The 115,343-nt window shown below is 39.4% G+C and carries 101 protein-coding genes, 1 other RNA gene and 2 pseudogenes (2 of these 104 only partly in view); 53 read left to right on the top strand and 51 right to left on the bottom strand.

Annotated elements, in window-relative coordinates:
- A protein-coding gene (locus BMZ55_RS07565) for a threonine aldolase family protein (protein ID WP_089819814.1) crosses the window boundary here: on the top strand, positions 1–454 show its 3' end. 578 nt of this gene lie to the left of the window's left edge; 454 of the gene's 1,032 nt are visible here — the last part of the coding sequence; its start codon lies beyond the left edge, outside the window; its stop codon occupies positions 452–454.
- On the top strand, positions 451–1,794 hold the full coding sequence (locus tag BMZ55_RS07570; protein WP_089819815.1) for a M28 family peptidase: 1,344 nt from the start codon (positions 451–453) through the stop codon (positions 1,792–1,794). The genes BMZ55_RS07565 and BMZ55_RS07570 overlap by 4 nt, the downstream gene beginning before the upstream one ends.
- 62 nt (positions 1,795–1,856) lie before the next feature.
- On the opposite strand, the gene BMZ55_RS07575 is transcribed toward BMZ55_RS07570, so the two are convergent.
- Positions 1,857–2,669: an enoyl-ACP reductase FabI gene (locus tag BMZ55_RS07575; protein ID WP_089819816.1), complete on the bottom strand. Its 813-nt coding sequence runs from the start codon at positions 2,667–2,669 to the stop codon at positions 1,857–1,859.
- A 105-nt stretch (positions 2,670–2,774) separates the two neighbouring features.
- The gene (locus BMZ55_RS07580; protein ID WP_089819817.1) at positions 2,775–3,041 is read right to left on the bottom strand and encodes a hypothetical protein; all 267 of its coding nucleotides are present in this window, start codon (positions 3,039–3,041) and stop codon (positions 2,775–2,777) included.
- Positions 3,042–3,231: 190 nt separating this feature from the next.
- Between BMZ55_RS07580 and BMZ55_RS07585 the strand changes: the two genes are divergently transcribed.
- Positions 3,232–3,801, top strand: coding sequence for a DNA-3-methyladenine glycosylase I (locus BMZ55_RS07585; protein ID WP_089819818.1), 570 nt, complete (start codon positions 3,232–3,234; stop codon positions 3,799–3,801).
- 18 nt (positions 3,802–3,819) lie between these two features.
- Here the strand turns inward: BMZ55_RS07585 and BMZ55_RS07590 are convergent, their stop codons facing one another.
- Together BMZ55_RS07590 and BMZ55_RS07595 are read right to left on the bottom strand one after the other, a co-directional pair.
- The gene (locus BMZ55_RS07590; protein ID WP_089819927.1) at positions 3,820–4,674 is read right to left on the bottom strand and encodes a nucleoside phosphorylase; all 855 of its coding nucleotides are present in this window, start codon (positions 4,672–4,674) and stop codon (positions 3,820–3,822) included.
- Between the two features lie 215 nt (positions 4,675–4,889).
- Positions 4,890–5,213: a translation initiation factor gene (locus tag BMZ55_RS07595; RefSeq protein ID WP_089819819.1), complete on the bottom strand. Its 324-nt coding sequence runs from the start codon at positions 5,211–5,213 to the stop codon at positions 4,890–4,892.
- A 149-nt stretch (positions 5,214–5,362) separates the two neighbouring features.
- On the opposite strand from BMZ55_RS07595, the gene BMZ55_RS07600 reads away from it, so the two are divergent.
- From BMZ55_RS07600 to BMZ55_RS07615, 4 genes are read left to right on the top strand one after another with little or no spacing between them, the layout of a single operon-like run.
- Complete coding sequence (locus BMZ55_RS07600) at positions 5,363–5,806, top strand: transcriptional regulator (RefSeq protein WP_089819820.1); 444 nt, start codon at positions 5,363–5,365, stop codon at positions 5,804–5,806.
- Between the two features lie 58 nt (positions 5,807–5,864).
- Positions 5,865–7,094 (top strand): efflux RND transporter periplasmic adaptor subunit, encoded by a 1,230-nt coding sequence (locus BMZ55_RS07605; RefSeq protein ID WP_089819821.1) that lies wholly within the window; start codon positions 5,865–5,867, stop codon positions 7,092–7,094.
- A 6-nt stretch (positions 7,095–7,100) separates the two neighbouring features.
- Positions 7,101–10,250: an efflux RND transporter permease subunit gene (locus BMZ55_RS07610; protein WP_089819822.1), complete on the top strand. Its 3,150-nt coding sequence runs from the start codon at positions 7,101–7,103 to the stop codon at positions 10,248–10,250.
- Positions 10,251–10,276: 26 nt separating this feature from the next.
- Positions 10,277–11,686: an efflux transporter outer membrane subunit gene (locus tag BMZ55_RS07615; RefSeq protein WP_089819823.1), complete on the top strand. Its 1,410-nt coding sequence runs from the start codon at positions 10,277–10,279 to the stop codon at positions 11,684–11,686.
- A 103-nt stretch (positions 11,687–11,789) separates the two neighbouring features.
- On the opposite strand, the gene BMZ55_RS07620 is transcribed toward BMZ55_RS07615, so the two are convergent.
- On the bottom strand, positions 11,790–12,329 hold the full coding sequence (locus BMZ55_RS07620) for an RNA methyltransferase (protein WP_089819824.1): 540 nt from the start codon (positions 12,327–12,329) through the stop codon (positions 11,790–11,792).
- Positions 12,330–12,402: 73 nt separating this feature from the next.
- Between BMZ55_RS07620 and mutS the strand changes: the two genes are divergently transcribed.
- Positions 12,403–14,988 carry a DNA mismatch repair protein MutS gene (gene mutS / locus BMZ55_RS07625; protein WP_089819928.1) on the top strand — a complete coding sequence of 862 codons (2,586 nt, stop codon included), beginning with the start codon at positions 12,403–12,405 and terminating at the stop codon, positions 14,986–14,988.
- A 15-nt stretch (positions 14,989–15,003) separates the two neighbouring features.
- On the opposite strand, the gene BMZ55_RS07630 is transcribed toward mutS, so the two are convergent.
- Both BMZ55_RS07630 and BMZ55_RS07635 read right to left on the bottom strand, forming a co-directional pair.
- The gene (locus tag BMZ55_RS07630) at positions 15,004–16,842 is read right to left on the bottom strand and encodes an ABC transporter ATP-binding protein (RefSeq protein ID WP_089819825.1); all 1,839 of its coding nucleotides are present in this window, start codon (positions 16,840–16,842) and stop codon (positions 15,004–15,006) included.
- Positions 16,843–16,966: 124 nt separating this feature from the next.
- Entirely contained in the window at positions 16,967–17,356 is a 390-nt protein-coding gene (locus BMZ55_RS07635) for a DUF4293 family protein (protein WP_089819826.1), read from the bottom strand.
- 196 nt (positions 17,357–17,552) lie between these two features.
- Here BMZ55_RS07635 and BMZ55_RS11465 point away from each other — a divergent pair, with 196 nt between their 5' ends.
- The 3 genes from BMZ55_RS11465 to BMZ55_RS07645 all read left to right on the top strand — a co-directional run bounded on the left by BMZ55_RS11465 (position 17,553) and on the right by BMZ55_RS07645 (position 20,079).
- Positions 17,553–17,816 (top strand): hypothetical protein, encoded by a 264-nt coding sequence (locus tag BMZ55_RS11465; protein ID WP_143068760.1) that lies wholly within the window; start codon positions 17,553–17,555, stop codon positions 17,814–17,816.
- Positions 17,801–19,324 carry a transcription termination factor Rho gene (gene rho / locus BMZ55_RS07640; protein WP_143068761.1) on the top strand — a complete coding sequence of 508 codons (1,524 nt, stop codon included), beginning with the start codon at positions 17,801–17,803 and terminating at the stop codon, positions 19,322–19,324. Before BMZ55_RS11465 ends, rho begins: the two co-directional genes overlap by 16 nt.
- Positions 19,325–19,482: 158 nt before the next feature.
- Positions 19,483–20,079 (top strand): superoxide dismutase, encoded by a 597-nt coding sequence (locus BMZ55_RS07645; protein WP_089819827.1) that lies wholly within the window; start codon positions 19,483–19,485, stop codon positions 20,077–20,079.
- Between the two features lie 62 nt (positions 20,080–20,141).
- On the opposite strand, the gene BMZ55_RS07650 is transcribed toward BMZ55_RS07645, so the two are convergent.
- Positions 20,142–20,558 (bottom strand): DUF6146 family protein, encoded by a 417-nt coding sequence (locus tag BMZ55_RS07650; RefSeq protein ID WP_089819828.1) that lies wholly within the window; start codon positions 20,556–20,558, stop codon positions 20,142–20,144.
- A gap of 67 nt (positions 20,559–20,625) precedes the next feature.
- On the bottom strand, positions 20,626–21,822 hold the full coding sequence (locus BMZ55_RS07655) for an endonuclease/exonuclease/phosphatase family protein (RefSeq protein ID WP_089819829.1): 1,197 nt from the start codon (positions 21,820–21,822) through the stop codon (positions 20,626–20,628).
- A gap of 195 nt (positions 21,823–22,017) precedes the next feature.
- On the opposite strand from BMZ55_RS07655, the gene BMZ55_RS07660 reads away from it, so the two are divergent.
- From BMZ55_RS07660 to BMZ55_RS07695, 7 genes are all read left to right on the top strand, one after another.
- Positions 22,018–24,882: a carboxypeptidase-like regulatory domain-containing protein gene (locus tag BMZ55_RS07660; protein WP_089819830.1), complete on the top strand. Its 2,865-nt coding sequence runs from the start codon at positions 22,018–22,020 to the stop codon at positions 24,880–24,882.
- A gap of 30 nt (positions 24,883–24,912) precedes the next feature.
- Positions 24,913–26,301 (top strand): M949_1556 family lipoprotein, encoded by a 1,389-nt coding sequence (locus BMZ55_RS07665; RefSeq protein WP_089819831.1) that lies wholly within the window; start codon positions 24,913–24,915, stop codon positions 26,299–26,301.
- A gap of 410 nt (positions 26,302–26,711) precedes the next feature.
- Positions 26,712–27,146, top strand: coding sequence for an RrF2 family transcriptional regulator (locus BMZ55_RS07670; protein ID WP_089819832.1), 435 nt, complete (start codon positions 26,712–26,714; stop codon positions 27,144–27,146).
- Between the two features lie 53 nt (positions 27,147–27,199).
- Complete coding sequence (ric, locus tag BMZ55_RS07680; protein ID WP_221404025.1) at positions 27,200–28,402, top strand: iron-sulfur cluster repair di-iron protein; 1,203 nt, start codon at positions 27,200–27,202, stop codon at positions 28,400–28,402.
- Between the two features lie 108 nt (positions 28,403–28,510).
- A complete protein-coding gene (locus BMZ55_RS07685) occupies positions 28,511–29,344 on the top strand; it encodes a DUF2249 domain-containing protein (protein ID WP_089819833.1) in 834 nt (277 codons plus the stop codon).
- The gene (locus tag BMZ55_RS07690; protein WP_089819834.1) at positions 29,345–30,610 is read left to right on the top strand and encodes a hypothetical protein; all 1,266 of its coding nucleotides are present in this window, start codon (positions 29,345–29,347) and stop codon (positions 30,608–30,610) included.
- Entirely contained in the window at positions 30,607–30,936 is a 330-nt protein-coding gene (locus BMZ55_RS07695) for a metal-sulfur cluster assembly factor (protein WP_089819835.1), read from the top strand. The genes BMZ55_RS07690 and BMZ55_RS07695 overlap by 4 nt, the downstream gene beginning before the upstream one ends.
- A gap of 75 nt (positions 30,937–31,011) precedes the next feature.
- Here BMZ55_RS07695 and BMZ55_RS07700 read toward each other — a convergent pair whose 3' ends face one another.
- The 5 genes from BMZ55_RS07700 to BMZ55_RS07720 form a co-directional block, all read right to left on the bottom strand.
- Entirely contained in the window at positions 31,012–31,482 is a 471-nt protein-coding gene (locus tag BMZ55_RS07700; RefSeq protein WP_089819836.1) for a DUF6702 family protein, read from the bottom strand.
- Between the two features lie 40 nt (positions 31,483–31,522).
- Positions 31,523–32,173, bottom strand: coding sequence for an LOG family protein (locus tag BMZ55_RS07705; RefSeq protein WP_394332635.1), 651 nt, complete (start codon positions 32,171–32,173; stop codon positions 31,523–31,525).
- Between the two features lie 108 nt (positions 32,174–32,281).
- Entirely contained in the window at positions 32,282–32,995 is a 714-nt protein-coding gene (locus tag BMZ55_RS07710; RefSeq protein WP_089819838.1) for a nucleotidyltransferase family protein, read from the bottom strand.
- Entirely contained in the window at positions 32,992–33,405 is a 414-nt protein-coding gene (locus BMZ55_RS07715) for a RapZ C-terminal domain-containing protein (protein ID WP_089819839.1), read from the bottom strand. Before BMZ55_RS07715 ends, BMZ55_RS07710 begins: the two co-directional genes overlap by 4 nt.
- 40 nt (positions 33,406–33,445) lie before the next feature.
- Positions 33,446–34,468, bottom strand: a complete 1,023-nt coding sequence (locus BMZ55_RS07720) for an aminoglycoside phosphotransferase family protein (RefSeq protein WP_089819840.1) — start codon at positions 34,466–34,468, stop codon at positions 33,446–33,448.
- Between the two features lie 52 nt (positions 34,469–34,520).
- On the opposite strand from BMZ55_RS07720, the gene xrtF reads away from it, so the two are divergent.
- Both xrtF and BMZ55_RS07730 read left to right on the top strand, forming a co-directional pair.
- Entirely contained in the window at positions 34,521–35,063 is a 543-nt protein-coding gene (xrtF, locus tag BMZ55_RS07725; RefSeq protein ID WP_089819841.1) for an exosortase family protein XrtF, read from the top strand.
- Entirely contained in the window at positions 35,050–35,487 is a 438-nt protein-coding gene (locus BMZ55_RS07730; RefSeq protein ID WP_233701920.1) for an exosortase F system-associated membrane protein, read from the top strand. Before xrtF ends, BMZ55_RS07730 begins: the two co-directional genes overlap by 14 nt.
- On the opposite strand, the gene BMZ55_RS07735 is transcribed toward BMZ55_RS07730, so the two are convergent.
- The 10 genes from BMZ55_RS07735 to BMZ55_RS07780 form a co-directional block, all read right to left on the bottom strand.
- Positions 35,438–36,478 carry a cation diffusion facilitator family transporter gene (locus tag BMZ55_RS07735; protein WP_089819843.1) on the bottom strand — a complete coding sequence of 347 codons (1,041 nt, stop codon included), beginning with the start codon at positions 36,476–36,478 and terminating at the stop codon, positions 35,438–35,440. The genes BMZ55_RS07730 and BMZ55_RS07735 overlap by 50 nt on opposite strands.
- 76 nt (positions 36,479–36,554) lie before the next feature.
- Positions 36,555–37,547, bottom strand: a complete 993-nt coding sequence (locus tag BMZ55_RS07740) for an aspartate-semialdehyde dehydrogenase (RefSeq protein WP_089819844.1) — start codon at positions 37,545–37,547, stop codon at positions 36,555–36,557.
- 24 nt (positions 37,548–37,571) lie between these two features.
- Positions 37,572–38,018 carry a hypothetical protein gene (locus tag BMZ55_RS07745; RefSeq protein WP_089819845.1) on the bottom strand — a complete coding sequence of 149 codons (447 nt, stop codon included), beginning with the start codon at positions 38,016–38,018 and terminating at the stop codon, positions 37,572–37,574.
- Between the two features lie 78 nt (positions 38,019–38,096).
- Positions 38,097–40,601, bottom strand: coding sequence for a TonB-dependent receptor (locus BMZ55_RS07750; protein WP_089819846.1), 2,505 nt, complete (start codon positions 40,599–40,601; stop codon positions 38,097–38,099).
- Between the two features lie 215 nt (positions 40,602–40,816).
- Positions 40,817–41,677, bottom strand: a complete 861-nt coding sequence (gene nadC, locus BMZ55_RS07755; RefSeq protein WP_089819847.1) for a carboxylating nicotinate-nucleotide diphosphorylase — start codon at positions 41,675–41,677, stop codon at positions 40,817–40,819.
- 355 nt (positions 41,678–42,032) lie between these two features.
- The gene (gene nadB / locus BMZ55_RS07760; protein WP_089819848.1) at positions 42,033–43,604 is read right to left on the bottom strand and encodes an L-aspartate oxidase; all 1,572 of its coding nucleotides are present in this window, start codon (positions 43,602–43,604) and stop codon (positions 42,033–42,035) included.
- Between the two features lie 36 nt (positions 43,605–43,640).
- The gene (locus BMZ55_RS07765) at positions 43,641–44,270 is read right to left on the bottom strand and encodes an NAD(P)H-dependent oxidoreductase (protein WP_039340678.1); all 630 of its coding nucleotides are present in this window, start codon (positions 44,268–44,270) and stop codon (positions 43,641–43,643) included.
- Positions 44,271–44,617: 347 nt separating this feature from the next.
- Positions 44,618–45,100 carry a ribonuclease HI gene (gene rnhA / locus BMZ55_RS07770; RefSeq protein WP_089819849.1) on the bottom strand — a complete coding sequence of 161 codons (483 nt, stop codon included), beginning with the start codon at positions 45,098–45,100 and terminating at the stop codon, positions 44,618–44,620.
- A 2-nt stretch (positions 45,101–45,102) separates the two neighbouring features.
- On the bottom strand, positions 45,103–46,692 hold the full coding sequence (dnaB, locus tag BMZ55_RS07775; protein ID WP_039340672.1) for a replicative DNA helicase: 1,590 nt from the start codon (positions 46,690–46,692) through the stop codon (positions 45,103–45,105).
- Between the two features lie 224 nt (positions 46,693–46,916).
- On the bottom strand, positions 46,917–48,155 hold the full coding sequence (locus tag BMZ55_RS07780; RefSeq protein ID WP_089819850.1) for an MFS transporter: 1,239 nt from the start codon (positions 48,153–48,155) through the stop codon (positions 46,917–46,919).
- An 86-nt stretch (positions 48,156–48,241) separates the two neighbouring features.
- Here BMZ55_RS07780 and BMZ55_RS07785 point away from each other — a divergent pair, with 86 nt between their 5' ends.
- Positions 48,242–48,580: a DMT family transporter gene (locus BMZ55_RS07785; RefSeq protein ID WP_089819851.1), complete on the top strand. Its 339-nt coding sequence runs from the start codon at positions 48,242–48,244 to the stop codon at positions 48,578–48,580.
- 4 nt (positions 48,581–48,584) lie between these two features.
- Here BMZ55_RS07785 and BMZ55_RS07790 read toward each other — a convergent pair whose 3' ends face one another.
- Entirely contained in the window at positions 48,585–50,084 is a 1,500-nt protein-coding gene (locus BMZ55_RS07790) for a GH3 auxin-responsive promoter family protein (protein WP_089819852.1), read from the bottom strand.
- 299 nt (positions 50,085–50,383) lie between these two features.
- Here BMZ55_RS07790 and mfd point away from each other — a divergent pair, with 299 nt between their 5' ends.
- Together mfd and pth (BMZ55_RS07800) are read left to right on the top strand one after the other, a co-directional pair.
- Positions 50,384–53,746: a transcription-repair coupling factor gene (gene mfd / locus BMZ55_RS07795; RefSeq protein WP_089819853.1), complete on the top strand. Its 3,363-nt coding sequence runs from the start codon at positions 50,384–50,386 to the stop codon at positions 53,744–53,746.
- Positions 53,747–53,860: 114 nt separating this feature from the next.
- Positions 53,861–54,424 (top strand): aminoacyl-tRNA hydrolase, encoded by a 564-nt coding sequence (gene pth / locus BMZ55_RS07800; protein WP_039340656.1) that lies wholly within the window; start codon positions 53,861–53,863, stop codon positions 54,422–54,424.
- On the opposite strand, the gene BMZ55_RS07805 is transcribed toward pth (BMZ55_RS07800), so the two are convergent.
- From BMZ55_RS07805 to BMZ55_RS11470, 5 genes and pseudogenes are all read right to left on the bottom strand, one after another.
- Positions 54,411–55,103 carry a carbonic anhydrase gene (locus tag BMZ55_RS07805; protein ID WP_089819854.1) on the bottom strand — a complete coding sequence of 231 codons (693 nt, stop codon included), beginning with the start codon at positions 55,101–55,103 and terminating at the stop codon, positions 54,411–54,413. The two genes, pth (BMZ55_RS07800) and BMZ55_RS07805, sit on opposite strands and share 14 nt — an antisense overlap.
- Positions 55,104–55,138: 35 nt before the next feature.
- Positions 55,139–56,734, bottom strand: a complete 1,596-nt coding sequence (locus tag BMZ55_RS07810; protein WP_039340654.1) for a SulP family inorganic anion transporter — start codon at positions 56,732–56,734, stop codon at positions 55,139–55,141.
- A gap of 168 nt (positions 56,735–56,902) precedes the next feature.
- Complete coding sequence (locus BMZ55_RS07815; protein ID WP_228411179.1) at positions 56,903–57,151, bottom strand: hypothetical protein; 249 nt, start codon at positions 57,149–57,151, stop codon at positions 56,903–56,905.
- 50 nt (positions 57,152–57,201) lie between these two features.
- A complete protein-coding gene (locus tag BMZ55_RS07820; RefSeq protein WP_089819855.1) occupies positions 57,202–57,882 on the bottom strand; it encodes a carbonic anhydrase in 681 nt (226 codons plus the stop codon).
- 125 nt (positions 57,883–58,007) lie between these two features.
- Positions 58,008–58,136: pseudogene (locus BMZ55_RS11470) on the bottom strand (serine acetyltransferase); the annotation flags it as partial.
- On the opposite strand from BMZ55_RS11470, the pseudogene pth (BMZ55_RS07830) reads away from it, so the two are divergent.
- Together pth (BMZ55_RS07830) and BMZ55_RS07835 are read left to right on the top strand one after the other, a co-directional pair.
- Positions 58,137–58,586: pseudogene (gene pth / locus BMZ55_RS07830) on the top strand (aminoacyl-tRNA hydrolase); the annotation flags it as partial.
- A 280-nt stretch (positions 58,587–58,866) separates the two neighbouring features.
- On the top strand, positions 58,867–60,261 hold the full coding sequence (locus tag BMZ55_RS07835) for a S8 family peptidase (RefSeq protein ID WP_089819930.1): 1,395 nt from the start codon (positions 58,867–58,869) through the stop codon (positions 60,259–60,261).
- 79 nt (positions 60,262–60,340) lie between these two features.
- On the opposite strand, the gene BMZ55_RS07840 is transcribed toward BMZ55_RS07835, so the two are convergent.
- From BMZ55_RS07840 to BMZ55_RS07875, 8 genes are all read right to left on the bottom strand, one after another.
- Positions 60,341–61,021 carry a carbonic anhydrase gene (locus BMZ55_RS07840; RefSeq protein ID WP_089819857.1) on the bottom strand — a complete coding sequence of 227 codons (681 nt, stop codon included), beginning with the start codon at positions 61,019–61,021 and terminating at the stop codon, positions 60,341–60,343.
- A 71-nt stretch (positions 61,022–61,092) separates the two neighbouring features.
- Positions 61,093–61,650 carry a serine acetyltransferase gene (locus BMZ55_RS07845; protein ID WP_089819858.1) on the bottom strand — a complete coding sequence of 186 codons (558 nt, stop codon included), beginning with the start codon at positions 61,648–61,650 and terminating at the stop codon, positions 61,093–61,095.
- Between the two features lie 21 nt (positions 61,651–61,671).
- Positions 61,672–62,832, bottom strand: a complete 1,161-nt coding sequence (locus tag BMZ55_RS07850) for a glycosyltransferase (RefSeq protein WP_089819859.1) — start codon at positions 62,830–62,832, stop codon at positions 61,672–61,674.
- 1 nt (position 62,833) lies between these two features.
- Positions 62,834–63,394, bottom strand: a complete 561-nt coding sequence (locus BMZ55_RS07855; protein WP_089819860.1) for an acyltransferase — start codon at positions 63,392–63,394, stop codon at positions 62,834–62,836.
- On the bottom strand, positions 63,394–64,554 hold the full coding sequence (locus BMZ55_RS07860) for a glycosyltransferase (protein WP_089819861.1): 1,161 nt from the start codon (positions 64,552–64,554) through the stop codon (positions 63,394–63,396). The genes BMZ55_RS07855 and BMZ55_RS07860 overlap by 1 nt, the downstream gene beginning before the upstream one ends.
- Complete coding sequence (locus BMZ55_RS07865) at positions 64,544–65,560, bottom strand: glycosyltransferase family 2 protein (protein WP_177179795.1); 1,017 nt, start codon at positions 65,558–65,560, stop codon at positions 64,544–64,546. The genes BMZ55_RS07860 and BMZ55_RS07865 overlap by 11 nt, the downstream gene beginning before the upstream one ends.
- Positions 65,560–66,501: a glycosyltransferase family 2 protein gene (locus tag BMZ55_RS07870; RefSeq protein WP_233701921.1), complete on the bottom strand. Its 942-nt coding sequence runs from the start codon at positions 66,499–66,501 to the stop codon at positions 65,560–65,562. Before BMZ55_RS07870 ends, BMZ55_RS07865 begins: the two co-directional genes overlap by 1 nt.
- Positions 66,502–66,527: 26 nt before the next feature.
- Positions 66,528–67,091, bottom strand: coding sequence for an acyltransferase (locus tag BMZ55_RS07875; RefSeq protein ID WP_089819864.1), 564 nt, complete (start codon positions 67,089–67,091; stop codon positions 66,528–66,530).
- A 77-nt stretch (positions 67,092–67,168) separates the two neighbouring features.
- Here BMZ55_RS07875 and BMZ55_RS07880 point away from each other — a divergent pair, with 77 nt between their 5' ends.
- Complete coding sequence (locus tag BMZ55_RS07880) at positions 67,169–68,164, top strand: glycosyltransferase (protein WP_089819865.1); 996 nt, start codon at positions 67,169–67,171, stop codon at positions 68,162–68,164.
- 36 nt (positions 68,165–68,200) lie between these two features.
- Here the strand turns inward: BMZ55_RS07880 and BMZ55_RS07885 are convergent, their stop codons facing one another.
- A complete protein-coding gene (locus BMZ55_RS07885; RefSeq protein ID WP_089819866.1) occupies positions 68,201–69,325 on the bottom strand; it encodes a glycosyltransferase in 1,125 nt (374 codons plus the stop codon).
- Between the two features lie 114 nt (positions 69,326–69,439).
- Between BMZ55_RS07885 and BMZ55_RS07890 the strand changes: the two genes are divergently transcribed.
- A complete protein-coding gene (locus BMZ55_RS07890; RefSeq protein WP_089819867.1) occupies positions 69,440–70,294 on the top strand; it encodes a glycosyltransferase family A protein in 855 nt (284 codons plus the stop codon).
- Here the strand turns inward: BMZ55_RS07890 and BMZ55_RS07895 are convergent.
- Genes BMZ55_RS07895 through BMZ55_RS07915 form a run of 5 tightly spaced genes read right to left on the bottom strand, consistent with a single transcriptional unit; the run spans position 70,284 to position 75,722 of the window.
- The gene (locus tag BMZ55_RS07895; protein WP_089819868.1) at positions 70,284–71,189 is read right to left on the bottom strand and encodes a glycosyltransferase family 2 protein; all 906 of its coding nucleotides are present in this window, start codon (positions 71,187–71,189) and stop codon (positions 70,284–70,286) included. The genes BMZ55_RS07890 and BMZ55_RS07895 overlap by 11 nt on opposite strands.
- 48 nt (positions 71,190–71,237) lie before the next feature.
- A complete protein-coding gene (locus tag BMZ55_RS07900; RefSeq protein ID WP_089819869.1) occupies positions 71,238–72,500 on the bottom strand; it encodes an ABC transporter ATP-binding protein in 1,263 nt (420 codons plus the stop codon).
- Positions 72,501–72,542: 42 nt separating this feature from the next.
- Positions 72,543–73,391: an ABC transporter permease gene (locus tag BMZ55_RS07905; protein WP_089819870.1), complete on the bottom strand. Its 849-nt coding sequence runs from the start codon at positions 73,389–73,391 to the stop codon at positions 72,543–72,545.
- 31 nt (positions 73,392–73,422) lie between these two features.
- Positions 73,423–74,400, bottom strand: a complete 978-nt coding sequence (locus BMZ55_RS07910) for a hypothetical protein (RefSeq protein WP_143068762.1) — start codon at positions 74,398–74,400, stop codon at positions 73,423–73,425.
- A gap of 14 nt (positions 74,401–74,414) precedes the next feature.
- Positions 74,415–75,722, bottom strand: a complete 1,308-nt coding sequence (locus BMZ55_RS07915; RefSeq protein ID WP_089819872.1) for a UDP-glucose dehydrogenase family protein — start codon at positions 75,720–75,722, stop codon at positions 74,415–74,417.
- Positions 75,723–75,913: 191 nt separating this feature from the next.
- Between BMZ55_RS07915 and rimP the strand changes: the two genes are divergently transcribed.
- The 12 genes from rimP (at position 75,914) to BMZ55_RS07975 (ending at position 95,266) form a co-directional block, all read left to right on the top strand.
- The gene (rimP, locus tag BMZ55_RS07920) at positions 75,914–76,381 is read left to right on the top strand and encodes a ribosome assembly cofactor RimP (protein WP_089819873.1); all 468 of its coding nucleotides are present in this window, start codon (positions 75,914–75,916) and stop codon (positions 76,379–76,381) included.
- Positions 76,382–76,479: 98 nt separating this feature from the next.
- Positions 76,480–77,727, top strand: a complete 1,248-nt coding sequence (nusA, locus tag BMZ55_RS07925; protein ID WP_089819874.1) for a transcription termination factor NusA — start codon at positions 76,480–76,482, stop codon at positions 77,725–77,727.
- Positions 77,728–77,800: 73 nt separating this feature from the next.
- Positions 77,801–80,647, top strand: coding sequence for a translation initiation factor IF-2 (gene infB, locus BMZ55_RS07930; RefSeq protein WP_089819875.1), 2,847 nt, complete (start codon positions 77,801–77,803; stop codon positions 80,645–80,647).
- 396 nt (positions 80,648–81,043) lie between these two features.
- A complete protein-coding gene (locus tag BMZ55_RS07935) occupies positions 81,044–83,890 on the top strand; it encodes a SusC/RagA family TonB-linked outer membrane protein (protein WP_089819876.1) in 2,847 nt (948 codons plus the stop codon).
- Positions 83,891–83,903: 13 nt separating this feature from the next.
- Complete coding sequence (locus BMZ55_RS07940; protein ID WP_089819877.1) at positions 83,904–85,298, top strand: RagB/SusD family nutrient uptake outer membrane protein; 1,395 nt, start codon at positions 83,904–83,906, stop codon at positions 85,296–85,298.
- 131 nt (positions 85,299–85,429) lie between these two features.
- Entirely contained in the window at positions 85,430–87,358 is a 1,929-nt protein-coding gene (locus BMZ55_RS07945; protein WP_089819878.1) for a putative porin, read from the top strand.
- Between the two features lie 11 nt (positions 87,359–87,369).
- A complete protein-coding gene (gene bshC / locus BMZ55_RS07950; RefSeq protein WP_089819931.1) occupies positions 87,370–88,956 on the top strand; it encodes a bacillithiol biosynthesis cysteine-adding enzyme BshC in 1,587 nt (528 codons plus the stop codon).
- A 37-nt stretch (positions 88,957–88,993) separates the two neighbouring features.
- Positions 88,994–90,919, top strand: coding sequence for an amino acid ABC transporter substrate-binding protein (locus BMZ55_RS07955; protein ID WP_089819879.1), 1,926 nt, complete (start codon positions 88,994–88,996; stop codon positions 90,917–90,919).
- Between the two features lie 54 nt (positions 90,920–90,973).
- Positions 90,974–91,849: an ACP S-malonyltransferase gene (fabD, locus tag BMZ55_RS07960; protein WP_089819880.1), complete on the top strand. Its 876-nt coding sequence runs from the start codon at positions 90,974–90,976 to the stop codon at positions 91,847–91,849.
- Between the two features lie 6 nt (positions 91,850–91,855).
- A complete protein-coding gene (locus BMZ55_RS07965; RefSeq protein WP_089819881.1) occupies positions 91,856–92,773 on the top strand; it encodes a GYDIA family GHMP kinase in 918 nt (305 codons plus the stop codon).
- A 110-nt stretch (positions 92,774–92,883) separates the two neighbouring features.
- A complete protein-coding gene (gene pckA / locus BMZ55_RS07970; RefSeq protein WP_089819882.1) occupies positions 92,884–94,488 on the top strand; it encodes a phosphoenolpyruvate carboxykinase (ATP) in 1,605 nt (534 codons plus the stop codon).
- 184 nt (positions 94,489–94,672) lie between these two features.
- Complete coding sequence (locus BMZ55_RS07975; protein ID WP_089819883.1) at positions 94,673–95,266, top strand: hypothetical protein; 594 nt, start codon at positions 94,673–94,675, stop codon at positions 95,264–95,266.
- Positions 95,267–95,323: 57 nt separating this feature from the next.
- On the opposite strand, the gene ssrA is transcribed toward BMZ55_RS07975, so the two are convergent.
- Positions 95,324–95,722, bottom strand: a transfer-messenger RNA (tmRNA) gene (gene ssrA / locus BMZ55_RS07980).
- A gap of 493 nt (positions 95,723–96,215) precedes the next feature.
- On the opposite strand from ssrA, the gene BMZ55_RS07985 reads away from it, so the two are divergent.
- The 3 genes from BMZ55_RS07985 (at position 96,216) to BMZ55_RS07995 (ending at position 98,601) form a co-directional block, all read left to right on the top strand.
- On the top strand, positions 96,216–97,034 hold the full coding sequence (locus BMZ55_RS07985) for a hypothetical protein (protein ID WP_089819884.1): 819 nt from the start codon (positions 96,216–96,218) through the stop codon (positions 97,032–97,034).
- The gene (locus BMZ55_RS07990) at positions 97,034–97,789 is read left to right on the top strand and encodes a carboxypeptidase-like regulatory domain-containing protein (RefSeq protein ID WP_089819885.1); all 756 of its coding nucleotides are present in this window, start codon (positions 97,034–97,036) and stop codon (positions 97,787–97,789) included. The genes BMZ55_RS07985 and BMZ55_RS07990 overlap by 1 nt, the downstream gene beginning before the upstream one ends.
- 80 nt (positions 97,790–97,869) lie before the next feature.
- Positions 97,870–98,601, top strand: a complete 732-nt coding sequence (locus BMZ55_RS07995; RefSeq protein WP_089819886.1) for an SIMPL domain-containing protein — start codon at positions 97,870–97,872, stop codon at positions 98,599–98,601.
- Between the two features lie 92 nt (positions 98,602–98,693).
- On the opposite strand, the gene BMZ55_RS08000 is transcribed toward BMZ55_RS07995, so the two are convergent.
- A complete protein-coding gene (locus BMZ55_RS08000; protein WP_089819887.1) occupies positions 98,694–99,206 on the bottom strand; it encodes a GNAT family N-acetyltransferase in 513 nt (170 codons plus the stop codon).
- A 13-nt stretch (positions 99,207–99,219) separates the two neighbouring features.
- Positions 99,220–99,441, bottom strand: a complete 222-nt coding sequence (locus BMZ55_RS08005; RefSeq protein WP_039340995.1) for a PspC family transcriptional regulator — start codon at positions 99,439–99,441, stop codon at positions 99,220–99,222.
- Positions 99,442–99,653: 212 nt separating this feature from the next.
- On the opposite strand from BMZ55_RS08005, the gene BMZ55_RS08010 reads away from it, so the two are divergent.
- The 5 genes from BMZ55_RS08010 to BMZ55_RS08030 all read left to right on the top strand — a co-directional run bounded on the left by BMZ55_RS08010 (position 99,654) and on the right by BMZ55_RS08030 (position 103,243).
- Positions 99,654–100,271 (top strand): hypothetical protein, encoded by a 618-nt coding sequence (locus BMZ55_RS08010; RefSeq protein WP_089819888.1) that lies wholly within the window; start codon positions 99,654–99,656, stop codon positions 100,269–100,271.
- 103 nt (positions 100,272–100,374) lie between these two features.
- Positions 100,375–100,665, top strand: a complete 291-nt coding sequence (locus BMZ55_RS08015; RefSeq protein ID WP_089819889.1) for a winged helix-turn-helix domain-containing protein — start codon at positions 100,375–100,377, stop codon at positions 100,663–100,665.
- 106 nt (positions 100,666–100,771) lie between these two features.
- The gene (locus BMZ55_RS08020; RefSeq protein WP_089819890.1) at positions 100,772–102,142 is read left to right on the top strand and encodes a DUF4153 domain-containing protein; all 1,371 of its coding nucleotides are present in this window, start codon (positions 100,772–100,774) and stop codon (positions 102,140–102,142) included.
- A gap of 1 nt (position 102,143) precedes the next feature.
- Positions 102,144–102,662: a hypothetical protein gene (locus tag BMZ55_RS08025; RefSeq protein WP_089819891.1), complete on the top strand. Its 519-nt coding sequence runs from the start codon at positions 102,144–102,146 to the stop codon at positions 102,660–102,662.
- A gap of 71 nt (positions 102,663–102,733) precedes the next feature.
- On the top strand, positions 102,734–103,243 hold the full coding sequence (locus BMZ55_RS08030) for a hypothetical protein (protein WP_089819892.1): 510 nt from the start codon (positions 102,734–102,736) through the stop codon (positions 103,241–103,243).
- Positions 103,244–103,448: 205 nt separating this feature from the next.
- On the opposite strand, the gene BMZ55_RS08035 is transcribed toward BMZ55_RS08030, so the two are convergent.
- Both BMZ55_RS08035 and tilS read right to left on the bottom strand, forming a co-directional pair.
- A complete protein-coding gene (locus BMZ55_RS08035; protein ID WP_089819893.1) occupies positions 103,449–105,521 on the bottom strand; it encodes a protein-disulfide reductase DsbD family protein in 2,073 nt (690 codons plus the stop codon).
- Between the two features lie 36 nt (positions 105,522–105,557).
- Positions 105,558–106,850, bottom strand: a complete 1,293-nt coding sequence (tilS, locus tag BMZ55_RS08040; protein WP_089819894.1) for a tRNA lysidine(34) synthetase TilS — start codon at positions 106,848–106,850, stop codon at positions 105,558–105,560.
- 89 nt (positions 106,851–106,939) lie between these two features.
- On the opposite strand from tilS, the gene BMZ55_RS08045 reads away from it, so the two are divergent.
- From BMZ55_RS08045 to BMZ55_RS08060, 4 genes are all read left to right on the top strand, one after another.
- The gene (locus BMZ55_RS08045) at positions 106,940–107,776 is read left to right on the top strand and encodes an OmpA/MotB family protein (protein ID WP_089819895.1); all 837 of its coding nucleotides are present in this window, start codon (positions 106,940–106,942) and stop codon (positions 107,774–107,776) included.
- A gap of 103 nt (positions 107,777–107,879) precedes the next feature.
- The gene (locus BMZ55_RS08050; protein WP_089819896.1) at positions 107,880–108,527 is read left to right on the top strand and encodes an O-methyltransferase; all 648 of its coding nucleotides are present in this window, start codon (positions 107,880–107,882) and stop codon (positions 108,525–108,527) included.
- An 11-nt stretch (positions 108,528–108,538) separates the two neighbouring features.
- On the top strand, positions 108,539–109,240 hold the full coding sequence (locus tag BMZ55_RS08055) for a C40 family peptidase (RefSeq protein WP_089819897.1): 702 nt from the start codon (positions 108,539–108,541) through the stop codon (positions 109,238–109,240).
- Positions 109,241–109,286: 46 nt separating this feature from the next.
- A complete protein-coding gene (locus tag BMZ55_RS08060; RefSeq protein WP_089819898.1) occupies positions 109,287–110,534 on the top strand; it encodes a 3-deoxy-D-manno-octulosonic acid transferase in 1,248 nt (415 codons plus the stop codon).
- A 13-nt stretch (positions 110,535–110,547) separates the two neighbouring features.
- On the opposite strand, the gene BMZ55_RS08065 is transcribed toward BMZ55_RS08060, so the two are convergent.
- A complete protein-coding gene (locus BMZ55_RS08065; protein WP_089819899.1) occupies positions 110,548–111,159 on the bottom strand; it encodes a deoxyuridine 5'-triphosphate nucleotidohydrolase in 612 nt (203 codons plus the stop codon).
- The gene (locus BMZ55_RS08070) at positions 111,159–111,911 is read right to left on the bottom strand and encodes a glycosyltransferase family 2 protein (RefSeq protein WP_089819900.1); all 753 of its coding nucleotides are present in this window, start codon (positions 111,909–111,911) and stop codon (positions 111,159–111,161) included. Before BMZ55_RS08070 ends, BMZ55_RS08065 begins: the two co-directional genes overlap by 1 nt.
- A 277-nt stretch (positions 111,912–112,188) precedes the next feature.
- Between BMZ55_RS08070 and leuS the strand changes: the two genes are divergently transcribed.
- Both leuS and BMZ55_RS08080 read left to right on the top strand, forming a co-directional pair.
- A complete protein-coding gene (gene leuS / locus BMZ55_RS08075) occupies positions 112,189–115,002 on the top strand; it encodes a leucine--tRNA ligase (RefSeq protein ID WP_089819901.1) in 2,814 nt (937 codons plus the stop codon).
- 255 nt (positions 115,003–115,257) lie between these two features.
- On the top strand, positions 115,258–115,343 hold the 5' end (the start) of the coding sequence (locus tag BMZ55_RS08080; RefSeq protein WP_039346547.1) for a MotA/TolQ/ExbB proton channel family protein. Its footprint extends 778 nt past the window's final position; only the first 86 of its 864 coding nucleotides appear in the window; the start codon lies at positions 115,258–115,260; the stop codon falls past the right edge of the window.

A 115,343-nucleotide genomic window follows, 5' to 3' on the forward strand; every position in this document is an offset into this window, starting at 1 on the left:
ATATACCGACGCTTTTTATTTAGGTGGAACTAAAAACGGCGCTTTGATCGGTGAAGCAATTATCATTAATAATGAAAATCTGCAGGAAGAATTCGGTTTTCATTTAAAGCAAAAAGGCGCTTTGCTTGCTAAAGGAAGGTTGTTAGGCATACAATTTCAGGAGCTCCTCCGCGAGGATTTGTATTTCGATCTGGCAAAACACGCAAATCAGCAGGCAATGAAAATTAAGGAAGCTTTTAAAGATTTCGGATATAATTTCTTTTCGGAAACTTTTACCAATCAGATTTTCCCGATTTTACCAAATACACAAATCGAAAAGTTATCCCAAAATTTCGACTTTTACGTCTGGAAAAAAATCGATGATGAAAATTCCGCAGTTCGCATCATCACTTCGTGGTCCACGCCGGATGAAATCGTGGAAAAATTTATTAATGAAATAAAAAAATTGCAATGAAAAAGACCCTATTTTTTATAAGCCTTTTGGCAATCACCGTGCTAAATGCGCAAAAAATGCCAAAAGACCCGGAAATTTCTGCGTACGTCGATGCGGTAAGTAAAGACTCGTTACGCGCTAATATTGAAAAACTCGTGAGTTTCGGTACACGACACACACTGAGTTCTACCACCGATAAAAACCAGGGAATTGGTGCGGCGAGAAACTGGGTTTTATCCAAGTTTAAAAACTACGCGAAAAATTCTGGCGGCAGAATGGAGGTTTTTTTGCAAAATCAAGATTTGCAGCCAGATGGAAAGCGCGTTAACAAAGCTATTAATTTAGGAAATGCAGTAGTATTTTTAAAAGGAACCGATCCTTCGGATAACAGAATTATCATTATTTCCGGGCATTTGGATTCCCGCGTTTCCGATGTACTGAATTCTACGAGCCCCGCGCCCGGCGCCAATGACGACGGAAGTGGCGTGGCTGCGGTAATTGAAAGTGCACGTGTTTTAAGCAAATCAAAATTCCCGAGTTCCATACTTTTTGTCGCGGTGAGTGGGGAAGAACAGGGACTGCTAGGCGCGCAAATGTTAGCCGACAAAGCAAAAGCTGAAAACTGGAATATTCAGGCGGTTTTAAATAACGACATGATTGGCAACAACAGTTTCGATGCGAAAAAAAATGAAGGTACACCAAAACTTCGCGTTTTCAGCGAAGGTTTATCGGCTTTTGAAACTGAAAAAAATGCCGCCAGAACCCGGAATTTAGGTTTGGAAAATGATGGAAATGCGAGACAGCTCGCCAGATATGTAAAGGAAATTGGTGAAAAATACGTGAAAAATATCGACATTAAACTGATTTACCGAAACGACCGATTTCTTCGCGGCGGTGACCACACGCCATTTGTAAACCACGGTTTCACCGGAGTTCGTTTGACAGATTATTACGAGAATTACGATCATCAGCACCAGGATCTACGGACAGAAGACGGAATTAAATACGGAGATTTAATCGAGTTTATGGACTTTGATTATTTGAAAACAAACACCGCCGTAAATGTCGCGGTGATGGCGAATTTAGCAAAATCTACTCCGCCGCCGGTAAATGTTTTGATGGATGTAAAAGAGCTTTCCAACTCTACCAAACTCATGTGGGAAAAGCCGGCAGCTGGCACGGCGAAAGGTTATAATATTTTATACCGCGAAACTTCCAGCCCGGTTTGGACTGATAAAATTTTCACCACCGAAACCACTTTTACGGTTCCGCTTTCGAAAGATAATTTCATTTTTGCGGTTCAAAGTGTATCCAGTTCAGGAAATGAAAGTTTACCGGTCATTCCAAAAATATCCCGCTAAAAGCACAAAAAAATCCGTTTTGCAGAACTGCGAAACGGATTTTTATTTTTATAGAAGTTTTCTTATTCTAAATCTTCAAACTTATCTACGATTTTTTGCGAAACTCCGGTTTTGCTAAAACCTCCGTCGTGGAAAAGATTCTGCATGGTTACCTTTCTGGTTAAATCTGAGAAAAGACTTACGCAGTAATTTGCACAGTCAAGTGCGCCGGCATTTCCAAGTGGCGACATATCATTAGCGAAATTAAAAAATCCGCTGATCCCTTTTACGCCGGCGCCAGCTTTAGTCATAACGGGAGATTGGGAAATGGTATTCACACGAACTTTCCGATCGCCCCAATAGTAGCCGAAACTTCTGGCAATACTTTCAAGGTAAGATTTATTGTCGGCCATATCGCCATAATTTGGGAAAACACGTTGTGCTGCGATGTAAGTTAAAGCTACAATTGAGCCCCATTCGTTCATAATATTTCGGTCCCACGCCGCTTTCATCACTTTGTGGAAGGAAACTGAAGAAACGTCCCAACCTTTTTCCAGGAAATCGTAGTTAAGATCGGTATAAGATTTTCCTTTTCTGATATTTACAGACATCCCGATGGAATGTAAAATAAAATCGATTTTGCCGTATTTTTCTTCTGCGTGCGCAAAGAGTTTGTCTAAATCTTCCACAGAAGTTGCGTCAGCAGCAATAACATCAGAACCGGTTTTTTTTGCCAATTCATCAATTTCGCCCATTCGCATCGCGATTGGCGCGTTAGATAAAATGAACTCTGCACCTTCTTCATGACATCTTTCTGCAACTTTCCAGGCTATGGATTGGTCGTTTAAGGCTCCGAAAATAATTCCTTTCTTTCCTTTTAATAATCCGTATGACATACTCTTAATTTTATTTAGCACAAATTTAAAAATTTTTTATTGTTTAACGCATAAAAAAAGAGAACCGCCGTGTAGCGGTTCCCTTCCTTTAATATGATCCGAAAATTAGTTAGTTGATTTTCTTACTTCAGATTTAGCATCTTCAGTCCAGTCTTTGGTTTGTTCCCAAGCGTCAGAAACTGCATCTTTTGTATCTTCCCAAGCATCAGAAATATTTTCTTGTGCTCTTTCCATCCAGCCATCGCGGGTGGGTTCTGCGTTTCTGTTTCTTTCTTCGCGAATGTAGTCTTTAGCTCTGTCCGCATAACTGTTTGCAGTCCATTGTGCATTATCTACTGCATTTTCTGCTTTGTTATAATCTTGTCTGTCCATAATGATAATTTTTTATGTTAATAATTAATGATGAAAATTTAATTTGATATGCATGTAATTGCAATTACTATTCCTAATTATCCTAATGTTTTGTTAAAAATTTACTAATTTAATATTAAAGCTTTTGAAGATTTGATATTTAATTTTACAATAACCATTTTTAAATTATTTTCGTAGGTAAATAAATTCAATGGAAATTATAAGATGCGGGTGGAGAGAAAAAGATGATTTGTACCAGAAATACCACGACGAAGAATGGGGAAAACCGGTTTTCGATGATGATACCATTTTCGAATTTCTGGTGCTGGAAAGTTTCCAGGCAGGTTTGTCGTGGTATACCATTTTGAAAAAGCGTCCAAACTTCCGCGAAGCTTTCGATAATTATAATTACAAAAAAATTGCCGTTTACCCGGTAGAAAAAGTAGAAGAGTTGATGCAGAACGCCGGCATTATCCGCAACCGGCTGAAGATTTTAGCAACCATTAACAACGCGCAGCATTTCCAGGAAATTCAGGCCGAATTCGGCACTTTTTCTCAATATATCTGGAGCTTTGTCGGTGGAAAACCCATTATTAATTCTCCGAAAACCTTAAAAGAAGTTCCCGCTACCACCCAAATTTCTGATGCTTTAGCGAAAGATTTAAAGAAAAGAGGTTTTAAATTTCTCGGTTCCACCGTGGTTTACGCGCATATGCAGGCAACCGGAATGGTAAACGATCATTTGGTGGATTGCCACTGCAAAAAAAATGCGGCTATTTAGCCGCTTTTTTGTAAATTTTTATTTGATGATGCGGTCCAAAACCCATTCAATCATATTTCTTTCCGAAGCCGCGTGATCCGCAGAAAACTCACCGCGGCGGCGGTTTGCAATTACAGAGTTTACGGTAATCGCTTTATGACCCAGCAATTTCGAAAGTCCGTAAATCGCAGAAGTTTCCATCTCAAAATTCGTTACACCTAAATCATTCAGCGTTTCCAGAAACTGGTCATCAATAGCTTTTAGGCGCAGTTGTCGACCTTGCGGCGCATAAAAACCCGGAAAAGTTGCCGTATTTCCGTGGTATTTTGCGTCTTTATAATAACCGCTGATTTCTTCCGACCAATCCGAAAAATACAGCATCGGTTTTATTTTTTCGTACGGAAATTTTTCCATGAAATTGCGCGAAAATTCGTTTTCGAATTCGTAATCCTGGTAAAAATGAAGCAGTCCGTCCAGACCCACAACATTTTCTGTCACCAGCATATTATCAACTTCCACGTCGGGATTAACACTGCCGCAGGTTCCCATCCGGAAAAGTTCCAGCGCGGTGTGTTCGCTTTTAAATTCCTTGTTTTTAAGGTCAATATTTACCAGCGCATCCAGCTCGTTCATTACGATATCGATGTTTTCGGTACCAATTCCGCTGGACATCACCGTGATTCTTTCACCGCGCAAAGTTCCGGTATGCGTATAAAATTCTCTTTTATTTTTCTTGATTTCGATTTTATCAAAATATTTCGAAACTTTCGGCACCCGATCCGGATCGCCCACCAACAGTATTTTTCCCGCAATATCCTCCGACAAAAGATTCAGGTGATACACACTTCCGTCGTCATTCAGCACCAGTTCCGATGCGGCTAATTTATTCAGCATAATTTTCTTTTTTTTTTTGGCAGACATTTGGCGACGCCGAAAGTCTATTTATAATTGTTTTTGGGCAGACAATTCCGCCTTCCGTTCCCGCTATTTTTTTGCCTTTGCTTTCCCTTCGAAAAAAAATGAGCTCCACTCAAGTCGGGCTGCAGATTCCAGGTTATTTCAATTTATTTGCTGCTATTTGAGCATTTTTTTTGAAAATACAAATTTCTTTAACCGCCAACGCGTTTTGTTTTATAACCCATTTCCTTTAAAATTATCATGATTTTATCGCGGTTATCACCCTGTATAATTATAGTTCCATCTTTTTCCGAACCGCCGATACCCAAAGTGGTTTTTATTTTCTTCGAAATTTTTTTCAGCTCTTCGTCGCTACCTTCAAAACCTTCCACCAAAGTCACCGGTTTTCCATGCCGTCCTTTTTTCTCGAATTTACAAACCAATGGTTCTTTCTGCACGAATTTTTCCAGCGGCATCTCGAAATCCTGCTCTTCGTGATCTGGAAAAATATTTTTCAGTTGATCTCTTAAATCCATTAAACAAAATTAAGGAAATTTAGTTTTCACAGCCTGTTTTACGATAATGAAATTTTTGGCTCTTTTTCATAAAGAAATCTTAAAACTTCTTTTTGGTTCGTTTAGTTCTGAACTAAATTGTATTTTTGCCCCAATCTCTAAATTTAATAATGAAAATCGATAAAGAACTATTTCGCGAAATGGTAAAATTTTATGGTGATGCCTACCATTTACCGCCTCTTGCTGCGAAAATTTATGCTTATCTGGTTTTTGATTTCGAGCGTAAAGGCGTTTCCTTTGATGAATTTGTAGAGGTTTTAGCCGCGAGTAAAAGTTCGGTTTCGTCAAATCTTAATTTGCTCCTTAATTTAAAAATCATCAAAGATTTTAATAAAATAGATGAACGGAAGCGCTTTTTTGTGATGAACGAAGATTTTATGAAAATCCGTTTTGAAGAACTCATCGAAATGATGCAACGCGAATTGTTAATTATTGATAACATAAAGCAAATCCGCGATACTAAATGCGAGGTAGCACTTGCTAAATTCGACATTTATAGGAATCTTTTTGAAAAGAATATTTCTAACATTAAAGAAACATTGAAACAACTTTAAAATAAAGTAGACGCACTTACTTAAGACTTCTTAAGCAAAAAAATATAAAAATAAGTTCATGAAAAATAAAATTATACTTCTGTCATTTTCAGTTTTGTCGGTTTTGTCCTGCAAAAAGCAAGATGAAAAGCCGCCGCAAGGTCCAAAAGTAGTTTCCACCGTTCAAGTTGAGAATCGAAATGTTGTCGGTTATTCCACATTTCCGGCAAAAATTGAAGGCCGTGTGAATAATGATGTTCGTGCAAAAATGCAGGGTTACATCACGCAGGTTTTGGTTGATGAAGGACAATTTGTGCGTAAAGGTCAACCTCTTTTCCGTCTTGAAACCAATTCGCTTAACCAATCTGCAAACGCTGCGAGAGCCGGAGTTGGCGCCGCGCGTTCCAGTGTTGCCGCTTCCGACGCTAATGTGAAAGCTGCGCAATCTGCTGTAAACGCCGCGCAGGTGGAAGTAAATAAACTGAAGCCATTGGTGGAAAAAAATATCATCAGCAGTGTTCAGCTGCAAACCGCGCAAGCGAATTTAGCGAAAGCACAGGCGCAGGTTTCTCAGGCAATTGCTTCAAGACAGCAGGCGAGCGCAGGTGTGGCACAAGCGCAGGCGAATTTTCAGGGTGTTCAGGCGAATATAGATTATTCCGTCATTCGGGCGCCTATTTCAGGAACCGTGGGTAAAATTAATTTCCGAACCGGAAGTTTGGTGGGTCCCGGCGATCCAATGCCTATTTCTACAGTTTCTGATACCAGCGAGTTATACGCTTATTTTTCAATGAACGAAAAAGAATATCTGGATTTCCTGAAAAATGCTGAAGGTGCAACCGTTCCGGAAAAAATAAAAAATATGCCGCCAGTTGAGCTAATTTTAGCGAATGGCGATGTGTACGCTGAAAAAGGTTATATCAAAGCAATCACCGGACAAATCGATCCGTCCACGGGAAGTATTCAGTTCCGGGTGTCTTTCCCGAATCCGAATAAATTGCTGAGCAACGGAAACAGCGGAACCATAAAAATTCCGGTTGCGTATGATAATGCGTTGGTATTACCGGAAAGCGCTACGTATGAGCAGCAAGGTTTGGTTTACATTTATAAAGTAAATCAGGATACGGCGAAAAGCAACGTGATTTCCATCATCGACCGTGTGAACAATATGGTGATTATTAAGGAAGGTGCGAAAAAAGGTGAAGTGGTAGTTGCCGAAGGGGTAGGAACGATAAAATCCGGTTCTCCGGTAAAACCTCAACCAAAGAAATTTGATGACATTATCAATGCTATAAAACCGCAATTCTAAAATAAGATGATAAAAAAGTTTATAAACAGACCGGTTCTTTCAACGGTAATTTCCATTATCATTGTCATTTTAGGTATTCTGGGCTTGGTTTCCTTGCCAGTAACCCAATATCCGGATATTGCGCCGCCAACCGTAAGAATCTCTGCAAATTATACCGGAGCCAATGCGCAAACGGTGATGAACAGTGTTGTTATCCCGATCGAAGAACAGGTAAACGGTGTGGAAGGAATGGATTATATTTCTTCTTCAGCCGGAAATAACGGTTCGGCTTCCATTCAGATTTTCTTTAAACAGGGGATTGATCCCGATATCGCAGCGGTGAATGTTCAAAACCAGGTGCAGCGCGCAATGCCGCTTTTACCTTCGGAAGTTACACGCTCCGGAGTGCAGGTGAACAAGCAGCAAACCAGTGCGTTGATGTATCTGACATTTTTCACCTCAAATCCTGATTTAGATGAGGTTTGGTTGCAGAATTACATGAACATCAATATTATTCCGGCTTTAAAACGGGTAAATGGTGTAGGTGATGCAATGGCTTTTGGCGGAAAAAATTACGCGATGCGAATTTGGCTGGATCCTGCGAAAATGGCAGCTTACGGTCTCGAACCTTCTGAAGTTTCTGCGGCGATCAATGAGCAGTCCCGCGAGGCTGCAGCCGGTGCATTAGGTGAAAACAGCGGAAGTTCTTTTCAGTATATCATTACCTACAAAGGAAAATATAATGAAGTTGACCAGTTCGAAAATATAATTCTCCGTGCGATGGGCAATGGTGAATATCTGCGTTTAAAAGATGTCGCCGAAATAAAACTCGATGCGCAAAGCTACGGTGGAATCGGGGAAAACAACGGACGTCGCTCCATCAGTATGGGAATCTTCCAAACACCGGGATCAAACGCGCAGGAAATTATTACCGAAATTAAAAAACTGCTCGCAGAGACCGAAAAAACTTTGCCTAAAGGCATCGGTTACAGTATAAATTTCGATACCAATGAATTCCTCGAAGCTTCAATTGCAAAAGTAATTACCACTTTGCTGGAAGCTTTTGTTTTGGTATTCCTGGTGGTTTTCCTTTTTTTACAGGATTTCCGTTCCACTTTAATTCCCGCGATTGCGGTGCCGGTTTCGATTATCGGAACATTTTTCTTCCTGAATTTACTCGGTTATTCCATCAATTTATTGACGCTTTTCGCGTTGGTTCTTGCCATCGGTATTGTGGTCGATGATGCGATTGTCGTCGTGGAAGCCGTGCACGCCAAAATGGAACACGGTATTACCGATGCGAAAAAAGCTACAGTGGAAGCGATGGACGAAATCACCGGCGCAATTATTTCCATTACGTTGGTAATGGCAGCGGTATTTATTCCGGTAACATTTTTAACGGGTCCAACGGGTGTTTTTTACCAACAATTTGGAATCACGCTTATTATTGCGATTTTAATTTCCGCCGTAAATGCTTTGACTTTAAGTCCGGTTTTATGTTCGTTATTTTTGAAACCGCCAAAGCACCATAGTAAAGCATATTCTGAAATGAATTTCATGCAGAAATTCTTCAGCAAGTTTAATGCAGGATTCAGTGCGACTACGAGAAAATACGGCAATTCTTTCGCGTATTTATTACGACACAAATGGGTTACTTTACTCATTTTTGCCGCTGGAGCACTTACTTTTTGGTGGGCAAGTTCTACCATGCCGACAGGTTTTATTCCAAAAGAAGACCGCGGAATTTTATTTACCGATGTTCAGCTTCCTCCTGGCGCGTCTATGGAGAGAACTTATAATATTCTAAAAGATTTGCAGGCTGAAGCCCGAAAAATTCCCGGTGTACAAAACGTAAGTTTTACCGCGAGCCGTGGTTTCATGTCGGGTCAAGGTTCAAACGTCGGTCAGGCTTTCATCAAATTAAAACCTTTTAATGAACGCGGCCACGAAAAAGGACAAAGCGTTGACGAAATCACCAAGAAATTATTTGGTTTGGCAGGTAAATATCCCGATGCTAAAATTATCTTCTTCTCGCCACCAAGTGTTCCCGGGTTTGGTTCCAGCGATGGTTTTTCGGCCGTTTTGCTCGATAGATCCGGCGGTGACATCAATGAATTAAATAGTGTAACTCAAAATTTCATCGGTGCTTTAATGCAAAGACCGGAAATACAGTTCGCTTCCACTTCGTTTAATACCAATTATCCGCAGTTTCAGATGGTGATTGATGTGCCGCGCGCGAAAGAAAGTGGTGTTACATTGAACAGTATTTTGAGCACAATGCAGGGTTATATCGGCGGAATTTATTCCTCAGATTTTACCAAATACGGAAAGCAGTTCCGCGTTATGATTCAGGCTTTGCCTAATGACCGTCGCGATCCGGAAAGCTTAAATTCCATTTTTGTGAAAACCGCTTCCGGCGCCATGGCTCCGATTTCCCAGTTTGTAACTTTGGAAAAATCTTTCGGGCCGCAATCTTTGGAGCGTTATAATCTCTTTACCTCAGTGGGAATCAGCGGCTCCAGTAATCCCGGGTTTTCCACCGGTGATGCGATTAAAGCCGTCCAGGAAGTTGCCGCAGAAAATCTGCCGGCGAGTTATGATGTAGAATTTACGGGACTTTCGAAAGAAGAAATGAAAGCGGGTTCCCAAACGTACGTCGTCTTTTTATTGAGTTTCCTTTTCGTTTACTTTATTTTGGCGGCACAGTATGAAAGTTATCTGCTCCCGTTTTCGGTGATTCTTTCTTTACCGTTAGGCGTCGTGGGCGCATTTTTCGGTCAAAGAATTTTTGGGCTTGAAAACAACATTTATTTCCAAATTGCCATTATCATGTTGATAGGTTTGCTGGCGAAAAACGGTATTTTGATTGTGGAATTTGCCCTGCAGCGGCGCCATCACGGTGAATCAATTGCGATGTCCGCTATTAATGCCGCAAAAGCACGACTAAGACCAATTTTAATGACTTCTTTTGCCTTTATTTTCGGAATGTTGCCACTGGTTTTTGCGACCGGAATTGGTTCCGTTGGTAACAGATCGATTGGTACAGGTGCTGCCGCCGGCTTGCTTATCGGAACATTTTTCGGGCTGATTGCCATTCCGGTGCTGTATGTCATTTTCCAGTATCTGCAGGAAAAAGTTTCACCATTGAAGAAAAAAGAAATTAATCTTTCAGAATAATTCAGATTACGAAAAATTAGAAAAAAATGAACAAATACCTCAAAATAAATTTATTTTCACTCGTTTTCAGCGTGGTTTTTCTTTCGTCGTGTATGACGCGTGAAAAGTACGTAACGCCGAAAGATGTGGTTAATGAAAACCTGTTCCCCACAGATTTGCTGCCGAAAGATTCTACTTCGATGGCAACTATTTCCTGGAAAGATTTTTTCACGGATACTATTTTACAGAAACATATCGCCACGGCGCTTGAAAATAATCTGGATGTTCGTGTGGCGTTGCAGAATATCAGTGCTGCAGAATCTTATTTAAAGCAAAGTAAAGCTGCGTATTTGCCAACACTTTCTGCAGGACCAAATTACACCTTTCAAACACAGTCTTTGAATACACAATCCGGGCAGATTTTAAATCAAAGAAAATACAACAATTCGTTCGATATTTCTGCGAATGCAAGCTGGGAAGCTGATATTTGGGGAAAATTAAAATCCCAGGAAAAAGCTGAATTGGCGAATTATTTGGGAACCGTAGCAGCACATCAAACCGTGAAAAGCGATCTGGTGGCAAGCATCGCTTCGGCATATTACCAGCTTTTGACTTTTGATAACCAGAAAAAAATCATTAATGAAACCATTTTGGTCCGCAAGAAAAACCTGGAAACTACAAACGCGCTGAAGGAGGCCGGCACGCTGACCGAAGTTGCCGTTCAGCAAAGTGAAGCCCTGGTTTTCAATGCAGAATCCATGTTGATCAGCATCGATGTCCAGATTGCCTTGTTAGAAAATACAATCAGTCTGTTGATGGGCGAACCAAGTCACGCCATCGAAAGATCGACCATTTTTGTACAACAAATGCCGGCCAGTTTGGAACTGGGTTATCCCGCGAATCTTTTGGCCAACCGCCCGGATGTAAAAGCTGCTGAATATCGTTTGATGAATGCTTTTGAATTGACAAATGCCGCAAAAGCTAGCTTTTACCCGAGTTTGAGGTTAACCGGCAGCGGCGGAATTGGTGCTGCAGATTTAGACCAGTTGTTCAGTGTAAATTCTCTTTTTGCCAATGTGGTTGTGGGTTTAGCGCAGCCGATTTTAAATAAAAGACAAATCCGTACGCAATACGAAGTCAGCTTGGCGAATAAAGAAATCGCTTATTTGAACTTTCGAAGATCAGTGTTGACAGCTGGAAAAGAAGTTTCTGATGCGCTCAAAATTTATCAGGCGCAGGATTCTTTCATTAATTTGAAAAGACAGGAGCTCGACGCATATAAAAAATCGGTTGGTTATTCGCAGGAACTGGTGAACTACGGTCTGGCGAATTATCTGGAAGTTCTCAACGCGAGCGTCAATCAGCTTAATGCAGAACTTAACATTTCCAACGCAGAATATTCAAAACTTGATGCCGGCATTGAATTGTATCGCGCGCTCGGTGGTGGTTGGAGATAATTTTAACTAAAAAATAAAAATTCTCTTTCATTTTTTGAAAGAGATTTTTTTGGCCGCTATTTGGCTGTTTTTTCCGATTTAGCAAAAAGATATTTAGCAAAAATTACTGCTTTAAGGCCTTAAAAAATTCCCACATTACAATTCCGCCACACACCGAAACATTTAACGAATGTTTAGTTCCCAGCTGCGGAATTTCCAGGAAATTGTCATAAAACGGGAAAGCATCGTCTGTCAAACCATCCACTTCATTTCCCAAAACAACCGCATATTTCCCGGAATTTTTCGGGGTAAAACCGGCAATATTTTCGGAATTGGATGTCTGTTCAATTCCGATGATTTGATAGTTTTCCTCCTTTAATTTTTTTAGTGCTTCAGCGGTGTTTTTTTCATAAATCCATGAAACGCTTTCTGTAGCTCCCAGCGCCGCTTTTTGAATTTCACGGTGCGGCGGTTGCGGTGTAATGCCGCACAATACCACTTTTTCAATCAAAAAAGCATCGGCTGTCCGGAAAATTGCGCCCACATTATGCATGCTCCGAACATTGTCCAAAACCACAACGAGCGGTGTTTTTTCCGTCTGTTTAAAGGTTTCAACATCTATTCGTCCTAATTCTTCGAGTTTCAGTTTCTTGGTGGAGCCCATTTTCGTATTTTTGGCAAAAATAAGGTTTTTAAAGCCGAAATTTTTCAGTTCAAAACTTTTTAAAACAAATGCCGTGGCGAAAGAAAAAAAAGAAACTCCCCTAATGACGCAGTACAACACCATCAAGGCGAAATATCCGGATGCGCTGTTACTTTTTCGCGTGGGGGATTTTTATGAAACCTTCGGGACGGATGCCACTCGCGCCGCGCAGATTCTGGGCATTGTTTTAACAAAAAGAGCCAACGGTGAAGGTCATATCGAACTTGCGGGTTTTCCGCATCATTCCATTGATTCTTATTTGCCGAAACTGGTGCGCGCGGGTTTGCGCGTTGCGATTTGTGACCAACTGGAAGATCCGAAATCGGTAAAAGGAATTGTAAAACGCGGCGTCACCGAACTCGTGACGCCCGGTGTAACTTTCAACGAGCAGGTTTTAAGCTCGAAAAAGAACAATTTTCTACTTTCGGTGCACAAAGAGAAAGAAAAATACGGCCTTGCTTTGGTCGATGTTTCTACCGGAGAATTTCTTGCTTCCGAAGGGAATTTAGAGCAGTTGCTGCACATTGTCGGCACTTTTGATCCGAGTGAAATTATTTACCAAAGACGCACGGAACTGCCTACTCAGCTTGCAAACCGAAGTTCTTTCAAGCTGGAAGACTGGGCTTATCAATACAATTATGCGTACGAAAAATTAACCGGTCATTTCAAAACAAATTCCTTAAAAGGTTTCGGAATTGAAGATGTAAAACTGGGAATTATCGCCGCCGGCGCCATTTTCGCTTATTTGGTGGAAGATACGCACCACGCTCTTTTACAGCATATTACGACCATAAAATTGATTCCGAAAGATGATTATCTGATGATGGATCATTTTACCTTGCGGAATTTAGAAATTGTTTTCCCGAGTCATTCGCAGGGAAAATCGCTGCTGGATATCATCGATAAGACCTGCACACCGATGGGCGGAAGATTGCTGAGACGCCGCTTAATTCTGCCTTTGAAATCTGTAAATGAAATCAACCGCAGATTAGATTTGGTGGAATTTTTCAATAAAGAAGAAAATCTGAAGTATGAAATTCTTCAACTTTTAAAATCAATTTCGGATTTGGATAGGTTGCTGGGAAAACTGGCTTCGGAAAAAATTTGCCCAAAAGAGGTCGGATATTTGCGCCAAAGTCTTACCAACATTCAAAAAATTAAAGAACTTCTGCAGCCGCACGCGGAAATTTTAGCCTGGATTTCACCTTTGCTGAATCTGGAAGAGCTCATTAAATATCTGCAAAAGAATGTGAATGAGGAACTTCCGGTAAATATTTCGAAAGGAAATGTCATAAAAACCGGAATTTCTGAAGAGCTGGATCACCTGCGCGGGCTTCAAACCAAAGGAAAAGATTTTCTCGAGGAAATGTGCGACCGCGAGATAAAGCGCACCGGAATAACAAGTCTTAAAATCAGTTTCAATAACGTTTTCGGTTATTATATTGAAGTCCGAAATTCGCATAAAGATAAGGTTCCCGACGATTGGATCCGAAAACAAACTTTGGTTAACGCGGAAAGATACATTACCGAAGAATTAAAGGAGTATGAAGAACAAATCCTCGGTGCAGAGGAAAAAATTTCAAAAATTGAGCAGCAATTGTACCGCCAGGTTTGTGAAAACGTGATGGTGTACATCGATCAAATTCAGGAAAATTCCAAGATTATTGCGGAACTGGATTGTGGTGTTGCTTTATCGGAACTGGCGGTTTCTGAGAGTTATACAAAACCTGTTCTGAACGACGGTTTTGAAATCGATTTAAAAGAAGCGCGTCACCCGATCATTGAGAATGCTTTGCCTTTAGGCGAAAAATACATTCCGAACGATTTATTTTTAGCCAAAGATTCGCAGCAGATCATTATGGTTACCGGACCGAACATGGCAGGAAAATCCGCAATTTTGAGGCAAACGGCAATTATTTGTCTGCTCGCGCAGATTGGCAGTTTTGTGCCGGCAAAACATGCTGAAATCGGAATTTTGGATAAGATTTTTACACGCGTTGGTGCTTCAGACAATATTTCTTCCGGCGAATCGACTTTCATGGTGGAAATGAATGAAGCTGCGAATATTTTGAACAATATTTCGGAACGAAGCCTGATTTTATTAGATGAAATTGGGCGCGGAACTTCTACATACGACGGTGTTTCCATTGCCTGGGCGATTGCAGAATATCTTCACCAACATCCGACGCAAGCGAAAACTTTATTTGCTACGCATTATCATGAACTGAATGAAATGACGGTGAATTTCGAAAGAATTAAAAATTTCCATGTTTCGATTCAGGAGCATAAAGGAAGTATTATCTTCCTGCGGAAACTCGTGCCGGGCGGCAGTGAACACAGTTTTGGGATTCATGTGGCGAAATTGGCCGGAATGCCGGCCAAAGTCGTGAACCGCGCTAATGAAGTCCTGAAAACTTTAGAAAAAAGCCGTTCGCAAAGTGGTTCGAAAAACTCTGCGAGAGCAATTACCGAAGAAAGTTTGCAGCTTTCATTTTTCCAGCTTGATGATCCGGTTTTAGAAAATATCCGCGAAGAGCTGCTAAAAATTGATGTGAATACTTTAACACCAATTGAAGCCTTGATGAAATTGAATTCGATTAAAAAGATGATTGGAAGATAATTTATTCCGGGTTATTTACCCGAAATTTTGCAAATCAACGAGTTTGCGGTATATGCCGTTTTTACCGAATAATTCCTGATGCGTGCCCTGCTCAACGATAATTCCGCGTTCCATCACCACAATCCAGTCCGCTTTTTGAATGGTTGAAAGTCGGTGCGCGATTACGAGTGAAGTGCGGTTTTCCATCATTTTTTCTAATGCTTCCTGCACAAATCTTTCGCTTTCCGTGTCCAATGCGGAAGTTGCTTCATCCAAAATCATGATCGGCGGATTTTTCAAAACCGCTCTCGCAATGGAAACTCGCTGTTTTTGTCCCCCGGAAAGTTTGTTGCCGTCATCGCCGATGTTGGTGTAATATTTCTCCGGAAGTTCGTCGATGAAGTGATGCGCGTTGGCAATTTTTGCAGCGGAAATTACCTCATCTTCGGTGGCGCTAGGCTTTCCCATCAAAATATTATTGAAAACCGAATCATTGAACAAAACTGATTCCTGAGTTACCATTCCCAAAAGATTCCGGTAATCAGTGACTTTTAAATTTTTTATATTTTGGCCATCGACTAAAATTTCACCTTCGGAAACGTCATAAAAACGCGCCAAAAGATTCGCAATCGTCGTTTTTCCGGAGCCGGACTGGCCGACCAAAGCGATGGTTTTACCCTTTGGAATTACCAGGTTGAAATTTTTCAGAATAACATTATCTTTATCGTAGAAAAATCCAATGTTTTTGAATTCAATTTTATCTTTTAAAGTCGAAATCGGCAGTGGATTTTCAATTTCATCAATTTTTAAATCGTAATCTAAAACTTCTGAAACGCGGTCTAAACTTGCCATTCCACCCTGAATATTTGAAATCGCGTTAGACAGCTTTTTCGCGGGATCTAAAATCTGAAAAAACATGCCAATAAAGACCAAAAAAGTTTCGGGTTCCATTGTTTGCGCATTCAGGATTTGAACGCCGGCAAACCAAGTGATAATTAAAATAGTTACGGAACCTAAAAATTCGCTCATCGGTGAGGCGAGTTCACGGCGACGGCTCATTCCGATGGCATATTTCTGCCAGTTATCGGTGGTAGAATTAAAGCGGTTTTTGAGAATTTTGTCGGCATTAAAAATTTTAATGACTTTCGAAGATTTCAAGGTTTCATCAACCAATGAAAATAAATTTCCAAGCTCTTCCTGCGCGGCGGTGGCTTTTTTCTTTAGACTTTTACCAACCCAGCCGATTAAGCCGCCCATCACGGGGAAAACCAACAAGGAGAATAGTGTAAGCTGCGGCGACAGGATAAATAAAGTGATGAGCGAGGTGATGATCATAAACGGTGAATTGATGACATCAACCAAACTTCCCATAATTCCGTTTTCAACGCTTCCGATATCGTTGGAAATGCGCGACATCATATCGCCTTTGCGTTTTTCGGTGAAAAATGAAACCGGCAGCTTCAAAAATTTGTCGTACATCGCGGTACGCAGATCTTTGGTGATTCCCACGCGGTAATTCACTAATAAATAAGCGCCCAGATAGCGGAAAATATTTCTTAATAAAAAAGCTACGGCGGTGATTGCACATAGAATTGCCAAAACTCTTACGGCACCATATTGATCGATATTTGTCTGAATGGTATAGTACGCCCAGTCTTTAGCAAAACCAAAAAAATCAACAATTCGCCCGGAATATTTTGGTGCCACGGAAGTGTCAACTTTTTCTACGGTGCCAAACATCAAACCTAAAATCGGCAGCATGGTGGCGACTGAAAATATATTCAGCACGGAATACATGATATTGAAAAAAATGCTGGCAAACAGAAATCTCTGATGAGGTTTTGCGAAAAATAAAATGCGTTGAAATGGTTTCATTCACTAATTTAAGGGCCAAAATTACGGAATTTAAAAATGTTCCGGATAAAAAATAGTGTGATGTACTTAAATGAAAAAACAGCCCAAAAATAGGCTGTTTCACTCAAAAAAAATCGTTGTACGTTTAGCGGAGTCTGTCTACAGATTTTACGAGCCGATCATCTTTCCGGATAAATAAATTTGCAATCAGTAAAAAGACAATTGCTAAAAGTGGAAAAAGTGGCTCAATACCCTTCTCAGGAAAATCAATTCCTCCGGGTAAGGTGAGTATCCAATACGCCAATAAACCGAGCAACAAAGCGTTTATATAAATGCTGATGTTATTCAGCAAAATCTGTCGTTTGCGTTCTTTAAAGCTCAAAATGCTGATAAATCCGAAAAGCACCAATACCACGCAAATTACAGAAATAATGGGAAGCGGACCGAAAAGCGCAAAATCCTGGCCGGTAATAAATAAAAATACCGCGCTTAAAATCGCTAAAAATATCCAAACCGTTTGTATCCGTTGCAGCATATATGGTGATTCTGCCTACAAAAATAGCAATAATTTTTTGCATAATTAAAATAAAAACGTAGATTTGCAGCTATAACGACCTATAAAAGAAAAGTCGCCCGACTTAACTTTCTTACTTACACCTACTTATAACTTACATTTTTGCGTAACATTTATGTTCAATATTGAAACGTTAAGGTCTAAATCGGATTCTGATTTGACCAAGATTACCAGTGACCTGGGCGTTAAAATTGCTAAAAACAGCAACGAGAACGATAAAATTTTTGCTATTCTGGACTTTCAGGCTTCTAATACGAAAGTGGCAAAAGATTATTTCACCGCAACGGAAAAACCCGCAGATTCTCCCGAAACTCCGGCACCGGCACCTAAAAAAGCGCCAGTTAAAAAAGCGGCACCAAAGAAAAAAAAACAGAAAGTGCGCCGAAAGAAACCACTACAGCAACTGTGGAACCTGAAATAGCTGCAACGGAAAAGAATGCCGAAACAGCACCCGAAATTTCTGAAAAGCCTCAACAAACGCCGGAAGAAAGAGAAGCAAATCCGAGACGCCAAAAAAGACAACGCGTAGCAGCTCCAAAAAAACCTGCCGAAGCGGAAATTGTAGAAAATGAGGTTGTTGCAGAAGCTGAAAAACCTGCTGAAATTCCGCAGGAAGCATCAAAAAATCAAAACGGAAACCATCAGCAAAAGCAGAACGGAAATCCAAATCAAAATAAACATGCTCAACAGCAGCATAAAAATCCCAACCAAAACCAAAATCCCAACCAAAACCAAAATCCAAATCAGAACAAAAACCAGCAGCGCAACCAAAACGGCGATGTGCAGGAAGAAAATTCAAAAAAAGAATTTAATTTCGACGGTTTAGTAACGATTGAAGGCGTTCTGGAGATTTTACCGGATAACTACGGATTTCTACGTTCTTCGGATTTCTCTTATATTTCGTCACCTGACGACGTGTATGTTTCAACCAATCAAATCCGGAATTTTGGTTTAAAAACAGGTGATACCGTAAAGGGAATCGTCCGTTTGCCAAAAGAAGGCGAAAAGTATTTTTCACTTTTAAAACCGACAGAAGTAAACGGCCGCGACCTGGAATTTATTAAAGACCGCGTTGCGTTTGAATTTTTAACTCCGCTTTTTCCGGAAGAAAAGTTCAATTTGACAGGTAAAAATGCGACACCTTCCACAAGAATCGTGGACTTATTTACGCCGATTGGAAAGGGCCAGCGCGCAATGATTGTAGCACAGCCGAAAACAGGTAAAACCATGTTGCTGAAAGAAATTGCTAACTCAATTTCTGCAAACCATCCGGAAGCTTACATGATGATTTTGCTCATCGATGAAAGACCGGAAGAGGTTACCGATATGGAAAGAAGTGTGAACGCGGAAGTTATCGCATCAACTTTTGATGAGCCAGCAGACAAACACGTAAAAGTGGCAAACTTGGTTCTTTCCAAAGCACAAAGAATGGTGGAATGTGGTCATGATGTGGTGATTCTTTTAGATTCAATTACGCGTCTTGCACGTGCTTACAATACCGTAACGCCGGCGTCCGGGAAAATTCTTTCCGGTGGTGTGGATGCCAACGCGCTGCACAAACCGAAACGCTTTTTCGGTGCGGCGAGAAATATCGAAGGTGGTGGTTCATTAACCATCATTGCGACAGCATTGATCGATACAGGTTCTAAAATGGACGAAGTGATTTTTGAAGAATTTAAAGGAACTGGAAATATGGAACTTCAGCTCGACCGTAAAATCGCCAACAAGCGAATTTATCCGGCGATTGATTTAATTTCTTCCAGCACGCGCCGCGACGATCTTCTTCTTGACGAAACCACACAACAAAGAATGTGGATTTTAAGAAAATATCTGGCGGACATGAATCCGGTGGAAGCAATGGAATTCGTAAACAAAAGCATAAAAAACACCTTAAATAACGAGGAATTTCTAATGTCAATGAATCGCTAATTTTTAGCTGAATTGCTTTAAAATATTGAAAAATTACCTGCTTTTTGCAGGTTTTTTTTTGTTTTTTCAATGTTAAAGATTTATTAAAGTGATTGCGCTACCCTGGAATTGTTCTAAATAATGAGTAAATTTGGATATAACATATAAATCAAAATATTATGGCATTCGAATTACCGAAATTAGGATATGCGTACGACGCATTAGAACCAACCATTGACGCGAAAACAATGGAAATTCATTACACCAAACACCACCAGGGTTACGTAGATAATTTAAACAAAGCAGTTGAAGGAACAGATTTAGCAGATAAATCCATCGAAGAGGTTTGCAAAACCGGTACTGATAAAACTGCCGTTAGAAACAACGGTGGCGGTCACTATAACCACACACTTTTCTGGGAAATTCTTACACCTGGCGGCAGCAAGGAACCTGTCGGAAATGTAAAATCAGCTATCGAATCTTATGGTGGTTTTGAAAAATTTAAAACAGATTTTACCGAAGCTGCAAAAACCAGATTTGGTTCAGGCTGGGCATGGCTTTGCAAAAAAGATGACGGTTCGGTTTCCGTTTGCTCTACACCAAACCAGGATAACCCGCTGATGCCGGTTGCAGATTGCCAGGGAACACCACTTTTAGGATTGGATGTGTGGGAACACGCATATTATCTAAATTACCAAAATAGGAGACCGGATTATGTTACCGCGTTTTTCGATGTAATTAACTGGGACAAAGTTGAAGAGAAATTCAACAAATAACAGCTAATTTTTTTTCAAAATAAAAAAGTTCAGATTTTCTGAACTTTTTTTGTTTTTTTAGGTTACCGCGCGTCAACTCCGCTGAGGCCGTTCATCTTCAAACCGTATTTCCAGCTAACATAAGCAAAAACCTGGTAGAGCTTATATTCATATTTTAAACCGTAATCGATGGTCGGGTCGTAGTCGATTGATGATTCAATGATATTTCTGTAGCGCCCCGAAAAATAATAGGAATTCCATTCGCTCACCAAAAAAGCGTTTTTGCTTTTCAGATAAGTTTCCGAATACATGCTCATCGGTCTTGCGATAGCGTTCAGAAAATAATCGTATTGCGTGTCGAAGACTTCCAAATCATATTCGCCTTCATCATTTTTTTGGGCCTGAATGCCCGGTTTTTCTTCATTTACAGAAGGCGCTGCATTTGGCGCGCAGCTCATCATCAAAATAAAAATACCGAGTATAGCCGTTAATTTTTTCATTTTAAATGTTTTTAATTAATAATTTCAAAACCAAAAAATTGGGCCAAATAACCGGTAATTTTTGGTTTTAGTCAACTTCGCGCTGCAGCACTACAAATGCCGGAAAGTGGTCGCTGTAACCGCCTGTAAAAGAATCTCCGTTCCAAGAACGGAAAGGATAACCTTTAAAATTTCCTTCTTTATTAATGAGATACGATGGCGCAAAAATTTCAGTTTTGTATACCGAATAATCTTTACCAACTTCATCTGAAATTACATTTCCGCTCACGATAATCTGGTCGAAAAGGTTCGGCGCATCCTGATAGGCTAAAGACGCTACACCGCGCTTATAAAGCGGATACATCAAGTTCAGGTAAGAATTTTCAGCGCTTAAATCTTTCGGATTTAGCACCGCTTTTAAATGGTTTTTTAAACTTGAACTCACCGGATCATCGTTAAAATCGCCCATTGCGAAAAGCTTGGTACTTGGGTCTTTTAACCTGATGCTGTCCATCTGCTGTTTCAAAACCACGGCTGCGGCATTTCTTTTCGGTAAAGAAGCGGCTTCGCCACCACTTCGGGACGGCCAGTGGTTCATGAAAACGGCAATTTTCTCATTATCCAAAAACCCGGTTGCTACCAGGATATTTCTGGTATAAGAGCGTTTTCCTTCGTCGTTAAATAGTTTAATTTCTTTTTTTATGGAATTGGTTGGGGTAAATCTTCTTTTCTGATAAATTAAGGCAACATCAATCCCCCGCGCGTCAAAAGAATTGTAATGAATAATGCCGTAATCGTATTTAGCTAAAAGCGGATGCTTGATGAGGTCTTCGATAACCTGGCGGTTTTCAACCTCGATCAAACCTACAATTGCAGGCGCGGTTTTGGTGTATTGCGCACCCAGTTCCGAAATTACTTTGGCTTCGTTGGCTATTTTTTGCTTATATTTTTTGGTATCCCAGTTTTTCGCACTTTTTGAGGTGAATTCATCAGTCAAAATTTGATGGCGGATTACTTTTTTACCTTTCAGGTTTTCATTTTTCCATTCACCACGATATTCTTCCGTGGTTTCAAGATATTTTAAAGAATCCAAAGGCACACTTCTGTGAAAGGCGGGATTGCTGAAATCTTTGGTGCCGTCGATATAATCCGTGGAGGGTACGGTGTCAAAAAGGTTTTCGACATTTAAAAAGCCAATCGTTGCTACTTTTCTGAGTTTTCCTTTCTGTTGTGCGAAGGAAAAACTCACCATAAATAATAATAAAAAAATGCTGATTTTTTTCATTTTTTCCGAATGTTTATCAAATACGAAGTTAGGAATAAATTTTTTTTTAAATGAAGGAAATTCATCAGGGAACGGTTGGATAAACGAAAAGATAGATTGTTAAAAATAAATAAGATATTATAATTATTTTTAAATTTGTGTTAATTCATTTTCTTAAATGATTTTCACTCGAAAAGGAATAAATATATTATTAACATGATTAAAAAATTATCTTTAATCTCCTTGTTTACTCTGCTTCCGGCCTCCTTTTACTTTGCGCAGACTACGGTCTTTGCTTATATAAAAGATGCGAACGGCAGTCCTGTAGAAAGTGCGGAGATTGACCTAAAAGGGACTGGTAATGATGTGAAAGCTGATAAAATTGGGTATTTCCAGTTCGTCGACCTCAAATCAGGACACTACCAAATCGTAATTACGAAACCCAATTTCGAAACCAAAGTGATGGAGTTCGATGTGGCGTCGGAAAAAAGAAAAGATTTAGGTGTTGTTACCTTATATTCCAGTTTAACCGGCGCTGACCAGGGACTTGCAATCATTGAAAGCACCGGCGACGAGGAAAATGCGAGCCAGGGAACAACTGTTGGTTTACTGCAGTCTTCACAGGACGTTTTCAGCAGAATTGCAGCGTATGATTTAGGAGCTTATTGGTTCCGCCCGCGTGGTATTGATGGACGAACCGGCGAAACCATGATGAATGGTGTTTCCATGGTAAAAGCGGACAACGGAAACGTGGATTTCAGCAATTGGGGCGGTCTTAATGAAATTACGCGTTACCCGGAAGTCGCCGCGAACCACGCACCATCGGAATACGCTTTTGGAGGCGCAAGCGCTGTAATTTACAAAAACACCAACGCCAGCGAATACCGCAAAGGTTTTCAGGCAACTTATTCTTTAACCAACAGAAATTACCGTAACCGCGCGTCTCTGCGCTACACTTCAGGAATGAGCAGAAGCGGTTGGGCAGTAACAGCAATGGCTGCAAGACGCTGGGCGCAGGAAGGAATCCAGGAAGGAACTTTCTACGATGCATACGGTGCTTTTTTAGGTATAGAAAAAAAAATCTCAGACAGTCACTCGGTTAGTTTAAGTGCTTTTGCAGCACCATACAGACGCTCGACAGCGAGCCCGAGCACTCAGGAAGTTTATGATTACCGCGGTGTACACTACAATTCTTATTGGGGATGGCAAGACGGTGAAAAACGTAGCGAAAGAGTTCGCGCAGGATTTCAGCCAATTTTCCAGCTGCAGGATTTCTGGAAAATTAACAGTAAATCAAGTTTAAGAACTGCTGTTTCTTACCAGTTTGGAAAAGATAAAAGCGCGCGTTTAGACTGGCAGAATGTGCCGAATCCGTCGCCGCAATATTACCGCTATTTACCAAGTTATTACGATTCTTTAGATCCGAACGCTTCGGTTCCGGTGACTGGCGACCAAACAGCAACTACGGCGCAACAGGCTTATGCTGATGCTTTGCGAGGCTGGCAAACCGGCGACCCGAATTACACACAGATTAACTGGGACGCGCTTTACCGGAGAAATACGAACCAACCAGCTGGTGAATATTTCGGAGTTACCGGAAAACGTGCTCTTTATTTTCAGGTAAATGATGTGAGCGATGATAAAATATTCAACGCAGGCACGCACTTCACCCATAATTTTACCGACACTTCACGCCTTTTTTTGAATATTTCTTACCAGAATTACAAATCGGAATTATACCGCGAAGTAAAAGATCTTTTGGGTGCTGATTTTGCGCTGAACCGCGATCCTTTCGCTGCTACAAACCAACCTGGCGAAAGCGGTTTATACAATGAAGGTGAAACCGATGTTGTAAAACGCGAAGGCGACAAAATAAACTACGATTACAATTTCCGCCGACAGGAAATCAAGGTAAATCCTGCGTTCAAGTTCCAGACAGGAAATTTTGATGTTTTCGTATCCGGTTTAGCAGGTTATTCCAGTTCTTCACGTGAAGGATTATTCAAACATTATTTATATGAAGATTCTTTCGGTAAAAGTGCCGATTACAATTTCTGGAATTTTGGTCTTAAAGGCCAGATAATTTATAAAATAAACGGGCGGAACTTCCTCGTTTATAATGGCGCTTATTTTTCTCAGGCTCCGTTCCTCGAAGATTTATTCATCAACCCGAGAGTGAACAGCTCAGTTACGCCAAACATTCGAAATGCGGTCGTTAATGCCAACGATTTAAGTTATATCGTGAGCAGTCCGTTCATTAAAATGCGTCTCACAGGATTTTTGGTTGATACTGAAAACGACACCAATGTTCAGCGGTTTTTCGCGGACGGAATTCAGTTCCAGACAACTGGCGCGGACGGTACAGTTTCTAATGTTCAAAGTGCTTTTGTAACGCAGGTGATGTCTAATGTTTCCAAAAGAAATATGGGCGGTGAACTCGGTGTTGATGTGAAAATTACACCAACTTTATCCGCACAGGGACTTGCGAGTTACGGTCAGTACACGTACAGAAACGATCCGAATGTCTACTTTGCATCTGATGCGACCGGAACTTTCGAAGACGGTAAATCTTATTTGGATTTAGGAAAAGCTTATTTAAAAAATTACCGACAAGGCGGAACTCCACAACAGGGATATTCTGTCGGGCTCCGGTATAATTCACCAAAATACTGGTGGTTAGGTGCAAACTGGAATTATCTTGATGATAATTTCCTTGATCCTTCGGCGCTTTTAAGAACTGAAAGATTTGTGCAGAATCCGGTTACGGGAACGCCGTATGCAGATTTAACTGAAGCAGATTTGCGCCGTGTTTTACAGCCTACCAAACTTCCGTCCGCATTTTTCTTTAATGCTAATGCCGGAAAATCCTGGAGATTCGGAAGTTATTATGTTTTGCTTACTGCTTCTGTTAATAATATTCTCGATAACACGCGATACGTTACCGGAGGTTTTGAACAGACCAGAAGAGTAACTTATCCTGGATATGTGGAGGAAAACAACCGCGAATTTCCTTTATTTGGACCGAAACTTTGGTACACGCAAGGACGATCATATTTCGTAAACCTTCAATTTAGATTTTAATCATAACTCAGAATTTTAAAAAACAATACAATGAATATTAAAAGATATTTTAAGACGGCTTTTGTGATTGCATTTTCGGCATTTACGGTAAGCTCTTGTGTAAATAAGGACGAATGGGATACGCCGCCAATTAACTGTACCAACAAGTTTGCGGCGCCCAACATTTCTTTAGCAGATTTCAAAGCAATGGCGCCTTCAACAGGTTATATTCTGATTGATAAAGACATGATTTTCGACGGTTACGTGGTTTCATCCGACGAAAATGGAAATTTCTACAAAACCATTTCCTTTCAGGATAAACCGGAAAATCCTACCGCCGGACTTCAGATGGAAGTGGACAGAGCAAGCAATTATGCAGATTTCCCTGTGGGAACACATATCAGAATTAATGCTAAAGGCCTGAGGTTAGGTTTAGACCGCGGCACCGTAAAAATCGGTTCTGTGGATCCTACTTACGCGATTGGCAGAATTCCGGGAACATTGTTCTCCAACTATATTTCTGCAGTTTGTAACGGAAACCAAATGGATATTGTTACCATAAAACCTACAGAATTGCCAAGTCTTTCTGCAGCGCTTCAGGATAAATACATCAATACTTTGGTGAAAGTTCCGAATGTACAGTTCAGCACTTCCGAAATTTATCCAACCAACAAAACCTACATCGATTATGTTGCCGGTGCCGGTGTTGATACCGACCGAAGCATTGAAGATAATTCCGGCGGTACGTCTGTCATCAGAAATTCCGGTTTTGCGACATTTGGTTCTACACTTTTACCAAAAGGAAGCGGAAGCTTAACTTTCGTGGTGAGCAAATACAACCAAAATTATCAGTTGTTGATCCGAAATTTAAACGATGTTAGCATAACTTCAGCAAACAGGTTTGATCCTACACCGGCAAAAGGCGGTTCTGCGATTACATATCCTACCACTTTAGCAGAAACTTTTGAAGGTTTCTCCGGCAGTAACCTGGAGGCTTTTCCACCGTACATCAACGATCCGGTTTTAGGAAATAGATATTGGCAGCTGAAAAACTTCAGCAATAACAATTATATCCAGTTAAGCGCAAACGCCGGACGTGGCGCTTACGAAACCTTGTTTGTCGTTCCGGTAACATTTGCAGCGGGTCAGAAAATCAGTTTTGACGTAAATATTGGGTATTACAACGGTACCGCGCTGAAAGTGTATACTTCTACAGATTACGTTCCGATGGGCGATGTTACCGCCGCAACTTTAACCGAAATTACGTCTGCTTTCAAAATTCCGAAAACGCCGACTTCAGGTTACGGAACTTTTGAAAATGCGGGCACTTACACCGTTCCTTCAACCTTGTCCGGTAAAGGATATCTTGTTTTCAAATATGTTGGAAACGGATCCGGAACTACAACTACGATTCAGCTGGATGATATTACAGTTCAGTAAAATTGCAAATTATAATTAAAGAAAATCCGCCCAATTCGGGCGGATTTTTTTGTTTTAGCAGCTGAGGTTTGATTTAAATTTCAGAAAAATATGCTGTTAAAGCAGGTAATTTTTTTGATTTAAATATTTTCAAATGAATTTAAAAATCTGAAAAATCTTCGGTTAAAGCAGGTAATTTTTTCCGATTTGATGAATTTGAAAAAAGAAAAATATGCGGTTAAAGCAGGTAATTTTTTCGTTTTGTCACATCAACAGACCATCGCATCACCACATATCCTAATTCTCAAATTCTCAAAATTTCCAAGTTTTGAATTCTCAAATTCTGAAGTTTCAAATTTCAAATTTAAATAAGATAAAAAAGTCCGAATTAGAAAAAGTTTTTTATCTTTGTACTCTGAAACTGCTTAATTATGTTATCAAAAACCTGCGAATATGCCTTGCGAGCGATGATCTACATCGCGCAACAGTCCTGGGACGGTTCTACGGTGAATATCAAGGAAGTCTCGGATAAAATAAATTCCCCCGAAATATTCATCGGTAAAATCCTGCAAAATCTTAGCCGCCAGGGTTATTTGCAATCGGTGAAAGGCCGGTATGGCGGATTTTTTATCACACAGGAACACGCCAATATTTCGCTCGCAGACATCATCACCGCCATTGATGGCGATAAAATGTTTCATGGCTGCGGACTTGGCCTGGCGTATTGTTCCGAAACCAATCCGTGCCCCATTCATAACACCTACAAAGAAGCGCGTGACCAGCTGTATGACATTTACGGCAAAACGACTTTGGACCAGTTCCGGAATGAGCATCACACCGATGAACTCCAGCTTCGGCGGGGTTAATTTTAAAAAACAGCATTTTAACCACAAATAAACAACGCTAAACTATCATTAAAATGGCAACAGTAGAAACTTTGGATGTTACACAGATTGAACCTAGACTGAAACATCCGACCATCTTTAAATATTTCGATGCGCTACAACCGGGCGAAGAATTCGTAATAGAAAACGACCACGACCCGAAACCTTTGTATTACGAACTGATCGGTGAAAGAGGAAACATTTTTACCTGGGAATATCTGGAAAAAGGACCGGAATGGTTCATTGTAAGAATCTGCAAAAACCCTTTGGAAACGCAAAAGGCAATTGAAAGACTGGTTGTAACAACCATTGAACCCAAATTTAAACATCCAACAATTTTCAAATGGTTTGACGCGCTGAAAGCCGGCGAAAGTTTCATCATTGAAAATGACCACGACCCAAAACCTTTGTATTACGAATTATTGGCTGAAAGAGGCGATATTTTTACCTGGGAATATCTTGAAAAAGGTCCGGAAGTTTACGAAGTGAAAATCGCTAAAAATCCGGTAAGCGAAACGGGTGAAGAAACCGTAGGTTCCATCGCGGCGAAAGATATTAGAAAAGCAGAGCTTTTAAAATCAAAAGGTATTGATTTTAGCTGCGGCGGCGATAAAACCGTAAAAAAAGCCAGCGCCGAAGCTGGGATTTCTGAAGATGAACTGCGCAGCGCTTTGACCGAAGTTTCCAAAACGCCACCTGCACCGAGCTTTGACTATGACAAATGGGAACTGGATTTCCTGGCGGATTATATCGTGAACACACACCACAGATACGTAAAAGAAAATGCGGAAAACCTGAACGACATGGCCATAAAAGTTGCGGAACATCACGGTGACGGTCACCCGGAACTGAACCGTTTGGCAACAATTACCTATCACTTCCTACAGGATTTGCTGGATCATATTGTGAAAGAAGAAGAGGTTTTATTCCCCGTTATCAAGCAGATTGTGGCAAAAACCAAAAATTCGGAAAGCGAAACGAATTATAGAATCGGTTCTTTGAACGAACCAATTTCCTTGCTTGTAAAAGAACATGAAATCGCGAATGAAGATTTGAATTTCTTCCGTAAATTAACCGATAATTACACGCTTCCGGAAGGTGCCTGTAATTCTTACCGCTATTTGTTCCAGAAAATGCAGGAATTTGAAAATGATTTCAAAGCTCATATTCACCTCGAAAATAATATTTTATTTCCGAAAGCACTGCAAATGGATGCCGAACTGGCAAAATTGAATTGATGTCGTGCGGCTGCAGATAAACCTGATGGTGCAATGTCTGAATTCTGCAGCCGCTTTTTTTTTAAAGCTGAGGTCACCTGATTTGATGGTCTAATTAAAATCAAAAAAATGGCATATGTAACACCGAAAACCAAGATTTCGGAACTCATAAAAGAAAACTCCAAAAGTGTAGATGCGATTGCGTCTTTAGCGAAACCGTTGGAAAAACTTAAAAACCCAATTCTGAGAAAGATCATGGCGTCACGCGTTACCATTGCAGAAGCTGCGAAAATGGGCGGCACCACGGTGGCGGAATTTAAGCGGGTTTTAAGTCCGCTCGGATTTACTTTTGGTGATGAAAATGTCACTCTTTCAGAGAGCGAAGTTGAGGCAAAACCAAACTGGCTTATCGATGCCGCATCAGACCAAATTGATAATTTCGATGTTCGGCCAATCATCGATAATGGCGCTGATCCTTTAAAAGAAATTTTACACCGTTTCAAAGAAGTGGAACCTGGAAGAATCCTGTGTGTCATTAATAATTTTGTTCCCACGCCATTAATTCATTTGCTTAAACAGGAAAAAGCGGAAGCGACTTTCGTGGAAAATGTAAGCGAAAAAGAATTTCGTACTTATTTCCTTAAAAAAGAAAAAGAAGCAGCGGTTTCTACCGTAACTGCTGATGAAAAACTGGTGATGGATACTGAAGAAAGTTTCAAAGCTGTTTGCGAAAAATTTGCCGCTGAAACAACTAAAAAAATCGATGTCCGCGAGCTGGAAATGCCCGGACCGATGCAGCTTATTCTTTCTGAACTTGAGGAATTGCCTCACGGTCACGCGCTCTACATCAATCACAAAAGAGTTCCCGTATATTTGTTAGAAGAACTGGCGGATAAAAGTTATGAAGTTCATATATATAACAAGGCGGAAGGCGACGTAAAAATGCTGATTTTTAAAAAATAAATGGCACACATTAATATCGGAAAAGCACCCGGAAATGGCGCTGTATTGCCTTTTTATGCCACCGGCGCGGTAATGTTTTTGGTGTTGTGTCTGCTGATGCTTTTCACGCCGGAAACTTTTACGAAACATTATTTCACGCCACATCTTTTAACCATAGTTCATGTCGCGGCTTTGGGCTGGGGAACGATGGTGATTTTTGGCGCTGCGCATCAACTTTTGCCTGTGATTTGTGAACAGGATTTATACAGCGAAAAATTAGCTGCTTTTGTCTGGTACACGCTGACTTTAGGAATGGTTTTGCTGACGACGCATTTCTGGAAACTTACCGTTGGCTGGGTCATGATTTTTGGCGGTAGTTTGATCGTTTTTTCTGTAATTCTATATCTCTTCAATGTCTGGAAAACGACAAAAATCTGCACAAAATACAGCATCCAGAAATTATATGTTTTGAGTTCCGCGATTTGGCTGCTTTTCACGGTGGTGATGGGTTTGCTTTTGGCGATCAATTTAAAATTTTCGTTTTTTAATGTCAGCCATTTAGAAATTTTAAAGCTTCACGCGCACGTAGGTTTTGCAGGTTGGTTTTTACAGCTGATTACGGGCGTGAGCTCGAAATTGGTGCCTATGTTTTTGCTCGGAAAGTCAAAAAAGGAAAATTTGCTCAAATATGCCTTTATTTTTCAAAATGCCGGACTTATTCTGTTTTTAGCAGATGGTTATTTTATAGGTGTTACCTCAAGAGTTTTAATCTATGCTTTAATCACGTTTGTGGGAATTATTTTTTGGCTGCTCTTTCTGTATGACAATTATAAAAACCGACTGAGAAAAAGAGTAGAACTGCTGATGAAGCATTCTTTCCTTTCTTTTTTGGCTTTAATTATAGCAGTTTTGCTGATTCCTGCCGTTTATTTTGCGGAAGGTTACCGCTGGGCAATGCTGTACGGGACATTGATTTTTATGGGCTGGATTACGAGCATTATTTTAGGAAAAACCTTCAAAACTTTACCGTTTATCATTTGGAACGACCATTATAAAAACCTTTCTGGAAAAGTAAAAGTGCCTTTGCCAAAAGATTTGTACAGCGAAAAACTCACCGTGTGGCAATTCCGTATTTTTATTGCCGCTTTTCTGGTATTTGCTACGGGAATTATTTTAGAATCAGTTCCGGTAATTCGGTCTGGCGCCGTGCTTTGGTGTGTAGTCGCCGTGCTTTATAATGTAAATGTCTTTAAACTAATTTTACACACGAAAAAACAAACGCAATGATTTTAGATCCTACCGACGAAAATTATAACAATATATCACGCGCAGAAATGGCGCTGTACAAAGTTATCGATCCTGAATTAATGGTAAACATCATGGATTTAGGTCTCGTTTACGATATTGAATTTAAAGAGGGCAAACACCTGCTTGTAACGATGACGCTGACCACGCCGTCCTGCCCGATGGGCGAAGCCATACAAACTGGCGTGAAAAATTCTTTGGAAACAGAATTTCCGGGTTTTGAAATCGAAATCGACCTGACTTTCGAGCCCGCCTGGAATTATGACATGGTTTCTTCCGAAGGCATGCAGCAGCTGAACAATCGCTAAAAATTAAGAAAAAATTAGGCACAAAAAAGCCGTTTTTTTTCAAAACGGCTTTTTTTTTATTTTTTGAGAATTTAATTAAAAACTGACTTCATTTACTTCTTTACCACGTTGAAAATTCATTGTTTTCTGGTTGCCTTTGTAAGCGATATTTACGAGGTTAAACTGTTTCGGAAAAGTTGCCAGTAAAATGGTGTTTTTAATTCTTACTGTGCTAAAATTTGCTATTCCGTTTGCTTCAAAATACACCCAAACTGATTCGCCGTTCACCTGACTTCCGGTAAATGTGAGTGTGCGCACACTACCGTCTACATATAAATCGAAATTGTTGTTGACGTATTTCTTTACTTCTGCTTCAAAACCTGCGGTATTTGGGTTGATCTTAATAGCGTCTGATATATGTGCAGTATTCATTTTTGTCGTAAACTTCAAGGTTTTGCTCCCTTCTACATAATCTACTTTTGTCATCGAGGAATAAAATTCTGCCGCCGCAAAACTCATCATCAGCATCGATGCAAAAATTAATATACTGAATAAAAATTTTTTCATCTCTTAATTTGTTACTGGGTATTCTCAAATATGGTGCCAACTAAAAATTAACGTTGACCGAGTATTTATCGTAAAAAGCTTTAATATGACTTACCGCTTCATCGGCCGTATCTACAACGCGATACAGGTTCAAATCTTCCGGAGAAATCATTCCGTTTTCCAGCAAAGTGTCTTTAAACCATTCGAATAACCCGGCCCAAAATTTAGATCCGACCATTACGATCGGGAAGCGCCCGATTTTATTGGTTTGAATTAAAGTCATCGCCTCCATCAACTCATCCAATGTACCAAAACCACCCGGCATCACGACAAAACCCTGAGAATATTTTACAAACATCACTTTGCGAACGAAAAAGTAATCGAAATCAATGCTTAAACCTTTGTCGATGAACGGATTAAAATGTTGCTCAAAAGGCAAATCAATATTCAGTCCGATGGATTTTCCGCCACCTTTTCTCGCACCGCGGTTTCCGGCCTCCATAATTCCGGGGCCGCCGCCGGTGATAATTCCAAAACCGATATCGGTAATTTTTTCAGCAATTTCTACAGCAAGATCGTAGTATTTGTCGCCTTCTTTTAAACGTGCTGAGCCAAAAATAGAAACGCAGGGACCAATTTTCGCCATTTTCTCGTAGCCGTCCACAAACTCCGCCATTACTTTGAAAACCATCCAGCTGTCTTTGGTTACCATTTCATCCCAGGTTTTTTCCTTGAATGAATTCTGTATTCGCTGATCAATTTCCAGAAGACTGCCGCTCGCTTCCTTCGTGGTGCCTTTGCCTCTTTTTATTTTGCTCATTTATATAAAAATTTTTTCAGCCGCCGCAATAGATTCCGGTTTACCAACATCTACAATATGGGCGTTGTGTTCGTATCCGAAAATCGATTCCGTCATCATCAAATCTAGATATTCCTCCATAATCGAAAATTTTCCGCGTCTTTTTATTTTGCGGAAGATCTGCGGCTTTACACAGTGAATTCCGCTGAAAGCCAAAGGCTTAAAACCCTTATTGAATTCCGCCAAACGCTGCTCGCCACTTTCTACATTTAGCCAGCCTTTCAGAATCATTTCCGGGCTGAAGAGCAGTTTTCGGGAACTTTTACGGTCTGATACGGCTAAAGTAGCAAAATCTTTCTTTTCCTGATGATATTTTATAAATAAATTCAAATCCAGATCGGTTAAAATATCCGCATTCATAATCAGAAAATCTTCGCCGCCGTCTAAAAATTTCTGAGCAAAAAGCAAACCGCCGCCGGTTTCCAGCAGCTGATCTTTCTCATCAGAAAGCTCAATCCTGGCATTGAAATTATTATTTTCCTGAAGAAAAGTTCGGATTTGGTCACCAAAATGATGAATATTGATGACAAAATCATTGATGCCATAACTTTGCAGATATTTTATATTTCTTTCCAGCAAGGGAACACCGTTCACGGGCGCCAGCGCTTTCGGATGGTTGTCGGTAAAAGGTTTCAGGCGCGTGCCTTTTCCGGCTGCAAAAATCAGCGCTTTCATGAAACTGTATTCAACTGCGGCTGTTCGTCGTGATTGATCGAAACGCTGGCTTCCGGATATTTTTCGCGGATAAATTCAGCAGTTTTTTCAGCGGCGTAAACCGAACGGTGTTGGCCACCGGTACAGCCAAAATTTATCTGAAGATTTTCAAAACCGCGCGACAGATAATTTTCAATATTAATGGAAATGATGTTTTTCACCGCTTCTAAAAATTCCGGCATTTTTGTGCTTTTTTTCAGAAATTCCTGAACGCCGATGTCGCAGCCGGTTTGTGCTTTAAATTCTTCCAACCGTCCCGGATTTAAAACGCCGCGACAGTCAAAAGCGAAGCCGCCACCGTTACCGGAATAATCCTTCGGAATTCCGCCTTTTTTATAGGAAAAACTGTGTATTTCGATTTTTAAACTCATTATAATTTTTTGTAGACTTTCAGAGTCAAGCTTAAAAATTTCAAGCTTTTGAAAGCATATTTTTGATTTTTAATTGTGTTTCTGGCGCTTTTAGTGATCGAATTAACTTTAAAAGCTCCGGATATTTATGCATTTCTTGCCACGATTTGGAGAAATTTTGAAGGTTTGAAATTCCCTGATTTAAGCTTTCCATAAAATGCGATTTTCTTTGAATTAAACCACGGAATCCATAGGCGCCCAAAACCTGTAAAAACCGAATTAATTGCAGATATTCCAGCGAATTTTTTAATTGAGATTTTTTCACCTCGTCGTCCCAAAGCAAATAATAATATTCGAGCATTTTTGCCTTAAATTCTGCGGAAAAATTTGCTTTTGCCTGGAAAAGAAAGGAAATTACATCGTACATCAGCGGACCTTCCATCGCCGACTGATAATCGATGAAAAAAACTTCATCGCGCTCATTCACCATAATATTTCTTGCCTGAAAATCCCGGATCATAATTCCGCGCGGCTCTAGTTTTTCTATTTTTTGGATGAGGTTTTTAAACTCCTGAAGTAAACTGGATTTGTGATAAGGAAGTTCCAACACATCGGCGACGAAACTTTTGAAATAAAATAAATCGTTGGTAATGGCGAGCTCACCGTATTCTTTGTACTCGAAAGTTTTAGAAAAATTCACGGCATTTTGGGTCTTTTTTTGTGTTTCAGCTAAACGAAAAAGCGCGCTTTTAACAAGTTTTTCGACACGATCTGTTTGCCCTTCTGCAGCGATAATTTCGGATAAAGTCTCTTTTCCGACAAACTGCTGAATGTACAATTTTCGGTCTTCCGAAATTTTTAAAATTTTGGGCGTATTTAAATCAAGTTCAGAGAAAAGTGATGAAAAATAAAAAAAAGCCTCGTTTTCAGCCAAATTTTCATTGTAGGTCACCACGTATTTATGGTCATCTTTTGTTCCGATGAAATTTCGTCGCGCCGAACCACTTTGTTCTAAAAGGTAAAAATTGCCCGTTTTAGCGCCTAAAAAATTTTCAAGAAAAGACTGAGCTTCTGTGATGGTCATATGTTACAAATATAGGAAAAATCCTATTTTAGAAAGCAGTATATTTGCCGTAATGTTCAGTGATTTTAAACCGGTTCTGGGAGTTCTTCTGCGGTTCGTCGCCATTTATGTGGTGACGGTTTTGCTGTACCAGCTGTACCTAAATCAATACCAAAATGCCGGGCTGGACCCGTTTTCGACTTGGGTGATGAAACAGGTTGATTTTATCCAAAATTCTTTCGGTTATTCATCTGAAATGGTTCCCGGAAAACCTGAAGAGGAAACGACCTGGTTTTACGTGAGCGGACAGTACGTCTCGCGAATGGTGGAAGGCTGTAATGCGATTTCGGTGATGATACTTTTCCTCTCCTTTATTTTTGCTTTTTACAAAGGTTATAAAACTTTTGTTTTTGTGGCCGTTTCCTTGGTAGCGCTCCATATCATGAATGTTCTGCGCATTGTGGGGCTGAATATTCTTTTGGTTGAAATGCCGCAATATTCCAAAATCGGGCACGACTATTTATTTCCTGCGATTATTTATGGAAGTGTGGTGATTCTTTGGTTAATTTGGATTAAATTTTTCGCGATAAATGAAGTTCCGGATGAAACTGCTTAAATGGTTTTTGGTGGCGCTGTGCGTTTTCGGACTAATCGCAGTGAGAATGTTCGAAGACCAACTTTTTTACGATCCGTTTCAGGCATTTTTTCACATCGCAAATGAACATGCGACTTTCCCGGCTTTTGAATGGAGTCCGCTGATTTTCGGCTATATTTTCAGGTTTTTTTTGAATTTAGCTTTATCAACTGCAATTGTTCACCTTATTTTCAACAGCAAAAGATGGACGCTGCAAGCTGCCGTTTTAATTACAGTTGTATTTCTGATTACATTTCCCATTTACCTTTACTGCATTTACACGCACTTTGAAGTCGGTTATCTTTTCTCATTTTATATGAGAAGATTCGTCATTCAGCCGCTGATTTTATTGCTGATTATTCCGCTTTTTTATTACCGTTTACATACGACGAAGGCAAATCATTAACGGTGTGCTTATTCTCCTGAGTAATTGTATTTACGTTCCATTCCACTTGTCCAACGAAAGCCTGCTCGCGAACCGGACAGCTGAATAAAGCACAAATTGCACACGAAATAGGTTTACAATCGTCGAGGTGAAAATTGAATTCGATTGCGCGGTCGTGACTTTCACCAATTAATTTGTACATATCTTCCATTTCCTGATGCGCCCGCCGGAGTTCGTAATACCACGGCATGGTCAAATGAGCGTCGATGTGCAGGCCGCTCCCGTGTTGCTGAATCCGGACATTGTGAAGATCGGTCCATTGTGGTAACCGGCGGTCATCTAAAAATTTTGCAAGTCTTTTCAGCATGTCTTCATCAGCTTCATCCATGATTCCGCTTAAAGATTTTCGAATAATCTGATAGCCGACATACATAATATAAGCGCCGAAGAGAAAAGCGACCACGGCATCAATCCAATACAGTTTGGTGATTTGAACTAAAATCAAACTGATAACAACACCGAAAGTCGTTAAAGTGTCGCTTTTCAAATGCGTTCCGGAACTTTGTAAAACCAAAGAGTTTTCGCGCACACCTTTTTTGAAGGAAATATGTCCCATCAAATAATTGATGATTGCTGTAGCTGCCACGATCGCGATTCCCCAATCAAGCTGTTTGGGAATGTTACCATGTAAAAGCGAGTCTACCGCCTGGACAATGATGATAATGCCCGCAAAAATAATCAAGGCTCCTTCAACTCCCGAAGTTACAAATTCCACCTTTCCGTGACCATACGGATGGTCAATATCTTTCGGTTTTGCGGCGAGATACAGCGAATATAAGCCCATAAAAGCAGCGATAATATTCACAATACTTTCCATGGCGTCCGAGAACACTGCATCGGAATTGGTGAAATGCCACGCCAGTAACTTTCCTAAAAAAAGCGCAATACCAACGATGGCGACATTCCGCTGGAAAGTGAAATTGTTCTGTGAATGATTTTTATTTTCAGACATGGGGTTTTATTAAGCTATTATTAATGTTCGACGCATCTAATACAAAAAAAATGCTCACATATTGTGAGCATTTGGTTTAAACTAAGTCGTTTTTAAGGAGATATTCTGCGATCTGCACCGCATTGGTCGCAGCGCCTTTTCGGAGATTATCTGCGACAATCCAAAGGTTTAAAGTTTTTGGCTGAGACAAATCACGACGGATTCTGCCTACAAAAACCTCATCTTTTCCTTCGGAATATAAAGGCATCGGATAGATGTTGTTTTTCACATCATCCAAAACCACAACACCCGGTGTATTTGAAAGAATATTTCGGATTTCATCCAGATCAAATTCGTTTTCAAATTCAATATTTACACTTTCAGAATGTCCGCCCTGAACGGGGACTCGCACAGCAGTTGCTGAGATATTAAAGCTGTCATCACCCAAGATTTTCTTAGGTTCAGTCATCAGTTTTATTTCTTCTTTGGTGTAGTCGTCATCGGCGAAAACGTCGCATTGTGGCAAAGCGTTTTTGAAGATGTCGTAGTGATAAACTTTTTTTACCTGCTTATCACCCCTAATTTCTGCATTTAGCTGATCCACAGCATTTTTTCCGGTTCCGGTCACCGATTGATAAGTTGAAATAATTACCCGTTTCAGCCCGAAATTTTTGTTTAATGGATGTAAAACCATTACCAGCTGAATAGTAGAGCAGTTTGGATTTGCAATGATTTTGTCGTCCTTCGTCAAAACATCCGCGTTGATTTCTGGAACTACTAATTTTTTATCAGCTTCCATGCGCCACGCAGAAGAATTATCGATGACGATAGTTCCGGCCTCAGCAAACTTTGGAGCAAATTCCAGAGAAGTGTTTCCGCCTGCGGAAAATAGCGCGATTGCTGGCTTTCGGTTTATCGCGTCTTCCATCGAAACGATTTCGGTCTCCTGGCCTTTAAATATGATTTTTTTGCCCACCGACTTTTCAGAAGCAACGGGAATGAGTTCCGTAACGGGAAAATTTCTTTCCTCTAAAACTTTTAGCATGATTTGTCCCACCATTCCGGTGGCGCCTACTACTGCTATTTTCATTAAGAATATCTGTTGTTTTAAATGTTATGCAAAAAATGAAGGGAAAACGCGTGCCCACGGGAAAGCATATGCAAACAGTGCAAAAGCGATTACGCCCATAATTACAATTTTCATTGCAAGCGTTTCGTTGGATTTCATGTATTTATTAATGAAGGTCATCAGCACCACACCAATCAGCATCGATACCGGGTGCTCCACATAGGAAAAGCGCGCTGCAGCATTGCTCATTAAAGTTCCCGTTTCTAAAGCTCCTTTTAATCCCGGTGAAAATACCAGCATTAAAATCCCCACGATCAGTTGGATGTGAAAGAGAATCATCGTAAACAAGGTAGATTTGCGCAACAATTTGCTGATTTTGCCCGAATAACCGAACATGGTAACCAATAACGCTACGACGAAAATAATGCCTGCAAGCAAAATTAAGTAAGCAAAACCTTTGTGTGCTTCAGTAATAATTTTAAATGTATCCATAGTATATTTTGTTAACGGCAAAGATAAAAAAAATCCCGACGAAAACGTCGGGATTTAAGGGTTTGTAGTATCAATTTCTTAGAAAAGGAAACTTACAGAAGCATTCCAGGTTCTTCCGAATCCGAAGAATACCTCGTTTGCTTTGTTAATGCCATTCCAATTGTTTGCGGAGTTAGCATCAGCAGCTTTATTTGTTCTGGATTCAGCGATATATGTTTTATCTAAAACATTGTTCACATTGAATCTTAGTTTGAAAGACTGAGTGTCATTTAGTTTAAATCTTGCGCCAGCACCTAGGTCTAGCAATCCATAAGATGGTAATTCTACCGCTGGATCAGATGGAGTAGGTTTTGAAGCTGTGATTAAACGTGATGAAGGTTCGAAAGCTGAATAAAGTTTGTCAGCATAACGGTATTGTGCATCGAAGTTTAACCAGTCTGTAACTTTGAAATCAGCACCTAAAGCAGCAGTTAGCTGTGCAGCATCACCAACTTTAAGACCATCCAAAGCAAGAGTTCCTTCCTGAATCACAGTGTTTGTTTGATCTTCAACGAAAGATGCTGATGGGCTACCTTCGAAGAACCAGTCTCCTACAGAGAACATACCGTTTACAGTCACGAATTGTGCTGGTTTCACGTTGAAATCTAATTCAATACCTCTGTGGATTTCTTTAATTCCTAAAACGTTTGCAACACCTGTTACATCTACACCGTTAAGTTTCCCTCTCGTGGTAAGTCTTCTGTAGATATCATCCCAAGAAGTGTTGTAAAGGTTTAAGTTCGCATTGAAAATACCTGAACGGTAACCGTAACCAACTTCGAAAGAAGTAATTTTTTCGTTAGTTAAAGATGGATTAACGTCATTTCTGTTGTTTAAGAAAACAGCTCCGAAGAAAGGTTGTCTTTCGTAATATCCACCATTAACAAAAACATTGTGATTTTCATCGATGTTATAATTCGCTCCACCTTTTACATTGAAACCAACTAAATCAACTTTTTCACTTTTTTGCTCGTTTGGTGCATAAAGCATATAATCAATTCTTTGGAAAGCCTGGTTGGAAACTGAACCCTGAACGAATGCAGAAAGTGCATCGTTGGTATACTCCAATTGTCCGAAACCACCTAACCAGTTTACGATACCATCGTTACTGTAAGCTAACTGGTCTTTGATGTCGTTGGTTTTACCACCGAACGGGTTCCAGGTAGGGTTTGTAGTAAACGCGTTGGTAATTACGTTTGGTTTGTTATTGATGTTGCTTGTATCTGTGTAAGAGTTGTTACCTAAGAAATCTGTTACAATTCTGTAGTGGATTCCTTCGTAAGTACGACCGTCTAAACCAACAGTTGCACTTAAGTTGTCATTAATCTTATGATTCAAGCTGGTGATAAGTCCTAACCAGTTATGAGAGTTGATAGAAGATCTTCTGATAATTCCGTTGCTGCTGCTAGCCATTCCCGGAGTTTTGTTTACAGCACCGAAGTCTGCAACTACACCTCCTCTGTTCCAGCTAACGATATCGTCAAATCTTACAAGACCGTCTGCAGTTCTTGGTAAGTTGTTGTAAAATACACCGTTGATTCTACCAGCGTCACCTGTACCACCACCTCTACCGAAAGAAGCGTAAGCTACAGAATTTAATGTAGTAGCCTCAGTAATTTTCCAGTCCCAGTTTAATGACATTACCGGTTTGTGGTAATAGTTTCTGGTCATAGAATACTCTTCACCGTTTAAATATCCCCAGTTTTGGTTAAATCTTCTGTTTGGTTCGTCCTCAGTTCCACCATATTTGATGTGATCGTTAATGGTTGACTGGAAAGATCTTTGGTTGTGAACCTGTGGCGCACCAGTGATTGTAAATTGCAAATCATGTTTTGCATTAGGTTGATAACCTACAGCTAAATAATAGTTGTACCCTTCGAATTCCGTTCCGTCCGCATACATATTACCTTCAGTTCTACTCATTAAGAATGATGTAGCCCAACCGCTTTCACCTTTTCCGGTGTTATACGAGAATAACTGCTTGTTATATCCGTCGTTACCAACACCAAGCGTTACATTTCCCTGTCTTTTTTTGTCCGCTGCTCTTGTAAGTACGTTGATGGTACCACCTACAGAAGCAATTGCTAATTTAGATGAGCCAAGACCTCTCTGAACCTGCATTGCAGAAGTTACATCAGATAATCCCGCCCAGTTTGACCAGTATACAGCACCACCTTCCATATCGTTTACAGGAACACCATTGATCATTACCGCAGTGTTTCTTTGATCGAAACCTCTCACGTTGATTCTGGAATCTCCGAATCCACCACCACCTTTGGTAGCGTATACAGATGGAGTAGTGTTAAGGATCTCCGGGAATTCTTGATTTCCCAGCTTATCGATAATCTGCGCTTCCTTGATGGTTGAAACAGCAACCGGAGTTTTTCTGTCTTTCGCGATGTCAGCAACGCCAGTTAATACAACTTGCTCAATGTCTTTTTCTCTACTAACAGTGTCTCTCGCAGTTTGTGCATAATAAACACTGGCTGTTGATAGCGTAAGTACTACCGTTAGCATTGATTTTTTCACAGGTCTGAAATTCATCTTTTTTTATTAAAAATTAAATTAGATTTTTATTGCGCAAAAATATGCTAAAATTTATTAACACACATTAACAAAATGTTAAATTTTAAAATATTGTCAGAAATCCCCTATTAATCATAGAATCAAACTGTTAAAAATTAATACCCGCTCATAAATTTCTAATTTTAATTTCATTTTTCTTAAAATTTTCCCCTAAAACGACCATTTTTTGCATTTTATTTTGATGCCTTCAAACTCAAATCGATGTTTTCCGCAGAATGGGTAAGCGCTCCCGCAGAAATATAATCAACGCCTGTTGCCGCAATTTCTTTCAGCATATTCCGCGTAATTCCGCCCGAAGCTTCTGTTTCGCATTTGCCATTTACCATTTTCACTGCGTCTTTCATCATCTGAACGTCCATGTTGTCGAGTAAAATACGGTCAGCACCGGCATTTAAAGCTTCTTCCACCTCTTCCAGATTTCTGGTTTCTACCTCAATTTTCAGCGGTTTTTTTATTTTTTCGGTGTATTCTTTGGCCATTTTTACAGCTTTTGTAATGCTTCCGTTATAATCAATGTGGTTATCTTTCAGCATAATCATGTCATACAAACCGTAACGGTGGTTCGTGCCGCCGCCAATTGCCACCGCCCATTTTTCGCAGATGCGGAAATTCGGAGTGGTTTTTCGCGTATCGAGTAATTTTGTTTTCGTCCCCAAAAGGCGCGAATCCCAGTCGTGCGTAAGCGTTGCGATGCCACTCATGCGTTGCATACAGTTCAAAACAAAACGCTCCGTAGAAAGAATGGAGCGTGCACTTCCGGTTACATAAAAAGCGATGTCGCCAACTTTTGCTGATGCGCCGTCTTTCAGCAAAACTTCAACTTTCAGGTTTTTATCAAACTGTTGGAAAATAATTTCCGCCAGTTCCACACCCGCCAAAATACAGTCCTGTTTTACCAGTAATTTTGCTTTTTGCTGTAAATCTTTCGGAATCGTTGCCAATGTAGAATGGTCGCCCTCCTGAATATCTTCTTCCAAAGCATTTTTAATGAAATTTTTTAAAACTTCTTTGGTCACGTATTTTGGTTTTTTCATTTTTAGATTTTTAGAAAAAGTTCCGTTTTATATTTTTATAATTAATGGTTTCCCACTTTTATTTTTAATGAAGCCAAATCGAAAAAATCTGCCGCTTTAACAGCATATTTTTTAATTATTGGTAATGAAATTCGAGCATTCATGGCATCTTCAATCCACAAAAATTCGCCTTTATAACAGCCATTATTTTTCAATTATTAGTAATGAAATTCGTGCATTCGTGGCATTCCATCCTAAAAAATTTTAGCTGCTCTACAGCCATTTTTCTTGGTTTTTGTTGAAATCGCATTTCATTTAAAATTCGTGCATTCGTGGCAATTTTTTTACGAAGAATTGCACATTTAGCAGCATATTTTTACACAAAATCTTTATTAAAAAATGCGCCTTTATTTTCTTTCATCATCAGCGAATGTTTGATAATCAAATACGAAATATTGGTCAAGTTCCTCAGCTCCGAAAGTTTCGGCGACAAAATCGAGTAGTTATACAGTTCCGTCACCGCTTCGAAAATTTCCTGCTGTTTTTTCTTCGCTAGGGCGAGTCGGTCGTTGCTGCGTACAATGCTCACCAGGTCACTCATCATTTCCTGTAATTGGCGACGCAGGTAACTTACCATCACCATTTCGTCCATCATTTTCATTCCTTCTTCATTCCATTCCGGTACGGCTTTTAAATCATCGAAATTAAAGTCATTCACCGTTAGCAATTCCACGGTTTTTATCGCAGCATTATGGCCAAAAACCAATCCTTCCAAAAGCGAATTTGAGGCAAGCCGGTTCGCGCCGTGCAATCCCGAATTCGTGCATTCGCCCACGGCGAAAAGATTTTTAATGGAACTTTGTCCGTTCATATCAGTTTCAATTCCGCCCATTAAATAATGGCACGCTGGAACCACCGGAATCAGCTGTTCGAACGGATCAATTCCTTCGTCCAGACATTTTTCATAAATATTCGGGAAATGCTCGATAAATTTCTCGCGGTCCATGTCGCGGCAATCCAAACCTACATAATCATCACCGGATATTTTCAGCTCGTTATCAATGGCGCGCGCCACAATATCCCGCGAGGCTAATTCTTCACGTTCGTCGTATTTCTGCATGAATTTTTCACCATCTTTCGTCCGTAGTTTTGCGCCGTCGCCACGCACCGCTTCGGAAATCAGGAAAAGCATTCCATCTCTTTTGGAATACAGCGCCGTGGGGTGAAACTGGTAATATTGCATGTTCGAAATTTTACCGCGTGCACGGTGCACAAAGGCAATTCCGTCGCCGGTCGCAATAATAGGGTTGGTCGTGTTTTTATAAACGTGTCCCGCGCCGCCAGTGGCAACCAAAGTAATTTTCGCCGTTATTTTCTTAATTTTTTTATTTTTCTCGTCAAGAATATAAGCGCCGTAGCAGTCGATTTTATTCAGATCGAAAATTTTTCCTGGAACATGGTGCTGCGTGATCAGATCGATGACGTAATGATGCGGCAAAATCTCAATATTAGGCGATTTATTCGCCGTTACAAGCAGCGCGCGTTCAATTTCTTTTCCGGTAATATCTTTGTGGTGAACAATTCGGTTTTCCGTGTGGCCTCCTTCTCTGCCAAGCATTAGATTTCCGTCTTTCTTATCGAAATTGGTTCCCCATTCTACCAGCTCCTTGAAACGCTCCGGACCTTTTTCGATGACCATTTTCACCACTTCCAGGTTATTTTCGCCGTCGCCTGCACGCATCGTATCGTCGATGTGCTTCTGGAAACCGTCGTTGTCAAAATCCGTTACAACTGCTAAACCGCCTTGCGCGTATTTCGTGTTGCTTTCGTCTTCATCGCCTTTGGTAACGATGATGATTTTGGCTTCGGGCATTTTTTCAGAAACTTTTATGGCGTAGGAAAGACCGGAAATTCCGGATCCGATGACGAGTACATCTGCTTTTATCATTGAGTTTATTCAGGCGTTTGTTGACTGTAAATTTAATTACAAAAATTTAAAGAGTTTTTCCGTGGGTTTCCGCACTTTTTTTAAGGTTTGATGAGTGTCTTCCTGCGAACGGTAACCTAAAGCTAACGTCACCGCAACTTTTTCATTTTCAGGATCTAAACCTAAAATCTGGTCGATGATTTCCTGCCGAAAACCTTCCATCGGGCAAGTATCTACATTTTCCAGCGCCGCGGCAAACATCAGGTTTCCCAAAACAATATAGCATTGTTTTTCGGCCCAAACCATAATTTCTTCGGGCGACAAACGGTTCATGTGACTGTCGATGCTTTGGCGGAAGGGATTTAAATTTTCTACCGGAATTTCTCTGGTCGCGGAAATATGCTTGAAATAATCGCCGATATATTCATTCCCAATTTTGTTTTTCGAAACAATCGCGATTAAATGGGAACACGTGGAAATTTGGGACGGATTGTAAAAAGCCGGAATCAGTTTTTCTTTGATTTCCGCGCTTTGCGCGATGATGATTTTGTACGGCTGCAAACCAAGCGAACTCGCGGAAAGTCTGGCAGCTTCCAGAATCTGGTAAAGCGCGTCGGCAGAAACTGTTTTTTCGGGGTCGAATTTCTTTACCGAATATCTTTTTTGCAATGCATCCAGGTAATTCATTGAACAAAGATAATTAAATGCGCTGAAAGATTTTGACGGAACTGTTCACGCAACCGATTTGCAAAAGAGAAAAAAGTGCCAATAGAACCGCTAAAATTTTTGAAATTTAAAAAACGCCACGAATGCACGAATATCTTGGTTTATTCAAAATTGAAAAATCTGCCAATAAAACCGGAAGATTTTAGATAATTAAAAATTCACGAATGCACGAATATCTTGGTTTGTTCAAAACCGAAAAATTTCCCAATAAAACCGCTAAAATTTTAGATAATTAAAAAATGCAACGAACGCACGAATATTTAATTCATCAAATCCCAAAAAATTTGCCGCTAAAACACCGAATTTTTTTAAAACAATCCGCCGCTTTTTTGTGCCTCGAAAAATTCATCGGTTGCTAAAGGTTTTTTTTGCGCAGCTTTTACCGCAAGCTGGTCACAGATTTCGTTTTCCGGATGCCCGGCGTGGCCTTTTACCCAGTGAAATGTTGGATTATGCGCTTTTAAAAGCGGCACAATTCTCCGCCATAAATCGGGGTTTTTTACGTTTTTAAAACCTTTTTTTATCCAGCCGAAAATCCATTTCTGGTTGATGGCATCTGAAACATATTTGCTGTCGGTGTAAATGTGAATGTCGTTTTCGGTGGATTTCAGTTTTTCCAGCGCCACAATCACCGCCAGAAGTTCCATGCGGTTGTTAGTCGTAAGGCGAAAACCTGCGGAATAGCGTTTTTCGTAGTTTTTTTCAGGAACTTTCATGACGATGCCGTAGCCACCTTTTCCCGGATTCCCGCTACAGGCGCCGTCGGTAAAAATCTCGATTTTAAGGCTCATTTCTAAAACTGAAAATCGTCGTCGTCGTCAAGGTCGTTCATGGACGAACCCGAAAGATTTTTATTGTCGCTAATATCGAAAGCTGCGCCTGGATCGATGGTGGTTTTAATTTTTTCAAAACCGCTCGGCGCGTCTTGCTGTCCGAAATTAGAAGATTCATAACCATATCCGCCGCCAAATAAATCCAGATCGGCGAATTTCGCGATGTTTTTGTAGAAAGACATTCTTACGTCGGCAGTTGCACCGTTCCGGTGTTTTGCGATAATCAGTTCTGCCTGATTTTCCGTAGAAGATTCCGCTCCGTCTTCGTCATTGTCCCAGGTCGAGATTTTATAATATTCCGGACGGAAAATAAAAGAAACGATATCCGCATCCTGCTCGATCGCACCGGATTCCCGAAGGTCGGAAAGCATCGGTCTTTTTCCCGGACGCGTTTCCACACTTCGCGAAAGCTGCGAAAGCGCAATTACAGGAACGTTCAATTCTTTAGCAATCGCTTTTAAGGAACGTGAGATCATAGCGATTTCCTGTTCACGGTTTCCTGCGCCACCTTTTCCAGAATTGGCGGTCATCAGCTGAAGATAATCCACCATGATGATTTTCACGCCGTGCTGCATCACAAGTCTTCGGCATTTCGCACGGAAATCAAAAACGGAAAGTGACGGTGTTTCATCGATATATAAAGGAGCGTTTTCTAACGCCGAAACGTTGGAGAACAATCTTTGCCATTCTTCATCAGACATTTGTCCTTTGCGAAGTTTTTCCGAAGAGATTCCGGTTTCGGAGGCAATCATTCTGGTAATCAGCTGAACTGATGCCATCTCAAGTGAAAACAAAGCCAACGGCACATTGTGTTCAACAGCAATATTCCTTGCCATGGAGAGCAAAAATGCGGTTTTACCCATCGCCGGACGCGCGGCGATGATAATTAAATCTGAGTTTTGCCAGCCACCTGTTTCTTTGTCAATATCTTTAAATCCTGACGGAATTCCGGAAATACCTTCTTTATCTTTTAAAGCTTTGATGGTTTCAATAGCCTGCGTAACCAAAGTATTCGCAGTGTCGAAACCTTTTTTGATGGTTCCGTTGGTGATTTCGAAAAATGACTGTTCGGCTTTGTCCAGAAGTTCGAAAACGTCGGTCGATTCTTTATATGAACTATCGATAACGTTAGCGGAAACATTGATGAGGCTTCGAAGGATGAATTTTTCCAGAATTACACGCACGTGATATTCGATATGCGCGCTGGATGAAACACCCATTGTTAAATCGATGATATAATGATCGCCGCCCGCAAAAGCCAATTTTTCAGTTTTTTTCAGTTCCTGGATTACGGTCATTAAATCCACCGGATGATTTCCTTCAAAAAGTCGCACTATAGCACGAAAAATTTCCTGGTGCCGCGGATCGTAAAAAACCTCCGGCGTCAGCAAGTCAATCGAGTAGTCGAGACCTTTTTTGTCAATAAGAAATGTACCGATGACGAGTTTCTCGAATTCGATGGCGTTCGGCGGCATTTTGCCGTCGGAAATCGAGAGTTCTTTAGCAAAATTCCCGTGGATTAGCGATGATAAAGTTTCCTTCTGGGTCATGGGACAAAGATAGTTTTTTTAGTGTTTTAAGGCGAAGAATTAATCAACATTCATCAGCTTATTATAATTAATGTGCTGATGCTCAATAAGCTAAAGTGTTGATAAGTCGGAAGGAGACTGGTTTTCATTCTAGCCCGGATCGCAATGGATACTGAAATTTCGGGAGCAATGAAGAGCCGGTCGGAAATTTGTAAGAAGCGAAAATCTTGTTGCTCCTAAAAAATTTAATAGTTCATTTTTCGGAGTTTCGGAACGGTGGTTCCCACCAAAATTGCAATTAAAACCGTCATCGTACCGCCAAAAACCACCGAGCGCACCACGCCGAAAAGTTTCGCCGCAACGCCACTTTCGAACTGTCCCATTTCATTACTCGACATGATGAAAATGGAATTTACACTTAAAACCCTGCCGCGGATATGATCCGGCGTTTTCAGTTGTACGATGGTGCCGCGGATGACGACCGAAATACCATCCAACATTCCGCTCGCGACGAGCAGGAAGAAGGAAAGCCAGTACAATTTCGACAAGCCAAAACCGATGATGCAGAGACCGAAACCGGCGACCGCCACCAGTAATATTTTGCCTTGATTTTTGGTGAGCGGAACGAAAGCTAAAGTCATTATGATGCACATCGAACCGATGTCGGAAGCGGCATTGAGCAAACCGAAACCTTCGGAACCGACTTTTAAAATATCGGTTGCAAATACGGGAATCATTGCCACAGCGCCGCCGAAAAGTACCGCGAACATATCAAGACATAGTGCGCCCAAAATTTCTTTGGTTTTGTAAATATATGCCAGACCTTCTTTCATACTTTTTACCACGCCAAGCGTTCTGTCGCTGTTTTCGGAAGGATGCTGTTTCAGAAACCAAAAGAACATCGAGGCGAAAATCATGACACCGACAATGACTAAAATGGTGCCGGAAATATTAACCCAATGAATTAAAAAGCCGCCCAGTGCGTGCCCAGAGACAGATGCGGTAAGAAAAGTTGCCTGGTTTAAGGTAATGGCGTTTGGAAGTTTTTCTCGGGTCACGATTTTCGGGATCATCGCTGGGACAATCGGTCCGATAAATGCGCGGCAAAAACCCGTGCAGAAAATAATGGCGTAAATGAAGTAAGAAATCTGCAGATTGGTGAGATGCATGAAACTGCTGCCAAAAAACGCGGGAATGGCGAGCAAACCGATGAGGAAAACGTAGGCGTAATTGCAGATAAGCAGCAGTTTTTTCTTTTCAGAATTATCGATGACATGACCGGCGTACAAAGCCGTGGAAAGTGCAGGAATAACTTCCGACAAACCAATCAAACCGATGGCAAATGGATCGTTTGTTAACTTGTAAATCCACCAACCCATGAGTGTTGCCAGCATTCGGAAAGATAAAACCAAAAAAAAGCGACCTGACATGAGGTTGCGGAATTCGGGGATTTTTAAGGTATGCAGAGGTTGAAGTGAAATCATGGCGCAAAATTAGATTTTCAGCATGAAATTTTACCGGCTAAAAGGCAGGATTTTTTAAAATTAAATTAAAAATTTACCTTTGACGCATGAACTGGATTTTACTCATTATCGGCGGATTATTCGAAACCGGATTTGCGCTGTGCCTCGGAAAAGCACAGGAAACTACAGGAAAAGAAAGCTATTTCTGGTGGTTGGGTTTTGCGGTTTCGCTGTTTCTGAGTATGTTTCTGCTTTACAAAGCGATTTCGGTTGGCTCGCAACCGCTTCCCATCGGGACGGCCTACGCTGTCTGGACTGGAATTGGCGCTGTAGGTGCTGTTTTTACCGGAATTTTGCTTTTTAATGAACCAATTACTTTCTGGCGGATGTTTTTTGTTTTCACCTTAATTGCGTCGGTTGTAGGTTTAAAAGCAGTTTCGAACTGAAAAGTTATTTTTTAAATTTTCCTAGGAAATCGCCGATTTTTCTGTCATTTGCCAATCTTGGAATTTTGTTCTGTCCACCTAATTTTCCTTCAGATTTGGCGTAATCCTGAAAAGCATTTTTTTTCAAGTTGGTGATGATTAAAGGCTGCAAAATTTTGCCGGAAATTAAATCATCATAATAGGTGTTTCGTTTCCGCATTTCACCATCCAGAAAATCGCGAAAATTTGCCAAATCAGCCGGTTCTTTTTCAAATTCGATAAACCATTCGTGGTACGGCAAACCTTCTGTTGGATTTACTTGCGGCGCCAGGTGAAACTCCGTAATTTGCGCAGGCATTTTTTCAACGGTGGCTTTTAAAGCTTCCTCAACTTCAAACGCGATCACGTGTTCACCAAAAGCAGAAGTGAAATGTTTCGTCCGCCCCGAAACCAAAATCCTGTACGGATTTTTTGAAATAAACCTCACCACATCGCCGATGGAATACGCCCACAATCCGGAATTGGTCGTTAAAATTAAAGCGTAATCTTTGTGAAGTTCAACATCCTTTAAAGTTAACCTTCGCGCATTTTGTTTTCCAAACTCTTCCAACGGAATAAATTCATAAAAAATCCCGTGATTGGTGAGCAATAAAAGTCCTTCTTTTTCAAAATCATCCTGAAAAGCAAAAAATCCTTCACTTGCCGGAAATGTCTGCAGCGTATCGACATTTTTTCCGAGCAATTCGGTCATTTTTTCGCGATATGGCTCATAATTCACGCCGCCGGTGATGATGAGCTGAAGATTCGGGAAAAGCTCCGTGATTTTCTTGCCGTTTCTTTCGATTAATTTTTCAAAATACATAATGAGCCACGGCGGTATGCCGGAAATCAACGTCATGTTTTCTTTTTCGGTTTCCTTTACAATCGCATCAACTTTGGTTTCCCAATCTTCGATGAGGTTTGTTTCCAGACTTGGTAAACGGTTTTTCTGTAAATAAGAAGGAATGTGGTGCGCCACAATTCCGGAAAGTCGCCCGGTTTTTACGCCGTAAATTTCTTCAAGTTCCGGACTTCCTTGCAGGAAAATCATTTTTCCCGCTACAAAATCAGCATTATTTTTCTGTGCGATATAATGAAAAATAGCGCTTTGAGCGGCAGCAAGTTGATAGGGCATTCCTTCTTTAGAAATCGGAATGTATTTCGCGCCCGACGTTGTGCCGGAGGTTTTCGCAAAATATTCCGGTGTTCCCGTCCACAAAATATCGCGCTGGCCCTTTTTTACTTTTTCGATGTAAGGTTTCAGTTCTTCGTAATCGGCGACGGGAACTTTCTCCTGAAAATCTTCGATGTATTTGATGTCTTCGAAGTGGTGATGACGGCCAAACAAAGTTTTTTCCGCGGTTTTAACTAAAGAAAGCAACAGTTTTTGCTGATCTTCAATGGAATTTTCTTTAAAAGTTTTGGTGCCTTTTACGTGATTTTTTGCCCAAATAAGGGCGATATTTTTCTTCAGAAAATTTAGCATAGCACAAATTTAAACCAAAATATAAAACGGTTGAAAATATTCAGTGTTTCCGCGGGAATTTAAATCGAGAAAAGAAGAAAGAACAAAGAAGAGAGAAGGAAAAAGGAAAAAGGAAAAGGAAAAAAATACCAGAAAGCAGCCAAAAAATTCGGAAAAAGTTTTTCTAAAGAAAATCTGGAAAAAAATGCCAGAAAAGCGGCAAAAAATATTTCCGTAAATTTGCGACGTCGCACACGGTTTCGGATTTGTCCCGAAATCGCTTTTTTCGTTTCACGACATTATTTTCTTCAGAAATATTTATGCAATTAAAAAATATCACCGAAACATTTTTGCCTCAATTGCTTCATTTGGGATTTGGCAAAGAACTTTTTACCGAACTGGACAAAAACCGGCATTTGGCGGTGAAATCGTTTGCAGGTTCTTCGCCGTCGGTTTTTGCGGCGGAGCTTTTTTTAATCAAGAAAAAATCAATTCTTTTTCTCACCGATGATAAAGAAGATGCGCTGTATATCACCTCGGAGCTGGAAGATTTACTCGGTAAAGAAAACGTGCTGTATTTTCCGCCGACACATTTAGATCCATATCAAATCGAAAAAACACAAAATGCAAATTTGGTTTTGCGTACTGAGGTTCTGAACAGAATTCACAACGACAAAAAGCCGCGCGTGATGGTGGCGCCTTTTGCTTCACTTGCGGAAAAAGTGATGAAAAAAGAAGATTTCAAAGCCATTTCGCATACGATTAAAAGCGGTGATCACCTTGATTTTGATTTTACGGAAGAATTGCTACATCAGTTTAATTTTAATTTGACGGATTTTGTGTCGGAACCCGGCGAATTTTCTGTGCGTGGTGGGATTGTGGACGTTTTTTCCTATTCTAATGAAGAGCCGTACCGCATTACTTTTTTCGGAAACGAGGTGGAAAGCATCAAAACTTTCGATATTGAAACGCAGCTCTCGAAATCTAAAGTGAAAGAATTTCAGCTGGTTTCTAACATGAATTTTTCGGCGATTGGAAAGAAAGTATCTTTGTTTGATCTGGCACCGAAAGATTTAGTTGTAGTGACAAAAAATGCTTTTGCAGGTTTTAATTTTATTAAAAATTTCTATGAAAAGGCGGAAGAAAATTTTGGAAAATTAAGCACGGAAATTAAGCACCAAAAACCAGACGAACTTTTTGTTTCGGAAGATGATTTTTCGAAAGACATCAATAAATTTGAGTGGATTGATTTTACTTTGCAGGAAGTGAAAGGCAGCGATGCCGCCGTCATCCAACTGAACCAAACGCCGCAGCCCAGCTTTCATAAAAAGTTTGACATGCTGCAGGAAGATCTGGAAGAAAAGCAAAATGAAGGTTTTGAAACCTGGATTTCCTTTTCCACCGAAAAACAGAAAGAGAGACTGGAAGCGATTTTTGAAGAACTGGAAAAAAATGTGCCTTTTAAGTCTTTTAAATCTGAACTGCACGAAGGTTTTGTAGATTTTGAGCACAAAATTTCGGTGTATACCGATCACCAGATTTTCGACCGTTACCAAAGATATAAAGCCAAAAATACTTTTGCGAAATCGGAGCAGATTACGCTGAAAGATTTAATGCAGATGAAAGTCGGAGATTATATTGCGCACATCGACCATGGAATCGGGAAATTTATGGGTTTGGTGAAAGTGAATAATAATGGCAAAATTCAGGAATGTTTTAAGCTGGTTTATAAAAACGGCGATTTGCTCTATGTGAGCATCCACTCATTGAATAAAATTTCGAAATATAACGGCCCAGACGGCCGTGAAATCGTTTTATCGAAACTCGGTTCGCCCGCCTGGAAATCTTTAAAACAAAAAACAAAAGCGAAAGTCAAGCAAATTGCTTTTGATTTAATCCGACTTTACGCTGAAAGAAAAACAGCGAAAGGATTTGCTTTTAAACCAGATTCTTACCTCCAAAATGAACTGGAAGCCAGTTTTATTTATGATGATACGCCGGATCAGGAAAAAGCGACGATCGATGTGAAAACTGATATGGAAAATGAAACCGTAATGGATCGCCTGATTTGTGGCGATGTAGGTTTCGGGAAAACAGAAATTGCGATTCGCGCTGCTTTTAAAGCTGCGACCGATGGGAAACAGGTGGCGATTTTGGTGCCGACAACGATTCTGGCTTTTCAGCATTATCGTAGTTTTATGGAAAGGCTGAAAGATTTTCCGGTGACGATTTCTTATATGAACCGGTTTAGATCTGCTAAACAGAAAGCGGAAACTTTGGAAGGTTTAAAATCCGGAAAAATTGATATTGTCATCGGAACTCATCAACTCGTGGGAAATTCGGTGAAATTCAAAGATTTGGGACTTTTAATCATTGATGAGGAACACAAATTCGGCGTTTCGGTAAAAGACAAACTGAAAACCATAAAAAGCAACGTTGATACATTAACATTAACGGCGACACCGATTCCGCGTACTTTACAATTTTCTTTAATGGCCGCGCGCGATCTTTCGGTCATTAAAACGCCGCCGCCAAACCGCCAGCCGGTGGAAACGCAAATTGTTGGTTTTAATGAAGAAATTATCCGCGATGCGATTTCTTACGAACTTCAGCGTGATGGCCAGGTTTATTTCATTAATAACAGAATTGAAAATCTGAAAGATATTGCAGGTTTAATTCAGCGCCTGGTTCCTGATGCAAAGGTGATTACCGGTCACGGACAGATGGACGGGAAGCAGCTGGAACGCAATGTTTTGGATTTTATGGAAGGTAAATATGACGTGCTTGTTTCCACTACCATTATCGAAAGTGGTGTCGATGTGCCGAATGCGAACACGATTTTCATTAATGATGCGCAGCGGTTTGGTATGGCAGATATTCACCAGATGCGCGGCCGTGTTGGAAGGAGCAACCGGAAAGCATTTTGTTTTTTGATTACACCGCCGTTTGATATGGTGACTTCTGATGCACGAAAAAGATTGGAGGCGATTGAACAGTTTTCGGATTTGGGAAGCGGTTTTCAGATTGCGATGAAAGATTTGGAAATTCGTGGCGCCGGCGATTTATTGGGTGGTGAACAGAGCGGTTTTATCAATGAAATGGGTTTTGACACGTACCAGAAAATTATGCAGGAAGCGCTGGAGGAACTTCAAAATGATGAGGAATTCGAAGATTTATTTGATAATGAGGAAGACCGAAAAAAGCTTTTCAAATCGAATAAAGAGGTGAACATTGATACCGACTTGGAATTGATGTTGCCGGATTCCTATGTTCAAAGTATTGAAGAAAGACTTTCGCTGTACCAAAAATTAGCGGAAATTGAAAGTAAGGAAGAGCTGAAAAAAATGGAAAGCGAGCTCATCGACAGATTCGGAAAATTGCCCCCGGAAGCCGTCAATTTATTGAAATCGGTGGAGCTAAAATGGATTGCTTCGGAAATAGGTTTCGATAAAATTGTGGTAAAAAATGGCGTTTTTCTTGGATATTTTCCGCAAAATCCGCAGGACAAATTCTATCAAAGTGACAAGTTCCGTAAAATTATTGCCTATTTAACTGCATATCCGAGCGAAGCTACTTTAAAAGAAAAAAGCAGTAAAGAAGGAAACCAGCTCATGATGCGAAAAGAAAATGTGCAGAATGTGGATGAGGTGAATGCCGTTTTGGAGCGAATTTTAGCAAAATAACTTTTAGCCAAAATCAAAAAAATGCTTAAAAATCCCCGTATTTTTCCAAATCGAAAAATTAGCTATTAAAACGTACTTTTTTTAGAAAATTTAAAAATTTAAGAAAAATCATTAATGAAATATTTGATCGTCGGCCTTGGAAATAAAGGTGAAGAATACGAGGAAACACGACATAATGTCGGTTTTAAAATTGCGGAAAAAATCGCGGAAACGCTTGAAGTTCCTTTTAAATCCTCAAACTTTGGTTTGCTTGCGGAAGGCAAATATAAAGGCAGAAAAGTTTTAATTCTAAAGCCGGACACCTATATGAATCTTTCCGGGAATGCGGTGAAATTCTGGCTTCAAAAAGAAAATATTTCTTTGGAAAATCTGATGATTATTACGGATGATCTGGCGCTGCCATTCGGTACTTTAAGAATGAAGATGAAAGGCTCAGACGCTGGTCATAATGGTTTAAAAAGTATTCAGGAACAATTGCAAACGCAAAATTATCCACGATTGCGTTTTGGAATTTCTGCAGAATTTCCTGAAGGAAAACAGGTAGATTATGTTATTGGAAAATGGGAAGGTGAGGAAAAAGAAAAACTTCCCGAAAGAATCGAGAAGTTTTCTAAAGCGTGTCTGTCTTTTGTTTTCGCGGGAATACAGAATACGATGACTGCTTTTAATGGGAAATAGCCATTTCGCCAGTCTGCGCTTCCATTTCAGCATTCATATTTTCGTCTAGCCATGTTACAACACCGCTTTCGACGCAATAGTTGGCACCAACAATTTTAATATTTCCGCTTTTCTCCAGTTGATTAAGCGTAGTACTCTGCTGACGGATATCCTCCATGGTTTTCCGGATATTGCAAACGTTAAGTCTTTCCAGAAGATCGCTGTTTGACGACGAACGTTCTTCGCCTTCTTTAATCAAACCGTCAATACAGCCCTGAAAATGACCAACAAGATGGTTAAGGTTTTCCATGCTCATTCCTTCAATGCTTTGTGCGTCCAAACCGCCTTTCAGAGCGCCACATTTGGTGTGCCCGAGGACCACTACCAATTTGGAACCGGCGACATTACAGCCAAACTCCATGGAACCAAGAATATCTTTATTTACAAAGTTTCCGGCGATCCGTATGCTGAAAATATCGCCTAAACCCTGATCAAAAATCAGTTCTGCAGAAGTACGGCTGTCGATACAGCTAAGTATTACTGCAAAAGGCCACTGCCCGGCGCGCGTATCGTTTACCTGCTCGAGCAGATTTCGGTTCATTTTTAGGTTCTGTACAAAGCGTTGGTTTCCTTCTTTTAGAAAATTAAGCGCTTTTTCTGGTGTTGTTGTAGATTGTGTTTCTAAGGTATGTGCTTTCATTTATTTATTTTAAAGTTGATGTTGAGTTTTTTAAGTTACATGGCTCTTCTGTGGGCAATGATGATGTGTGAATCTTCGTCGTCAGCGTATTCCTGATAAGAGGTTTTGAAACCTACTAGCCTCACTTCAATATCCTCTTCTTTTGCACGGATATTGGCAAACTCCTGAATCATTTCAAGAATATCGGTCGCGATGTAGGAGGTTGATCTGGCATCAATACAGACCTGTGAGTTTGGTTTGATGTTTTTAAGCGTTTTTTTAATGGCCGCTTTATTAAGAAAAGAAACCTCTTCTGCAAGTTTTATATTGATTTCATCAGCATCGTCAAGCTCTTCGCGGCTCAGATAGTAAGCTCGTTTCATATTTCCCTGAAGGATATAGAAGATCGAAATCAATAATCCAATTCCCACACCCTTCAGTAAATCAAGCGAAACTACTGCGACTACTGTCGCGATGAAAGGGATAAACTGGTATTTTCCTTTATGCCAGAAATGCATCACCGTTGCAGGTTTCGCCAGTTTGTAACCTACCAGAAGTAAAACCGCGGCCAAAGTAGCGAGTGGAATCATATTCAGAATAAACGGAATCGTAAGAACGCAAATCAGCAATAGAGCGCCATGAATAACGGTAGATAATTTAGAGGTTGCTCCGGCACTTGCATTGGCAGAACTTCTTACGACCACCGAGGTCATCGGTAAACCGCCGATTGCTGAAGAAATTAAATTTCCGATTCCCTGTGCACGAAGCTCTAAGTTAGTGTCTGTAATTCTCCTGCGCTTATCCAAACGGTCGGAAGCTTCAATACACAGTAATGTTTCGATGGACGCCACAATAGCGATCGTTGCGCCAACAATCCAAACTTTTGGATTCAGGAAACCCTGAAAGTCCGGAAAAACAATCATGTCTTTAAAGTCTGCCGCACTTTGCGGAACGGGAAGGGAAACCAAATGTTCTGGGCCGATCGCAAGTGAACTTCCGGAAAGGATGAAGATATAATTCAGCATAATACCTGCAGCTACTGCCACTAGTGCTCCGGGAATCATTTTGAGTTTTTTCAGTGCTGGAAATTTATCCCAGGCCAAAAGAATAATGATGGAGACCAACGTAACGATTACTGCACCAGGATGAATTCCCGCGGCCAATTCGCTAAAATAATTTGGGTTAAAACCATTGGCGAAAAGCGTCTGGTTTCCTTCAAAATCTTTATCAAAACCCAATGCATGAGGGATCTGCGTTAAGATGATGATGATCCCAATCCCGGCCAGCATCCCTTCGATAACGTTGGTGGGAAAATAATTTGAAATACTTCCGGCTCTTATAAAACCTAAAATTAACTGAAGAATCCCGGCAATAATTCCGGCGCAAAGGAAAAGTTCGAATGCACCTAAATCGGTAATAGCAGTAAGTACAATAGCGGTTAATCCCGCTGCGGGTCCGCTGACCGAGATATTCGAATTACTAAGATAACCGACAACCAAACCGCCGATAATTCCTGCAATAATCCCGGAAAGCGGTGGTGCGCCTGAGGCTAATGCAATCCCAAGACACAGTGGGAGTGCTACTAAAAATACGACGAGTCCTGAAGGGAAATTTTCTTTAATCCCTCCATATATAGAAAGTGTTTTTTTCATTTTTTTTGAAAAATTGTGCTGCCTTTAGCCACAGCTGGCCGTTTGGAATTTCGTACAGGAAATATCCGGACACAGTTTGTGACTACAGCGGTTGAAATGTAATTTTTGATACAGAACGGTTTGCCAGCACTTAAAAAAGTGTGGAATGTTCATTAAAAGCGATAAAAATTAAACTTCGGGAGGCGGGGAAAATATCGTAAGAAAAGGAGAGAGGTGTACAGAATCATCTGCACATATAAATGAATTTGCTGAGAAATCTCTTTCAAAAAACTGCAGGAAGTCACGAACACTAAGTGTTTCCGGAATGGTTTTTTCGTTGATTACCAGCGGTGAGTGTTGGGTTTCTTCTTCGGAAATAATCATATTAGTCGCCGGCAAATCCCAATTGAAAAACGTGGCAATAGTTGGTAATGCCATGAAATTCAAAAAGACCGTCAATGTTATGATGCTCCAAAGTTTCATATTGATCAGATGAGGTTTTTATTTTTTTTGCGACTCATTACCCATTCTGAGTTGGTTAAATTGTAAATCTTCTGAATGTCTTTCAGAATACTTTCAAAATCAATTTCCAGATCGATGATCTTTCCTGTTTTCAGATCGAAAACCCAGCCGTGAACAATTGGATATTCATCGACCAAATACTGTTCCTGAACCACAGCCATTTTAATAACGTTGATGCACTGTTCCTGAACATTGAGTTCTACAAGGCGGTCGTAACGTTTTTGACCGTCCTCAATAGCATCCAATTCAGCCTGATGCAGCCTGTAAACATCGCGTATATTCCTGAGCCATGGATTCATCAGCCCAAGATCCTGAGGCGTCATTGCAGCTTTTACACCGCCACATCCATAGTGTCCGCAAACGATGATGTGTTTCACTTTCAGGTGTTCAACGGCGTACTGAATCACAGCGGTAGCACTCATGTCCAGCGTGTTTACGACGTTTGCAACGTTTCGGGTTACAAATACTTCGCCCGGTTTTAAACCCATCATTTCCTCTGCGGAAACACGGCTGTCTGAACATCCAATATAAAGATAATCAGGAGTTTGTGATGCAGAGAGGGTTTTGAAAAAGTCTTTGTCCTCAGCAAGTTTTGACTCCACCCATTTTTTATTGTTTTCGAAAATAACTTCGTGCGACTTTTTCATAAATAACTGTTTAGCGTTTACTTATATTATTTCGCATAAGTTGTTCTCTAATTCAATAGACTAAATCAATAATGCAAAAATAGATGTTCAGAATTAAAAAACCAGTATTTAACAAAAATTTAATATTAAATTTTATGATTAATATAGGCTTCTGTTGCATTTGCGTTTGTGGTGATTTGTGCGGGATTTCCGATAACGACTGAATTTTCAGGCACATCGAAGTTTACATAAGCGTTGGGAGCAATCAGCACATTAAATCGTCAAACTTCGGTTTGCTGGCCGAAGGAAAATACAAAGGCAGAAAGGTTTTGATTTTAAAGCCCGACACTTACATGAATCTTTCCGGAAATGCGGTGAAATTCTGGCTGCAAAAAGAAAATATTCCGCTGGAAAATTTAATGATTATTGCGGATGATCTCGCGTTGCCTTTTGGCACATTAAGAATGAAAATGAAGGGCTCCGACGCCGGTCATAACGGTCTAAAAAGCATTCAGGAACAATTGCAAACGCAAAATTATCCACGCTTGCGTTTCGGCATTTCTGCAGAATTTTCGGAAGGAAGACAGGTGGATTATGTTTTGGGAAAATGGAATGAAGAAGAATGCGAAAAATTGCCGGAAAGAGTGGAGAAATTTTCAAAGGCGACTTTGTCTTTTATTTTCGCCGGAATACAAAATGCGATGACTTCTTTTAACGGGAAGTAGAAAATTGGTTTAAAAAATTCATTAAAAAAAAGAAAACCGCTTCAAAAAGGCGGTTTTTTCCGTATTTACACATTTTCAATAGAATACGTTATTCATTTTGTTAAATGTGAAATTTCTGCAAAGTTGTTGGATAAAAAATAATTTAAATAAATTATGAAAAAAGTTATCATACATTTTTTTTAGTGGAAATAATTTATATATTTGTTTGCTTTTTTACTTAAAACATTTTAAAGCGGTGAATTTATCACTGAAATCTAACTTTTTAATTATTCAAATTTTTATGACAAAATTAAACTTTAAACTGGCGCTTGTTGGAGCTATGACCATGGCAGTAGCAAGCTGTTCTTCAGACGCGGACCGATTAAATTCGGAAGTTGCAGCAGACAATTATTCCAAAGTAGCAGCTAATACAGCAGCTTTTGGAGAAACTGAAGGGATTCTGATAAAATTTAAAGAAGGAACATCGGACAGCAAGAAACAAGATGTTTTCGCAAAAATAGGTGGTAAAGTAAACGAAAAAGTACTTACCAAAATGATGGAACGAAAAGGCCAGAAAGAGGCGGTAAACGTGGTAAGCGTGTCCATCAACGCGTTTGAAGCAATTTCTAAAGCGAAAGGAATGGCGGGCGTTGAATATGTAGAACCTAACTACGTGTACCAACATCACGCAACCTCTAACGATACTTATTTCACCAACGGGTCTCTTTGGGGAATGTATGGTGCAAGCACATCACCGGCAAACCAATACGGGACTAATGCTGCCAGTCAATGGGCTGGCGGAAGCACTGGCTCTAGCAACGTTTACATTGGTATTATCGATGAAGGTTACATGTATTCTCATGAAGATATCGCACCTAACGCAGGGGTAAATACTGGGGAAGTTGCAGGTAACGGTGTTGATGATGACAAAAATGGACTCGTTGACGATGTTTATGGGTACGATTTTGCAAACGGCGATGCTCAGGTTTTCGATGATGCAAATGATGATCACGGAACTCACGTTGCAGGAACAATCGGTGCTGTAGGCGGAAACGGAAAAGGTGTTGCCGGAGTGGTTTGGAATGTAAAACTTCTTAGTGCAAAATTCTTAGGAAGAAGAGGCGGAACTACTGCAAATGCTATTAAAGCAGTTGATTATTTTACGGATTTAAAATTAAGAAATGGTATCAATATCGTAGCAACCAACAACTCTTGGGGTGGTGGCGGTTTCTCTCAGGCACTTTTTGATGCAATCGAGAGAGCAAACCAAGCAGGAATCTTGTTCGTAGCAGCTGCCGGAAACGAAAGCTCCAACAACGATACTACAACTACCGGCTATCCTTCCAAATATACCAATGATAACATCATCAGCGTTGCATCAATTACAAACACAGGCGCACTTTCAAGCTTCTCTAACTACGGAGCTACCACTTGTGATATTGCTGCACCGGGATCAGGAATTTGGTCAACTGTACCAAAGTCTTCAAAAGGAAAAATGATTTCTGCATATGCAAGTTATAATGGGACTTCCATGGCAACGCCGCATGTTGCAGGTGCAGTAGCTTTATATGCTTCTAAACATCCAGGTTCATCTGCAAGTCAAATTAGAGGAGCAATTCTTTCTTCTGCTACACCTACCGCATCTTGCGCAGGAAAAATGACAACAGGAGGACGACTTAATGTTTCCAGTTTCTAAATTATATCAAATTTTTACGCGAATAGCCGGAACAATATGTTTGTTCCGGCTATTTTTTTGGCGCTAAAAAGCACTTTTTTTAGATTAAATTTTTGTTGTTTTTGCGGCTCATCACCCAGTTGGAATCGGTAAGGTTATAGATTTTCTGAATGTCTTTCAGGATTTGTTCAAAATCGATTTCAAGGTCGATGATTTTTCCGCTTCGCATATCAAAAACCCAACCGTGCACAATTGGGTATTCGTCAATTAAATATTCTTCCTGCACGCACGCCATTTTAATAACGTTGATGCACTGTTCCTGCACATTCAGTTCTACAAGGCGGTCGTAGCGTTTTTGTTCGTCTTCGATGGCGTCCAATTCGGTCTGATGCAAACGGTACACGTCACGAATCGTTCGCAGCCACGGATTTAATAATCCCAAATCTTCCGGTGTCATCGCTGCTTTAATTCCACCGCAACCGTAATGTCCGCAAACAATAATGTGTTTCACCTGAAGATGTTCCACCGCGTACTGTATCACGGCTGTTGAGCTCATGTCCAAAGTATTCACCACGTTCGCGATATTTCGGTGCACAAAGAGTTCGCCCGGTTTCATCCCCATCATTTCTTCCGCGGAAACGCGACTGTCCGAACATCCGATATACAGATATTCCGGCGATTGCGTTGCTGAAAGTGTTTTAAAAAAATCCGGATTGTCCACCAGCTGAGATTCCAGCCATTTTTTATTATTTTCAAAAATTCGCTCGTAAGATTTTTTCATCACAAAAAGTTTTTATTTAAATTTAGAAAGGAAAAATCAGGGCAAAAAGCAGCCAAAATTTTTCTGGAAGATTATTCTATTTTGTTGTTGATATAACCCAAAGTCGCGTTTTCATTGGTGCTGAAGGTCGCCGGATTTCCCACAACAATCGAATTATCGGGAATGTCAATGTTTACATAAGCATTTGGTGCTATCAAAACATTATTACCGATTTTGATATTTCCCACGATGACGGCATTTGGTCCGATCCACACTTCATTTCCAATTTCCGGCACACCTTCATTTTTTCCGCGGTTTGCCTGCGCAATAGTCACGCCTTGCGCAATATTGCAGTTTTTACCGATTTTAGCTTTTGGATTAATGACCAGCGAACCCCAATGTCCAAGGTAAAAACCTGCGCCAATCTGCGTTTCGGGATAAATTTGAAAACCGTATTTAATCTGATAATGCCGTAAAACCAAGCGCCATAATTTTCCTTTAAAAGTATTTTTTGGAAATTTTTGTGCATTTCGCAGCAAATAAATGAAATGAAGATTCGGACTAAAACATTTTTTCCAGATTTGAAAGCTCGAAAGCCACTGGCCACTTTCGCGATAAAAATCTTTTTGAAGTAGAGAATGTTTAGACATAGAAACAAAGATAATAGAAGTTTACAGTTCGTCGATAATTTTTGTAAGCGCCTGCACGGAATTTTTCAGGTTAAACGGCGCCTGATATTCAGCTAAATTTTGCTCGTATTCAGCAAAAACTTCTGGCTTTTCGAGGGCTTTTTTGATTCCTTCGTAAATTCCCTTTTCAGAATTTTCCATAATCAAACCGAGTTTTCCGTCTTGCAACATTTCGCGAACGCCCGAAACATCGGTCGCAATAATTTTCTTTTTCAAAGTAATTGCTTCAAATAAAACCGTGGGAAAACCTTCGTAACGCGAGCTTAAAACAAAATAGTCAGCAGCTTTAATTAAAGGATAAGGATTTTCAGTATAGCCCAAAAGCGTCACAGTTTCCGTGATTTTTAGGTCCTGACGAAGTTTTTCGATATTTTCAAAATCATAACCGTCGCCAATGATTAAAATTCTATGCTTAAAACCTTCATTTAAAAGTTTTCTGTGGACTTTTAACAATCGGTCAAAACCTTTTTGCGGAAAAATAGTTCCGACAGAAACAAAGGTTTTTACTTTATTTTCAAACTGGTAATTCTCGACTGGCAATTTCGATTTTGCTAAAATTTCTTCAGTGTCTAAAGGATTATAAATACGCACGATTTTTTTTCGTTCTTCAGAATTTCTGGAAATTTGCTCAAAATCACGCCGAATTTTTTCCGAAATAACCAGGACTTTATCAAAACCAAAAAACCTCCGAAACTCTGCTGCAGTATAATTTTTAAATTCTGTTTTTGTCAGATCATTATGAATGCAAACGATTTTTTTTGACAATTTCAGCGGCGAATTTAGGATTTCATCGCGCATTCCGTGGATTGCGGCAAACTCGACATCATATTTTTCTTCGTTCAAAATAAACCGATAAAGCAAACCTGGAAATGTTTTCAAAATTTTCTGGTAAATAACACGGAAAATTTTAACCGGCAAATCCTGCAGGCGATTCGTTGTAATCATTTCGCCTTTGTTCAGATATTTGATGTTGATCCAGTCCGGAACTTCAGATAAATATTTCCCCGAATAAAGATTCAGCAAAAGATCGATGTCGTACTTATCTTTCGGCAGGTTTTTCAGAAAAGTCACCAGAACTTTTTCCGCGCCGCCGTGGCGCAGGGAACCAATTCTGATCAGGATTTTCTTCTTTTCGGCCTCCAATTTATTTTACTGCTTTATAAGTATGAGGCAAATTTTCTTTGATATGCGCATCCAGCTGAGCACGGTTTTTTTCGAGCTTACGCGGATAAAAAACGTTGTTTTTCAGCGCTTTTTCGCCATATTCTTCAACAGTGCAGATGAATTTCGCGGGAACGCCAGCGTAAACGGAATTTGGTAAAGTCGAAGAATTCAGCACAGAACCTGCACCCAAAATGCAATTGTCGCCCATTTCCACGCCGGGAAGAATTGTGCAGTTATTTCCGATAAAGCAGTTTTTCCCGATTTTTATTCTGCCAAAATTTCGCGCATCAGCGAATTTTTCCATGGAACGGATGACGTACATCGCACCATCATGATTGATGAAAGTGCAGTTCGCGGTGATTTTCGTATTGTCACCGATTTCAATTAAATACGGTTCCGACCCGAATTTTGGAGCTTCAATAAAAATTACATTTTCCCCAACGTTCAAGCCGCGCGCTTTGCAAATTTCGATATAGGCTTTATCGCGAAATAGGCGCAATATATTTTCTATTTTTAGAATGATTCGGTACAGCAAATGCATCAGTTGGTTTTTGCTAAATTTAGGAGGATATTTTCAACTTCATTAAATATCTTTTGATTATCGAATTGTGCTTCGATGTTTGACAGATTTTTTTTAAGTTCTTTAATTAAAGTTTCATCGATCAGAAATTCTTTCATTGCGTCATAAATTTCATCAAAATTAAAATCAACTAAATAGCCAGTTTTTTGATGCTCAATCATTAAACCCACATCGCCGACGTTTGTTGCAATAATCGGTTTTTGTAAAACCAAGGCTTCTGCAATGACCAGCGGCCAAGCTTCTGATTCGGAAGGCATAATGAAAAAATCTGCATTTTTAATATAAGAATAAGGATTCATTTTATTACCGGCCAGAATAAAAGTTTTCTCGACGCCTAAATTCTTTTGCTGCTTCATCAGATTTGGCATTTCTTCGCCATCGCCAATCACTAAAATGGAATGTTGAAATCCATCTTCTAATAGTTTCGCGTGAACTTGCATAAGCAGATGATATCCTTTTCGCGTGTGCAATCTCCCAACAGTTACGAATACAGGTTTTTGCGGCAACTCAGCGTTTTTTTCGTCCGCTTTCTCTTTAATCTCTTCAATAGGAATGGCGTTGATGATCACGCTTTCCGCTGGATATAGTAACTGAGGATAATGTAAATGCATCAGTTCTTTTATTTTTTCGGAACAGTAAATGATATGATCAAATTGCGGAAAATGTTCTAAGATTTTTGGTACTAAAACCTGCAGTTTCGGATGATCAATTTCGGAGTGAAACCAGCCAATCTTTTTTGATCTTTTATTACTAGAGTTTAAAACCAATTCGAAATCATTGTAAGTCATGGCAATTTCTATGTCAAAATTCTGTTTAAGAAATTGTTCATCAATCTTATGTGGATTTTTACGAAGATCATTTAATTTAAATTTCCGCTGCGCTAATTGTATTTTTTGAATGAAGGGGTTTTTTGAAAAATCTTCTTTTCCTTTTGCGGTAAAAATTTTCTGTATGTGTGCGGGAATCTCATCTCGTAATTCGCCTTGATTGATGCTTAACAAAACGGTAATTTCAAATTTCTCTTGATCTAAGTTTTGGAGCAAACTAAGCAGCACTTTCTCTACGCCCCCCATTTCCATAGAGCGATGGCGGAAGAGAATTTTTATTCTTTTAGTTAACATCTGCACCTAATTTATGATATTGATTCTTAAAATGCGCGACCCATTTTCTAAATTCTTCAATATCAATTTTTGAGGAAACGAACGATTCAAAATAAGCCATCGAGAAATCATTAGGAAAATTTTGTAAAACATCAAATTCACCTTTTAACCAGGCCTCATTTATCAGATGGTTAAAAAGGTTCACGTCAAAATCATAGCCATATTCGTGGTAGGAATTCGTCGCAGAAGATTGAAAAGTTGTTTTCATCGCCTCATTTTTTAATCTTGAAATAAAGTTCGGATTTTTGCGGTTCTTTTTATAAAAAATAGAGGAATTGATGAGCTGTTTTTTTTCGTCCACTCTCCCGTTCATGCCCTTCCAAATTTCTAACCAATATTCTTTTTTATAAAGACCCATTAAAATAGAATTTAAGGCCCAATATTTTTCTCTGGTCCGATTGTCTACTTTTCCTAATTTATAAAGTATGCTGTAAAATTTATAGTGATTGTAGAAAAATGCTTCCATCACTTTTTCAGTGCTCAAAAATAATTTCTGAGGAATTAATGTATCGATGTTTTCTGTCAGTGAATTTACTTTCAGATGTTGATCATCACTCGTATTTCCAAGCCATCCCAATTTTAAAAGGTGAATATCAAAATTTTTGCAATCGTTCATTAATTTCTGTAGATTTACCTCTTTCGTAAACCACACATCGTCTTCCATCATGAGAAAATATTCTGAGGCGTTTCTTACAGCACTAATCCACAGATCAACCGGAATCTGAAATCCATCGATATTTGATCCATCAGTATTATTTTTAGCAATCGCTGCACTTTTTTGAGAATAATCTTTGGACATAAGAATTTCGACCTCTGGATATTTTTCTTCAATTTTTTCTAAGTATTTCTTCGGAGTTCCGTCGTCTAATATTTTTATTTTAAAATCGCCAGAAACGAATCTGTAAATCGAAGTTAAGCAACGATCTAGATAGAATGGCCGATTAAATGATTTAATTAAAATATCCATTATTTTAAAGTAAATTTTAAAATATAAGGAAGAATCGATTTCGGTATTTTTAAATAATTTTCATAAATATCAAATCTTTTATCAGTCGGATACTTATTTTTTGCTTCATTTAAAATCATTGTTAAACCCTCGTAATGTTGATATTTTAAAGCAACTTTGCCCGCAAATAAAAGATCTTCTGCTTTGCTTATAAAGTTGATATCTAAAATTTTCAAAAGATTTTCAGGCTCAAATTGATCGTATGAATCAATTCCATTTTTTTTCTGCTCCTGAAAAAATTGTCGTGCTTTTTCGACAAAAAGCCACTTGATCAGTTTATTATCTTTTCGGGAAATCGAATTCTCCAAAATTCTATACCTCAGTAACGGTTCTTCTATATTCGCAAATTGATGTTTTTTGATCATTAACCTGAAGTAAAAATCATAGTCTTCACAATACAACATTTTTTCGCGATATAACAAATCGGGCAAATTTCTAAACATAATCACAGGATGGAACAATGAAATATTTTTAAACATACGTTTTTGAATTTCGTTGTTGTGGAGTGGTGCGCGAAGAATTTTCGTATTCTCGTCATACTCGTTAACACATTGTACTTGACTGCCAATCAAAAATATTTCTGGATTTTTTTCAAGAAAGTCGATTTGTTTTTGAAAACGTGCGGAAACTGAAATGTCGTCTGCATCCATTCGCGCAATAAACTCACCTGTCGCGTGTTGCAAACCGATATTAAGATTTTGTATAAAGCCTGTTGGTCCCTTGTTTTGCTCTTTATTAATGATTATAATCCTTGAGTCACGGCATTTATATTCTGCTAAAATTTCTGGAGTTTTATCAGTAGAAGCGTCTTCAATAATTAGAAATTCGAAATCGGTATAGGTTTGGTTTAAAACCGATTCTATTGCTTCTCGTAGAAATTTTTCTCCGTTATAAACAGACATTATCACCGAGATTGTAGGAGCGTTTTTCATCGGGTAATATTAGAAGAACCTATATCAACTTGCTGTTTTAGTTTCACGATACTGTTAGCAGGAATGTCTTTATATACCAAAACTCCGGCCCCTACAATGACATTGTCACCGATAGTAACTCCTTTCAGTACGGTTACATTGCTGCCTAACCAACAATTTTTGCCAATTTTAATTGGAGCGGTATTAAACTTTTGGTGTTCAATAGTAAAATCTGAATTCGTAGAATACTGATGATTATGATCGTATAATTTTACGCCTTCACCAAACAATGTTTCGTCTCCGATTTCTATTTTCTCTAAACAATTGATGGAACAATAATTATTAAAAAATACGCCATTTCCAATAATAAGTTCTGCCTGTTTTCCGACCAACAAATTGATGTAATTGCGAAAATTTATTTTGTTGTTAAACCTCACCGTTTTCAATTCTGAATGAAAGATGAAATTACAGAAATCACCAAATTTAAAATTATTGCCGATTTCAATATTGCGGTGATCTTGAAGAATCCCTAAATTTTTACTTTTCAAAATCCTCAAAAAAACCTTTGAAAACAATTTCATTTCTTCCTTTTATTATGTGTAACAAATATAGCGATTTCAGTTAATATTAAGTATTTTTACGGTATTATACAAGTTCGATGAATCCTTTGGTTACTGTTTCAATTCCGCTCTATAAATGCGAAGATTTTTTGCTGGCGAGCTTGGAATCTGTTCGTTTACAAACTTATCCATATATTGAAGTGACACTGATCAACGATCAAACGCCAGATAATAGTGTTGGAATCGCAGAACGCTTCATTAAGGATCATAACCTGCTAAATTGGAAAATCTACCATCTGGAAAAAAACGCTGGTTTGTCTGTTGTTCGAAATAAAGGAATTGATACTGCCACCGGAAAATATCTTTTTTTTTTAGATAGTGACGATACTATTTCGCCCGATTGTATTTCGATCTTAGTCGAAATTTCTGAGAAAACAGGCGCAGAAATGACCATGTCGCAACTCGAGTGTGAACAATTGGAAACAGGTGAGAAATCCATCTGTATTAAAATTCAGTCCGACAAGGAAATTATTGTTGGAAATGAGGAAATTTTAAAGGATTTTGCAAATTCTGAATTGGTTACTTACGCAGTAAACAAACTTTTTTTGGTAGATTTTATTCGTAAAAACAAAATCTATTTTATACCAGGATTATTTGCGCAAGATGAGTTATGGACTTTTCATCTCGTTTTGAAATTAAATAAAATCGCAATTTACAAAGGCATTACGTATACTTATTTTCTCCATAATAAATCAGTAATTCATAATAGGAATAAGCGAAATTTTGACAATTGGTTTACGATCGGAAAATATATTGATGCAGCGCTCAAGCACGAGAAAAACAAAAATCGAAAAAAATTAATTCTTAAATATCTTATCAATTACAAATCGCTCACGCTACTCATGAACTGGAAAGCCCAGAAAAATGCAGTTTTGTGGAAGGAAAGTTACAGGAATTATAAAACACTTTCCAGTTTATCGCTGTTCAATTATTTTTCGAACGATTTTTCGACTTCCGTGAAAAAAACAAACTTATTAGTCCAACTACCGACCAGTTTAGGATTTAAATTTTTTAAATGGCGGTATAACAGGTAATTGAGAAATGTTTAGAATAACCTGAGAATTCTATTTTTAAGATTTCTCATTTAATTTATGCAGTACTTTTCGAATTTTCAGAATATTTTTTTCGTTGCTCATCAGATCTAAATAATCTTTCTTAATTCTTTTAGCATAATTATATAAGATATCTTGATTGTCATGTAGATAAATAATTGCCTGCGCCATCTCATCAATATCTCGGTTGATGAACATTCCATTAATTCCGTCTTGAATCACCATCGACGGTAACCCAATAAAAGTGGAAATTGATGGGATATTAGAAAGACTTGCTTCACAGAACATTGTGGGAGCGCCATCACCACTGGAGGCAATTACTGCTAAATCTACGTCATTATAAAAGTCGATCATTTCGTCGTAAGAGGCATCAAAGGAAGTTTTAAGGCGAATATTTCTGCCGGTTTCCAATACTTTTTTTACCGCTGGTTCTATGATTTCAAAAAAACCTTTAACAGGACGATTCGGATTTCCAGTCCAACCTAAAGTGAAAACCTCGCTTTTAGTTTTAATTTGTCCGAAACATTCTTCTTTATAAATTCCAAGCGCGAACTCCAGGTGATCGGTGTAATCGCTATATGCGCGAATCAGATTATCATTTGCGAGCAGCAGGAAGTCATAATGTTTTAAATATTTATCAAAGAATTCAGCGCGTGAAAGCGAATTAACATCCGTTTTGGTTTTAATATCATGTTCCGGACCAAGATGTGGAAAACAATCATTAAAGATCCCAACCAAATTCTTACGTCCAGTAAAGGGAATTTCAGCGATATACTGAAAAAAATACGCCATAGAAATTACGTAATCAAAATTGAGAATTTCCAGACGTTTGCTTTCATCAATAAAAGGCGTTACAAATGGTTTTGTATACTTTGGAAACGAGTAATTTCCAGAAGAATGAATGACCTGAACCTTGTTATTTTGGGTAGAAAATAAGCGATAAAACCTGAACCGAATATTAGAAATAAGGTTTAACGTAAACATTTTAAAAGCGTTCGTTTGCGAAAGATTTTTTACGCGATAAGCATCATTGCAAACGTAATAACAATCATATTCGTCAGATAATTTCAGCGACCAGGATTTTACCATAAAATAGAAAGCCCAATCTTTAATATCAACTTCAAAAAGTATTTTTTTCTTCATTAACTGAAATTATTGGTAAAGTTACATTTTTTAGCAATAGTAAGGGATTACGTGAGATATTATTAAACTTTGAGAAATATTTTATGTATTTTTAGGAACAATTTTTAATTCAGAATGCTATTCACCGTTTTCACTCCAACTTATAATCGCGGTTACTTATTAGACCGGCTTTTTCAGAGTCTATCGAGGCAAACTGTTCGTAATTTTGATTGGTTAATTGTTGATGACGGTTCGACTGATAATACGGAAGAATTAGTTACTCATTTTATCGAGAGAGCAGATTTCCCTATTCGGTACATGAAACAGAAAAATCAGGGTAAACATATCGCTATTAATTGCGCAATGAATAATGCCGCAGGAAAATATTTTATAACCATAGACAGTGATGATTTTCTAGCGAATAACTGTTTAGAAATTTGCCAACTTCTTTCTATAGAAACTGAAACTGAAAAGTCTGGTGGCTTCACATTTATTCATGCGCCTGAAGAAATGTTTTCAGAAGGGAACACGGATGACATTAAAAAATGGACGCAGTATAATACATATCAATGGGATTTCGCGGGTGAGATGGTTTATGTTTTTAAACTTGAAGTGATTAAAAAATATCCTTTTCCCGTATTTGAAAACGAAAACTTTTGTCAGGAAAGTGTGCAAATAATTCCTATTATTAGGAATTACAAAATCCTTTTTACTAACCATACTTTAGCATTTGGAAATTATCTGGAAGATGGGTTAAGCCAAAATTTATACGCGAGATTGCTGGAAAATCCACGCTACGCGATGCTGTCTTTTCGAATTAAATTAAGCGTTGCGAAAACGAGAGAGGATGCAAAATTGCTCGCAAGAAACTATTGGGACATTGCTTTAAAAACTAAATCAATTTCCTGGAAGCAAAAGATCCAAGGTTTTCCAGGGCGTTGGTCGATCATTATTTTATGGGAAAAATTGCTGAAAAGATTTAATGGTTGAACCGATTATCTTGTATTATTTGGATCGTTTTTAGTCCTATTTTACGGAACATAAAAATAAAAAAGAGCAACGTTTTAAGATTGTCCCGACTGAAATATCTTAAATTTCTATAGGCTTTTTTTAAAATTAAAATTTTCTCGTCGATTGTAAAGTATTCGCCGTAATTGGCAATAATATAACGGTTAAAGAGGTAAATTCCTTCTTTTTTACGATAATCTAATCCATTGTCATTCCGGGAAGAAAGATGTTCTTTTGAAATTCTAACACGAACCACAGCATCATTAATACTGAAAATATTAGCCATATCCGGAAATTCTAACCAAGCCACATTATCGCTACCAAATGCTACAGGAAAATCTTTGAATCCATGTTTTTCATAGGCAGATCTACAAAAAATATGCTCCGTTAAAGTACTCCTTCCGTTTCCTTGCAGCGTCCTGATGTAAGATGTGCCCGCTTTTTCAATTTCGGGATTTAAAAAAATTTTAGACGTCTTTTCTCCGTCTTCATTAATGAGTTGAGAAGCAAACCTGATCACTTTTATTTTTAAATCTTCTACCGTTTTCAAATGTTTGTAAAATTGTTCCACAACATTTTCACCCAAAACGTCGTCATCACCCAAAATCATGATCCAATCTTCATTTGCAGAAAGAGCGATGCATCGATCCCATTGTTGAGCAAGACTTTGCGCGCCTAAATTTTTATTAAATTTTTGATATTGAAAGTTTAAATCGGTAGAAAATTCGAGTAATAAATCTTCAATTTGGTCGGGACTATTGTCATTACCAACGTATACCGAAAAATTTCGGTTTGACTGGTTTTTTAAAGATTCCAGCGTCCACCGAAAGTATTTTTCTTTGTAAAAAGGAATTATAATCGCGAGCTTGTTTTCCATCAGCTTATCGTGCAAAAAATGGGAGGTAAAATGGTGTTTTTTTTAATTTTAAACTTCTTCTTTTACCACTGCTTCTAACGGTAAATGGAAAAAACCGCCGGGTTCGCTGCCTGCGATATCACCAAACGTATGATCCACCACATTTACGCTGAAGCGCACATAATCGCGGTCATGGTGGATGTAGCGGTTTTTCGGAATATCGATGCGGAAACCTAAAATAAAATCGGTGTTAGAAAGTGTAAATTCCGGGATTTCAATTTCCAGAAAATAATCTCCGGCCACGCGTCTTGTAAGCGGAAATGCGCTGTTTAAAATAACGATCTCTTCAGCAGATTTTAACGTTAAAACCAGGCGGTAATTGCTGTTGTCCAGAGGCTTATTATTTCGCAGATCAATCCGGCAAATTAGTGGTTTTTGGTTTGAAAATCCGAGCGGGCTGTTCTGGATAATTTCAACTTTTTTAATTTCAATAGTAGAATTGGCATCGATGAGCGAACCTTCCCATTTGCTCGTGGTGCTTTCATAATTCAAACGCGTGTAAGAGGTAATAATATCATCGGTACTGCCGACTCCGAGCAAATTTCCATTTGAAAGGAGCAATGCCTTTTTTGTTAATTCTTTCACAGCAGCCATATTATGGCTTACAAACAAAACCGTTCTACCTTCCCCTTTGCTGATATTTCCCATTTTTCCGAGACATTTTTTCTGAAATTCGGCATCGCCAACGGCTAAAACTTCATCTACGATTAAAATTTCGGATTCCAAATGCGCCGCAACTGCAAAGGCTAAACGCACGTACATTCCTGAAGAATATCTTTTTACAGGCGTATCAATATACCTTTCAACACCTGAAAAATCAACAATTTCATCGAATTTTCTTTTAATTTCGCGGCGTGTCATGCCGAGAATTGCGCCATTTAAATATATGTTTTCGCGGCCGGTCATTTCCGGGTGAAAGCCGGTACCGACTTCCAGCAGCGAAGCAATTCGTCCGTTGGTGTAGATTTTTCCGGTGGTGGGTTTGGTGACTTTACTCAGCAGTTTCAGCAATGTAGATTTTCCAGCGCCATTTTTACCAATAATTCCGACTGCGTCACCTTGTTCAATTTCGAAATTAATGTCGCGCAGAGACCAAACATACTCGCTATCGGCTTTCGCCGCTCGATCATTAGCTTCACCAATTTTCAGGTATGGGTTTTCTTTTCCACGGATTTCATGCCAAAATCGGTTTAGATCATGGGAAAGTGTGCCAGTGCCGACTTGACCGAGGCGGTATTGTTTTGATATATTTTCGGCTTTTAATGCAAGCATGAGATTAAATTTTTGCGGGGCTTTTTCGGGTTTTTTTAATTTTTAAACGGTGTCCATAAAACCTTTTTCCACTTTATTGAAAATGAGGGTTCCCACAGCCAAAAGGAAAAAAATGATTACGGTACTGATGAGCAACATGGGACCGGAAAATTCACCAACGCCCATCCAGCCGTATTTAAAACATTCAAAAATTCCGGATAAAGGATTGTAATACGCGATGGCTTTAAATCTTTCAGGCAAGGCGGAAAGCGGATAAATTACGGGTGTAACATACATAAATAAGCTAACGCCAAAACCTAAAAGCATCTGCACATCCCGGTACTTTGTGGTTAGCGAGGAAAATATCATTCCCATTCCAAGGGCAAAAGCCGCCATTAGTAATATTAAAAAAGGGGTTGCCAGAATCCAAATATTTGGCTGCACGGCGCCCTGAAAATAATAGTATAAAAAAACGGCGATAAAAAGCAGCATTTGTACACCGAAACGCATCAGATTTGAAATCACAATAGTGAGCGGCATCACAAGGCGTGGAAAATAAACTTTACCGAAAATTCCGGCGTTGCTGGTGAAAACATTGGAAGCGCTCGTTAGACAGGTGGAAAAATAATTCCATAAAGTAACGCCCGCGAGGTAAAACAAAATTTTCGGCGCGCCGTCCGTAGATAAATTCGCAATGTTTCCGAAAACGACGAGGTAAACAACAGTGGTGAAAATTGGATTGATGAAAAACCAAATCGGTCCTAAAATGGTCTGCTTGAAACTGGAAATAAAATCCCGTTTCACAAACATATACACCAAGTCTTTGTAGCGCCAAACTTCCTTTAATTTAAGGTCAAAAAGCGAATGGCTGGATTCGATGGTTTCCGTCCAGGTTTGCTGAGGTTCTGTCATTTGCGTAAATAATAATTAAAAATAAGACAATTTACCGGAATTTTCCAAGTTCCGTTCGTGCTAATAAAAGCGAGGTAAGAAAAATCGGTACGTAAAGCCGGATTTCATATAAAATTCCGCTGTAAAAACAAACGTATACATAAGGAAGAGATAACGCATGAAAAACCAAAATCGCACGAACCGCTTTTTTATCTTTCGCAAGAAAAAGGCTCAACGATAGAAACATAATCCATAAAATAATGCCTAAAAAGTTTTTCGGTTGTGAAAGATTTTGTGAAAGCAAATTTCCGTCTGTAGTCGTGAAATCTTGATGTAAAACTCGAATGCCGACATACGCGATTAAAAACATTAAAACCAGAAAAGAAACGGGCAAAAAAGCCTCTTTTTTAAATTTGTACTGCGTAAATAAAAGTGTTGCTGCCAGGGAAATTGATAGCGCCGAGGATTCTCGAATTAAAGTGGAAATTAGCAGAATAATTCCTAAAATAATCAGCGTTGAAAAATCCAATTTTTTAACATATTTCAACAGGAAATAATAAAAGAGCAACAGCAAAAAATAACTCGCGACATCGTACGGTACAATTACAAACTGCGAAATGCAAATAGTAAAGATGGCGACAACGGTAATTAATATTTTCTCGGAATTGATGGCGACAAAATTCTTGGCTTCCATGATTAAAACCAAAAAAAAGGCGCTTAAAGCAAGGAACAAAGTATTGACCATATAAAAAGCCAGAAACATGCGCGGTTCCGCGGATTTATCCAGGAATTTAAGTTTAAATATTTGATAATCAATTTTAAAAGTTCCCAGAAAATCATAAATCCAAAGCAGCAAATATGAGCTTAAAATCCGATACTGATAAATGCCAGACTGAAACTGTTCCTGAAAATTCTGGTGATTGAAAATCGTGGAAGAATAGCTGTTTACAAAACCAAAATAAACAAAAGTGCTTACCGTAAAAGCAAGCAGAACTGCAAAACTCAACCTAAAAAATAAAGGTATTTTCAAGCGTTTTTTTTAAATTAGCTAATCGTGCGGCGCCCGATCGATTTGTAATGGAAACCGGAGTCTTCTACCTGCTCCAGCGCAAACATATTCCGGCCGTCGAAAATTACTTTTTGATTCATTTTCGAAGCCATCAAATCGAAATTGGGGTTTTTAAATTCGCTCCATTCGGTTGCGATTAACAGACAATCGGCATCCTGCAAAGCGGAATACATATCTGGCGCGTACGAAATTTGGTCACCCAAAATCCTGCGCACGTTATCTTCAGCAATTGCATCGTATGCGGTAATTTTCGCCCCTTTTTCGAGCAAAATTTTAATATTATCCAATGAAGAAGCTTCGCGAATATCGTCGGTGTTTGCTTTAAAAGCAAGGCCCCAAAGTGCAATTTTTTTACCGGCTAAACTGCCGAAAAATTTCTCAATTTCTGAAACTAAATTTACTTTCTGATTTTTATTTACTTCTTCAGTAGCTTCCAAAATCTGAAAATCAAAACCTTCCTGCTTCCCGGATTTAATTAAAGCTTTTACATCTTTCGGAAAACAGCTGCCGCCGTAACCAATACCGGGGAAAAGAAAACGATGACCAATGCGGTCATCAGAACCCATTCCGAGACGAACTTTATCAACGTCGGCGCCCACTTTTTCGCAGTAATTCGCAATTTCGTTCATAAAGGTGATTTTCACCGCCAGAAAGGAATTTGCCGCATACTTGGTTAATTCCGAGGATTTTTCATCCATGAAAATAATCGGGATTCCCGTGTTGGTGAACGGCTGATAGATTTTAGCCATAATTTCCTGAGCACGCTCAGATTCTGTTCCAACGATCACACGTGCAGGATTCATGGAATCTTCCACGGCGAAACCTTCACGCAAAAATTCAGGGTTGGAAACTACATCAAATTCGATATTGGTGTGCGCTGAAATGGTTTCGCGAACTTTATCAGCGGTACCCACTGGGACGGTGGATTTATTGACAATGATTTTGTATTCCGTTAGCATTTCACCAATTTGCGTTGCGACAGAAAGTACGTAGGATAAATCTGCGGAACCATCTTCGCCGGGCGGCGTGGGTAGTGCTAAATAAATGACGTCACTTTCGTTAAGTGCTTCGCGGAGATCGGTGGTGAAAAACAAGCGCTGCGCCTGGATGTTCCGGAGAAACATTTCTTCCAAACCCGGCTCGTAAATCGGGACAATTCCCTTTTTCATCTGCTCGACTTTTTTAGAATCGATATCCACGCAATAAACCGTATTACCCAATTCTGCCAAAGTAGTTCCGGTAACCAAACCTACATAACCTGTCCCAACGATCGTTATATTCACAATTTATTTTCTAATTAATGGCTACAAATATAAGAATTTAATGGCCGGATTTTGAGCTGAATATAAATCAATAAAGCTCAACTTTTTTGTAATTATACTAAAATATTGTATATTTGCCACGGATTTACGTAAATAAAAATGAAAAGGCCTTCGGAAGAATGCCTTTTTTCGTAAAAGTATTTTGAGAATTTATGGACTTTAGAGCACAAATAGAGCAGCTTTTAAATGATTTTCTGGCACAAAGACCGGATCTTTTTTTAATTGACATCACCTTTTCCGCCTCGGACCACATTCGTGTTATTTTAGATGGCGATCAGGGAGTTACGCTTCAGGATTGTCTGGATGCGAGCCGCGCTATTGAATTCAATATGGACCGCGAAGAGCATGATTTTTCACTTGAAGTGATGAGTGCCGGATTAAGTGCGCCGCTAAGTTCCGTAAGACAATATCGAAAAAATATAGGCAGAAACCTCGAAATTTTTCTGAATGACGGAACTGAAATTGAAGGTGAACTTGCAAAAGTGGAAGAAGACCACATCACCATGATTTTGAAATACCGCAAGCCGAAAGAAATCGGTAAAGGAAAAGTGGACGTGGTGGAAAAGAAAAATATCCCGTATTCTGACATAAAAAAAGCACTGGTCGCAATCCAGTTTTAAATATTTAAAGCTGAAGGTTTTTTAACCTTGCTTTAGCACAAATTATTATACAAAAGTTGAGAAACTTTTACCTTGAACTTTATACAAAACATAGATAAATGGACGGTTTAGCATTGATTGAAGCATTTGGCGATTTCAAAGAAGATAAAAACATCAGCAAGATTGATCTGATGGCGATTATCGAAGATTCGTTGAAAACATTATTAAGAAAAAGATTTGATTCTGATGATCATTTTGATGTCATCGTGAATCCTGATAAAGGTGACTTTCAGATATTTTTGAACAAAACCATCGTTGAAGACGAAATGTCTGAAGACGACGATTTGGAAATTGAGCTGGCGGAAGCTAAAAAAATTGATCCAACTTTCGAGGTTGGTGAAGATTTCACCGTTGAAATTCCCATCGAAAAACTGGGAAGAAGAAGTATTTTAACGCTGAAACAGATTTTGGCGACAAAACTTCAGGAGCACAATAATGCGGTTTTGTATGATCAGTTCCGTGATAAAATCGGGGAAATCGTAATGGGTGAAGTTCATCATATCCGTCACAAACACGTAATTTTGCTTGATGACGATGATAATGAATTCATCATGCCGAAAGAAAACCAAATACCGTCGGATTTCTTTAAAAAAGGTGAAAGCATTCGTGCAATTGTAGAAAGTGTAGATTTTAAAGGCGCAAAACCACAGATTATCGTATCGCGGACTTTACCGGTATTTTTGGAAAAACTTTTGGAACTTGAGATTCCTGAAATCCAGGACGGAACGATAATTTTGAAAAAAGTGGTCCGTATACCCGGAGAAAAAGCGAAGATCGCTGTGGATGCTTATGATGACAGAATTGATCCTGTTGGTGCATGTGTTGGTGTGAAAGGTTCGCGTATTCACGGTGTGGTGAGAGAATTGAAAAATGAAAACATCGATGTAATCCAGTGGTCCAAAAACCCGGAAATTATGGTGAAAAGAGCGTTAGGAAATATCACCGTAAACAAGATTGAAATTAACGAAGATACCAACTACGCGTTGGTTTATACGCCAGTTGAGGAAATTTCGCGTGTAATCGGTAAACAAGGTCAAAACATCCGACTTGCTTCTTGGTTAAGCGGTTACGATATTGATGTTTACAGAGAAGCAAGCGAAGATGATGATGTTGAATTAAGAGAATTTGTAGGAACTGAAGAAGGTGATATCGAACAATGGATTATCGACGAGTTCCGAAAAGTTGGTTTAAATACAGCGAAAAGTGTACTTGGAAAAGAAACTGAAGCTTTGGTAAATCTTACAGATTTGGAGGAAGAAACCATCGAAGAGGTAAAAAGCATTTTAAAAGAAGAATTAGAAGACTAATTGTTCTTAAAAACCATCATAAAGTTAAAATAGGTTAACTTTACAAAAAATTTAAATAAAGTATAAAGTATACATGCCAAAAATTAGATTAAACAAAGCGGTTAAGGAATTTAATATTTCGATGTCGAGACTTGTAGAATTCCTGCAGTCTAAAGGAATCGAGGTAGAAAGTAACCCGAACGCTCAATTGGAAGAATCGGCATATTCTGCATTAGAAGCTGAGTTTCGAAAAGATTCGGAGCAAAGAAAAGCTTCTCATGAGGTGGTGATCGCTAAAGTTCCGGAAGAAAAACTGGAAATAGAGCCGGCACAGCCTGAGGTAATAAGAGCCAAAGCAAGTCTGCGACCTGAAACCAAAATTTTGGGTAAGATAGATTTGGATCAACGTGCGCCAGAGGTGAAAGAAGAACAGAAACCTGCGCCAGCTCCGGTAGAAGAACCTAAACCCGCTGTAGAACCTGCACCTGTGGCAGAGAAACAGGAGTTTAAAGTACTGGACAAGATTGATTTATCGCAAATTGAAGGCAATAAGCCAAGATCTTCTAAAAAAGATCAACCGAAAACCGAGGAAATTCCTGCGGAAAAACCTGCTGCCGAAAAGACAGTAGAAACTCCTGCGGTACAAACGGAAACTCCGGCGCAAGCCACTGAGGCACCAAAAACAGCAGATTCACCAGATCCGGATCGCATTGAAACCGTTTATAAAAAACTGGACGGTCCAAAAATCCTGAAACAGACTGTAGATTTATCGCAGTTTAATAAGCCAAAACCACAAGGTGGCGCTGCAGGTGCGAAAAAGAAAAGAAAACGTATTGAAAAACCTAATCCAACCGGAACAACTCAGGCAGGACAGGGAACTGGTACGCGTCCGCCGGGACAAGGTGGAAACCGTCCGCCAGGTCAGGCTGGTAATAACCGACCGGGAACTCAGGGTGGAAACCGTCCGGGATTTCAAGGTGGAGGTGGTGCTAATAGAGGTCCAGCACGCCGAGGTCCGGTAATGCCTGTTGAACTGACAGATGAGCAGGTTAAAAATCAGATTAAAGAAACTTTAGAAAAACTTACCAGTAAATCAGGTAAAAATAAAGGAGCTAAATATAGAAAGGAAAAAAGAGTTTACCGCCGTGAGCAGGATGAGCGCCAGGAAGAAATGGACGCTGCAGACAGATCATTAAAGGTGACGGAATTCATTACTGTTGGCGAATTAGCTTCCTTAATGAATGTAAGTCCAATGGAAGTAATTTCCGCGTGTTTCTCGTTGGGCGTTATGGTGACTATGAATCAGCGTTTGGAAGCTGATACTTTACTTCTTGTGGCAGACGAATTCGGCTTTAAAATCGAATTTTCGGATGCTGATGTTGAAGAGTCCGCGTTGGAAGAAGATACCGACACCGCAGAAGACTTGGTTTTCCGTGCACCGATCGTTACCGTAATGGGTCACGTGGATCATGGTAAAACTTCACTCCTGGATTATATCAGAAAAACAAATGTAATTGCCGGTGAATCTGGTGGAATTACACAGCATATTGGTGCTTACAATGTGAAGCTGGAAAACGATCAGCGAATTACTTTCCTGGATACACCAGGTCACGAAGCCTTTACCGCGATGAGAGCCAGAGGTGCACAGATCACCGATATTGCAATTATCGTAATCGCCGCGGATGATGACGTGATGCCACAAACCAAAGAAGCTATTTCCCACGCACAGGCTGCGGGAGTTCCGATGATTATCGCATTAAATAAAGTAGATAAGCCGAATTCAAATCCGGACAATATCCGTCAGCAATTATCATCAATGAATATTTTGGTGGAAGAATGGGGTGGAAATGTTCAGTCTCAGGAAGTTTCGGCGAAATTTGGTAATAATATGGATTTACTGCTTGAAAAAGTTTTACTTCAGGCTGAAATGTTAGATTTAAAAGCAAATCCAAATAAAAATGCAAGTGGTGTTGTAATCGAAGCTTCTTTAGATAAAGGAAGAGGTTACGTTTCAACCATTCTTGTTCAGGCGGGAACGCTGAAAGTTGGTGACTATGTACTAGCCGGAAAAAATCACGGTAAAGTAAAAGCCATGCTTGATGAAAGAGGGAAACCAATGGAAGAAGCAGGTCCATCAATCCCGGTAACAATTTTAGGTTTAGATGGCGCGCCGACGGCTGGTGACCGTTTCCGTGTTTTTGAAGACGAAAGAGAAGCAAAAACTATTGCGACCAAACGTGAACAATTGCAGAGAGAACAGTCTGTCCGAACTAAGAAACACGTTACACTGGACGAATTGGGAAGACGTATTGCTTTGGGTGACTTTAAAGAATTAAACATCATCTTGAAAGGAGATGTGGATGGTTCTGTAGAAGCACTTTCTGATCAGCTTCAAAGTTTGTCTACTGAAGAAATCAGCGTGAAAATCATTCACCAGGGTGTTGGTCAGATTACCGAATCCGATGTATTGCTGGCAGCGGCTTCAGATGCAATTATGATTGGCTTTAATGTAAGAGCTGGTGTTAACGCGAAAGATTTAGCAGATAAAGAGGAAATTGAAATCCGAACTTATTCTGTAATTTATGCCGCTATCGACGATGTTAAAGAAGCGATGGAAGGTATGCTTTCACCGGAAATTAAAGAGCAGGTGATTGGTAACGTAGAAATACGTGAAGTCTTCAAGATTTCGAAGGTTGGTTCTATTGCCGGTTGTATGGTTCTTTCCGGGAAAATTACCAGAAACTCCAAAATCAGATTACTACGTGACGGTATCGTGAAATTTGACGGTGAACTCGAAAGTTTGAAACGTTTCAAAGACGATGTGAAAGAAGTAACCAAAGGTTACGAATGTGGATTGAACATCAAAAACTTCAATGATATTGAAGTTGGTGATATCTTAGAAGTCTACGAAGAAATTTCAGTGAAGAAAAAGCTGAAATAAGCTTTAAGAAATAATAAAAAAAACCTGCTAAAAGCAGGTTTTTTTTGGTTTTAGCTATTAATAATTTGGAATGGAATAAATTTTAAGCATTTTATTTAGTAAAATCTTAACATATGGGATTAGCTCCCTGCTATAATTTATTTTTAAAATAGAAAATTTGGTGCTTTTAACGGCGAATAATTTAGAACCGTTATAAATTACAAATAAATATTTGCCGTGTTCTGTGGTGTTTTTTAGGATTATCACTGCGATATTTTCATTTTTAACACCAAAAGCGCCAAATTATGATAAAATTTGGCAACTATTTTCAACAATTAATATATATATCATTTAAAGTTTGTGTGTGTTAAGAATTTTTAACATATTTGCAGAAATATAATATTAAATTTTGTTAATATGAATGTAAAATTAGGAGTGTTAACGGCTGGGGCTCTTTTCTTTTTGGGAAGCCAATCGATTTTAGCACAACAAAAAGACACCATCAAAACTGCTGATGTCGAAGAGGTTGTAGTTTTAGGTTACGTTAAAAGAAAAGCTACTGAAGTTACAGGTAGCTCGGTTCAATTAACTAATGATAAAATCAATACACCTGCTGCGATCAGCGTTGATCAAGCATTACAGGGTAAAGCACCTGGTGTACAGGTTAATGCCTCTTCAGGTACGCCTGGTTCTGTACAGGATATCCGAATTCGTGGCGTTGGTTCGCTTACAGCGAGTAACGCACCTTTGTATGTAATCGACGGTATACCTGTGGTAAACGGAAATACCAGTGCATCTGTAGATATCTCGTCGCTTTCAACTTTGGCATCCATCAATAGCCAGGATATCGAAAGTGTAACTGTATTAAAAGATGCTTCTGCAACCGCTGCTTATGGAGCACGTGGATCAAATGGGGTAATTGTAATTACTACCAAAAAAGGTAAAAAAGGAAAAACGCGTTTTAACCTTAACACCACAATTGGATTCCAAAATGATGCGTACAGCAAGCGACACGGTTTGACCGGAGCGCAGAAATATGAATTATTGGAAGAGGCTGTCTTTAACCAGTATGGTGCAGCTTATGGTTTTGATAAAAGCGAAGCTATTGATTTCATGGTTGCCAACCGTCAATATATCGGTGGAGCTGAATTATGGAATGGCGATGAGTACGACTGGGAAGGATTGCTTGTAAAAAAGAACGCAATGTCAAACACCGTTGATTTTAATTTATCAGGTGGTGCAGATAAAAGTACAATCTATGCTTCATTAGGTTACAATAACACCGAAGCTACGGTTGTAGGACCTGCATTTGAGCGTTTGTCAGGATCGATGCGTTATACCAATCAACTAACAGATAAAGTAACTTTTGAAACTTCTGTTAACGGATCATGGATCAAGCAAAATCCGATTTTAGAAGGTGGTAGCTTTTTCTCCAATCCTTTTATTACAAAAGTTTTGATGAATCCGTGGGCTAACCCATATAATGCAGATGGTACTTATAATATCTATGACATTCAGGAATTTACCAGTATTCATAACTCACTTTACACATTAGAAAATAACATTTCAAGAAGTAAATTGATCAGAGGTATTTCCAATACGAAAATTGATTATGCAATTTTGAAAAATCTTACCTTCACAACAAGAATGGGTATTGATTTACAATTGAATGATTACCGTAACTACAATAACAGATACCACGGTGATGGTGATGGAACGAAAGGATATTCAGAAAGACAGATGTCTACCAATTACAACTGGGTAACTCAAAACTCTTTGAACTATAATTTCCGTGTTGCAGATTTGCACCGTTTTGACTTAACTGCTTTATTTGAGCACCAAAGAAATCAGGATGAAGGTCTTTACGGATACGGGGAAAATTTCCCGGCAGATGGTTTAACAAATATCGCTTCTGCAGGAGCCAACAAAGATGCTTCGTCTTACTTCACAAATTGGAAAAACACTTCTTATTTGGGAATGTTCAACTATACCTTTGATAATAAATTCATCTTAGATGCAACTATTAGAGAAGAAGGTTCATCTCGTTTTGCGAAAGGAAAGAGATTTGGAACGTTCTGGTCAGTAGGTGCTGCTTACAACTTACATAGAGATTTGTTGGCAAACGTATTTGATGTCTTTAGAATTAGAGCTTCTTATGGTTTGACCGGGAACTCAGGCGTAGGTCTTAATGCTTATCAAGCGTTACTTTCCTATGATGCAGATTATGACGGAAATGGTGCAGCTTATGCTAGTGTTTTCGGAAACGACGACTTAACCTGGGAAAAAAACAAAACTGTTGATGCAGGTATTGAATTCGAAGCATTATCCAGAAGATTAACAGGATCATTTGCTTACTTTGATAAGTATACTTATGATTTGTTACAAAACGTACCTCTTTCTAGAACTTCAGGTTTCGCATCTCAAGCGCAAAACGTAGGTGCGGTTAGAAATAAAGGTTTTGAAGCAATGTTAGGTTATGACGTAATCAGAACTGAAGATTTCAACTGGAACTTGTCAGCAAATATTGCAACACTTGATAATGAAGTAGAAGTTTTAGCGTTAGACGGTAATGGAAACCCAATCAACCCAAGTGCAGGTTCTAGCTACAAAAACACAGAAATTGGGAAACCAATTGGATATTGGTTTATGCCAACCTGGGCTGGCGTAAATGTTCAAACTGGTGCACCTGAATGGTTTATCAACGGAGTTGACGGAGATAGAACTTCGAACTTAAATGCTGCTACAAGAGTTGATCAGGGAACTGCAATTCCTAAGTATACAGGAGGTGTAAATACCGGTCTTACTTATAAAAACGTTTTCTTAAATGCGAGCTTGTATTTTGCAGGTGGTCATAAAGTTTACGAGCAATATGCACAATTTTATATGAGATCTAACAGTTTTACGTTAATATCATATAATGGAGTTGAAGAATTAATGGAAAGATGGCAACAGCCAGGTGACGTTACAGACGTTCCAAAATTGTCCCTAGCTAATGACAACTTCCACGCGACTTCATCAAGACACCTTTACGACGGTACTTTCGCTAGATTGAAAGATATTCAACTTGGATATAATCTTCCAAACAGTGCAATTAGAGCATTAGGTATCGACGGATTGGCTTTATCAGTAAGAGGTTCAAATCTTTGGACTTGGGTGAAAGATAAAAACCTATTATTAGATCCAGAAACGAGCGCGGCAGGTTATACAACATTAACGACTCCACCTGTGAAAGCTGTTATTTTCGGTGTAAACGTTAAATTTTAATAAATATAAATAAATGAGAAAGACAATATATTTGGCACTAGCACTTGCATTTTCTGCACCCATGATCAATTCATGTAGAGATGAAAGTTTAGATCCAACTTTACAGCAGTCGAAGGATTTAGCAACGAGTATAAATACCCTCGAAGATTTAACTGCGGTACTTAACGCAGGTTACAACAGAATGAGTCAAGCCGCATATTACGGAAGAGACTATATCATTTTCGGTGAAGTGAGAACAGACAACGCGTTTTCAAACGCAAACTCAAACAGGTTTGTTACCCCAGCTGCAATGAAAATGACTCCAAATGATGCTTATGCAGCTGATACTTGGGCTCAGATTTATGCAGTGATCGGAAGTGCAAACATCGCTATTAACAAAGATGCCGCAACGATTACTGAAGGAACTCCCGCGGAAATCAATCAAATTAAAGGTGAAGCCCTTATCATGAGAGCTTTAGCACATTTTGACCTGGTTAAACTTTACGGCCAGCAACACGTAAACGGTGGTGGAATGACTGCTCTAGGGGTTCCGTATGTAACTACATTTAGAGATCCTGCTAACTTGCTTCCAAAAAGAAATACTGTGCAGGAAGTTTACACGTTTGCTTTGAAAGATCTTAACGATGCTTTGGCAATCATGTCGCCGACGTTAAACAGAAATTCACACTATTTTTCAACTCATGCTGCGGATGCAATTAAAGCAAGAATGGCTCTTTATTTCAAAGACTATAAATTAGCTGAAGAATCTGCATTAAAAGTGATTGAAAGTGGAAAATATAAAGTTGCAACTGCAAGTGCTTTTCCAGCAACTTTCAACACTGATAATACCTCAAATCAGATTTTCTCAATTGCTGCAAGTGAGACGGACAATATGGGAATCAACGGTTTAGCTAATATCTACCAAAAATCTTCTTATGGTGATGTAGCCGCGTTGAAAGACATCTTTGACCAGTTTGCTGAAGGTGATGTTAGAAAAACAATGATCACTAACGATGGTAAATTCTACCGTAACTCAGGTAAATATCCATCAAGAGATCCTTACAAAGATGACATTCCTGTGATCAGATATGAGGAAGTTGTACTTACTTACGCAGAAGCATTATTCAGAAATGGTAAGACTGCTGAAGCATTGGTATATTTAAACATGATTCCTGCAAACAGAGGTGCTGCATTGTATACTGAAGCAACATTATCAAACATTCTTTTGGAAAGAAGAAAAGAACTGGCATTCGAAGGATTTAGATTCGACGACCTTGCTAGAACGGGACGAGACATTCCTAAAGTTGATATCAGCCAAACCTTTGGTCCAACCAGCGTACCTTATGGAAGCTATAACTATGCATTCCCAATTCCAAATACAGAAAGAGGTGCAAACTCTAATGTAGAACAGAATAATGGTTATCAATAAGTTTTAATTAAATTTTATATAGATCCGTCTCAAATTAATTTTTGAGACGGATTTTTTTTATCCCCACCACCAATTGCTGCGCTCTTTTTTATTACCCTATATTTCTTACATTTGTAAACCAAATAATAATAATGAGATACCTCCTGTTCTGCCTGCTTTTCTTTAGTTATGGAGTTCACGCTCAGACACTCAATAAAACCGATTCCAACAGGGTGACACCTGCCGATACTTTGGTTATTGATTCAGGTTTTAAAGACTCTCTGAAGATTTTTAAACCTACCATTTACGATTACACTTACCAAACACAGTTCTCCGAAAAAAAGATTTTCGACACCGTTTTTACAAAAGATAAAACCTTTATTTTTTCACAATATAATAACCGCGATAATTTCGGCCGTATTCAGTTTGCAAACATCGGTTCAGGATTTCAGCAGTTGGTTTATGAGGTGAATCCCGAGCAGAACCTTTCCTTGCTGCCGACCAACAAATCGTATTTTATTAAGGGAATAAACGACATCAGGTATTACGATGTAAAAACACCGACTACGGCTTTTATCTACCACAACGCAGTTCGCAATGGCGCCCAATTACAATCCACATATACCCAAAACATAGGTAAAAATTTCAATTTTGCGGTAGAATATATCGGTTTGCGCTCGCAGGGTTTATATCGAAATTCTTTAGCAGCAAATAATTCTACAGAGTTTTCCGGACATTATTTTTCTAAAAATAAAAAATACGAGGCTTTTGCCCATTTTATTCATCAAAACGTAAACAATGAAGAAAATGGCGGCATTGCAGATCTTGATTTATTTCTAAACGGAAACTCGGATTTTAATAACCGCGAAAATTTAGAGGTCAATCTTTTAAATTCCACCTCGCGCTTTTCTTACCGGCGTTATTATTTCAGCCACGAATTCCGGCCTTTTGCCTCGGAAAAATTTCCGTTCAAAATCCGACACACCGTTTTCCACCAGGGAAATAAATATTATTTTAGCCAGTCTAGCCCCGAAAATTTCTATTTTACCGACGAATCAGAATTACTGGACTATCCGACAAATTCTAAAAAATATTCAAAAAATTTAAGCAATACGGTCAGTATTTTATTCGATAAAGAAAATTTTAAACTGGACGCTGGTTTACGTTATCAGATGATAAAGCTCGGCATCGGTGATAAATTGCCACAAAATCTAAATATTCCAAGCGAACTTTCAGAAAACCGTCTTGGCGCTGTCGGGAATTTAAAAATCAACCTTTGGGACAAAGTTGCGCTGAATTCCAATCTTGAATTTTCAAGCGGAAATCAATTCGGGCCTTTTCTTCGTTCGCAAAATTTGCTGCGATTTGAGCCTTTTCCAGATTATTTCGTGAATGCTAAAGTGAATTTCCAAACCGCTTCACCGAGTTTTAACCTGCTTATCAATCCGTCGGTTTACCGGAAATTTAATTACTATTTAGAAAATCCGAAAAATGAAACCATTACGGAAATTGGTGGAGACGTCAATTTAAAATGGTTCCAGAGCAAAGTTTTTGGTAATTTTTTCCGCATCGATAATTACACTTTTTTAAATTCTGAAGCCCAGCCGCAACAAAATTCCAGCTCGCTGAATATTTCTCAGCTCGGCGGCGAAGCTACTTTTTCTTACGGTAAATTTCACCTGAATCCGAAAGTTCTTTTCCAAAGCGCCTTAGGAAACAAAGATGTTTTGCCGATGCCCAATGTTGTAGCGCGCGCAAATTTGTTCTGGCAGTCGAAAGCTTTTAAAAATGCTGCAGAAATACAGACCGGAATTAAAGTATATTATTTCTCGAAATTTAATTCACGCGAATTTTTCCCGGTTGTAAACGAGTTTATTTTACCCGACGCAAACACTTATGCCATCGGCGGCCAACCAATCGCCGACGTTTATTTTAATTTAAAGGTGAAACGCATGTTTTTCTTCCTTGAAGCACAGCATGTGAACACCACGATCATGCAGAATAAATCGTTCACCGCGCCATATTATCCGCTCTACGATTTCCGCTTGAATATCGGCATCGTTTGGTATTTATTCAGCTAAAAAACGCTATTTTGAAGAAAGTTGCACACATTCCTTTTTTAGAAATTGACAGCATTCCGGTGCTTATCAAGGATTTTCTCACGCAAAAAATTCCGGACTTTGAAGGCAAATTTTTTAATTTTGAAAATATTGGAAAGCAGATTGCTTTAAAAAGTGAAAATTTTCCGGCAAAAAACAGGCAAATTTTGTCTGATGTCTTTACAGTACAATATTCAGATTTTACCTTAACTGAAAAGCAACAGGAAAATTTAGGCCTTCTAGCAGCGAAAAATACGTTTACCGTTACCACTGGTCACCAACTTAACCTTTTTACTGGGCCTGCATTTTTCATTTATAAAATTTTACAGACCATAAAAACTGCCGAAGTTTTAAAAGCGAAATTTCCGGCTTCGAACTTTATTCCCATTTTCTGGATGGCGTCTGAAGATCATGATTTTGATGAAATCAACCATTTTAAAACCACCAAAAATTACTATGAAATTGGCGGAAAATCTGGCGGCGCAGTGGGTAGAATTAAAATTGAAGACACTTTTTTCATTTCGCAGTTTGAGGAAGAATTTAAAGATTCCGTCTTTGGAACTGAGTTGATTTTATTGCTGAAAAAAGCCTACAAAAAAGGAAATACTTTAAGCGAAGCAACCAGAATTATCGTTCAGGAAATTTTTTCTGAATATGGTTTACTCGCGCTGGACGGCGATAATGCCGATCTAAAATCTTTGATGAAACCGGTTTTCAAAGAAGAACTTGTGAAGCAGGATTTAAATAAAAATTCCGCCCAAATAGTGGCTTTTTTGTCAGAAAAATATGGCAAAGTTCAGGTGAATCCTCGCGACATTAATTTATTTTACCTTTCGGAAACCCGCGACAGAATCGCTTTCGAAAACGGAAAATTTGAAATGGTTGACCAAAACCGCAGTTTTTCGGAAGAAGAAATTTTAAATGAACTTGAAAATCATCCGGAACGTTTCAGCCCGAATGCGTTGATGCGGCCGGTTTATCAGGAAACTGTGCTTCCAAATCTCGCGTACATTGGCGGAAATGCCGAAATTATGTACTGGCTGGAGCTTAAAGATTATTTTGCTGAAATTAGTTTGCCGTTTCCGGTTTTAATTCCGAGAAATTCCATGCTGATGCTGGAGGAAAAAACTTTAGCCAAAATCGAAAAATTTGGCCTTACAACGGCAGATTTTTTCAAAAATTTCGCCGTTGTAACCAAAAATATTTTGCTGAGCGGAAACGAGATTTTACCATTTTTGGAACAGCAGGAAGAAGTTTTAAAAAATCATTTTAATGATTTAAAAAAACGCGCTGCACTTACCGAAAAAACTTTCGGAAACCTGGTTGAAGCGGAAGAAACGCGGCAGTTGAAATCTTTCGGCCGCATGAAAAAACGGCTTTTAAGAGCCGAAAAAATCAAGCAGTCGGAGAAAATGGAAAGACTCGAAAACCTATTTTCAACTATTCATCCGGGAAACACCTGGCAGGAGCGGGTTTACAATTTTTCGGTCTTCTACGCGGATTTCGGGCGCGAATGGCTGAAGCTTAGTTACGATGAGATGGACGTTGAAAAGTCGGAATTAATAATTTTTACTATTTAATTTTAAAGCAGTATTTTTGTACATATTTATCTTGAAGATGATCAAAAAGTTTTTTCTATTAGCCGGCCTCACGGTATTTACGTCGCTTTCTGCGCAAAAAACGCATACCGTAATAAAGGGCGACACTCCTTATAATATTGCGAAGCGATACGGCATGACCGTGGACGATCTGGTGAAACTGAACCCTTTAGCTAAAGACGGTAAAGTTTCCATCGGCGATGTTTTGGTGATTTCAAAATCGTCGGTAAAAGCGGATACAAAAGCGGTTTCTTCATCCGATAAATTAGGTAAAATTGTGCTTAAACCTAAGCAAACGATTTACGGAATTACGAAGCAATACCAAATTTCCGAAGCTGATTTAAGAAAACTAAATCCGGAACTTGATTCTCACATGAAAATTGGTGATGAAGTGACTTTACCGTTGGCTTCCATCCAAAAATTTGGCGATTCTACGCCAGTTCAAGTTGTTGCTGAAACGGAAAAAAAGACCGCTGAAGCACCGAAAAATGATGTTGTCGTAGCTGAAAGTACCCAAACTTCAGTTGCTGAAAATAACGATGGAAATTCGTACACCATTCAGCCGAAAGACAATTATTATAAAATTACGCGCAAATTTAATCTGACCCAAAAGGAACTTTTTGCACTGAATCCTGGTTTGGAACAGAAAGGTTTACAGCCCGGCGACGTGATTTCCATTCAAAATAAAAATTCAGAAAAAACAGCCGTAAAGCAGGAAATTTCTACAGAAACTACAACTACCGATACAACTACAAATACCACAGTTGCCGATGATTACGTGACTTACATAGTGCAACAGGGCGATACGGTTTTCGGACTTTTAAACAGATTTGGTGTTACACTCGACGATTTAATCCGTCTGAATCCGAATTTAAGCCAAGGCTTAAAAGTAGGAATGGTTTTGAAAATCAAAAAATTGGATGACGTTTACGTGAAAAAATCCGGCGACGTGTTGAATGTTGTTTTGATGCTCCCTTTCGGATTTGATACCAACGATTCCAAATACAGAAATCTATCGCTTGATTTCCTTGCGGGAGCAAAACTCGCGATTGAACGCAACGCAAAAAGCGGAAAAAAACTCGACATTAAAGTAATTGATGCCGGAAACGAGAAAAGTTTTAAAAACTCTTTAACGCAAATCAACCAATCGAACACCGATTTAATTATCGGGCCGTTCTTTAAATCCAGCGTTCTGGAAGCTTTAGATTATGTAAAAGCGCAAAAAATTCCGGTTGTAGCGCCGTTTGCAAATTCTGATGATCTTTTGGTTCACAATAATTTAATCATCATTGAGACCAATGAAACCGTGTACGTAGACCGCTTGGTAAAAGAGGTGAAAGATGCGTATTCTGACCAGAAAATTTATATTGTGGCGGACGCTGACCAGTCTTTAGCGAAATACATGCGCGCAAACCTGGAAAAAACGCTGAAAAATCCAAATATCACAGTGGTGAAGTCCTCTGCAGACATTCAGCCAGACAAAAATATGATGACGGGACAAGCTGCTCCGGTAATCGCAATTTTGCTGAATAAAGATGAAGCTGCCGGCGACACTTTTGCCAACCGTTTGATGGAAATTTCGAAAGAAGTGTCCGGCATCAAAGCTTTCAGTATGTACTATTCGCCGCTGTTTGAGAAAAATGTAGATGAACTCAGCCAAAGCAGTCTGGTTTATTTGATGGACCGAAAAATTGATACGGAAGGCGATTTTGAAAAAGAAATTTTAGCTGCTTATAAGGCAAAATACTGTAAAACACCGTCAAAATATGCCGTTATCGGTTTTGATGTGGTGAACGATATGCTGAGCCGCGAAAACAAAAAAGGTGAAATTTTCAAGCAAATGAATAAAGTGCAGACACAACTCGCGACCAAATTTGAGTTTGAAAAAACCAAATCCGGTGCTTACGTTAACAAAGGTTACCGCGTAGTTCGCTTAATTCCATAAAGAAATTAAAAATTTAAATTAGAAGCATTTTCTAATCGATCTGTAAAAAAATATATGAAAGCACTTGTATTTCCTGGGCAAGGTTCACAATATGTCGGTATGGGAACGGAATTATACAATTCCCGTAAAGACATCAAAGATTTGATGGACTCTGCCAATGATATTTTGGGATTTGATATTCTCTCGGCGATGTTCCGCGGAACAGAGGAGGATTTGAAAAAAACCGAAGTTACCCAGCCCGCTATTTTTATTTATTCCGTCGCAGCTTTGAAGGCCGTAAACGGAACTTCACCAAGTATGGTTGCGGGCCATTCTTTAGGAGAATTTTCTGCTTTGGTGGCAAACGGAGTTTTAAGTTTTGAAGATGGTTTAAAACTGGTTTCCACACGGGCAAAAGCCATGCAGGAAGCCTGTGACGCCAACCCAAGTTCGATGGCGGCAATTCTAGGTTTAGCGGACGAAATCGTGGAAAAAATCTGTGAAGAAACACCCGGAATTGTTGTTCCGGCAAACTATAACTGTCCGGGTCAACTCGTAATTTCCGGTGAAACAGCAGCGGTGGAGCTTGCTTGCCAAAATTTAAAAAACGCCGGTGCTAAACGCGCTTTGTTGCTACCGGTAAACGGCGCTTTTCATTCACCATTAATGTTGCCGGCGCAGGAAAAGCTAGCGGAAGCTATTAACAATATTAAATTCTACAAACCAACCATGGATGTTTACCAAAACATTACAACCGTGGCGGTTGAAGATCCGGAAGAAATTAAGAAAAATCTTATCGCGCAGCTTACCGGTCCTGTCAGATGGACGCAATCTGTGCAAAATATGATCAAAAAAGGAGCGACTTCTTTTGTGGAAGTTGGTCCCGGAAAAACGCTTCAGGGTTTGATTAAAAAAATAAACAGCGACGTTACTGTTTCATCTGCAATTTAAACCAAAATGAGTACGATTTTTTCACCTGGAAAATTACTGCTCACCTCCGAATATGTCGTTCTCGACGGCGCTTTAGCTCTTGCTCTTCCCACGAAATGGGGGCAGGAGTTTTTTGTTGAAGAAATTCCCGACGGAAATTCAATGATTTACTGGACGGCGCTGCACCAGGTACAACCGTGGTTAGATGCTGAAATCGATTATAAAAATTTGGCGCTAAAAAGCACAAATTTACCGGAAGCAGCAGAATTTGTCCTGAAAATAATTGCAGAAATTAAACGGCTTTCTGTCACTTTTTTCAATTCTGATTTATCTTTCAAAATCACTACCAACCTGCAGTTTCCACCGGATTTCGGTTTGGGAAGCAGTTCTACTTTGATGAATAATCTGGCGCGATGGAGCGGCGTTGATGCATATGAACTGAATGAAAACTGTTTGGGTGGAAGCGGTTACGACATTGCGGTGGCGCAGGAAAAATCTGCAATAATTTACCGAAATAAGCCGGAAAAATTTGTTCAGAAAATTAATTTCGATCCCGCATTTAAAAATGAACTGATTTTTGTCCACCTCAATAAAAAACAGGACAGCCGCGAAGGCATTTCGCTATACCGCAGCAAAGAAAAATTACCTGCTATAATCGATGATTTTTCCGAAATTACAAACCGTGTTTTAGAGGCAAAAACGCTTGACGAATTTTCAGCCTTAATGATTTTACACGAGGAAAAATTGGGCAAATTTCTCGAACTTCAAACCGTAAAGAAAAGACATTTCCCGGACTGTCCGGTATTTTTGAAAAGTCTGGGCGCCTGGGGCGGCGATTTTGTGCTGAGCCAAGAATTCCCGGGTTATGAGGCATATTTTCGCGAAAAGGGTTTTTCTACCATTTTCAATTTTAAAAATTTAATTGCGCAAAACGCACATAATTAGCTGATTAAACTTAATTTGGAGTTTCTGATGAATATCAGTATTTTTAGAACTTCTTACTTAACATTAATCATTAAATTTGTGTTTTACCCAAAACTGATATAAAAAGTAAAATGAAGAACAACAAAATTACCGAACAACTGCAAAACTTAGGGCTTTCTGGCTACGAAGAAATTTCCTATAATCCTTCTTTTGAAGAATTGTTTACCGAAGAATTATCACCTAAAAATAAAGGTTTTGAAAAAGGCGCTCTCACTGAATCTGGTGCTATTGCCGTAAAAACCGGGATTTTTACCGGCCGTTCGCCGAAAGACCGTTTCATTGTAAAAGATGACATCAGCAAAGATACAATTCACTGGGATGGTAAAGTAAATTTGCCAACCACGCCAGAAGTTTTCCAAAGTTGTAAGGAATTGGTTTTAAGCCAGTTGTCTTCATCAAAAAAAATTTATGTGGTTGATGCTTTTTGTGGCACCAACCCGGACACGCGCTTGAAAGTCCGTTTCATTATGGAAGTTGCGTGGCAGGCACATTTCGTGACCAATATGTTCATCCGTCCTTCTACTTATGAATTGGAAAATTTTGGTGAACCGGATTTCGTAGTGATCAATGGTTCCAAAGCCACCAACCCGAACTGGAAAGAGCAGGGTTTAAATTCTGAAAATTTCGTAATGTTCAACCTTACTGAAAAAATGCAGATTATCGGTGGAACATGGTACGGTGGTGAAATGAAGAAAGGAATGTTCGCGATGATGAATTATTACCTTCCGTTAAATGGTATGGCTTCAATGCACTGTTCTGCAAACGTAGGTGAAGACGGTGATGTTGCTTTATTCTTCGGCTTGTCCGGAACAGGAAAAACTACACTTTCTGCTGATCCGAAAAGATATCTGATCGGTGATGACGAACATGGTTGGGATGATAACGGAGTTTTCAATTTCGAAGGTGGATGTTATGCGAAAGTAATTGATCTTTCAGAAGAAAAAGAACCGGATATTTTTAAAGCAATCCGAAGAGATTCATTGCTGGAAAATGTGGTGGTTAATGAATACGGCGAAGCAGATTACAAAGACAATTCAATTACAGAAAATACGCGCGTTTCCTATCCGATTTATCATATCAGCAAAATTGTTTTGCCCTCAAAAGCCGGACATGCGAAAAAGATCGTTTACTTATCCGCGGACGCCTTCGGTGTTTTGCCACCGGTTTCAGTGTTGAATGACGATCAGGCGCAATACCACTTCCTTTGTGGTTATACTTCAAAATTAGCCGGAACGGAAAGAGGAATTACAGAACCTCAACCTTCATTTTCGCCAGCATTTGGTGAAGCGTTCTTAACGTTACACCCAACAATGTATTCGAAAACATTGATCGGAAAAATGAAAGAGCACGGAGCGAAAGCTTATTTGGTAAATACCGGATGGAACGGTACCGGAAAAAGAATTTCACTGAAGGATACACGTGCAATTATTGACGCGATTATTGATGGTTCCATCGATTCAGCAGAAAAAACCATGATTCCGATTATGAATCTGGAAATTCCTACAGCGTTACCAAATGTTTCTGAAGGAATTCTTGATCCGCGTTCAACCTACGCCAGCGCTGCTGAATGGGAAGAAAAAGCAAAAGATTTAGCTGCGAGATACATCAAAAATTTCGAGCAGTATTGCGATAATGAAGAAGGCAGAAAATTAGTTGCTGCCGGTCCGCAGTTATAACATTCCGATTTAAAATAAAAATTCCCCGCTATTCGGGGATTTTTTTTGGTTTTGTATTTAAGGGGAAATCACTTCTCAGATTTTTGCTATTCTCAGTGTTGCGTTTAATTTTATAAATTTGAGCAGCAATACTTTTCAAAATCTTTACGAAAAGTGCTTTTTAACAAACTCTAAAATCTACAAAATGTGGTGGCAATATATTCTGGTTTTCCTGGGAGCTTTATTGTTTGATATTGTGCCATTTCCCTTTCCACCGGCTTTTACGGTGATGGTTTTTCTTCAGATTTTATATGACCTTGATGTTTGGACGGTGATTTTCGTAGGTGTTGCGGGTTCGGTTCTGGGCCGATATATTCTGCTTCTTTATGCGCCACTGATTTCAAACAGATTTTTGAAGGCGGCAAAAAATGAAGATATCCAGTTTTTAGGGGAGAAAATGAACGAAAATAAATGGGTAGGTCAACTCTTTGTACTTGCTTATTCGTTGTTACCACTTCCGACAACGCCTTTATTTTTGGGCGCCGGAATCTCCAAAATAAAACCTATTTACATCATTCCCGCTTTTCTCATCGGGAAGTTTACGAGTGACAGCGTTGCGCTGCATCTCGGGAATTATGCTTCGGAAAATTGGCGTTTGGTCATTGACTCAACATTTTCCTGGGAATCTTTCGCCAGCTTGTTCTTAAGCTTAACGCTTTTGTTTTTTCTGCTTTTTATCGATTGGCGCACTTTAATTCAGAAAAAGAAATTTTTACTGAATTTTAAAATCTGGAAATAATATCAAAATCGGGCAAAAAAAATAACCGCCTGTAAAACAAGCGGCTATTTAAAATATCTGTGGAGTTGGAGGGATTCGAACCCTCGTCCAAACAAGCAACACATAAGGTTTCTACATGCTTATTCTGCTATTGGTTTTCATGCAAAAGCAGAGAGCAGACACCCAACTTTTACCTTAGCTTCTAATTTTTTCGAGTTCTGGCCAAAGCCTCCAAAACCTTATTTCCGCATTGCTATACCCCAAAATCAGACGTCGCGAAACAGAACTTCTGTGGGATATCTTGCCTCCGTACTGTCTTCGGGAGAACGCTAAATCTTACTATGATTCGGATTAAGCAGCAAGAGCAAACTCTTGGTCGCCAGTTAAAATTTTGTAGCAAGGGATTAAAGAGATCGCGCTACGGTTCTCTGCATGCTTACTTACCCATTGATCTTGCTGTCGAAACCAGTCAACCCCAATATATAAGACTGCAAAGATAAGCAAATATTTTGCCGTATTGCAAGTGGTAATTTGGGCGTAACCTTTCGGCGGAAATTGGCGCTCGCTCCGCTCGCTCCCATTTCCGCCTTCAGGTCGGGCTTTCCGTTGCAATTCCTCCCCGCCGCGGCGGGTCCGGGATTTCCACTGCAATCCCTTACGCGGGATCTCGCACCTTTACGAAGCTTTATCAAATTTTACCGGTTATTTCATCCTTTTTTTCAAAATGGAAATTGGCGCTCGCTTCGCTCGCGCCCGAACAGCAGAAATAAATTTTACCTGCTATTTCACCGTTTTTTTCGAAAATAATTTGCTCAAATAGCGGCAAATAATTAAAAACATTAACAAAAATTTCAGGTCAGAATTCTAAAAATATCACAAAACAGGTTAAAAACAATTAAACTTTTCGCGCCGAAATTTATTAGTCGCTAAAACGCTCTTTTTTCAGGTTATTTTTACGCAAATAAGCTGTATGAAAATAAAACTATTCTTTCTCTTTTTCTTCACCATTTCCGCTGCGGCATTTTCCCAGCAATATGTCTTTGGGAAAGTTGCATCCGAGTTTGATACGGCTTTGGAAGACGTCGTGATTTACAATGTCAGGTCCGAAGAAAAAATCCTGTCCGACCGTTATGGCAACTTTATGATTTCCGCAAAAAGCTACGATGAGCTGCGCTTTATAAAAGGCGGCTTCGACCGGATTTCGGTTAAAGTATCAGCGCAAAATTTTTCGGCACCGCTGAACGTTATTTTGTATAAATTACCATATGACATTGCCGAAGTCGCGCTGAAACCTCAGCTTACCGGAAATCTTCGCAAAGATGTGCGCTCTTTGGACCAGCCGGCGAAAGTTGTGGCACTTAATAGCTCCCTTGGTGCTTATATGCGTACACCATCAACCGTCGTGGCACCAAAACTCAGCACACCTTCCGCTTTTGCTGGGCATAATTATAATGCGGGTCAGGGAACACTTTTAACACTTGGTGAAGGCGGTTCGGGAGGACTTGTGGGTTTAGTTGGATCTTTGGTTAAAAGCAAAAATTCTGCGCCTACAACCGCCAATTATGCCGAAACTCAGGCCTTTTTCCGCCGCGTAAAAACAGAAATCGATTTAAGTTTCTACACTTCCCAGGGCTGGGACGAAGAGCAGATCGATAAATTCCTCATTTACGCAGATGCTTCTTATTCTTTAGCAAAAAAATACCGCAAAACTTTCGATGTTGAAGCGATAAAAAACGAGATGAAACTGGCGTATCAGCAATACGTAAAAACGCATAAAACCGGCTTTTAATGTTTCGGATTTTTTTGCTGCTGTTTACCCTTATTTTCTCGAATTTCTTTTCCCAGAAAATCACCGGTCTTGTGCGCGACGAAGACGGAAATGCGCTGCCCGCAACTTTGGTTTTCAATATGGAGACGGAACAGAAAATTTACACCAGTTTAGCCGGAGAATTTTCTATTGATGCAATTGCCGGTCAGGAACTTCGTTTTGTGCGTGCGGGTTTTGAGCGAAGTTCAAAAATCATCAGCGCCGCAGATCTCGATTCAAAACTCATAATTACACTAGCGCGCGACGCCGCTGAAATCGAAGAGGTGAAAATCGTGCGGTTAACAGGAGACATTCAGCAGGATTCCAAAAATTTGGCAAAAGAAGACCGAATTTCTCAGCTGCAGCAGGAAATCGGTGTGCCGCTGCCGCCAGAAAAACCACGCGAAAAACCAGCAGATTTTAAAAAAGATGTTGTCGGTAATTTATTGAATTTGGCGGTAAGTCCGCAGGCAGTTTATGATTTAATTAGTGGCGACGCGCGCCGCATGAAAACCGAATACCGCTACGAAGATATGCAGGACAATATCGCCTGGATTTTGGCTCGCGTTGGCGACGATTATTTCACTGAACTTGGTATTTCACCTGAGAAAACTAAGGCATTCGTACAATATTCACTCGGTATTGAACCTGAAATTTCCCGCGCGGTAAAAGCCAGAAATCTGGCAAAAGTGCTGCTCTATTTCGAGCAAACCTTACCAAAATTTTTAAACCGTTAAAAATTCACGCCTGTTTTGGCAAAATTTTTTCTTTTTATATCCTTTTATTCTTAACTTGTTTTACGATAAAACACGAAAAAATGAACAGAAATATAATCGCAATTGCCATTGCAGCGCTAGGTTTTATTATCGGTTTAGCACTTTTGGGAAACGCCATTAAAAACCGGAACAAATCCGAAAACACCATTTCGGTTACCGGACTTGGAACCAAAAAATTTACTTCTGACCTTATCGCCTGGAATGGGAATTTTTCGCGCAACAGTTTTGAGCTTAAAACTGCTTACGATGCGCTGGCCAATGATAAAAAAATCATCGAGAATTATCTGGTATCAAAGGGAATCCCGAAAAACGAAATGGTATTTTCTGCGGTAGATATTCAGAAACAGTTTAATTATTCCACCGACAATATGGGCCGTAGCCAGCAGACTTTCAATGGTTATCAGCTTTCGCAGCGCGTTTCAATTGACAGTAAAGATGTCGCGAAAATCGAAAATTTATCCAGAAATATCACCGAAATCATCAACCTTGGCATTGAATTTACCTCATCGCCGCCAAATTATTTTTACACCAAACTGGCTGATGTTAAACAACAGATGATTGCCGATGCTACAAAAGACGCGAAACAGCGCGCTGAGAAAATTGCTGAAAACGCTGGCGCAAAGTTGGGTAATCTTAAAAAAGCAACCATGGGCGTCACGCAGATTACAGAACCGAATTCCACCGAAGAATTTTCCTACGGCGGAACATTCAATACCTCATCCAAAGAAAAGGAAGCCAGCATTACCATCAAACTGGAATATGAAGTCGATTAAGTCGTGACAAATAATTAGCTGCTATTTCAGGTAATTTTCCTGTTTTAGCAGCTTATTTTTTACCAGCTTAATTTTAAGCAAAGTGCTAAATATCAGCGGTAAACCACATCGTAAATTTCCTCCTTGATCCAGTCGGTTTTTTCGGGTTTCCAGTTCGCGAGAAGCCAAAGATTCAGCGCGTGTTTGCCCGCATCGTACGGTGGTTGTACATAATTTTCATCGATGATGTTAAAACCGTTCTGTTCGTAAAAAGAAATCCTGCGTTTTGCGTCCTCATCTAAATCTGACGGTTCGGCTTCGAGAACGATGTGCAGATACTTTTTAAACAGATCAGCAAGAATTTCAGAACCATATTTTTTGCTGCGGAATTCGGAAAAAATTTCAAAATGTTCCAGAAAGACAAAATCAGTCATTTCCCAGCAAATCAGGTAGCCAATGTTTTCGAGCTCGCGTAAAACCGAATAAACTTTCACTTTCGGGTTCATAAAAAGTCCGCGGAACTGCTTTTCATTGCGCTGTTCGTCCGCGGGAAAGGTCTCGCAGTACGATTTATATATTTCCAAAGCACGAAAATCATCGTGCTGACTGATTTCTAAATATTCCATTTAAAGTAGAGAATTACAGGTCGAAAACGCTCGGTCGGCGCGTGATAAACATATCTTTTACCCAAAGTGTAAAAGCAAGACCCAGGTAAATTAAAAAGAAAACGCCGGCGGTGGCGAAAGTGGAGTAGATGAAAAATACGCGCAGTTTGGAAACCGGAATCCCAAGTTTTGCGCCCATTCTGGTGAGAACGCCAAACCATTGGCGCTCCAAATTATGTCTGAGATTGGTGAACATTTGTTTCATAATAAAACGTAAAGATAATATTTTTATCGGCGGTTAAAACGAGATTTTTAGCAGGTTTTGCCCGAAATAAATTAAGTTTTCTCCATGATTTTTTTTATTTACAATTTTCGACCCAGTATGGTTAGAATTAGGAATTTAAATTATCTATATAGATTTTGCCGCTGCGCGGAAATTTATAACTTTGACGTTCAAAGTGCTTTTTTATGGAATCAAAAAATTATCACGAAGATCTTTCGCACATCCGAACCATGATGGAACGCAGCTCCCGTTTCCTTTCTTTAAGCGGAATTTCCGGCGTTTTCGCGGGTGTAGTGGCCTTACTCGGTGCCATTTATGTGCATTATGTACTTCAGCAAAATAACATCAATTATTTTGATGGCAAAAGAAACATTTTCAGCACAGAGCTGATTATCGAGTTGTCGCTTATTGGCTTGGTTATTTTGGTATTGGCGGTTTTCAGCGGCTATTTTTTCAGCTCCAGAAAAAGCAAAAAAATCAACCAACCGATTTGGAATAAAACCACACAGCGAATGCTCTCGGATTTTGCCGTTCCCCTGTTGTCCGGCGCGGTTTTTTGTTTCGCGCTTTTGTACCACGGTCTTTTTGTTTTCATTGCCCCGGCGACGCTTATTTTTTACGGTCTCGCTTTGGTAAATGCGGAAAAACATACTTTGAATGACATAAAATATCTCGGCTATTGCCAGATAATTTTGGGTTTGCTTTCGCTCTTTTTCCTAGGTTGGGGCTTGGTTTTCTGGGCAGTCGGTTTTGGAATCCTGCATATCCTCTACGGCGCTGTGATGTACAGAAAATACAAGTAAATCAAAATATATCGCCTTTAAACGTCAAATTTTTGCGATTTAAAATCTGCGAAAAAATATGCCACTTTAACGGCAAAAAATGTGAATTAAAAAAGATCGGAAAATGCTCAACATCAATAAACTCAACAAAGAATTCGAAAGCCGCGTCAGACTGGGCATTATGTCGGTCCTGATGGTGAACGAATGGGTTGATTTTACCGAGATGAAAAACCTGCTGGAAATCACAGACGGTAATCTGGCAAGTCACAGCACGGCCTTAGAAAAATCAAAATATATTGAAGTTAAGAAAGAATTTGTCGGAAAAAAACCAAAGACGTCTTATCGCGTAACCGCGTCTGGTAAAGATGCGTTCCGGGAACATTTATCCGGCCTGGAAAAATTATTGGGCAAATAAGGCCTTTTTTTTAAAATTTAACTTTGAAATGCAAAGTACTTTGATTATATTTGTTTAGGAATTAGAGAAACAAACTTTACAACCTGCTACATCAAAACATTTAATCATGAAAACACACCAGCTTATTTTACTTTCCACCGTACTTTTTATAACCATTTTTTACGGTGAAGATTTAGGACTTAATTTGGGAATTTTAGGAATTTCCTATGCTTTGCTTGCATGGTTTAATTCAGCGGAAAAACGGCAAACCCCACTATTTATTCTTTTATTTGTAACAACTGTCCTTTCCAGTATTGCATTTGCGTGGTTCGGGGATTTTGCGTCACTTTTAGCTATCTTCACGTCAGCATTTTTACTGGCTTTTCAGACAAAAAATCACGGCCTTCATAATATTTTGGTGATTCCGGTCTTCGCTTTTAATTTTATCACGTTTCCTTATCGATTTATCCAATTCGAGAAATGGTTGCCGAAAAGTAACACTACGGAAGGTTTTAAAAAAGTACTTGCTGTGGTGCTCATTCCCGCGCTTTTAATACTGGCATTTGTCGGCGTTTATGCTTTAGGAAGTGAACATTTTTCCTCCGTTTTTTTGGATTTTAAATTTAAATTCAACTTTTGGCAATTTTTTGTGCTGGGCGCATTAGGTTTCTTTTTAGCATTCAACTTTTGGAATTTCCACATTCCTCAGTTTTTTCACTCTTTAAATCATCATCTCAAAAATGAATTTTCCAGCGAACCAAAAAACACGCGACCTGCTTTTCCGTTTTTGGATCTAAATACCGAAGTGAGAAGCGGAATTATTTCTTTTACCGCTTTGAATGTTTTGTTGCTTATTTTTATTATTACCTTTAATTACGAGCAATTTGTGGAAATTTCTAAAACGCCATCGCAGCTTTCCGCCGAAACCCACAATAGGGTGTATGCGGTGATTGTGTCTGTCGTGATGGCGGTTTTGGTGATTATGTTTTATTTTAAAAAAGGTTTAAATGTTGACCGTAATTCAAAATATCTAATAACTCTTACTAAAACCTGGATTTTTTTAAATGCCGTTTTAATTCTTTCAGCCGCCGCAAAAAATGCTGAATATGTCCTCAATCTTGGATTCACCTATAAAAGGTTGGCAGTTTTCGCTTTTCTGACTTTATCAATTATCGGTTTGATAACCACCTTTCTTAAAATTCAAAATAAAAAGGCCAATGCCTATATTTTCAATCATATGGTGTGGTATTTTTACGGAACAATTTTGGTTTCCAGTTTTTTTAACTGGGGTGCATTTCTTACTTCGCAGAATTTGAGTAAAAGAAATTTTGACCTTCCATATCACCTGAAATCGGTCAATTTTAATCAAAAACAATTATTGGAGTTTGCTAAAAAAACAGGAGATGAAAAGCTAACTCAGGAACTTCAGAAGAAAATTGCGGACGAAAAACGTAAAACCTTTTTATCTAAAATTATTTACTACCAAAAATTTAATTAAAATGAAAAACGCAATTTTAATTTCCGCGCTTTTGCTCATGTCCTGCAACCAAAAAGAAACCACATCCGAAGCTTCAACCACAGATTCTACATCAATTGCTGAAACTGCAGACACCGAAAAACTTCCCGCACCCGACAGCGGTGTCGTGGTAATTCCGGAACAAACACCAAAAGTTTCACCAACTTTCCGCACCGTAGAAAACGGTAAAATCACCAAAACAATCAATGCCGACATGATTCCTCTCACGCTTACCGATGAGTTCACTGCGGAAAACCATGAGTTAATTCTTAAAATAAAAAACTTCGACCGTCCAAAAATTTTCGGTGCTATTTCGCCCGAAAATCCGAAAATGAATATCCGCTTTAACCAAATCAGGTTGCCCGACGGCAGTTTAGACGGACCGTTCGGCCGCGAAATTACCTATGAAATCCCACAAAAAGGCGAAATTTGGCTGCTTATCGGTAAAAGCAATATGGCATCGGGTGAGATCACAGGAGAATTCTCCGTTTCCCTGAGGTAGGTTAATGTTCTGTTAATTTCAAACGTTGGTATAATTTCTGTGGCTAGGCTTTATAATCCAAAATTTATACTATGAAAAATTTATTTTTTGTCGCAGTGGCTGCCACAGCAACACTTACGGCTTGTAGCACCGTTTCCTCGATTTTACAGAACACTTTTCCGTACACTGCTACGGTTTTAGTTACGGCAAATTCGCCGGTTAATACCACATTGTCCACCGTTTCGCCGGCGCAAAGCATCAATCAGCTTACAGGCGCAGGTGCAAACGTGAAAGACATCCGAGTTACCAACGCGAGTCTCTCCGTAGATTCAAACACTAGCATGGGAATTTTCTCCTCGGTGAAAGTTTATCTTTCCGGCGGAAGTGCGGGCGAAGTTTTAGTTGCGTCGCGTGAATCCATTCCGGATAATGTCGGAAATACGCTGTCGTTGGATATCAACACTTCACAAACTTTAGACGCGATGATGCGTTCCGGCGCGGTACAGCAAAGATTTGTTTACGTCTTGAAACAGTCGCCAACCAGCGATGTTTCCGTAAAAACTTCAATTGGCTTCAGCAGTGTTCCGGTAACAAATCCTTAATTTTTTCAGGAGCTAACAAAAAGTTTTCATCTTTTGAAAGTTGGTAACCGGCTTTCACTACTCGCTTTTTTTGGCGGCGGCGAAGCCGCCGCCAAAAAAGAGCTCAGACACGCCGTTCAATCCGGGCTAGATCAAAGATTTGTCATTCATATCAACAAAAAAAACCGACTAAACATCGGTTTTTTTCATTTTAGCTAAAATCACTTTATTTATTTTTCTTGAAATATTCAATTCCGCAAGTTAAAAAAGCTTTGAAATCTTCTTTCGGCATATATCCGGAAACCGGCGTGTTAATAACTTTTCCGTCCGGCGAAACCAGCACGTAATGTGGCTGCGAGTTGTTATTGAAATTAATTTGCTGGAACAAGCTCCATTTATCGCCAATGGTTTTAATTTTCTTTTTCTGGCCATTACCCATATCGATTGAAGTTTGCTCGCTTTCCGGCAAGGCTTCTTTGTCATCGATATAAAGTGACGCCAAAACCACTTCGTTTTGCAGAATTGGTAAAATATCCGGTTCGCTCCACACGAATTCTTCCATTTTACGGCAGTTTTCACAACCATAACCGGTGAAATCAATCAGCAAAGGTTTGTTTTCTTTTTTCGCGATTTCAATCGCTTCAAAATAATCGTGCGACGGATGCATTCCTAAGATTCCATCTTCTTCTTTGTGAAGGTAACTCACGTTAATCGGTGGCAAAATTCCGCTTAAATGTTGAAGCGTCGGTCTTTCCGCCGGGAATAAACCTTGGATCAGGTAAACAATAAAACCGATTCCGAGGAAACCAATAATTTTTCTCGTAAGCGAAATCTTAGGTTTTTTATCATCGTGCGGAAATCTTATTTTCCCGAAGAGATAAAGCACTAAACCGATCGCGATTAAAATCCAGATCACGATGAAAAGTTCTCTTTTCAGGAAGAAGGTTTTTGAAACCAAATCTGCTTTCGAAAGAAATTTTAAAGCAAGTCCAAGCTCGATAAAACCTAAAACCACTTTTACGGTATTCATCCAGCCGCCGGATTTCGGCAAACTTTGCAGTGCTTGCGGGAAAAGTGCTAAAAGCCCGAAAACAATCGCCCAGCTTAATCCAAATCCTGCTAATGCAAAAGTCAGCAACATCGGGATGTTCGCAGAACCTGTCACAGCGCTTCCAAGTAAACTTCCTAAAATCGGTCCGGTACACGAGAATGATACAATCACCAAAGTCAGCGCCATAAAGAAGATACCAACTATTCCGCCGGCATCTTCAGCTTTTGAAGATTTATTTGCAATAGAGCTCGGTAATGTAATGTCGTAGTAGCCAAAGAAACTTCCCGCAAAAAAGAGGAAAATGATGAAGAAAGCTACGTTCAGCCAAACACTTGTGGAAATTTGGTTAAAAATATTTCCCGCAATTCCATCAATAATATGGAAAGGCACACTTAACAAAACGAAAATAAGCAGGATAAAAAAGCCGTAAATAAAAGCGTCGCGCTTGCCTTTCGCTTTGTCTTTCGAGCCTTTGGTGAAAAACGAAACCGTAAGCGGAATCATTGGGAAAACGCACGGCGTAAGCAAAGCAATCAAACCTCCGAAAAAGCCGAGAAGTAGATACGTCCAGAAATTTTCATTGTTTTCCTGCGCTTCAACTCCGCAATCAGTCATCGGATTTTTAAAATCGAGCGAGGAAACTTTTAAACCTTCCTGTTCGGCCTTAATTGGGGAAACAGTGGTCGTGGCAACAGCAGTTGTCACAGTATCTGTTTCCTTAGCAGTTTCAGCAAAGGTTGTTTCAGCCGCTGTTTCTTCAGGAGCAACCACTGCAACTCCGGTCGCTGTGGGCGTAATTTTTTGCTCAAATTCCAGCGTATTCGGCGCAAGACAAACGCGGTCGTTACAAGTCTGGTATGTGATTTCTGCGGTGACGGTTGCCGGTCTTGCGTTATTTTTTAGTTTGAATTTTTGCTTAAACAGCACCAAATCAGAATAATAAACGATTTGTGCACCAAAAGCTTCGGAGAATTCGTCGTGCTTTTTACCGACTTCAGTAACGCCGCCAATCAGCTGAATTCCTTCTTTGCTCGAAAGCAACATTTCGGTAGGAATCCCGGAATCCGGCGGTAAATCTTTCGAATAAATATGCCAATTTTTCTCGATGGTGGCGGTTAAAACTGCTTCATATTCGTTGTTGGGAAGGGAATTAATGTTGTATTTAAATTTTACAGGATCTTTTATCTGCGCCGTGATTCCCTGAAAAAGGAAAAGAACGGCCAAAATCAGCCAATTTTTAAATTTCATTTCTACTTATTACTTTTTGGTGTTCTGCGGAAAACACTATATTTTTATGTTAAAACTTTCAGCATCAGACTTTTTCGCTGCAAATCTGCGGTCCTGGCGAAAGGGAAGAATTCCCAGAATATCGTCTTTTCCGTCGGTTAAAAGCCAAATTTTTTGCTGCGCTAAAATAGGCAATTTTTCATCCTTAAAAAATTTAGCGATTTTCTTTTTGCCTATCATCCCGATAGGATGGAAAACGTCGCCTTTTTTTGCGTGTCTCAGTTTTAACGGAAATTTTATTTTTTCTGAACTAAAATTCCAGCTGAAAGTGCCGAATTTTTCAATTTCTGTTTTAATTTTTTCGGGGATAAAAGCGGCTTTTTTTTCGTTTTCTAAAATAACTTCCTCGTCTTTTTCAATTTCAACTGCGTTTGTGGTGATGATGAAATCTTTGCGGTCAACGCTGAGCACGTGACTTTCTGAAATAAATTTTTTACCCGTTTCAGCGGCCAAAATTTTAGCAAATTCTTTTTTTGAATTGAAATTGTAGTGTCGCAGAATTTCAAACTGAACAAATCCGGTTTGCTGAAAAAATTCCGCTTTATTCAGCAGGATTTTTCCGTTTTCTAAAACCGAAATTTCTGTCGAGATTTTATCCAGATTTTCTTCGATGAAATCAGCGCTTTGGTTGAGGTATTGTAAGCTTTTACCGAAATTTTCCAGGAAATTTTCGTTAATTTTTAAAAGCTGCGGCGTAACTCCATTCCGGATAAAATTCCGCAAATAATCGTTTTTATGATTCGATAAATCTTCTCGATAATGCACCGAATTTTTTTCCGCGAAAGCGTAAATGTCATCTTTAGAAAAATGCAGCAGCGGCCGCAAAATTTTATTTTTATTGGCAGGAATTCCGCTTAAACCTTTAATTCCGGAAGCTTTTGAAAGATTGATGAGAAAAGTTTCCAGCTCGTCATTGAGGTGATGTGCCGTCACCGTGAAATCGAGCTTTCTTTCTTCTTTAATTTTATTGAAAAAATTGTAGCGTAAATCGCGCGCCCATTCCTGGATGGAATTTTCGGGTTGCTGATCTTTTTCGCTGACATGATACACGTGCAGAAAAATACCGAGCTTTTTGCAGGTTTTTTCTACAATTTCCTCATCCGCGTCCGAATCCGTTCCGCGTAAACCATAATTTACGTGCGAAACTTCAAATTTCAAATCCAATTCTGAAAACAACTTTAAAAGCACCATGGAATCGGCGCCGCCGCTAACCGCCAACAAATAAGTTTTGGTTTTAAAATCCGGTGCAATGTGCTGCAAAGCTTGCTGAAAAGTGGTTGTATTTAGCAACTTTAAGGTTATTTTAAGGAATATTTAGCAAAGATAATTCTTCTGTTCAAAACGATTTCTCTATTTTTGGTTGATTAAAAAGAATTATTATGAAAATAGCGAAATTAGGTGTCGTTCTTGGAGCGGCTTTAATGATGACCTCTTGTGTGAGCAAGAAACAGTTTGATGCCCTGAATGAAAATTATAACCAATGTATCACCAACGTAGGTGAAAGACAGCGTGAAATTCAGGATTTGAAAAGTCTTAATTCTGGTTTGGCAAGTGAAAATGCGCTTTTAAAAGGTCAGAATGACGCACTGAAATCGTCTCTTGATGCATGTTTGGCGAATACAGGACAAGGTTCTAAAAACATCACCGAACTGATCGGAGAAATTAATTCTTCTAACAAATACATCAAACAACTGATTTCGACCAACGCGAAAAATGACAGTTTAAACCTGGCTTTATCAAACAAACTAAAACGTTCACTGGATAACATCGCGGATAACGACGTACAGGTGAAAGTTTTGAAAGGCGTGGTAATGATTTCGCTTTCCGACAAAATGCTGTATAAAACAGGAGATTATAATGTGTTGCCGGCAGCTCAGGACGTTCTTGGAAAAGTAGCTCAGGTAATTAATGATTACGATACGTATTCAGTTTTGATTGAAGGTAACACGGATAATGTTCCTTTAAATTCTTCAACTTTACCAAAAGACAACTGGGATCTTTCTGCACTTAGAGCGACTTCTATGGCGAAAATTCTTCAAACCAGATTCGGTGTAAACCCAGCGAGAATTACTGCCGGCGGACGTAGCGAATACAACCCGAAAACTACAAACGCTTCAGTCTCCGGACGTGCTGAAAACCGTAGAACGGAAATTATCATCATGCCGAAACTGGATGAATTTATGAAATTAATGGACATTGCGCCGGTAAAAAATTAATACATTTCATTTTTGAGATTTTTTAAAGCGTTGCCAGAATACCTATTCTGGCAGCGTTTTTTTGTTTAAAATGCTTAAATTTGGTTTTAAATAAAATTTGGAGATGAGTTTTTTCGAAGAAAATTGCCCCGAAATTGACCGTTATCTGGAAAATCATGCTTCCGCGGAGCCGGAAAATTTAAAGAATCTGCGTCGCGAAACTTTTCAGAAAACCACGCAGCCGCATATGATTTCCGGTTACTTGCAGGGCAGATTTCTTGCACTGATTTCCAAAATGGTTTCACCGAAAAATATCCTGGAAATCGGGACATTTACCGGTTACGCCACGCTTTGTCTTGCGGAAGGTTTAGCTGCTGAAGGGAAAATCACGACGTTAGACATTAATGAAGAACTCGCATATTTGCCGAAAAAATATTTTGCTGAAAGTGAATTTTCTTCTAAAATCAATTTTCAGTTGGAAGACGCAAAAACATTTTTGAAAAAAACTGATGAAACCTTCGATTTTATTTTTATCGATGCTGACAAGGAAAGTTATGTTGAATATTTTAACCTGCTGAAAAAAAAGCTGAAAAGTGGTGGTGTAATTCTGTTTGATAATGTGCTGTGGTACGGAAAAATCCTGGAAGATAACCCAAAACAGAAATCTACGAAAGTCATCAAAGAACTCAACGAATTGGTTGCAAAAGACTCATATTTCGATAATGTAATTTTACCTTTGCGCGACGGCGTACATTTAATCCGTAAAAAATAACTGTTTTCACTATGAACAAAGGAATTTGCACGGTTTCCGTCGCAGCTTTACGGAGCGAACCTTCGCAACGTGCCGAAATGACTTCTCAACTGCTTTATGGCGAAACCATAAAAATATTGGCAAATGAGGGGAAATTTTTGAAAATCCAAATGGATTTCGACCAATATGAAGGTTGGGTGGATGCGCAGCAAATTTCCGAGATTTCAGAAAATGAAAATAAAACAATAGTTCAGGAAACGTTTTTAAATTATTTAACATCCGAAGGTGAAATTCTACTTTCCATCGGAAGCGAGATAAAAGCAGAAAATCCTGCCGTAGAGCAGCCAAAAAATATCATTGAAACCGCGATGAAATTTTTGAATGTGCCATATCTCTGGAGCGGACGAAGTTTTTTCGGGATAGATTGCAGCGGCTTTGTTCAGCTGGTTTATAAAGTTCACGGCATTGCTTTGCCGCGCGACGCGTATCAGCAGGCAGTGATTGGTGAAGTTTTAAGTTTTGTGGAAGAAAGTCGGCCCGGAGATTTGGCTTTTTTCGAAAATTCGGAAGGTCAAATTGTGCATGTAGGAATCTTGCTTAACAATTTTGAAATCATTCACGCGTTTGGAAAAGTACGCATCGATGCACTGGACACGACCGGAATTTTCAATAAAGATCTGAACAGACACACGCATAAACTTCGGTTTATCCGCAATATTTTACCGAACAATTAAATTTTTTAGGACCTATATTCATACTTTTTGCTGAAAAATCCGGACCGTGAAAACCATTTACAACATATTAGTCAGTCTATTAATCGCCGCGATGAAAATCGGTGCGGTGTTTAATTATAAGCTGAAAAAAGGGCTAGCGGGTCGCCGCCAAAGTTGCGAAATCGTAAAAGCGAAGTTTTCTGGTGACGATAAAATAATCTGGATGCACGCCGCCAGTTTAGGCGAATATGAACAGGGTTTGCCGGTTTTAGAAAAACTGAAAAAAGAGTTCCCAGAGCACAAAATTTTGGTGACATTTTTCTCGCCGTCGGGTTATGATCACATCATCACCAAAAAAAGTATCGCTGATGCAGTGTGTTATTTACCTTTCGATACCGATAAATGGGTGAAAGAATTTACCTCAAATTTTAAAACAGATATTTTTTTCACCGTCAAATATGATTTCTGGTACAATTTGCTGGGTGAACTGAAAAAGCAGGGCGCAGAAATTTATGTGGTTTCGGCTTTGTTTTACGAAACGCAGGTTTTCTTCAAATTTTACGGGAAATGGTTTGTAAAACAGCTGCGGGAAAATGTAGATTTCTTTTTTCACCAGACCACGCAATCTTCTGCCCTGGCAAAAAGCATTGGCTTAAAAAACTCCATAACCGCGGGCGATACGCGCTACGACAGAGTGAAGCAGCTTCGCGAGCGCGATAATATGGTGCCGTATATTGATGAATTTATTGGCGACCAGAAAACGGTTATTTTCGGCAGTTCCTGGGAAGCTGAAGAACGGATTGCAGAAATACTTTCGGTGAAAAATCGAAACCTTAAAATTATTATTGCGCCACATGACTTGAAGCGCGTTTCGGTGCTGCAGACTACTTTCCCAACGGCGCTTTTGTATTCCCAATTTTCGGATAAAAACCCGCTTAGTTATTCCAATATTCAGGTTTTAATCATCGATTGTATCGGTTTGCTTGGCAATTTGTATTCATATGGCGACCTGGCGATTGTTGGCGGAGGTTTTCATTCCAAAGGTCTTCACAATATTTTAGAAGCTGCAACGTACGGAATTCCGGTATTTTTCGGTGATCAATTCAGGAAAAACCCGGAAGCTGATGGACTTATCGCACATAATGGCGGAAAATGTTTTGAAGACGAATTCTTTGCCGCGCCTTATCTTTTAGGTTTGCTGAATGATGATGTTCTTTTGAAAAAAATGGGCGAAAATGCGGCAAATTTTATTAATTCCCAGCCAAACGCTTCCGAAAATATCGTAGATTTTGTAGTAAAAAATCACCGGGTTTAAGGGCAAATTTTTTTTACCGCAGCAAACCTTCGCTTTTTATCTCTTTATAAATCAAATCGATTTGGTCGGGAATGTTTTCCGGGTTCAGCCATTTCAAAAATATGCCGTTATCCAGGGTAATTTTTTCCAAACGTTCATTTTCTAAAATCTGTGATTTCACATCATTGAAATACGGTTTCAAATCCAGAAAATAATCTTCATCGAGTTTTGTGGTTAAAATCAAAGACCGGAAAAGTTTATTCAGAAAATAAATATAAAGTTTGTACTGGTCGCCGCTTTGGGAACTATTTTTCAAGGTTTCGCTGATCAGCAATAAATTCAGGGAAACTTCACCAAATTTATCCGAAGTAATTTTCACATGCTCCGTGATTTTAGAACTTATTTTCCGGATGTTCGTGAGAAAATATTTCGTTCTGCCAAAACGTTTTGCCGCTGCAGAAACTTCTTTAATAATTAAATCCTGCATTTTCAGCCTTTTGTCATCCGCAGTTTCCGGATCAATCAATTCAAAATATAACCGATGCGCTAAAATGCGATCTTTTTTCAGCAAACGAAAAATAAGTTTATCTTTTTCCTTACCCGAAAATGCGGAAATCGCTTCCTTAAATTCCTTAGAAAATTCCATCAGTTAAATATTTTTGAATATTTCAGAAAACCGTTCAGCGCCCAGTTCCCCGTAAAATACAGCGATTTAACCGCAGAAAATTTCATGTGGTCTTTGTAAACCAAATATTGGTCTTTCATAATATTCGTTTTTCTGCGCGACACGCTGCTGCCATGCATGCGGTATTTCGCCATGGTTTTGTTCAAAGGCTTTGCCACGGGAATTTTTTTCAGCAGATTCAGCCACATCACATGATCTTCGCGCTTGCTGTCGGTTGGGAAATATTCTTTGCCAACACGGCTGGAATCGTACATCGAGCTTAATAAAGAAAGCCTGCAGGTCTTCAGCAAATTGCCGAAGGTTACGATTTTTTCCGCCTTAAAATCGGCAATTTTTGGAATTAAATTTTCATCGCAGCGCGCGTAATTTGAGTACGCAATTTCACAGTTTTCAATTTTTATAAAGGCCACCATTTCTTCCAGAAAGTTCGGTTCCCAGAAATCGTCCGCGTCCAGAAAAGTGATAAATCTGCCGGTAGCTTTTTCCAAAGATAAATTCCGTGTTTTTCCGGCGCCGCCATTTTTTTCAGCAACCGTTAATTTTACCCGCGAATCAGCGATTTTTTTAATAATTTCAACCGAATTATCGCTTGAGCAATCATCGGTAATCAGCCATTCCCAGTCCGAAAAAGTTTGATTCAGCACGGACGAAATGGTTTCCGGCAGAAACTTCGCAGAATTGTAACAAGGCGTGATGATAGAAACTTCGGGCATAAAAATTCCGGGCTTTAAGCAGGTAAAATTACAATATTTATTTGGCGTTATTTGGGCATTTTTTTTCGGGGCGGACATTTCGTGCTATCCGCTATTACTCCTCGGTTGGCGGCTCCGCTTCGCTCCGCCGCCGCCCTGCGGGGTAGCCGCTTCTATCACGGCCGCAGTTTTTCGGTGCTAAACGGGCATTTTTTTCCAAAACTTCTGGTAGCATCTTACGAAAACTCAAAAATCCATTGTAAAACCTTAAATTTGTTGCTTATTTTAAAATCAAAAAATGTTTTACGACCATAAAAATATCGAGCAGAAATGGCAAAATTTCTGGGAATCCAATCAAACGTACAAAACGGAAAGCGATACAGATAAACCGAAATTTTATGTTTTGGATATGTTCCCGTATCCGTCTGGCGCGGGTTTACATGTTGGTCATCCGTTAGGATATATCGCTTCAGATATTTACGCGAGGTATAAAAGACATCAGGGTTTTAACGTTTTGCACCCGATTGGTTACGATTCCTTCGGGCTTCCGGCAGAACAGTACGCGATACAGACCGGCCAACATCCGGCGATTACCACAGAAGAAAATATTACACGCTACGAAGAACAACTGCGAAAAATCGGTTTTTCTTTTGACTGGAGCCGCGAAGTGAGAACTTCCGATCCGTCTTATTATAAATGGACACAATGGATTTTCATCCAGCTTTTTGATTCTTGGTATAATAAAAGAAACGACAGAGCAGAACCCATTTTAACCTTAATTTCCCATTTTGAATCTGTAGGAACTGAAGGTTTATTAGCAGAACAAAATGAGCAGTTAAATTTTACCGCCGAAGAATGGAATAGCGCTTCGGAACTTGATCAGCAGGATATCCTGTTAAACTACCGTTTAGCTTACCGCGCAGAAACTACGGTAAACTGGTGTCCGGGCCTAGGAACCGTTTTAGCGAACGATGAGGTGAAAGACGGCAAATCTGAACGCGGCGGCTTCCCTGTTTTTCAGAAAAAAATGATGCAATGGAGTATGAGAATCACTGCTTATTCCGAACGTTTGCTTCAGGGTTTGCAAAATCTGGACTGGCCGCAACCGCTGAAAGATTCTCAGGAATACTGGATTGGAAAATCTCAGGGCGCGCTGGTAAAGTTCGAGGTTTTGGATTCACTGGAAAATATTTCAGTATTTACAACACGACCAGACACTATTTTCGGGGCGACTTTTGTGGTTTTGGCACCGGAAAATCCTTTGGTTAAAAATCTGACCACCGAAGGACAGTTTGATGAAATTCAAAAATACATCGATTTAACGGCGAAAAAAACGGAAAGAGACCGCATGGCGGACGTGAAAAATGTGAGCGGCGCTTTCACCGGAAGTTACGCGACGAATCCTTTCACACTGGAAAAAATGGCGGTTTACATCTCCGATTATGTTTTAATGGGTTATGGAACCGGAGCGGTAATGGCAGTTCCGGCGCACGATGAGCGTGACCACCGTTTTGCGAAAAAATTCGGTTTGCCGATTGTAAATGTTATTGAAAACACGATTGATATTCAGGAGGAATCTTATGATTCAAAAGATTCTGTATGCGTAAACTCATCTTTTTTGAATGGTTTGAATTATTACGATGCGAAAACATTAATCATATCCGAAATCGAGAAAAAAGATATGGGTCACGGCACCATCAATTACCGACAGCGCGACGCTATTTTTTCGCGCCAGCGCTATTGGGGCGAGCCTGTACCGATTTTTTATAAAGACGGAATGCCGTACGCTTTACCGATTTCTGCACTTCCGCTGGAATTGCCGGAAGTTGAGAAATATCTACCGACCGAAGCAGGTGATCCGCCTTTAGGAAATGCAAAAACTTTCGCCTGGGACGAAGAAAACCAAAAAGTGGTTTCTACCGACTTAATCGATGAGCAGACGGTTTTCCCTCTGGAATTATCTACAATGCCGGGTTGGGCCGGAAGTTCGTGGTATTTTTTACGATATGCTGATCCGGAAAATAATGCCGTTTTTGCCGGTAAAAATTTAACCGATTACTGGGGACAGGTGGATTTGTACATTGGTGGAAGTGAGCACGCGACCGGACATTTGCTGTATTCGCGCTTCTGGACGATGTTTTTGAAAGATCGGGAATTCATCAGCCATGAGGAACCTTTTAAAAAGCTTATCAACCAAGGGATGATTTTGGGCATGAGTGCGTTTGTATTTAGAATTGAAGGAACAAACCAATATGTTTCGAAAGCTTTAGCAAAAAATCATCAAACACAGAAGATTCACGTTGATGTTTCCTTATTAAAAGGAACTTCGGATGAGTTGGATTTGGAAAAATTTAAGACCTGGAGGCCGGAATTTTCCGAGGCAGAATTTATTCTGGAAGACGGAAAGTACATCACCGAGCGTGAAGTTGAAAAAATGTCGAAATCCAAATATAATGTGGTAAATCCGGACGATATTTGCGAGGAATACGGCGCGGATTGTCTGCGTTTGTACGAAATGTTTCTGGGCCCTTTGGAACAGTCGAAACCCTGGAATACACAAGGTTTAAGCGGTGTTTATGGATTTTTGAAGAAATTTTATAATCTTTATTTTAAAGATAATGAATTTGCCGTATCGGAAGAAGAACCGACGAAGGAAGAATATAAAATTCTGCACACTTTAATTAAAAAAGTGGTCACTGATATCGACAATTTTTCCTTTAATACCTCAGTTTCGCAATTTATGATTGCGGTGAATGAGCTGCAGAAACTGAAAACCAATAAGCGAAAAATACTGGCGCCTTTGGCTGTAATTTTGTCACCTTATGCGCCGCACATTGCAGAAGAGCTTTGGAGCGAACTCGGTCATGTGGAAACCATCGAATTTGCGCCATTTCCGGTCTTCGAGGAAAAGTATCTGGTTGAGGACGAAATTGCGTATCCGGTAAGCTTTAACGGTAAGATGAGGTTTAAGCTGAATCTGGCGGCAGATTTAGGTATTCCGGAAATTCAGGAGGCTGTATTAGCTGATGATCGAACGAAAGAACAGCTGCAGGGAAATAATCCAAAAAAGGTGATTATAGTGCCGAAAAAAATAATTAATATTGTTCTGTAAAAAATCAATGCTTATCGGGCGATTATTCAATCAAATATAGAATTGAATATTTTTATTATAAATTCAACCTCACTGTAATTTTGGTTTATTAATAGCAATAGAACGGCAATTTTTTGCCAAATTATCAATGTTAACAGTGTTTAAGATTTAAAAAAAAAGTTCTATTAACCGCCAATTATTTGCACGATTAAATATTTTAACTTTATTTTACAGCGCGAAAAATTTAAAAAAATAACAATTATAATTTAGTTTAGTATGGAAATGAATGTTTCAAACAACGAGGAGCAAGTAGTTGCTAAAAAAGTGGGAGGATTGAATCCTGCGTTAATACTGCCTATTCT

This window comes from Kaistella treverensis, assembly GCF_900114045.1.
In the GTDB taxonomy this organism is placed as follows: Bacteria; Bacteroidota; Bacteroidia; order Flavobacteriales; family Weeksellaceae; genus Kaistella; species Kaistella treverensis.

Excerpts from the sequence above, each read along its gene's own strand:
- BMZ55_RS07570 (WP_089819815.1), top strand. The coding sequence starts at position 451 with ATGAAAAAGACCCTATTTTTTATAAGCCTTTTGGCAATCACCGTGCTA.
- BMZ55_RS07575 (WP_089819816.1), bottom strand. The coding sequence starts at position 2,669 with ATGTCATACGGATTATTAAAAGGAAAGAAAGGAATTATTTTCGGAGCC.
- BMZ55_RS07580 (WP_089819817.1), bottom strand. The coding sequence starts at position 3,041 with ATGGACAGACAAGATTATAACAAAGCAGAAAATGCAGTAGATAATGCA.
- BMZ55_RS07585 (WP_089819818.1), top strand. The coding sequence starts at position 3,232 with ATGGAAATTATAAGATGCGGGTGGAGAGAAAAAGATGATTTGTACCAG.
- BMZ55_RS07590 (WP_089819927.1), bottom strand. The coding sequence starts at position 4,674 with ATGCTGAATAAATTAGCCGCATCGGAACTGGTGCTGAATGACGACGGA.
- BMZ55_RS07595 (WP_089819819.1), bottom strand. The coding sequence starts at position 5,213 with ATGGATTTAAGAGATCAACTGAAAAATATTTTTCCAGATCACGAAGAG.
- BMZ55_RS07600 (WP_089819820.1), top strand. The coding sequence starts at position 5,363 with ATGAAAATCGATAAAGAACTATTTCGCGAAATGGTAAAATTTTATGGT.
- BMZ55_RS07605 (WP_089819821.1), top strand. The coding sequence starts at position 5,865 with ATGAAAAATAAAATTATACTTCTGTCATTTTCAGTTTTGTCGGTTTTG.
- BMZ55_RS07610 (WP_089819822.1), top strand. The coding sequence starts at position 7,101 with ATGATAAAAAAGTTTATAAACAGACCGGTTCTTTCAACGGTAATTTCC.
- BMZ55_RS07615 (WP_089819823.1), top strand. The coding sequence starts at position 10,277 with ATGAACAAATACCTCAAAATAAATTTATTTTCACTCGTTTTCAGCGTG.
- BMZ55_RS07620 (WP_089819824.1), bottom strand. The coding sequence starts at position 12,329 with ATGGGCTCCACCAAGAAACTGAAACTCGAAGAATTAGGACGAATAGAT.
- BMZ55_RS07630 (WP_089819825.1), bottom strand. The coding sequence starts at position 16,842 with ATGAAACCATTTCAACGCATTTTATTTTTCGCAAAACCTCATCAGAGA.
- BMZ55_RS07635 (WP_089819826.1), bottom strand. The coding sequence starts at position 17,356 with ATGCTGCAACGGATACAAACGGTTTGGATATTTTTAGCGATTTTAAGC.
- BMZ55_RS07645 (WP_089819827.1), top strand. The coding sequence starts at position 19,483 with ATGGCATTCGAATTACCGAAATTAGGATATGCGTACGACGCATTAGAA.
- BMZ55_RS07650 (WP_089819828.1), bottom strand. The coding sequence starts at position 20,558 with ATGAAAAAATTAACGGCTATACTCGGTATTTTTATTTTGATGATGAGC.
- BMZ55_RS07655 (WP_089819829.1), bottom strand. The coding sequence starts at position 21,822 with ATGAAAAAAATCAGCATTTTTTTATTATTATTTATGGTGAGTTTTTCC.
- BMZ55_RS07660 (WP_089819830.1), top strand. The coding sequence starts at position 22,018 with ATGATTAAAAAATTATCTTTAATCTCCTTGTTTACTCTGCTTCCGGCC.
- BMZ55_RS07665 (WP_089819831.1), top strand. The coding sequence starts at position 24,913 with ATGAATATTAAAAGATATTTTAAGACGGCTTTTGTGATTGCATTTTCG.
- BMZ55_RS07670 (WP_089819832.1), top strand. The coding sequence starts at position 26,712 with ATGTTATCAAAAACCTGCGAATATGCCTTGCGAGCGATGATCTACATC.
- ric (WP_221404025.1), top strand. The coding sequence starts at position 27,200 with ATGGCAACAGTAGAAACTTTGGATGTTACACAGATTGAACCTAGACTG.
- BMZ55_RS07685 (WP_089819833.1), top strand. The coding sequence starts at position 28,511 with ATGGCATATGTAACACCGAAAACCAAGATTTCGGAACTCATAAAAGAA.
- BMZ55_RS07690 (WP_089819834.1), top strand. The coding sequence starts at position 29,345 with ATGGCACACATTAATATCGGAAAAGCACCCGGAAATGGCGCTGTATTG.
- BMZ55_RS07695 (WP_089819835.1), top strand. The coding sequence starts at position 30,607 with ATGATTTTAGATCCTACCGACGAAAATTATAACAATATATCACGCGCA.
- BMZ55_RS07700 (WP_089819836.1), bottom strand. The coding sequence starts at position 31,482 with ATGAAAAAATTTTTATTCAGTATATTAATTTTTGCATCGATGCTGATG.
- BMZ55_RS07705 (WP_394332635.1), bottom strand. The coding sequence starts at position 32,173 with ATGGTAACCAAAGACAGCTGGATGGTTTTCAAAGTAATGGCGGAGTTT.
- BMZ55_RS07710 (WP_089819838.1), bottom strand. The coding sequence starts at position 32,995 with ATGAAAGCGCTGATTTTTGCAGCCGGAAAAGGCACGCGCCTGAAACCT.
- BMZ55_RS07715 (WP_089819839.1), bottom strand. The coding sequence starts at position 33,405 with ATGAGTTTAAAAATCGAAATACACAGTTTTTCCTATAAAAAAGGCGGA.
- BMZ55_RS07720 (WP_089819840.1), bottom strand. The coding sequence starts at position 34,468 with ATGACCATCACAGAAGCTCAGTCTTTTCTTGAAAATTTTTTAGGCGCT.
- xrtF (WP_089819841.1), top strand. The coding sequence starts at position 34,521 with ATGTTCAGTGATTTTAAACCGGTTCTGGGAGTTCTTCTGCGGTTCGTC.
- BMZ55_RS07730 (WP_233701920.1), top strand. The coding sequence starts at position 35,050 with ATGAAACTGCTTAAATGGTTTTTGGTGGCGCTGTGCGTTTTCGGACTA.
- BMZ55_RS07735 (WP_089819843.1), bottom strand. The coding sequence starts at position 36,478 with ATGTCTGAAAATAAAAATCATTCACAGAACAATTTCACTTTCCAGCGG.
- BMZ55_RS07740 (WP_089819844.1), bottom strand. The coding sequence starts at position 37,547 with ATGAAAATAGCAGTAGTAGGCGCCACCGGAATGGTGGGACAAATCATG.
- BMZ55_RS07745 (WP_089819845.1), bottom strand. The coding sequence starts at position 38,018 with ATGGATACATTTAAAATTATTACTGAAGCACACAAAGGTTTTGCTTAC.
- BMZ55_RS07750 (WP_089819846.1), bottom strand. The coding sequence starts at position 40,601 with ATGAATTTCAGACCTGTGAAAAAATCAATGCTAACGGTAGTACTTACG.
- nadC (WP_089819847.1), bottom strand. The coding sequence starts at position 41,677 with ATGAAAAAACCAAAATACGTGACCAAAGAAGTTTTAAAAAATTTCATT.
- nadB (WP_089819848.1), bottom strand. The coding sequence starts at position 43,604 with ATGATAAAAGCAGATGTACTCGTCATCGGATCCGGAATTTCCGGTCTT.
- BMZ55_RS07765 (WP_039340678.1), bottom strand. The coding sequence starts at position 44,270 with ATGAATTACCTGGATGCATTGCAAAAAAGATATTCGGTAAAGAAATTC.
- rnhA (WP_089819849.1), bottom strand. The coding sequence starts at position 45,100 with ATGAGCCTTAAAATCGAGATTTTTACCGACGGCGCCTGTAGCGGGAAT.
- dnaB (WP_039340672.1), bottom strand. The coding sequence starts at position 46,692 with ATGACCCAGAAGGAAACTTTATCATCGCTAATCCACGGGAATTTTGCT.
- BMZ55_RS07780 (WP_089819850.1), bottom strand. The coding sequence starts at position 48,155 with ATGATTTCACTTCAACCTCTGCATACCTTAAAAATCCCCGAATTCCGC.
- BMZ55_RS07785 (WP_089819851.1), top strand. The coding sequence starts at position 48,242 with ATGAACTGGATTTTACTCATTATCGGCGGATTATTCGAAACCGGATTT.
- BMZ55_RS07790 (WP_089819852.1), bottom strand. The coding sequence starts at position 50,084 with ATGCTAAATTTTCTGAAGAAAAATATCGCCCTTATTTGGGCAAAAAAT.
- mfd (WP_089819853.1), top strand. The coding sequence starts at position 50,384 with ATGCAATTAAAAAATATCACCGAAACATTTTTGCCTCAATTGCTTCAT.
- pth (WP_039340656.1), top strand. The coding sequence starts at position 53,861 with ATGAAATATTTGATCGTCGGCCTTGGAAATAAAGGTGAAGAATACGAG.
- BMZ55_RS07805 (WP_089819854.1), bottom strand. The coding sequence starts at position 55,103 with ATGAAAGCACATACCTTAGAAACACAATCTACAACAACACCAGAAAAA.
- BMZ55_RS07810 (WP_039340654.1), bottom strand. The coding sequence starts at position 56,734 with ATGAAAAAAACACTTTCTATATATGGAGGGATTAAAGAAAATTTCCCT.
- BMZ55_RS07815 (WP_228411179.1), bottom strand. The coding sequence starts at position 57,151 with ATGGCATTACCAACTATTGCCACGTTTTTCAATTGGGATTTGCCGGCG.
- BMZ55_RS07820 (WP_089819855.1), bottom strand. The coding sequence starts at position 57,882 with ATGAAAAAGTCGCACGAAGTTATTTTCGAAAACAATAAAAAATGGGTG.
- BMZ55_RS07835 (WP_089819930.1), top strand. The coding sequence starts at position 58,867 with ATGACAAAATTAAACTTTAAACTGGCGCTTGTTGGAGCTATGACCATG.
- BMZ55_RS07840 (WP_089819857.1), bottom strand. The coding sequence starts at position 61,021 with ATGAAAAAATCTTACGAGCGAATTTTTGAAAATAATAAAAAATGGCTG.
- BMZ55_RS07845 (WP_089819858.1), bottom strand. The coding sequence starts at position 61,650 with ATGTCTAAACATTCTCTACTTCAAAAAGATTTTTATCGCGAAAGTGGC.
- BMZ55_RS07855 (WP_089819860.1), bottom strand. The coding sequence starts at position 63,394 with ATGCATTTGCTGTACCGAATCATTCTAAAAATAGAAAATATATTGCGC.
- BMZ55_RS07860 (WP_089819861.1), bottom strand. The coding sequence starts at position 64,554 with ATGTTAACTAAAAGAATAAAAATTCTCTTCCGCCATCGCTCTATGGAA.
- BMZ55_RS07865 (WP_177179795.1), bottom strand. The coding sequence starts at position 65,560 with ATGGATATTTTAATTAAATCATTTAATCGGCCATTCTATCTAGATCGT.
- BMZ55_RS07870 (WP_233701921.1), bottom strand. The coding sequence starts at position 66,501 with ATGTCTGTTTATAACGGAGAAAAATTTCTACGAGAAGCAATAGAATCG.
- BMZ55_RS07875 (WP_089819864.1), bottom strand. The coding sequence starts at position 67,091 with ATGAAATTGTTTTCAAAGGTTTTTTTGAGGATTTTGAAAAGTAAAAAT.
- BMZ55_RS07880 (WP_089819865.1), top strand. The coding sequence starts at position 67,169 with ATGAATCCTTTGGTTACTGTTTCAATTCCGCTCTATAAATGCGAAGAT.
- BMZ55_RS07885 (WP_089819866.1), bottom strand. The coding sequence starts at position 69,325 with ATGAAGAAAAAAATACTTTTTGAAGTTGATATTAAAGATTGGGCTTTC.
- BMZ55_RS07890 (WP_089819867.1), top strand. The coding sequence starts at position 69,440 with ATGCTATTCACCGTTTTCACTCCAACTTATAATCGCGGTTACTTATTA.
- BMZ55_RS07895 (WP_089819868.1), bottom strand. The coding sequence starts at position 71,189 with ATGGAAAACAAGCTCGCGATTATAATTCCTTTTTACAAAGAAAAATAC.
- BMZ55_RS07900 (WP_089819869.1), bottom strand. The coding sequence starts at position 72,500 with ATGCTTGCATTAAAAGCCGAAAATATATCAAAACAATACCGCCTCGGT.
- BMZ55_RS07905 (WP_089819870.1), bottom strand. The coding sequence starts at position 73,391 with ATGACAGAACCTCAGCAAACCTGGACGGAAACCATCGAATCCAGCCAT.
- rimP (WP_089819873.1), top strand. The coding sequence starts at position 75,914 with ATGGACTTTAGAGCACAAATAGAGCAGCTTTTAAATGATTTTCTGGCA.
- nusA (WP_089819874.1), top strand. The coding sequence starts at position 76,480 with ATGGACGGTTTAGCATTGATTGAAGCATTTGGCGATTTCAAAGAAGAT.
- infB (WP_089819875.1), top strand. The coding sequence starts at position 77,801 with ATGCCAAAAATTAGATTAAACAAAGCGGTTAAGGAATTTAATATTTCG.
- BMZ55_RS07935 (WP_089819876.1), top strand. The coding sequence starts at position 81,044 with ATGAATGTAAAATTAGGAGTGTTAACGGCTGGGGCTCTTTTCTTTTTG.
- BMZ55_RS07940 (WP_089819877.1), top strand. The coding sequence starts at position 83,904 with ATGAGAAAGACAATATATTTGGCACTAGCACTTGCATTTTCTGCACCC.
- BMZ55_RS07945 (WP_089819878.1), top strand. The coding sequence starts at position 85,430 with ATGAGATACCTCCTGTTCTGCCTGCTTTTCTTTAGTTATGGAGTTCAC.
- BMZ55_RS07955 (WP_089819879.1), top strand. The coding sequence starts at position 88,994 with ATGATCAAAAAGTTTTTTCTATTAGCCGGCCTCACGGTATTTACGTCG.
- fabD (WP_089819880.1), top strand. The coding sequence starts at position 90,974 with ATGAAAGCACTTGTATTTCCTGGGCAAGGTTCACAATATGTCGGTATG.
- BMZ55_RS07965 (WP_089819881.1), top strand. The coding sequence starts at position 91,856 with ATGAGTACGATTTTTTCACCTGGAAAATTACTGCTCACCTCCGAATAT.
- pckA (WP_089819882.1), top strand. The coding sequence starts at position 92,884 with ATGAAGAACAACAAAATTACCGAACAACTGCAAAACTTAGGGCTTTCT.
- BMZ55_RS07975 (WP_089819883.1), top strand. The coding sequence starts at position 94,673 with ATGTGGTGGCAATATATTCTGGTTTTCCTGGGAGCTTTATTGTTTGAT.
- BMZ55_RS07985 (WP_089819884.1), top strand. The coding sequence starts at position 96,216 with ATGAAAATAAAACTATTCTTTCTCTTTTTCTTCACCATTTCCGCTGCG.
- BMZ55_RS07990 (WP_089819885.1), top strand. The coding sequence starts at position 97,034 with ATGTTTCGGATTTTTTTGCTGCTGTTTACCCTTATTTTCTCGAATTTC.
- BMZ55_RS07995 (WP_089819886.1), top strand. The coding sequence starts at position 97,870 with ATGAACAGAAATATAATCGCAATTGCCATTGCAGCGCTAGGTTTTATT.
- BMZ55_RS08000 (WP_089819887.1), bottom strand. The coding sequence starts at position 99,206 with ATGGAATATTTAGAAATCAGTCAGCACGATGATTTTCGTGCTTTGGAA.
- BMZ55_RS08005 (WP_039340995.1), bottom strand. The coding sequence starts at position 99,441 with ATGTTCACCAATCTCAGACATAATTTGGAGCGCCAATGGTTTGGCGTT.
- BMZ55_RS08010 (WP_089819888.1), top strand. The coding sequence starts at position 99,654 with ATGGAATCAAAAAATTATCACGAAGATCTTTCGCACATCCGAACCATG.
- BMZ55_RS08015 (WP_089819889.1), top strand. The coding sequence starts at position 100,375 with ATGCTCAACATCAATAAACTCAACAAAGAATTCGAAAGCCGCGTCAGA.
- BMZ55_RS08020 (WP_089819890.1), top strand. The coding sequence starts at position 100,772 with ATGAAAACACACCAGCTTATTTTACTTTCCACCGTACTTTTTATAACC.
- BMZ55_RS08025 (WP_089819891.1), top strand. The coding sequence starts at position 102,144 with ATGAAAAACGCAATTTTAATTTCCGCGCTTTTGCTCATGTCCTGCAAC.
- BMZ55_RS08030 (WP_089819892.1), top strand. The coding sequence starts at position 102,734 with ATGAAAAATTTATTTTTTGTCGCAGTGGCTGCCACAGCAACACTTACG.
- BMZ55_RS08035 (WP_089819893.1), bottom strand. The coding sequence starts at position 105,521 with ATGAAATTTAAAAATTGGCTGATTTTGGCCGTTCTTTTCCTTTTTCAG.
- BMZ55_RS08045 (WP_089819895.1), top strand. The coding sequence starts at position 106,940 with ATGAAAATAGCGAAATTAGGTGTCGTTCTTGGAGCGGCTTTAATGATG.
- BMZ55_RS08050 (WP_089819896.1), top strand. The coding sequence starts at position 107,880 with ATGAGTTTTTTCGAAGAAAATTGCCCCGAAATTGACCGTTATCTGGAA.
- BMZ55_RS08055 (WP_089819897.1), top strand. The coding sequence starts at position 108,539 with ATGAACAAAGGAATTTGCACGGTTTCCGTCGCAGCTTTACGGAGCGAA.
- BMZ55_RS08065 (WP_089819899.1), bottom strand. The coding sequence starts at position 111,159 with ATGGAATTTTCTAAGGAATTTAAGGAAGCGATTTCCGCATTTTCGGGT.
- BMZ55_RS08070 (WP_089819900.1), bottom strand. The coding sequence starts at position 111,911 with ATGCCCGAAGTTTCTATCATCACGCCTTGTTACAATTCTGCGAAGTTT.
- leuS (WP_089819901.1), top strand. The coding sequence starts at position 112,189 with ATGTTTTACGACCATAAAAATATCGAGCAGAAATGGCAAAATTTCTGG.